Raw genomic sequence first — 112,951 nt, 5'->3', positions numbered from 1 at the left:
GCCGTGGCCAACCAGATAATCGTTACCGCTTGTCGCATTCATATCGGGTTGCTTGCCAGCAATCAGATTCTCTGCCGCAGTCACAAGCTCTGCCCCCAAACCACCGCCAGGAAGCAACGCCGCCTTGAGCTGCACACCATCGCAGACAGGTTTGATATCGATCACGAACTTGCCAGCTGAACTGTCACTCTGGCCATCGGTCACAGTAAAATCGAAGGCGGCATAATCAGGCTGACGATTGCCCAACTCACCACCATCCTGCGTTTGAGAAACTGAGTTACTGGCCTCATGCGGATCAGGCAGGAACTGCAGATTGCCCGCGACGATTTCGGCTTGGGAAATTGTCAGCCCGACAGCCAACAGCTCCGGCGTCACGACAGAGCCATTGAACAGCAACTTCCCGTCTGCCGGCAGCGAGGTGATCTTGATCGATAGCTGCGTCGCAGGTGTATCAGCATCGCTTGCCTTGAAGTCGCTCCACTTCAAAGTAAGCGGCATATCTTCTTCTCCATGGGCATAACCACCCGAGGTAGTAGGGGCAGCCAGAACAAGAGCTGTGTCACTGCCAGGCAGGGACTCGTTGCCCGCCTTGTCTGTCTGAGTGGCACTCACACTCAGTGACTTGCCATCCGCCGGGGTAGTCTCGGTCCAGCTGATGGTGCCGTTGTCATAGGTAAAGCCAGTCGCCGGCTGGCCATTGGCCAGCTGCAGCACCCCGCTCACCAGCTTCAGCTCGACGGTGCTGGTGACATCGCCATTGCTGATGGTCAGACTCACTTTGCCACCCGCGGTCAGCTCGGTGTGATTGACCTCGGCCTTCACCTGTACGCCCTCACCACCACCAATGATCTCATCTTTGCTCAGCAGGCCGTCATCCGGAGTGCTGTCATCCACGATGGTCACTTTCGGCGTACCAGTCGCAGTCACATCGACGCTGCCGTCGTCCGTCGCCTTGCCGGTGTTACCCGCCGGGTCGGTCACGCTGGCATCCGCCTTGTAGCTACCTTCCGCCAGCGGTTTGGTCACATCCACGCTGTAGTTGCCATCCTTGTCGACGGTTGCCGTCAGCGTCTGCTTGTCACCCTTGGCATCAGTCACCACGATGGTAACAGTGCTACCTTCTGCCGCATCAGTCTTGCCTGTGATTGTCGGGGTGGTGTCGTTGGTATTGTCCGGCGCATTCACGCTGATGGTCGGCGCCGTGACATCCACGATCGCCGTGTCACTGCCAGGCAGGGACTCGTTGCCCGCCTTGTCTGTCTGAGTGGCACTCACACTCAGTGACTTGCCATCCGCCGGGGTAGTCTCGGTCCAGCTGATGGTGCCGTTGTCATAGGTAAAGCCAGTCGCCGGCTGGCCATTGGCCAGCTGCAGCACCCCGCTCACCAGCTTCAGCTCGACGGTGCTGGTGACATCGCCATTGCTGATGGTCAGACTCACTTTGCCACCCGCGGTCAGCTCGGTGTGATTGACCTCGGCCTTCACCTGTACGCCCTCACCACCACCAATGATCTCATCTTTGCTCAGCAGGCCGTCATCCGGAGTGCTGTCATCCACGATGGTCACTTTCGGCGCACCAGTCGCAGTCACATCGACGCTGCCGTCGTCCGTCGCCGTTCCGGTATTCCCCGCAGGATCTGTCACTGTGGCTGTTACGGTATAAGAGCCTTCAGCCAAAGGGGTCACCACATCCACGGTGAAGGTACCGCTGGGTGTGACAATCGCGGTCAGGGTTTGTTGATTACCGTTTGCATCGGTGACCAGCAAGGTCACAGTGCTGCCAACGGGAGCATCCGTAGTTCCGGTCAGGGTCGGAGTGGTGTCATTGGTGTTATCTGGCGCAACTACGGAAATGGTGGGCGGGGTCAGGTCAAATACTTCATCTTCGCCAGCAGCACCAAGCGGTAGTTCACCATTGGCGTTGTAGGTGGTATCGAAGGTGGCTTCAGCAATGGTTGCGGAACCGGTACGGTCGATGGTGACAAAACCGCCGTTACCACTGGCACCGGCGACGCCCCCAATACCGCCACCACCGGCAGCAGGTGCACCGCCTGCGGCAGAGGCTTCAAAGGCCTGGGTCGGGTCCGCGCCGCCCAAGATCGCCTGTTGCAGGGCATTAATATCATCAGGAGTACCTGCAGCGCCGTTTTGCGCCAGCTGGGGAGCATCTCCCTCTTCGGCAGGCTCACTCTGTTCGCTGGCTGGTTGCACATTGAACGACTGTCCACCGCCCATGAAACTGGCGCCATCCGGCGACATGATCACCGCCCCTTTCGGCAGCACATCACCTTCAGCCAACAGCTTCCGGCTGCCATCAGCGGCAACCAGATAAATTTGTCCTTTAAGTTGGGTTACGGTTATGCCCTGTTCCAAGGTAACGGCATTGGTGATCATGTTCTCTCCTGAATCCTGATTTGAATGCAATAAGCCACAGCCTACTTTGCAGACTGAGGGGAAAAATAACCAGCTCGAAAATTCGAAAGGATAGACCGATTTGAGGCTGAACTGTTCAGCCAGACAGAAGTGTGTAAAACGAGGTTGCGATAATGGTAAAAACCAAAATTATCAATAAATTACAGAATGATGACGAGAGCATGACAAGGCATGCTCCCGTCAGGATTAACCCTAGGCTCCCGCCCAGAGGATGATAGCCAGCAACTGTGGCGAGATGATCCGCAGGAACATCACCAGCGGGTAGACAGTGGCATATGAAAGCGCACTGGCGCCACTGGTCGGGTGCATGGCGTTGGCAAAGGCCAGCGCGGGGGGATCTGTCATGGAGCCGGCCAGCAAACCGCACATGGTCAGATAATTCATCTTGCCGTAGAGGCGCGCCAACACACCGACCACCAGCAGCGGGATCAGGGTGATCGCCATGCCGTAGAGCATCCAGGCCGGGCCATCACCATTGATCAGGGTATCGACGAAGCCGGCACCGGACTTGAAGCCGACCACCGCCAGAAACAGCACGATCCCGATCTCCCGCAGCGCCAGGTTGGCACTGGGGGGCATGAACCAGTAGAGCTTGCCGATGCTGCCAATCCGCGACAGGATCAGCGCCACCACCAGCGGCCCCCCCGCCAGACCCAATTTGAGAGCGGCCGGGAAACCGGGCAGATAGAAGGGGATGGAGCCGAGCAATACGCCGAGGCCAATCCCGATAAATACCGGCAACATCTGCACCTGTTGCAGTTTTTGCTGCACGTTGCCGACCACATTGGTCACCGCTTCGATGGCATCGAGGCGCCCCACCAGGTTGAGAATATCGCCAAACTGCAGGCTGGTCTGACTGGTCGGCACCAGTTCGATACCAGCCCGGTTGAGGCGCGAGATCACCACGTCATAGCGTTGTTTGATATCCAGATCGCGGATCTTCTTGCCAAGAACCTGCTCGTTGGTCACCACAACCCGCTCGACACGCAGATCGGTGCCGCGGGTCGAGAGCGAAGTCTCCACCTCCTCCCCCAACACCAGCAACACCTTGTGCAGCGCGTGGCGCTCACCCACCAGATGCAGCAAGTCACCCAGTTCGATACGGGATTCCGGCCGTGGTACCATCAGCTCGTCGCCACGCTTGAGCCGTGAACAGATGACATCGGACTCGTCGAGACTCGGGATCTCGCTCAGCATCAGGCCGTGCATGTTGGGGTTGCGCACCGCGATGTTGATGGTCTGCAAGCTCTCCTTGGTTTTACCGGTTTGTAGCTCGAACTGGGCGGCTTCATCGTCGATCTTGATGCGAAAGAAGACCCTGACCAGCCACATGGTGAGCAGAATGCCACAGATACCAAACGGATAGGCAACCGCATATCCCATCCCCATCAGGCCGGTAGAACCGGGCGCGGCGCCCAGCTCGGCCAGGATCTGCTGGCCCGCACCGAGGGATGGCGTATTGGTGACGGCACCGGAGAAGACCCCCAGAATGACCGGCAACGGCACATCGAAAAATTGATGCAAGCCAGCGGCCACCACGCAGCCAAGGATGACCAGCAAGGCGGCAAAGGCGTTGAGTTTGAGACCCGAACTGCGCAATGACGAGAAGAAACCCGGCCCGACCTGGATGCCGATGGTATAGACAAACAGGATCAGGCCAAATTCTTGAATAAAGTGAAGCGTTTGTGCATCCAGCGCGAGATCGGAGGCGCCTGCAAAGTGACCTACTATGATGCCGCCGAACAGCACCCCCCCTATTCCCAAGCCAACGCCATAGACTCGCCAGTTTCCCAGCCAGAGTCCTAGCACTGCCACCAGCGACAACATGCTGATGGAAAGCGCGATTTCACTCATTTCGTGCATCCTTTGCGAATTGAACTGGCCCTAGCTTGTCAGCAAACGCTGATGCCAACTGTGTGATACCGCACGAATTTATCCTTTTACGCGCTAAAAATACCAATTAAGGGCTAGTTGCAAGACGTTAGGCGACGTAGCCGTAAATGGCCATAAAGTGACAAACGCTGCCACCCAGCACAAAGATATGCCAGATGGCGTGGTTATAGGGGATCTGCTTGGCCACATAGAAGATGACCCCGAGACTGTAGATAAGGCCGCCGAGCCCGAGCAGCAACAGCCCCTCACCGGCCAGATGGATATAGAGCTGGTAGATGACCACCAGCGACAGCCAACCCAGCATCAGGTAGGTAAAGAGCGACAACTTCTTGAAGCGGTTGATAAATACCAGCTTGAACACCACGCCAGCCAGCGCCAGGGCCCAGATCACCACCATCAACCCCTTGGCCAGCGGCGTGTCGAGTGCAACCAGCAGGAAGGGGGTATAGGTGCCGGCAATCAGCAGATAGATGGCGCAGTGATCAAACACCTTGCACCAGCGTCTGGCCCGCCCTGACCCCATGCTGTGGTAGAGGGTCGAGGCGAGATAGAGCAGCACCAGACTGCCGCCATAAAGGCTGTAACTCACCAGCGCCTGCGTGTCCTGCCCCCATCCCTTGATGAGCAACAGCACCAGCCCGACAATCCCCAGCAACAATCCCGCACCGTGGCTCAGCCGGTTTGCCAGCTCCTCCCGGGGGGAGTAATCCATCACACCACTCATAACATCGACTCCACAATAACTGTGGCTCACTCTACCCAGCGCCATTTCGGAGTACAAGTGTTCGCTTAAAAAATGGAGTGGCTGTCACCTGCCAACCTTTGGTGTATGCTCTGCCGCCGATGCCCAAGACAAGCGGCATAGACACCTACCCCGGTGACCTGGTCTGGAGAACCTGATGAAGTTGACTGAGCTGTTTGCACAAGCGGATCCCGCCTTTGGCGAGGCGATGAACACCTTGCTGGAGAGCTTTCACCACTCCGACGACAGTCAGGCCCCCTACCAGCGCGACCTGTTCACCCACCAGCTCGATCAATCCCGCATGCCTGCAGTCGGCCAACCTATCGAGGAGTATCTGGCGCGGCTGGCTACTCTGGTGCCCGGAGCCTCACACCTCACCTCGCCACGCTACATGGGCCACATGACGGCGCCACTGCCGGCCTATACCGCCGAGCTGTCACGCCTGCTGGTGATGCTGAACCAGAATCCGATGAAGATGGAGTCCTCCCGCCTGCTCAGCTTTCTGGAGCGGGAGGTGCTGGCCAAGCTGCACCGCCTCATCTATGGCAGGGATGATGCCTTCTACGGCGAGCAGATGCATGCCAAGGATGCCGCCCTCGGCGTCATGACCAGCGGTGGCACCATCGCCAACGTCACGGCACTGTGGCTGGCTCGCAACCGCGCCTGTGGCGACAACCTGTTCGCCCTCTATGAGCAGGGCTATCGCGGCGCCGTCATTCTAGGCTCCCGGCTGATGCACTACTCCTTCGACAAGGGGATGGATCTGCTGGGACTGGGTGCCCGCAGCGTCTGGCGCCTTGAGACCGACGAACAGAACCGGCTCAGTCTGGCTGCGCTGGAGCTGGCGCTCAGCCAGTGTAAAGAGCAGAAATTGAAGGTACTGGCGCTGGTCGGCGTGGCGGGCAGTACCGACTTTGGCTCCATCGACCCCCTGCCGGAGCTGGCCGCCATCGCCGAGCGCGAGCAGATCCACTTCCACGTGGATGCTGCCTGGGGCGGCCCGACCCTCTTCTCCCCCCGCTATCAAGGTCTGCTAGCCGGGATCGAGCGAGCCGATACCGTCACCCTCGATGGCCACAAGCAACTGCTGGTGCCGCTTGGTACCGGCATGCTGCTCTGCCGCCAGCCGGACCTGATGATGGCGGTCAAGCGAGAGGCGCCCTACGCCATTCGCGCCACCTCGTTCGATCAGGGTCGCTTTACCCTGGAGGGCACCCGCCCGGCCAATGCCCTCTATCTGGATGCCGCTTTCCAGCTCTTCGGCCAGCAAGGCTATGCCGAGCTTATCGAAGCCAACTACGACCGAGCCAGATTGATGGCCGAGCTCATCGAAAGCGACCCCGCCTTCGAGTTGATGTCTGCTCCGGTAATGAACCTGCTCTCCTATCGCTGCATCCCGCCCCATCTGCAGGGCAAGGTGCTGGACGAAGCGGCCAACGAGCAGATCAACGCCTTCAACGTGGCGCTACAAAAAGCCCAGCGGGCCGAGGGGCACAGCTTTGTCTCCCGCACCCAGCGCGCTGTGTTGCGCTACGGCGCCCCACCGCTCACCCTGCTGCGCGCCGTGCTGCTCAACCCGCTTATCGAAGAGCGCCATATCCGTGAACTGCTGGCCGATCAGCAGCGACTGGGGATCTCGATTGCACGCCAACTGTTTGGTGACGGCGCGGAACCGGCGTAAAAATGAGCGGTCTTATTCATTTGCCGTTGTCCGCCGTGCAGGTAGACTGGGCGAAATTTGCAGGCCATTTTTGAGGACTAGGCGCCAACAATGAAGCAATTTATTGAATTTATTCCACTTATCGTTTTCTTCGCGGTCTACAAGTTCTACGACATCTACATGGCTACCGGCGCACTGGTGGTGGTCACCGGTCTGCAGCTCGCCTATAGCTGGATCCGCTATCGCAAGGTCGAGAAGATGCAGCTCTTTACCTTCCTGCTGGTCGGCTTCTTCGGTGGCCTCACCGTCTTCTTCCACGATGACACCTTCATCAAGTGGAAAGTGACCGTCATCAACGTGCTGTTCGCACTGGGTCTGCTTATCAGCCGCTACGGCTTTGGCAAGAATCTGATCAAACAGATGCTGGCCAAGGAGCTGCAAGCACCCGATAAGGTCTGGGACACAGTCAATCTCGGCTGGGTCGGCTTCTTTACCGTCTGTGGCCTGCTCAACCTCTACGTGGCGTTCAACCTGCCGCAAGAGATGTGGGTCAACTTCAAGGTGTTCGGCCTGCTAGGGATGACGCTGGTCTTTACCCTGCTCAGCGGTGTCTACCTCTACCGCCATATTCCGGCTGATCAAAAAGAGCAGCTGAAAAAATAACCCTCATCAGAAAAGGATTGTCTCATGTGGTATCTCATCTACTCCGAAGATGTTCAGGGCAGCCTGCCGCTGCGCAAGCAGGTTCGCCCCGCCCATCTGGCTCGCCTGCAAGCCCTGCAGGATGAGGGTCGCCTGCTGACAGCCGGCCCCAACCCGGCCATCGATGCCGAGGATCCGGCCGATGCCGGCTTTACCGGCAGCACTGTCATCGCCGAGTTTGCCTCGCAGGCGGACGCCCAGGCCTGGGCCGATGCCGATCCCTATGTGGCAGCTGGCGTCTATGCCAAAGTGACCATCAAGCCGTTCAAGAAGGTCTTCTGACCCGAAGCGAATAGCGAAATAAAAAAGGCCGGACTGGAAGTTCACTCCAGTCCGGCCTTTTTGCATCCCGGTATCTCGTTTATGCCCTAGCCACAAACCAGGGGTTGAGGATATCTGGCTTGTTGTAGACAAGGGGTGAACCGTCGAGTTGGGTGACGCTGCCCCCCGCCCCCTCCAGCACCGCCTGCGCCGCACCGGTATCCCACTCGCAGGTGGGGGCGAGGCGCGGATAGAGCTCGGCGCCCCCCTCGGCGATGATGCAGAACTTGAGCGAACTGCCCATGGAGACCAGCTCGATCTCACCAAAGGGAACCAAGAAATCGAGGGTCTCCTGAGACAGGTGGTTGCGACTTCCTACCACCCGCCACGCTTCTCCTTCACGATGGGGCCGGGTCTGGATTGGCTCGCGCTTGCCATCGACGATGCGCCAGGCGCCTACTCCTTTGCCGCCATACCAGAGTTTGTCCAGCACAGGGGCATAGACCAATCCCCAGCGCGGCGTCCCCTCTTCAATCAGCGCGATATTGACGGTGAACTCGCCGTTGCGGGAGACAAACTCCTTGGTGCCATCGAGGGGATCCACCAGCCAGTAGCGTGACCAGCCGTGGCGCGCCGCCATCACCTCGGCCCCCGACTCCTCCGACAGCGCAGGGATGTCGGGAGTCAGCCGTGCCAACGCCTGCACTATCACCTCGTGAGCCCCCTTGTCGGCCGCGGTCAGCGGACTCTCGTCGCTCTTGTACTCCACCGCGAAGGGCTGGCTGTAGATGGCCATGATGGCCGCTCCCGCCGCGCGAGCGACAGGTTCAAGTTCGGTGATATCGGGGTGGTACATAACAGGCTCGTCCAGTGAATGAGAAACCCAGTCTATCGCGTTTGTCATCAACCGCTTATAGCTGATTGCACTGGATTATATTGCCCCTGCTTCTCCTGCCCCTTGCTGCCATCGGCTGGTACCAACAGCACTTCGATACCGACATTGCGCAGGCCGGAAAGGATATCGACAGGCACGGCATCGTCGGTGATCAGGGTGTGAATACGCAGGGTATCGATGATCTTGTGCAGGCTGCGCCGGCCAAACTTGCTGGAGTCGGTGACCACCACAATCCGCTCGGCCACCTGACACATGCAGCGGTTGAGGCGTGCTTCGTCCTCATGATGGGTGCTGACGCCGCGATCCAGGTCGATGCCATCCACCCCGAGAAACAGTATGTCAAAGTGGTAGTTTTGCAGGGACTGCTCCGCTTGCGCACCGTAGAAGGAGAGCGACTTGCGGCGCAGATGTCCACCCGTCATCAGCAGCTCCACCCCTTCTGCTTCGAGCAGTTCATTCGCCACGTTCATGCCGTTGGTCATCACCAGGATCTCCTGGTGTCCCTTCAGATGGCGCGCCACCTCTAGCGTTGTTGTCCCCGAATCGAGGATAAGACGACAGCCGGAGGGCACCAGGGTCGCCGCAAGCGCACCGATCCGCTGTTTCACCGGTGTATTGAGCACGCTCTTGTCGGCAATGGTGCGCTCCGGCACCGTCTGGCCAGGCTCGCACAGTAGGGCGCCGCCGTAGGCACGCACGGCCACCCCCTGCTTCTCCAGAAAGGCCAGATCGTTGCGGATGGTCACGGTAGAGACCTGATAGTGACTCGCCAGCTCGTTGACCTGAACGCTGCCATTGCTGCGCAGCTGCTGAATAATCCGCTCCCGCCGCTCGCTGGTTCCGAGCGCACCTTTTTCGCTTGTTTGCATAGTTCTTCTGCCGGAATGCTGTAGTGAAAGATCGCTTTCACTTCGTTACGTTTGCATATTAACGCTCAGCGAAGGTGCCAAATCAAGCCTTCATTACGCTTTATCACCACGCTCCCCATCTTTCCCCACCATTCAAATACTTTCGATATCTTTCTTTTTGTGATCTCTTTCAAGAACTGACGACTCTTTTATTTCGTTTTCTTTTGCTCGCCACTACCGTAAAGAAAAGAAATCGAAAGAACCTTTCCATCCGCAGCAACCAAGGAACATCAAAATGAAATCCATGCTGGCACTGGTCGAAAGACATAAACAGGGAGAACAGACCGGGATCTACGCCGTCTGCTCCGCTCACCCGCTGGTGCTGGAGGCCGCGCTGCGGCTGGCCGCCGAAGGAGATGAGCTGCTGCTGGTCGAGGCCACATCCAATCAGGTGGATCAGTTTGGCGGCTATACCGGCATGACCCCCGCCGACTTTCGCGATCGCCTCTACGAGCTGGCGGCACAGTGTCACTTTCCGGCGCAGCGCCTCATTCTGGGGGGCGACCATCTGGGCCCCAACCGCTGGCAGGGGGAACCGGCCGGGCAGGCCATGGCCCATGCCGGGGATCTCATCGCCAGCTATGTCGCGGCCGGGTTCAAGAAGATCCACCTCGACTGCAGCATGTCCTGTCAGGGCGATCCCGTTCCCCTGACCGATGAGCTGGTCGCTGAAAGGGCGGCACGACTGGCGCAGATCGCCGAGCAAACCTGTCTGGCCACTTTTGGCGAGAGCGATCTGGTCTATGTGATTGGCACCGAGGTGCCGGTGCCGGGCGGTGCCCATGAAGACTTGGCCGAGCTGGCGGTCACCACGCCGGAGGCGGCACGCCACACCCTCGAGGCCCATCAACAGGCCTTCAACAAGGCGGGGCTGGCCCATATCTGGCCGAGGGTGATCGGTCTGGTGGTGCAACCCGGCGTCGAGTTTGACCATACCCGCGTCATCGATTACCGGCCCGAAAAAGCGGCTCCCCTTAGCCGGATGATCGAAGCCTATCCCCACATGGTGTTCGAGGCCCACTCCACCGATTACCAGACTCCCGAGGCTTACCGCCAGCTGGTACGCGACCACTTTGCCATTCTCAAAGTCGGCCCAGCCCTCACCTTCGCCCTGCGCGAAGCGCTGTTTGCCCTTGCCGCCATCGAGGAGGAACTGGTGGTTGCCAAGGCCTGTTCAGGTCTGCGCAAGGTGATGGAAGAGACCATGCTGGAGCGCCCCGACTTCTGGCGCAGCCACTATCAGGGCAGTGCCAACGAGTGCCGGCTGGCCCGTGGCTACAGCTATTCGGATCGCATTCGCTACTACTGGCCCGATAGCCGGGTCGATGAGTGCTACGCCAGATTGCTGGCCAATCTGGCGGCGGAGCCCATCCCCTTGCCACTGCTGAGCCAGCATCTGCCCCTGCAGTATCGCAAGGTGCGTCAGGGCACGCTCTCGGCCAATCCCCATGACCTCATTCTCGATCAGGTGCAGGAGGTGCTGCGGCACTACGCCAGCGCCTGCACTGCGGCCTCTCGCCGCCATTCCCAGCTCGACCCCGTTGTATAAGGAGTTGCAGACATGATCCTTGGTTATCCAGAAGAGATGTTGCGCAGTGCCAATGGCCTGGCGACTGCCCGTGAAATTCGCCAGCAACCCGCCACCTGGCGCGAGACCCTCGCCATGGTCGAGGAGTGCCGTCCAGCATTGACCCGTTTTCTGACCCCCCTGCTCGCCCGGCAAGAGCTGCGCATTATCCTGACCGGGGCTGGCACCTCCGCCTTTGCCGGTCGGGCGCTCGCCCCCTATCTCTCGGCCCACCTGCATGCCCGGGTCGAGGCGATCGCCACCACGGATATCGTCACCGACCCGGCCGAGTATCTGGCCGAAGATTGCCCTACCCTGCTTATCTCCTTTGCCCGCTCCGGCAACAGCCCCGAGAGCGTGGCGGCGGTCGAACTGGCCAGCCAGCTGCTCAGCCACTGCCACCATCTGGTGCTGACCTGCAACAGTGAAGGGGCGCTCTATCGCCGCTGCCAGCAAGATGCCCACTCTCTGGCCCTGCTGATGCCACCCCAGACCAATGATCGCAGCTTCGCCATGACCAGCAGCCTGACCAGCATGATGCTGAGCTGCCTGTCTCTCTTCCTGCCAGAGCGGTTCAACCGCCAGAGCTGCGAGCAACTGGTCACCACCAGCGACGCCATTCTGGAGCAGGTTGTGCAGCGCTTACCGACATGGAATGAGCAGTTGCCCGAACGGGTCATCTATCTTGGCAGCGGTAGTCTGCAAGGGGTGGCGCAGGAGGCGGCCCTCAAACTGCTGGAGCTGACCGCAGGCCGTCTGGTCGCCATGTTCGACTCTCCCACCGGTTTTCGCCACGGCCCGAAATCGGTCGTCAACGAGCAGACGCTCATCGTGCTGCTCATCTCCAACGACCCTTACACCCGGCAATACGATCTGGATCTGCTGCGCGAGCTGCGAAGCGATGGCAAGGCCGCCCGGGTGATCGCCATCGCCGACCAGCACCATCCCGCCATCGAGGAGGGGGAGCACATCTATTTGCCCGCCACCCTGCATGGCGACGATGCCCAGCTCGCCTTCTGCTACCTGCTCTATGCCCAGTACTACGCCTTCCATACTTCGCTGGGACTGGGGATCAGCCCGGACAATCCCTGCCCCACCGGTCAGGTCAACCGGGTCGTACAGGGGGTCAATATCTATCCGTTCCACCAAGAAGGAGTGCTGTGATGCCCAATATCGTATTGAGCCGGATCGATGAGCGTCTGATCCACGGTCAGGTCGGTGTCCAGTGGGTCGGCTTTGCCGGTGCCAATCTGGTGCTGGTCGCCAACGACGAAGTGGCAGAGGACCCCATCCAGCAGAACCTGATGGAGATGGTACTGGCCGAAGGCATTGCGGTGCGGTTCTGGCCGCTCCAGAAGGTGATCGACAACATCCACAAGGCGGCAGATCGCCAGAAGATCCTGCTGGTCTGCAAAAACCCTACCGATTTCAACACCCTGGTTCAGGGAGGTGTCCCCATCTCCCGGATCAACGTCGGCAACATGCATTACGCCGACGGCAAGCGTCAAATCCACAAGACCGTATCCGTGGACGAACAGGACATCACCGCATTTCGCGCCCTGCGGGACGCCCGTGTCGAGTGCTATGTCCAGGGCGTGCCGACCGAACCGGCACAGGACATTTTCAATTTGCTCTGATTAAGGACAATTGTGATGGAAATCAGTTTGTTACAAGGTCTGCTGCTTGGCATCCTGGCGTTTTTCGCCGGACTCGACCTGTTCAACGGTCTGACCCACTTCCACCGTCCCGTGGTGCTGGGGCCGCTGGTTGGCCTCATCCTCGGCGACCTGCCTACCGGCATTCTGGTGGGCGGTACCCTGGAGCTGGTCTGGATGGGGCTGGCCCCGCTGGCGGGGGCGCAACCGCCCAACGTCATTATCGGCACCATAGTCGGCGCCACCTTCGCCATCACCACCGGGGTCAAGCCGGATGTGGCGGTCGGGGTTGCCGTTCCCTTCGCCGTGGCCGTGCAGATGGGGATCACCTTCCTCTTCTCGGTGATGTCGGGGGTGATGTCCCGCTGCGATCGCATGGCCGAAGCGGCTGACGTGCGCGGTATCGAGCGGGTCAACTACCTGGCACTGCTGGCTCTGGGCACTTTCTACTTCCTCTGTGCCTTCCTGCCCACCTACTTCGGGGCCGAACATGCCAAGGCGGCCATCGACGTGCTACCTGCCCGCCTCATCGACGGCCTCGGCGTTGCTGGCGGCATCATGCCCGCCATCGGTTTTGCCGTGCTGCTCAAGATCATGATGAAGAACGTCTATATCCCCTACTTCATCCTCGGTTTCGTCGCTGCCGCCTGGCTCCAGTTGCCGGTGCTGGCCATCGCAGCCGCCGCGCTGGCCATGGCCCTGATCGACTTCATGCGCACCACCACCCCGCAAGCTCGTCCTGTTCAGGAGGAAACCGAAGATGGCATCTAACAACACAGCTGCGCGGATCATCTCCAGCGCCGAACCGCACAATACCCGGCCACAATCCGAAGACACCTATGAAGATCAGCAGCTTGGCGCCGAGCTGACCAAGCAGGATATAAACCGCTTTGCCTGGCGATCCCTGCTGCTGCAGGCCTCCTTCAACTATGAGCGGATGCAGGCCTCCGGCTGGCTCTATGGGTTGCTGCCGGCACTGCAGAAGATCCACACCAATCCGCGGGACCTTTCGCAGGCTATGAAAGGGCACATGGGCTTCTTCAACACCCACCCCTTCTTGGTCACCTTCGTGATGGGGATCGTGCTGGCGATGGAGCGCTCCAAACAGAACGTCAACAGCATCCAGAGCACCAAGATTGCCGTCGGTGCACCGCTCGGCGGGATCGGCGATGCCATGTTCTGGCTCACCCTGCTCCCCATCTGCGGCGGCATAGGGGCAGATCTAGCGCTGCAAGGCTCCATCATGGGTGCCGTGGTCTTCTTCCTGCTGTTCAACGTGGTCCACTTCGGCCTGCGTTTTGGTCTGGCGCACTACGCCTACCGCATGGGGGTGGCGGCCATTCCGGTCATCAAGGCCAATACCCGCAAGGTGGGGCATGCTGCCTCCATCGTCGGTATGACGGTGATCGGCGCGCTGGTCGCCACCTATGTGCGTCTTGGCACCACGCTGGAGATCACTGCCGGTGATGCAGTCGTCAAACTGCAGGCGGATGTGCTCGACAAGCTGATGCCCGCCTTCCTGCCGCTGCTCTACACCCTGGCGATGTACGCCCTGATCCGCAAAGGCTGGAGCCCGCTGCGACTCATCGTCATCACGGTGGTACTCGGTATCGTCGGCAAGTTCGCCGGTTTCCTCTAATCCGGAGCCGGCAGCAAGCCGGCCCCCTTTGCAGTAAAGGAACAGACTATGTTGGGCATCATCATTTGTGGTCATGGCGGTTTCGCCAGCGGTCTGGAGCGCGCCATGCAGCAGATCCTCGGCGAACAGGAAGCGGTTATCGCCATCGACTTTCCCGAGAGCTCCACCACCGCCCTGCTACAGGCACAGTGCGAAGCGGCGCTGGCAGAGGTCGACAAGGGGGATGGCGTGGTCTTCCTGACCGACCTGCTCGGTGGCACCCCGTTTCGGGTCGCCTCAACCCTCTCACTGCACCAACCTGAGCGGGAGGTTATTACCGGTACCAACCTGCAACTGCTGCTGGAAATGGCGCTGGAGCGCGATGGCCTCAGCGCCCGTGAATTCCGCCGGCAAGCGCTCGATTGTGGCCACCGGGGGCTCACCTCACTGGCGGATGAGATGAGCAAAGAGCGTCAGGCAGATGCCGCTCTCGTCGAGGAGGGCATCTGATGGCCTCACGGATCCGTGCCCGTCGCCTGCTGACCGACCAGGGTTGGCTGGAACATCAGGAGCTGACCCATGAAGGGGGCATCATCACCGCCATCGCTCCCATCACGGATGGCGATCCGGCGCGGGATGTCGAGCTGCTGGTGCCCGCGCTGATCGACGGTCATGTCCACGGCGGTGCCGGTGTCGATGTCATGGATAGCGATGGCAATGCCTTGGCTACCTTGTCGATGGCCAAGGCGGCAGAAGGGGTCGGCGCTTTTCTTGCCACCACGGTCACCGCCCCACTCCCCGAGATAGAGCAAGCCCTTGCTCGGATTGCCGATAGCGTTGTCCGCGGCATGCCGGGCGCCGAGCTGCTCGGCTGCTATCTGGAAGGCCCCTACTTCACTCCGGACAACAAGGGCGCCCACGATCAGGCGCTGTTTCGGGAGCTGGATATTGCCGAACTGAACCATCTGCAACGGCTGGCGCGCGGCAGCCTGAAGGTGGTCGCACTGGCACCGGAAAAGTCCAATGCCATCGCAGCCATTCACCATCTTGCCGCAAACGGCGTGCGGGTAATGCTGGGCCACTCGGCGGCGGATCACGACACCACCATGGCGGCGCTGGCAGCGGGCGCCTCCGGGCTGGTGCACTGCTTCAACGGCATGCGCGGTCTGCACCACCGCGAACCCGGCATGGTCGGTGCAGGTCTTGTCCATCCCGCTGCCTGGCTAGAGTTGATCGCCGATGGCCATCATCTCCACCCGAGCGTGCTCAAGCTCTGTCACTGCTGCGCTGGCCAGCGCCTGCTGCTGGTTACCGATGCGATGCGCGCCGCCGGTATGCCCGACGGTCACTATCTGCTTGGCAACTATCGGGTCGAGATGAAAGAGGGGGTGGTGCGCACCGAGGCCGGTGGCCTGGCTGGTAGCACCCTCACGTTGCTCGATGCCGTGCGCAACATGGTGCAGCTGGCGAACGTACCGCTCGATGAAGCCATCGCAATGGCCTCGCTGGCACCAGCAAAGATGCTCGGCATTGCCGATCGCCTCGGTTCACTGGCAGTTGGCAAACAGGCCAACCTGCTCGCTCTCACCACTGAACTCAATCAACAACACATCTGGGTGGCTGGCCGGGAGATAAACCCGACTCAGCTCTCCTCCCTTTTCTCAGGATCTCGCGTCAATCAGGACGCTCAGGAGTCACTATGTATCTGATCTCTTCCCATGAAATGCTCAAAGATGCCCAGCGCCGCGGCTACGCCGTACCGGCTTTCAACATCCACAACCTGGAAACCGTGCAGGTGGTGGCTCGCACCGCCGCTCGCATGCGCTCTCCGGTGATTTTGGCTGGCACCCCTGGTACCTATCGCCATGCTGGGGTCGAGTATCTGGTCTCCATCTGTCAGGCCGCGGCCCATGAGTACCGTATCCCGCTGGTGCTGCATCTGGATCACCACGAAGACGAGCAGGACATCCACAACAAGGTCGAAGCGGGTATTCGCTCCGCCATGATCGATGCCTCGCACTTTCCGTTTGAAGAGAACATCGAGAAGGTGCGCAGCGTGGTGACCTTCTGCCACCGCATGGGGGCTAGCGTCGAAGCGGAGCTGGGTCAGCTGGGCGGTCAGGAGGATGACCTCATCGTCGATGCCGCTCATGCCAAATTTACCGACCCGCTCAAGGCGGCCGAGTTTGTCCGCCGTACCGGTATCGACTCGCTGGCGGTGGCCATCGGCACCGCCCACGGCCTCTACAAGGAGGAGCCCCGTCTGGACTTTGCGCGCCTCGCCGCCATTCGCGAGCAGGTAGATATTCCGCTGGTGCTGCACGGCGCCTCCGGCGTACCGGAAGCCGATGTGCGCCGCTGCATCGAACTCGGGATCTGCAAGGTCAACGTAGCGACCGAACTGAAGATCGCCTTCGCCGATGCGATGAAAGCCTTCCTTGGCTCTCATCCGGATGCCAGCGACCCGCGCCAGTATCTGGTGCCCGCCATGGCCGCCATGGAGGAAGTAGTCGAGGCGAAAATCCGTATGTGTATGAGCAATAACAAGATTTGATAACAATAAAATTACGGTAACAGGTCTGGGAGATAATAATGATGGCTCGCGCATCCTTGCGAAATAAGGTATGGGAATTTGCCCAGAGTTTGGGGAAAACATTTATGTTTCCCGTCTCTCTGATGGCATTCATGGGATTACTGCTGGGAGTGGGATCATCCATTACCAGCCCCTCCACCATAGATAATTTTCCTTTTCTTGGTGGGGAATATACCCAGCTCGTCTTCAATCTGCTGGCAACCGTAGGCAGCTTCGGCTTCACCTATCTGCCCATCATGTTTGCCATCGGCATTCCGATGGGATTGACCGAAAAGAACAAGGGTGTCGCGGCCTATTCCGGTTTCGTCGGCTATATGGCGATGAATATCGGGATCAACTTCTATCTCGCCAGTACCAATCAACTGGCTTCGCCGGAAAATATCAAACTGGCGGGGCAAGCCATGGTGATGGGGGTTCAGACCCTCTCCATGGGGGTGCTGGGTGGCATAGTGTCAGGGATCGTGACCTACTTCATCCATCGCCGTTTCTATAACCTCAAACTGCACGACGCCTTCTCGTTCTTCAGCGGCTTGCGCTCCGTGCCCATTATCACTGTGCTGGTCATGTCACTGATCGGTCTGGCCATGCCGCTCTTCTGGCACTATGTGGCGCTCGGTATTACTGCGGTCGGCAACATGATCATCTCTGCCGGCTCTTTTGGCGCCTTCCTCTACGGAGTGGCCATCAACCTGCTCAAACCGCTCGGTCTGCACCACATCATGCTGGCCATGGTGCGCTTCACCCCGGCAGGAGGCACCGAGCTGGTCAATGGCGAAACCATTTCCGGCGCTCTCAATATCTTCTTCGCCCAGTTGAAAGCGGGTGAACCCATCAGCCCGGCAGCAACCGCCTTCCTGTCGCAAGGGTTTATGCCGACCTTTATATTCGGTCTGCCTGCCGCAGCGTTAGCCATGTATATGGCAGCCACGCCCGGCAATCGAACCAGAATCAAGAGCCTGATTATCTCCGGGGTACTAGTCTCTATCGTGACCGGTATTTCCGAACCCATCGAATTCCTGTTTCTGTTTGTCGCGCCGGTACTCTATCTGTTCCATGTCTTTATGACCGGCGCCGCGCTCTTTGTAGTGGCCATGTGTGGCGTCACCATCGGCAATACCGATGGCAGTGCACTCGACCTGCTTATTTTCGGCATCATGCAGGGCTGGCAAACCAAGTGGTATCTGATAATTCCCATTGGCCTCATCTGGTCTGCCATCTATTTCACCGTCTTCTATTGGTACATCAAGAAATATGACATCAAGACCCCCGGCAGGGATGAGGTCGATGATATCCAGATTGCGAAACATGACCCAGCCGTGATCCTGAGTGCCCTCGGTGGCAAGGAAAATATCGTCAGCCTGGACAACTGCGTTACCCGGCTGAGACTGGTGGTACACGATATGGGCAAGCTGCAGGAAAAGATCCTGAAACAGGCTGGCGCCCTCTCCGTCGTCAAGATCGACGAGCACAGCGTGCAGGTCATCATTGGCACTCAGGTTCAAACCGTGAAGGATAATCTCGATGCTCTCCTGTAAAGATCGGGAGGCCCTGCGCCTCCCAACCCCCTCTGCCGACTTGCAATCCTCCCGTTTCGACGAGCTGGCAGATCGCATCAGCGACAAATGCCGCAAGTGGGATATGAAAGTGATCGAGAGCCGCTTTGGCCCCGTTCCCGCCGACAGCATTCCCATGTGGATTGCCGATATGGATTTCAAATCGCCGCCGGCTGTGGCTCGCAAGTTCAGCGAAATCATCAGCTGGGGCACCTTCAGCTACACCCACTGCATCGATGATTTCTACGAGGCGGTCATCAACTTCCAGGCCCGCCACCACAAGGTCGCGGTGGAACGGGAGTGGATCACCCTCTCCTATGGTACCGTCTCCACCCTGCACTACACGGTGCAGGCATTCTGCCAGCCGGGTGACAGCATCATCATGAACACCCCTGTCTATGATCCCTTTGCCAAGGCGGCCGAAAGGCAGGGGGTCAAGGTTGTCGCCAACCCGTTAGCCCTGAACAAAGGACGATACCGGATCGATCTGGCGAAGCTGGAGGAGCAGATCATTAGCCACAAGCCCAAAATCTATTTTCTCTGCTCGCCCCATAACCCGTCGGGCAGGATCTGGAGTCAGGCCGAGCTGGAAGCCGTTGCCGACATCTGCCTGCGCCATCAGGTGTTGATGATGGTCGATGAAGTGCATGCAGAGCACATCATCCATGGCGAGTTCGTCTCCTTTCTGGCACTGGAGGAGCGTTACTGCAACAACATGATGCTGATGAGCTCGCCCAACAAGGCATTCAATCTGGGCGGATTGAAAACCTCCTACAGCATCATTCCAAATCCGCAGATAAGAAACCGCTTCAGAGCGCGCCTTGAGCAGAACTCCATCACCTCTCCCAATGTGTTCGGGCTCTGGGGAATTATCACCGCCTATAACGAGTGCGATGCATGGCTGGCCGAATTGAATCTCTATCTGAGAGAGAACTACGCCCTGCTGGCGCGCTACTTCAGGGAGAATCTGCCCGACTTCCAAGTCATGCCGATGGATGCCTCCTATCTGGTCTGGGTCAATACCAAAGGGAGCGGAATGAGCGCAAGCGAGGTGACCCGCAGGTGGGCAGTCGAAGCGGGGGTCATCATCGAAGATGGCTCCCACTACGTCAGCGATGGCGAAGAGTATGTGCGGATCAACATAGGCACCTCCCGCCAGCTGCTCGGCGAGGCGCTGCAACGTCTGGGAAGATGGGCGCAGCAGCAGGTCTGACGACTGCGATATTCCCATCGGCAGAAACAACAAAAGGGACGCCATGGCGTCCCTTTTGTTTCATATGGCCACTGTGCGTTGCCAGTGCCCGAAGCATCAGATCCCCTGACGAGCTTCCTGCATCAGCAGGCGCATATCGCTTACGGCCTTGGCCAGACCATCGAAGGCGGCACGGCCAATGATGGCGTGGCCGATGTTGAGCTCATAGAGCTCGGGGATGGCGGCGATGGCCTTGACGTTGTGGTAGTGCAGGCCGTGACCGGCATTGACCTTCAAGCCCTTGCCAGCGGCATAGGAGGCACCGGCGGCGATGCGCTTGAACTCGGCGTTGCGCTCGGCATCGGTGGTGGCATCGGCGTAACGGCCGGTGTGGATCTCGATAAAGGGGGCGCCACTCTCGGCAGCCGCATCGATCTGGATGGGATCGGCGTCGATAAAGAGGGATACCTGGGCACCCACAGCAGAGAGGCGGGCAACGGCATCAGTCACCTTGTCCAGCTGACCGGCCACGTCCAGACCGCCCTCGGTGGTCACTTCGGTGCGCTTCTCCGGCACCAGACAGACGAAGTGGGGCTTGATGCGGCAGGCGATGCCGATCATCTCTTCGGTCACTGCCATCTCCAGGTTCATTCTGGTCTGGATAGTCTGGCGCAGGATCTCCACATCGCGGTCGGTGATGTGGCGACGATCTTCACGCAGATGCACGGTAATGCCATCGGCACCGGCCTGCTCGGCCACGAACGCGGCCTGTACCGGATCCGGATACTGGGTGCCACGGGCGTTGCGCAGAGTCGCGATATGGTCGATGTTCACACCCAGATAGATTTCACTCATTGAGAACTCCTTGAAAGGCTTCATCTGTTGACTGCGCGGTCAGCGAATCACACCGCGCCAATATCCGTATGTCTGTAATCTGTGTCAGCCTTGCATACTGGCTTTGCGTTTTAAAAACAGCTCCCGGCTCTTTAGCTGGCGCTTGCCCAGATAGGGTTGCAGTGCCAATCGGCTGAAACGTTTGGCCGCCTGCAGCAAGGGAGGGGTATCGAAACGTCCCTCGGCAAAGGCGAGCAGGTGGGCACCGAGAAACAGGGTACGGGGATCCGGCGCCCGCTCGCAAGCAACAAAGCCCAATTCACGCTCGAAGCCATAGAGCAGGGTCGGCTCGATGGGCGACTCGTCGTCCGCCGTGTATTCGAAATCCACCGCATAACCGAGCGCCTGCAACAGCAGGAACTCGAAGCGACGCAGCGGCAGCTCCGGCGTCTCGCCGTCGGCCAGCGCCATGATGGCACGGGCATAGGCATCGAACACTTCGGGGAACGGGGTGTGCGCTTCCAGCAGGTAGTAGACCAACTCGTTGAGATAGAGGCCGTAGAAGAGGCGATCGCCACCGAGACGCAGGGAGTGATCCGGGCATTCGACCTGGGTGAGGTTCTTGAGATCCCCCTTGCCGCGCCAGGCGATGGTGAGCAGGGTAAAGGGTTGCAGCAGCCCCTTGAGAGGGGAGCGTGGCCCGCGAGAACCGCGAGCCACCAGAGTAAATCGGCCACTATCCTGGGTGAAGACCTCGACCAGCTGGCTGGTCTCCCGATAGGGCCGACTGTGGATGACGAAAGCCGGGGTCAGCAATCAGTCGTCGCCATACCCGAGGCTGCGCAGGGCGCGCTCATCGTCAGCCCAACCGGATTTGACCTTGACCCACAGCTCGAGGTGCACCTTGTTCTGGAACAGACGTTCCATATCGAGGCGCGCTTCGGTGCCTATGGTCTTGATCTTCTCGCCCTTGTTGCCGATGACCATCTTCTTCTGGCCATCGCGCTCGACCAGGATCAGGCCGTGGATGTGGTAGAGACCGTTCTCTTCCACCTTGAAGCGCTCGATCTCCACCGTCACCGAGTAGGGCAGCTCCTCACCGGTAAAGCGCATCAGCTTCTCGCGGATGATTTCGGAGGCCATAAAGCGGGACGAGCGGTCGGTCACGTAATCTTCCGGGAAGAAATGGACGTTTTCCGGCAGCAGATCCTTGGCCCACTCGCGGATCTTCTCCACGTTGGTGCCCTTTTCGGCACTGATGGGCAGAATATGGGCGAAGTTCATCTGTTGGCCCAGCCACTCGAGGTGAGGCAGCAGATCTTCTTTCTCTTTGACGTTGTCGATCTTGTTGACCGCCAGCACCACCGGGCACTTGAGATTGCGCAGCTTGCCCAGCACCATCTCGTCGTCTTTGGTCCAGTGGGTACCGTCGACCATGAACACCACCATGGCCACATCACCCAGCGAACTGGTGGCGGCACGGTTCATCAGGCGGTTGATGGCCCGTTTCTCTTCAATGTGCAGACCCGGGGTATCCACATAAATGGTCTGGTAGTTATCCTCGGTGTCGATCCCCAAAATCCGGTGACGGGTGGTCTGGGGCTTCTTCGAGGTAATGCTGACCTTCTGGCCAAGCAGCTTGTTGAGCAGGGTGGACTTGCCCACATTCGGGCGGCCCACGATGGCGACAAAGCCGCAATAGGTAGTATCTGTCATGACAGTTTTTCCAATGCCTGTTGTGTTGAAAGACCGCGGCCTCTTGCATCAATAGCAGTCATGACAGTCTTTCCAATGCTTGCTGCGCCGCGGCCTGTTCGGCCTTGCGACGGCTGGTGCCGACCCCGACGAGGGGACCATCCAGACCTTCCACGTCACACTGGACGGTGAACTCCTGGTTGTGGGCCTCGCCCTTGACGTTGGTCACGGTGTAGGTCGGCAGGGATTTGCGGCTTCCCTGCAAAATTTCTTGCAGACGGGTCTTGGGATCTTTCTGCTCGATGCCCGGCTTGATCTCTTCCAGGCGGCTGGCATACCAGCTCAGCAGCAGTGTCCGCACCGTCTCAAGATTGGTATCCAGATAGACGGCACCGATCACCGCCTCGACCGTGTCGGCCAGAATGGATTCGCGGCGAAAACCGCCGCTCTTGAGTTCGCCGGGGCCGAGGATCAGGTGATCCCCGAGATCAAACTCCCGGCCCAGTTCGGCCAGGGTCTTCTCGCGCACCAGGGTGGCGCGCATCCGGCTGAGATCCCCTTCCGCCGCTTGCGGGAAGCGGTGGAACAGATCGTCGGCAATCACCAGACTCAAAATGGAGTCCCCCAGAAATTCCAGTCGCTCATTGTGACGGGAACCGGCGCTGCGGTGAGTCAGCGCCCGGGTCAGCAGTTCCAGATCCGCAAAAACATGCCCGAGACGGGACTGCAGTCTGTTCATCTTGATATTCATTTACTTGATTCCGCCAATGCGGTTGAAGCGCACACCTGTCGGTACCCAACTTGGCAGCAGGGAGCCTTCTTCGCGCTCGAATTCAAAACTTATCCAGATAGCGACCGCCTTGCCGACCAGATTCTGCTCGGGCACAAAGCCCCAGAAGCGGCTGTCGGTGCTGTTGTCGCGGTTGTCGCCCATCACGAAATACTGGCCTTCCGGTACGACCCACTCGTCGGGGTAGGTGCCGGGCTGGCGATAGTAACGGCCAACCATGTCGGGCATCAGCGGATTGCGCAGGGTCTCGTGGGAGACATCGCCCAACTGCTCGGTATAGCGGTCAAGGGGGATCCCCATCTGGGTAAATTCGCCTCTTTGTTCAAACTTGACGTCGAGCTTCTTGAAGCCCGGGCACGTTTTCCCTTCCTGCTCTTCGCACTTGGGCCGGATCATCAGCTCCTTGTTGCGATAGATGACCCTATCACCCGGCATGCCGACCACCCGCTTGATGTAGTCAACGCGCGGTTCAAGGGGATACTTGAACACCACCACGTCGCCACGTTTGGGCTCGCCAGTCTCGAGGAACTTGGTGTTGGTCACCGGGTCCCGCAGGCCATAGGCAAATTTTTCCACCAGGATGAAGTCGCCCACCAGCAGGGTTGGCATCATGGAACCTGACGGGATCTGGAACGGTTCAAAAATGAACGAACGCAGGATCAGCACAAAGGTGATGACCGGGAAGACCCCGGCGGTCTGCTCAATCCAGACCGGCACGGGGGCCACCTTGGCCAAGGTCTTCTCATCCAAGTGGGCACCGCCATGGGCACGAGCCACGGCAATCTTGGCGGCGCGCTGCTTGGACCAAATCATCTTGTCCAGACACCAGATGACACCGGTGATCGCGCAGACCACCACCAGGATCAGGGAAAACGTGCTTGCCATCTATTAATCCTTTCCGACGTGGAGAATCGCGAGGAAGGCTTCCTGCGGCACGTCGACACGGCCGAGGGACTTCATCCGCTTCTTACCTTCTTTCTGCTTGTTCAGCAGTTTCTTCTTACGACTCACGTCACCACCGTAGCACTTGGCGGTTACGTCTTTACGCAGAGCCTTGACGGTGCTGCGAGCGATGATCTGGTTGCCGATGGCCGCCTGAATCGCGATATCGAACATCTGGCGCGGGATCAGCTCGCGCATCTTCTCCACCACCTGACGACCGCGATACTGGGCGTTGTCCTTGTGGGTGATGATGGCCAGGGCATCGACGCGCTCACCGTTGATCATGATATCCAGACGGACCATGTCGGAGGTTTCGAAACGCTTGAAGCCGTAGTCCAGCGAGGCGTAACCGCGACTGGTGGATTTCAGGCGGTCGAAGAAGTCGAGCACCACTTCCGCCATCGGGATTTCATAGGTCAGTGCCACCTGCTTGCCGTGGTAGACCATGTTGGTCTGCACGCCACGCTTCTCGATACAGAGGGTGATCACGTTGCCCATGTACTCCTGCGGCAGCAGGATATGACACTCGGCGATCGGCTCGCGCATCTCCTTGATGCTGGTGATGGCAGGCATCTGGGCCGGGCTGTCGATATGGATGGTGGAGCCGTCGGTCAGCTCGATCTCGTACACTACGGTCGGCGCCGTGGTGATCAGATCCAGATCGTATTCACGCTCCAGACGCTCCTGAATGATCTCCATGTGCAGCATACCGAGGAAGCCGCAACGGAAGCCGAAGCCCAGCGCAGTGGAGCTCTCTGGTTCGAAGAACAGGGAGGCATCGTTCAGGGAGAGCTTGTCGAGGGCGTCACGGAACGACTCATAGTCATCGCTGGAGATGGGGAACAGACCCGCATAAACCTGCGGCTTCACCTTCTTGAAGCCAGCCAGCGCCTTGTCGGCACCGTTCTTGGCCTGAGTCAGGGTATCGCCCACCGGCGCGCCGTGGATGTCCTTGATACCGCAGACAACCCAACCTACCTCGCCGCAACCCAGCCCCTGGGTATCCACCTGCTTGGGCGTGAAGATACCGATACGATCGACACCCCACACCTGACCGGTGCTCATCACCTTGATCTTGTCGTTCTTCTTCAGGGAACCGTTCTTGATCCGCACCAAAGAGACAACCCCCAGATAAGAGTCGAACCAGGAGTCGATGATCAGCGCCTGCAGTGGGGCATCCGGGTCACCTTCCGGTGCCGGGATCTTGGCAACGATCTCTTCCAGCACCAGATCAACCCCCAGACCGGTCTTGGCGGAGCAGCGCACCGCATCGACTGCGTCGATACCGACGATGTCTTCGATCTCCTCGGCAACCCGCTCGGGTTCTGCGGCCGGCAGGTCAATCTTGTTCAGCACCGGCACCACTTCCAGATCCATTTCCATGGCGGTATAGCAGTTGGCCAGAGTCTGTGCCTCAACCCCCTGGCCGGCATCCACCACCAGCAGCGCCCCTTCACAGGCCGCCAAAGAGCGGGAGACCTCGTAGGAGAAATCCACGTGGCCCGGGGTGTCGATAAAGTTCAGCTGGTAGGTGTTACCGTCTTGTGCCTGGTAGTTCAGGGTCACACTCTGTGCTTTGATAGTAATGCCGCGCTCGCGCTCCAGATCCATGGAGTCAAGCACCTGAGCCTGCATCTCGCGGTCGGACAAGCCACCGCAAGTCTGGATCAGACGGTCCGACAGGGTCGATTTACCGTGGTCGATGTGCGCAATAATCGAAAAGTTACGAATGTGTTTCATCGAGCAAGAGTCACTCAAAATTGGTTAAGGTCAGTTATGGAGGCGCGATTTTACTGGATAACCCGGCTGACGGCCATTCTTTAGTCGCCAGCGCCAGTGAAATAGCGCCTGTTCAGTCAGGGGAGGATGCGGACAGGGACGACAACGCCGAGCATCTGCGGGCCGTAGCGCCCCTGATCCAGGCGGTTGGAAAAGTAACGAACCAGTAAAAAGCCCAGCACGCCCCCCAGCAGGCAGCAGAGAATGGTAATCCCCTCCCCGCCCGAGAGCAGCGGTGCCAGCCAGAGCTGCCCCAGCAAGGCGCCGGCCAACAGACAAAACAGCGGCAGCACATAGACCAGCGCCGCCCCGCGCAGCAGACTCTCTTGCGGGATACCGAGCCTCACTTGCTGGCCAACCCGCACCTCGGCGGTCAGCCTGACCCGCAAGCGGGGAGCTTTCAGGGGAAATGCCTTGGCCACGGTGCCGGTACCGCAGTTGGATTGCTGCTGACAACCACTGCAGGCGGAGCGACGCTCGCACTCCACCCAGGCATGGTCACCCTCAATGGCCACCACGGTCGCCAGCTCTTCACTCATCTCATTCACGGCAACACCTCGGGTTCACACAATCAGGGGATCTGACCACGACTCGCCACGGTCGGCAAGCGGGGAACAACCCCGCATCCCCCGTTACTGCACCGCTTCGTTGCGGGCCAGCGGCTGGACCGACTCGGCGATGCGCTTGGCGGTTTCGGCAGGCACCTCGCCGACCACGGTGATCTCGACCCCCGCCTCGTTGACATAGCTCACCAGCGAAGTCGCCCCCTGGCGGATCAGCTGCTGGCGCACCGCCTGCTTGGGATCGACCCGGGAGACGTAGACCGAGAGATCCACCAGCCCGTCGGAGAGCATCATGTAGTCCACCGGCATACTGGTGGTCACCAGCTGGTGCCGATCTTGCGACAGCACCTTGAAGCCATCGGGCAACCAGGTGATCTGCCAGTTCAACTGCTGTTGCGGCGCCGGATAGGCATCCTCCAGCGCCAGCGCCGGAGGCTGCTTGCTGTTGGCCAGCTTCACCAGCCAGGGGGCCGGTTTGCTCTGCAGATCCAGCTCGACACCGAGCACCTGCTCCACCAGATTGCCTTCCCGCTCGACCATGTCGATCCGCAACAGCAAGTGGCACTGCTCGTCAATCCAGAGCACGAAACCATATTTATCGGCCTCTTTAGGCACCAGCCTCACCACCTGTGCCACCACACCGGCGACCCGGCTGCGACCGGCCAGCACTGGATCATAGCTCTCCAGCACCTGCGCCAGCGGCATCTTCACCAGGGTCGACCAGATGCCGGGGAAGCGGGCATCCTTCAGGGTGTAGGGATCGTGGCTGTTTTCAAAAAAGGTGTATTCATTCTGGCGCTGGAGATACTCGATCGCCTTGCCGTCGAGGTAACTGAGGTGGGCCACTTCCTTGCCGTTGATCACGGCATGGCTGATCCGGATCGGTTCAAGACGCCCCTGACGGGCCTTGACCATGGACAACTCGAAATTCTGTTGCTGCACGGCACTCTGCATCTGCTGCAACAAGGCCTCGGCCGACTTATCGTCGGCCGAGGCCTTGGCACTAATCAGCAGGAGAGAGGCCAGCAAAATACGGCTGGACTGGCGCACGTTTGTATCCCTGACAATTCGTTATTGTTGGATCTGTCTGTCTTGCAACAGGCGCTGCTGCAACTGGTGGTCACGCAGGAAGGCGTTGATCCGCTCCCGCTGCTCCTGCATCTGCTGTTCGGTCAGCCCCTGCTGACGGGCACGGGCGCCATCCTGTTGCGGATAGTGAACACTCACCGGCGCCGCACTGCCACCGATTGGAATGGTATTGAGCACCGGATTGGCCGGAACGCCATCCTGCCCCTGATACTGCTGCACCCCGAAGATAACGGCAGCGGCCACGGATGCCGCAATGGCATATTGACCCAGCTGCTGACCGACACGGCGGAACAACGGAACCACATTAGAATCTGTCTTGACCGGTGCAACGGCAGGTTGCAGCACGGGAGCCGTCTCGACCGGCTTGGGTGCCAGTATGGTGGGCTCATCCTCCAGCGCAGCCATAATGCTGTCACTGAGATCCAGTTGCAGATTGACCGGCAGGTCACCCCGCATGGCATCGCCGATCAGGTGGTAACGACCCCAGGTATCTTGCAAGTCGGAGTCCATCTCCAGCTCGTTCAGTACCTCTGCGTCACTCAGGTCACCATCCATCAGGGCAGAGATTTGCTCTTTATTTGCCATAAGTTAACCCGTCTTTCCCCAGTTAATTCTCGATCAAAGGTTGCAGCTTTTTATCGATTGCTTCCCTCGCCCGGAAGATACGGGATCTAACCGTACCCACTGGGCAATCCATGATTTCGGCAATCTCTTCGTAGCTCAGCCCTTCCAGTTCGCGAAGGGTGATAGCTGTCCTCAGGTCTTCCGGCAATGCCTCAATGGCTGAAAACACGGTGCGTTTGATCTCGTCAGTCAGCGCCAGGTTTTCGGGGGTTGAGACCTCTTGCAAGGCTTCACCACCACCATAAGACTCCGCTTCGTCAGCCTCCACATCACTGCTAGGCGGCCTGCGCCCCTGGGAGGTGAGATAATTCTTCGCCGTGTTCACGGCAATTCGGTACAACCAGGTATAAAAAGCACTTTCGCCACGGAATGTCGGCAATGCACGGTAGGCTTTTATAAAGGCCTCTTGCGCCACATCGGGCACATCACCGGGATTGTTGACATACCTGGCAACCAGGTTGACCACCTTATGCTGGTATTTTTTTACCAACAGGTTGAAAGCTGCTTTATCGCCGCGCTGGACCCGTTCAACCAGCTGTTCGTCCAGTAGATTCTGGTCGCTCATCAGAGCCGTAAAACCCCCATCAGGTTATCGTTTTTCTTTTCCGGCCCTTCCTAAGCGCACAAGTTCAGACAGGGAGAATCAGAGAAAGTTCGCTTCAATTGAAAAAAATGTGATGCAGGCTGCATCCTCGCCCTCGCTTGGGCTACCATGGTGCCAGTTCTTAATCCAGGCCAATGATACTTATGAAAGCAAGTGTTGAATACCTTTGCGATGTACTGATCATTGGCAGCGGTGCCGCTGGTTTGTCCCTCGCGTTGCGATTGGCAGACCACGCCAAAGTCCTGGTTCTGAGCAAGGGGCCCATCAGTGAAGGGGCCACTTTCTATGCGCAAGGAGGCATCGCTGCCGTTTTCGACGAAACCGACAGCATCGAATCCCACGTGAGCGACACGCTCAACGCAGGTGCCGGGTTGTGTGACCCGGCAGTGGTGGAGTTCACCGCTCGCCATGCCCGCGAGTCCATCCAGTGGCTCATTCAGCAAGGGGTCCCCTTCGATCAGGAGGAGAACGCCGACGGCGAGTCCCAGTACCACCTCACCCGCGAAGGAGGCCACAGCCATCGCCGCATCTTCCACGCGGCGGACGCCACCGGCAAGGCGGTGCAGCTCACCCTGATCGATCAGGTGCGCGCTCACCCCAATATCCAGCTGATGGAGCGCTTCAACGCGGTCGACCTCATCACCACCCGCAAGCTCAACCTGCCGGGCAACAAGGTGCTGGGCGCCTACGTCTGGAACCGCAACGCCGAGCAGGTCGAGGTGATCCGTGCCCGTTTCGTGGCACTGGCCACCGGTGGTGCCTCCAAGGTCTACCAGTACACCTCCAACCCGGATGTGAGCTCTGGCGATGGCATCGCCATGGCATGGAGGGCCGGCTGCCGGGTGGCGAACCTGGAGTTCAACCAGTTCCACCCCACCAGCCTGTTCCACCCGGACGACCCCAACTTCCTGCTGACCGAAGCGCTGCGTGGCGAGGGAGCCTATCTGCGCCGCCCGGACGGCAGCCGCTTTATGCCGGAGTTTGACGAGCGGGCCGAGCTGGCGCCGCGGGATATCGTCGCCCGCGCCATCGACCACGAGATGAAGCGGCTCGGGGCGGATTGCATGTATCTGGATATCAGCCACAAACCGGCCGATTTCATCATCAAGCACTTCCCGACCATTTATGAGCGCTGCCTTGCAGTCGGAATCGACATCACCAAGGAGCCGATGCCCATCGTGCCGGCCGCCCACTACACCTGTGGTGGCGTGATGATCGACAACAACGGCCAGACCGATATCCCCGGCCTCTACGCCATCGGCGAAGTGACCTACACCGGTCTGCACGGCGCCAACCGCATGGCCTCCAACTCCCTGCTGGAATGCGTGGTCTATGCCCATCAGGCGGGTGCCGACATTCTGGCCAAGCTGCCGATGAGTGTGGAGCCGCCGCGCCTGCCGGTGTGGGACGAGAGCAAGGTGGAAGATTCCGACGAACTGGTGGTGATCCAGCACAACTGGCACGAACTGCGGTTGATGATGTGGGACTACGTGGGGATAGTGCGTACCAACAAACGTCTGGCCCGCGCCAAGCGCCGCATCGACCTGCTCAAGCAGGAGGTGCAGGAGTACTACGCCAACTTCCGCGTCTCCAACAACCTGCTGGAGCTGCGCAACCTGCTGCAGGTGGCCGAGCTTATCGTCAACTGCGCCCTGCAGCGCAAGGAGTCGCGCGGCCTGCACTACAACCTGGATCATCCGGATATGCTGCCGGACTCCAAACCGACCGTGCTGACCCCGGAGCGGGATTAATCCCCCTTCCTGCCAAGCGTTGCAGCAATCAGTGACCCCGCCCCGGCGGGGTCACTTGTTTTCAACCGCTTTTCAGCCACAAAAAGAGTACCGTAATCAGCCACATGGCAGCGGCTTATCGCAATAACTCAGCGCCTGGTTATCAGGGAAGCAGGCGTCAACGTCGGGACGGCAGAAAGTGGATGGCTCGCGCCAGCAGGCGGTAATGTTCGGGGGGAAGGGCGTCGGAGAAGAGCCACAGTTGCCGTGGCGACGCCGATTCAGAGCCTTCCGGCTCGGGACAAAGCGCTAGCCTGAGCACGCCGGGCAGAATACGGCTTTTCTTGCCGAGCTGATAGCGGCGACCTTGCCACTGTAGCCACTGGCCATCCCAGACAAGCTCGAACGGGAGCTCGACGAGGGAGCGCCAGCTCAACCAGAGCGCCGCCAGCCAGACGGGCAGCAACAGCGCCCACTGCCAACCGGCAATCAGGCCAGCCACCGGCCAGAGCAGCAACAGAAAGAGGGCCACCAGCAAACATTGCTGATGGCGGGAGGGGTGAACCGTCATGAGCACCCGCTCCACGGTATTACCCCTGGCGGTCGTGGCGCGCCTGATTGCGCTCCAGGATCATCGGGATCATGGCGGCAAATGCGGGATCGGCAGGGACACCATGACCCATGCACCATTTGAACAGATCCGGATCGTCGCTCGCCAGCAGGCGGATAAAGGTCTGCTGATCAGCTTCGCTCAGGGAGTCGAACTCGTGTTCGAAAAAGGGCATAAAGATCACATCCAGCTCGAGCATACCGCGACGGCAGGCCCACTTCAGGCGGGATTTTTCAACTGGGCTCAACATGGCACTCTCCTTACAAAGACCGGGGGATGGTACCAGCTGGATTTTCCGGCTGACAAACATTAGTTACGTCTTTACCATGCAGCTCACATACTTTCTCTCTGGAATACCATCGTGAGCCTGCAACCACCTGTTTTTCCTGCCGAGCCGACCCGTTTCTCCCTGACCAAGCTGGCCATCACCCGTATCAGCGGCCAGGATCGCGCCAAATATCTGCAAGGTCAGGTCACCTGTGATGTCAACGCCCTGCAACCAGGGCAACAGACCCCGGGCGGCCACTGTGATCCCAAGGGCAAGCTGTGGAGCAATTTCCGCCTGCTCTGCCTCGACGACAGCCTGCTGCTGCTGACCAGCTCTTCGGTGCTGGAGCGCCAACTGCCGGAGCTGAAGAAATTTGCCGTTTTCTCCAAGGTCGAGATCACCGCCGATGAGCGTCACGCTACCGGGATCGCCGGTACGGGCAGCGATGGCTGGATCGCCGCGCAATTTGGCCTTCTGCAGAGCGGTCTTATCGACGGCTGCATGGCGGTGAAGATTGAACAGGATCGCTGGCTGCTGGTGAGCACTCAGCAAGCCGACGCCCTGCCGCAAGGTGACGAGTCACTCTGGTGGGGGCTCGAGATCAAGGCGGGCCTGCCACATATGGAAGCGGTGCATCAGGGGGAGTTCATCCCGCAGATGCTCAACCTGCAGGCACTGGACGGCATCAGCTTCAACAAGGGCTGCTACATGGGGCAAGAAACGGTGGCCCGCGCCAAGTATCGCGGCGCCAACAACCGCGCCCTGTTCCTGCTGGCGGGGACTGCCAACGAGCCGGTCGCCAGTGGCGATACCCTGGAGCTGCAACTGGGTGACAACTGGCGTCGCAGCGGCATGGTGCTCAACGCCTGGCAACAGGCCGGGCAGGTGTGGCTCACCGCCGTACTGCCGAAAGATACCGAGGCTGACGCCCAATTCCGTCTCAAGCAGGACGAAGGCTCCCGCCTCACCCTGCAACCCCTGCCTTACACCCTGACCGAGTAAGGTCGGCTAGCGAGGCACCCGCGCCAGCAGTGCCTCCTTCAGCCAGCGCCCCGCCTGCCCCAGCGGGCGGGCGCGATGCCACTGCAACTCCAGCGCCAGCGCGTGGCTGGCGATAAAGTCCGGCTCCAGCACCACCACTTCGCCGCGAACCAGCGGCTGATGCAGCAGAAATTCCGGGATGGCGGACCAGCCAAGGCCCCGCTTGACCAGCTCCAGCACCCCGAGATCCCCCTCGACCCACCACACCTGAGCCGAGATGCGAAAACGCTGGCGCTCGCTCCCTTCCCGTCGGCCGGTGACCATCAGCTGGCGTGCCCCCTGCAGATCGACCTCCCGCAGCGGCTGCTTGCGGGCCAGCGGATGATCCGGTGACACCACCAGCGGCATGGTCACCTCCCCCAGCGAACGGGCGACTATCTCCCGCTGGGGATGCACCTGCTGATAACTGATGCCGAGCTGGGCCCGGCCGGTCACCAGCATCTCGGTCACATCTTCCATCAGCGGGAAGAGCAGCTCCAGCTCCACGGTCGGGTAACGAGTGGCGAATTCCTCCAGCAGGGTGCCGAGCCAGGGGAGGTGGGAGTCATCATCGATGGCCAGAGTGAGCCGCGTCTCCACCCCGGCCGCCAGCTCCCCGGCAATGGATTGCAATCGTTCACTCTGCGCCAGCAGGATCCCCGCCTCCTGCACCATGCGGGCCCCCGCCTCCGTCAGCTGCGGATAGCGGCCGCTGCGGTCAAACAGGGTGAGCGCCAGATCGATCTCCAGATTGGCGATGGCGCTGCTCACCACCGACTGCGCCTTGCCCAGCTTGCGGGCGGCAGCGGAAAACGAGCCGGTTTCGGCGGCCGCCAGCAAGATCCTCAGTTGTTCCAGTGATGGCGTCATCTTATGGCCCTCCGGCAAGCTCTCTCATCCATCTATTTTAGCGATGGATACCAACATGAATCTATCGCTAAAGATCTATAGATTAACCAGCAATCCGTGAATAAATCTGATTGAGAGAGTGACTTATGCGTACCCGTAACGATCGCCTGCGCCATGCCATTGGCTTTGAATTTATTGGCCTGCTGATTGCCGCCCCGCTGGCCAGCTGGGTGACCGGGGTCGGGCTCAACCATATGGGCCCGCTGGCACTGTTCTTCTCGGTGCTGGCCACCGTCTGGAACTACATCTACAACATCGGGGTCGACAAGCTGCTGCTCAAATATCAGGGCCATACCCACAAGACCCTGTGGCAACGGGTGCTGCATACCTTCGGCTTTGAGGGCGGTCTGCTGATCGTCGCGCTGCCGGTCATGTCCTGGTGGCTGAGCGTCAGCCTGCTGGAAGCGCTGGTGCTGGATCTGGGCTTCGTCGTCTTCTACCTGATCTATGCCTTCGTCTACAACTGGGGCTATGACAAGGTGTTCCCCATCCCCCGCGAAGTGCCGCACGGCATGCCCCAAGAGGCGCGCTAAGGCACGCATCAGTTGGATTGAAACCGAGAAGTGAAGGTCAACAAGGAAAGACTACAGAAGAAACGACACGGCCCCATCATGGCAGACATGATGGGGCCGCAACAGGGATCAGCGCTGGCAGGCCGGCTGATTCAGAGGTAAGGATTCAGGCCTGCCCGTCGCTCAAGCCTGTGCCTTGAGCTCTTCGCCGCTCTCGTCGGCAGCGGCAGCCTCTTCAGGCTGGGCCTGAGCGGTCTGCAGCGCTTCCAGCTCGCTCTGATAATCGCTCAGGATCTGCTGGGCAAGCGCCATATCTCCCTTGTGTTTGCGCTCGAACAGATGGTGCTGCACCACGCCGTTGAGATACTCCACCGTGATGGGCTGCTCCAGGGTGGCCATCAGCTCCTCTTTCTCCAGCTCGGCATTGATTTCATCGGCGGTCGTGCGCAGCAGCCCGGCCAATTGAACCAACATGCGGCGCTCACCTTCACGCAGCAGGCTCAACATGCGGTTTCTCTGCTGCTCATTCTGTTGGGTCATACATTTCCTTACGTCAATTGGGAACAAGCTCGCTCATTCTGCCCTGTCCCCATGACAGCGTCTATCTCATGCCCCCCACAAATTTTTGGCGCTGGCTCACAAATGGCGACAGATGCTATTTGAAGCGGCTCTGGGGTATAGTAGCCGCTGATTTTCGGGCGCTTTTTTCACCTTCATCCGCAGACAGGGATGAGACGGCAAGGGCGCCTGCCCGGTTTACCCCAACGAGGTGAAGATCCGCTTTATGACCGACGCCATTGTGGTGCTCTGCACCTGCCCAGATCAAACCAGTGCCGACCTTCTCTGCGAACAGCTGCTGAACCAGCGGCTGGCCGCCTGCATCAATCAACTGCCGGGCGTCACCTCCGTCTATCGTTGGCAAGGCAAGGTGGAGCGCGCCACCGAGATCCAGCTCATCATCAAATCCCGTCAATCGCGCTTTGCCGAGCTGCAGGCATGTATTCAAGCCCATCACCCCTATGAGGTGCCCGAGCTGCTGGCCCTGCCGGTAAGTGCCGGACTACCTGCCTATCTGGACTGGCTCAATGGGGAGACCTCATGACGTTCACCCGCTTGCTCTCTCCCCTGTTGCTGCTCTGTGCCCTGTTGATGACAGCGGTGGGCAGCTCCCCTGCCCACGCCAGCGGCGCCGATCTGCTCAGCTCGCTGGGCATTGAAGCCAATGCCAAGCCCAAATTTTTGCAGGTCGATGAGGCCTTTCAGATCGAGAGCGAACAGCGTGGCGATCAGCTGCTGCTGACCCTCCACATCGCCGACGACTACTACCTCTATCGCCACAGCCTGCGCTTCAAGGGGAACAACCTCACCTTCAGCGAGCCGACCCTGCCGGAGGGCACCGAGCACGAGGATGACTTCTTCGGCAAGACCCGGGTCTACTACCAGCAGGTGAGCATCGCGGTGCCGCTAAAGGAGGTGGGGGAAAATGCCACCCTGCGGGTGCGCTATCAGGGCTGTACCGACGGCCTCTGCTACCCGCCGACCGACAAGCTGATCGATGTGGCCCCGCTGGTCACGGCAACCACAGCGTCCACTGCTGATACGGCACAAAGCGTCGCACCGGTTAGCCAGCAAGATCAGCTGGCCGCAGCCCTCGGCCATCAGGGGTTCTGGCTCAGCATCGTCGCCTTCTTCGCGCTGGGGCTGGGGCTCGCCTTCACCCCCTGCGTCTTCCCCATGTACCCCATCCTGACCGGCATCATCGCCGGTGCCGGCCATCGCCTCTCTACCGGTCGCGCCTTCCTGCTCTCCATGGTCTATGTGCAGGGGATGGCGGTCACCTACACCTTGTTGGGGCTGGTAGTGGCCTCGGCAGGGCTGAAATTCCAGGCTGCACTGCAACACCCCTATGTGCTGATCGGTCTATCGGTGATGTTCGTGCTGTTGGCCCTCTCCATGTTCGGGCTCTACACCCTGCAACTGCCGAGCAGTTTGCAAACCCGGCTCTCTGGCCTCTCCAACCGCCAGCAGGGCGGCTCGGTAGTCGGGGTCGCCATCATGGGGATGATCTCCGGGCTGGTCTGCTCCCCCTGCACCACGGCGCCGCTCTCGGGGGCGCTGATCTATGTGGCCCAGAGCGGCGATCTCTGGCTCGGCGGGGCGGCGCTCTATGCGCTGTCACTGGGGATGGGCCTGCCGCTGCTGCTGCTCGGCACCTCGGGTGGCAAGCTGCTGCCCAAGGCGGGCGCCTGGATGGATGTGATCAAGCAGCTGTTTGGTTTTGCCCTGCTGGCGGTGCCGATCCTGCTGCTGTCACGGCTCTGGAGCGATCAAGTTACTACCCTCGCCTGGCTCGGCTGGGGGCTGCTGCTGTGCGGCTACCTCTATCACCACAACCAGCACCAACCCCACTCGGTGGCCAAAAGCGTGCGCGGCTTCGTGCTGTTGCTGGCGATGATCAGCGCCGTGGTAGTGGGCAAGGATCAGCTACAACCCACGGGCCCGGCTGCCGTCTCTGCGGGCACGAGCCAAAACGCGCCGCAGTTTGTCCGCATCAAGACCATGGATGACCTCAAGGTGCAGCTGGCTACCGCCCGCGGCAAACCTGTGCTGCTCGACCTCTACGCCGACTGGTGCGTCGCCTGCAAGGAGTTCGAGCACAAGACCTTCAGCGATCCTGCGGTGCGGGAACGCTTCGGCCAGATGGTGCTGCTGCAGGCGGATGTCACCGCCAACGACGATGCCGATATCGAGCTGCTCAACAACCTCAATGTGCTGGGGTTGCCGACCCTCATCTTCTTCGACCGCGAGGGCAAGGAGCTTGGGGGGCAGCGGGTCACCGGCTTTATGGGGCCGACCGAGTTTTTGCAACGGCTCGAACAGCTACCTTGACCTCCACAGCCCCCGCCATCTAGGCGGGGGCTTTGCATCTGAATAGCTGATTTTTTTGATAATCCCTTGTATGTGACCGCCACCCGGTGGGGCTTTGCACCTTAATTGCTGATTTTTATGGCAATCCCTTGTATATGATCGGTAGCATGGCAAAATTTGTCCTTCGATTGTCTCGCCCATCCGGAGTTTTGATGAAAAAGTGGTTCATCCCCCTGCTGGCCCTCTGGCTGTATGGCTGCAGTGCAGAGCCCGGTGAAGAGGATATCCAACAACAGGTGACCGCTAGATTGCTGGCCGAGACAGACGCCAACCTGTTCGAGATCAGCGACTTCACCATCCTCGGCAAGGAAGAGCGGATGGAGGGGGTCTATCTGGTCAAGGTGAGTTACCTGCTCCACTTCAAGCAGGGGCTCGATCAACTGCAGGTGTTGCACGACGAGGATCTAGTCTACGACCGGGTTGGCCCCTTCCAGCAGGAGATGGGCCTGATGGAGCTCGAACGCAAATATGGCGAGTTCGAGGTGGGCCAAGTGCTACCGCAAGAGGCAGAGGTATGGATGATGAAAGACGAACAGGGCTGGCGGCTGGTCCACTCAACCCGATAAGCTAGGCTAGCTTAATTCAACATTGTGACAAGGATAACCCCATGAAGCTATGCCGAATAATCGCAAGATATAAGGATGACCAAGGCAGCACAGACGCCAGCGAAGCTATCGTGCTGCAATGCGGACTGGATGAAACCGGCCACATCATGACGAAACGGGAATGGATGGGGTATGTCAGAAGTGGCGATGTATATTGGCCATTAATTCTCCGACGAGATGGCTCAGAATTTTTCTATGGCGGTGAAGAGCATTCTGCCGAAGAAACCAACATATTTTCAAAAAAAATCGAAGAAAACACCTACTTTACGCTGCATGGTTATGTCTACGTCATCGTAAAAATTGAGCCCTTGGGCGATCTCCCGCAACGCTAGTCTCTCCCTAAAACACATCCTTCATCCGGTGCCACAACATTCCCAGTGCCAGCAGCGGGGAGCGCAACGCCGGGCCGCCGGGGAAGGTGATATGGGGCACGCTGGCGAAGAGATCGAAACCCCGGCTCTCGCCGCGGATCGCCTCGGCCACCAGCTTGCCCGCCATATGGGTGGCGTTGAGGCCGTGACCCGAATAGGCCTGGGCGTAGAGCACGTTGGGATATTCCTTCAAGCGGCCAATCTGCGGCAGTCGGTTGGCGCCGATCCCAATCATGCCACCCCACTGAAACTCGATGGCGGTACCAGCCAGCTCGGGGAAGACCCGCAGCAGCTTGGGCTGCATAAACGCCTTGATATCCTTGGGATCGCGACCAGAGTAGTTGCAGGCGCCGCCAAACAACAGGCGGCCGTCGGCAGAGAGGCGGTAATAGTCGAGGGCCACATTCTGATCGCACACCGCCATGTTTTGTGGCAGCAGGCGCTGGCGCAAGCGGCGATCGAGCACCTCGGTGGCGAGGATATAGGAGCCAGCGGGCAGAACCTTGCCCCCCAGCTCCGGATTGAGGTCGTTGAGATAGGCGTTGCAGCTGATCACCAGATAATCAGCCGTGACCCGGCCGTGGGCGGTGGTCACCTCAACCTGCTTGCCGTAATCAATATGGGTCACTCCGGAGTGTTCAAACAGGGAAACCCCGAGGCTGGCGGCGGCGCGCGCCTCGCCGAGCGCCAGATTGAGGGGATGGAGATGGCCGGAGCCCATGTCGATAAGGCCACCGATATAGCGATCCGAGCCCACGACCGTGTGGATCTCCTCGCGCGGCACCAGCCTCACCTCATGCTCGTAGCCCAGACTCGCCAGATGGGCGAGATCCTCCTCGAAACCTGCCAGATGGCGCTGACGGGTGGCAAGGTCGCAGTAACCCCAGGTGAGATCGCAGTCGATATTGAAGCGCTTGACCCGCTCGCGCACCAGTTGCACCGCCTCCAGCCCCATCAGATCGAGATCGCGTACCCCTTGTTCGCCAATCCAGCGGGTAAACTGGCTGGTATCGTGACCGATACCGCGAATAAGCTGACCGCCGTTACGCCCGGAGGCTCCCCAGCCGATGCGATTGGCCTCCAGCAAGGCAACTTTGTACCCGGCCTCTGCCAGATTGATAGCAGTATTGAGGCCGGTAAAGCCGCCACCAATGATGCAGACATCAGCCTTCAGTTCACCTTCCAGTTCCGGCCATTGATGGAGGTCGTTACGCGTCGCAGCGTAATAGGAGGCGACGTGTTCCTGATGTGCATTGTGCTTTCCTGCCAGCATGTTCAGCATCCTGCCTTGTTGCAAATTGTTTAATAAAATAAGCATGTTTGTTTCGATAATACCCAGCTATGGTAAGGCAAACCAGCCATGCCGGATCACAGAAATGCAAAAGGCGCCCCGAAGGGCGCCTTTTCATGCAATCAAGGTGCTGTAACGAATTACAGTACGTCGATGGCATTCAGGTCGGAGAATGCTTGCTCCAGACGAGCGATCATGGAAGTCTGACCTTCACGCAGCCATACGCGCGGATCGTAGAACTTCTTGTTCGGCTTGTCTGCGCCTTCCGGGTTACCCAGCTGGCCTTGCAGGTAAGCTTCGTTCTTCTTGTAGAAGTTCAGCAGACCTTCCCAGGTTGCCCACTGGGTGTCGGTGTCGATGTTCATCTTCACTACGCCGTAGGAGATGGACTCGCGGATCTCTTCCAGAGTGGAACCTGAACCACCGTGGAATACGAAGTCCAGAGACTTGGCAGGGATACCAAACTTCTCGGAAACGTACTTCTGGGAAGCGTCCAGGATGGACGGGGTCAGCTTGACGTTACCCGGCTTGTAGACACCGTGTACGTTGCCGAAGGAGGCAGCGATGGTGAAACGCGGGCTGATCTTGGACAGACGCTCGTAAGCGTAAGCAACATCTTCCGGCTGGGTGTACAGAGCGGACTGATCCATGTGGCTGTTGTCGACGCCGTCTTCTTCGCCACCGGTGCAACCCAGTTCCAGCTCCAGAGTCATGTTCATCTTGGCCATGCGGGTCAGGTACTCGCAGCAGATGTCGATGTTCTCTTCCAGAGACTCTTCGGACAGATCCAGCATGTGGGAGGAGAACAGCGGCTTGCCGGTTTCAGCAAAGTGCTTCTCACCCGCTTCCAGCAGACCGTCGATCCACGGCAGCAGCTTCTTGGCAGCGTGGTCGGTGTGCAGGATTACCGGCACGCCGTAAGCTTCGGCAACAGCGTGAACGTGCTTGGCACCAGAGATGGCACCCAGGATGGCAGCTTTCTGACCTTCCAGCTTCAGACCCTTACCGGCGGTGAACACGGCACCACCGTTGGAGAACTGAACGATAACCGGCGCTTTAACCTTGGCGGCAGCTTCCAGTACGGCGTTAACGGAGTCGGTACCAACGCAGTTTACGGCCGGCAGAGCAAAGCCGTTCTCTTTAGCGATGGCGAACACTTTCTGAACGTCATCACCAGTGATCACGCCGGGTTTTACGAAGTCGAAAATTTTCTTAGACATGTTTAATCGTCCTGTCTCGTATGCCGTTAATAAAAAATGGGGGGTTCATCATGAACCGGCACAGCGGGCACATGATAAACGAAACGGGAGGCTTTTGCCCCCCGTTCCGGGTCAATTAGGCTTTGGCGCGCTGTTCCAGAATCGCAACAGCCGGCAGTACCTTGCCTTCTACGAACTCCAGGAAGGCGCCGCCGCCAGTGGAGATGTAGGAGACTTTGTCAGCGATGCCGAACTTGTCGATGGCAGCCAGGGTGTCGCCACCGCCAGCAATGGAGAAGGCCGGAGAAGCAGCGATGGCTTCAGCGATAACCTTGGTGCCTTCAGCAAACTGGTCGAACTCGAACACACCGACCGGACCGTTCCACAGGATGGTCTTGGCGTTCATGATGATGTCAGCAAGAGCCTTGGCAGAATCCGGGCCGATGTCGAAGATCATGTCGCCGTCGGTCACGTCAGAGACGGACTTGATGGTGGCCGGAGTGGACTCGGAGAACTCAGCACCTACAACCACGTCGGTGGTCACAGGAATGTTGGTCTCGGCAGCCAGTTTCTTGGCGGTGTCGATCAGGTCGTGCTCGCACAGGGACTTGCCGACGTTGTGACCGGCAGCAGCGATGAAGGTGTTGGCGATGCCACCACCGACAACCAGCTGGTCAGCGATTTTGGAGAGGGATTCCAGAACGGTCAGCTTGGTGGAAACCTTGGAGCCGCCAACGATGGCAACCATCGGGCGCTCGGGCTTCAGCATGGCTTTGCCCAGGGCTTCCAGTTCACCCGCCAGCAGCGGACCGGCACAAGCGACCGGAGCGAACTGTGCAACACCGTAGGTGGAACCTTCGGCGCGGTGAGCAGTACCGAACGCATCCATTACAAAGACATCACACAGGGCGGCGTATTTTTTGGCCAGCTCTTCGGTGTTCTTCTTCTCGCCTTTGTTGAAGCGGCAGTTTTCCAGCACAACCAGCTCACCGGCAGCGACTTCTACGCCATCCAGGTAATCCTTGGCCAGGCGAACCGGGCAGGACAGAGCGTCTTTCAGATAGTTGACAACCGGAGCCAGGGAGAATTCTTCGTTGTATTCACCCTCGGTCGGACGACCCAGGTGGGAGGTGATCATCAGCTTGGCGCCCTTTTCCAGAGCCAGCTTGATGGTCGGCAGAGTCGCAACGATACGTGCATCGGAGGTGACCTTGCCGTCTTTTACCGGTACGTTCAGGTCAGCACGGATCAGAACGCGTTTACCCGCCAGATCCAGGTCAGTCATCTTGATAACAGACATATTCAGTCCTCTATATTTTCCAGGTAATGTTAAAAACAGTAACCTTTCGCCCGGGGCAGGCTCAGCCTGCGGCCATCATGGCCCGGGTGGTATCCAGCATCCGGTTTGCGAAGCCCCATTCGTTATCGCACCACATCAACATCTTGACGAGGTTGGCATCGCTCACCCGGGTCTGGGTACCATCAATGATGCAGGAGTGTGCATCATGATTGAAGTCTACGGAGACCAGCGGTTCTTCCGTGTAATCCAGAATACCGTGTAATGTACCTCTGGATGCCCGTTGCAGGGCTTGATTTACGTCAGTAACTGTCACTTTTTTACGAACAGTAATACTGAGATCCATCGCTGTTACATTGATGGTCGGCACCCGCACCGCGATCGCCTCAAACTTGCCGGCGAAGTGGGGCAGGATACGCTCCAGCCCCTTTGCCAGCTTGGTGTCCACCGGAATGATGGACTGACTGGCAGCACGGGTTCGGCGCAAGTCACTGTGGTAGGCATCGATGACTTGCTGATCATGCATGGCCGAATGAATTGTCGTAATAGTACCACAATTTATCTCGAATTCTCGATGCAATGTTTCAATCACCGGCACCACGCAGTTGGTGGTACAGGAGGCGTTGGAGACGATCCGCTCCCGTCCGGTCAGCACCTGATGGTTAACCCCGTAGACCACGGTGGCATCCACATCCGCATCCGCCGGGTGGGAGAAGAGCACCTTGCCCGCCCCCGCCGACAGATGCAGCTCGGCATCGGCCCGCGAGCCGAACACCCCGGTGCAATCGAGCACCACATCGACCCCCAGCGCCCGCCACGGCAGCTTTGACGGATCCCGCTCGGCAAACAGGGAGATGAGATCCTCCCCCACCAGCATGCTGTTGCCCGCCAGTTGCACCGGATGGTGGAAGCGACCGTGACTGGTATCGTAACGGGTCAGGTGCACCATGGCCTCGGGGGCCGCCAGCTCGTTGATGGCGACGATCTTGATGGTCTTGTCGCGCCCGCTTTCATAGAGGGCTCGCAACACGTTGCGACCGATCCGCCCGTAACCATTGATGGCAATCTTGATCATCGAGAATCCGTTTCCTTGAACCAGCAACAGGGCGGCGCACCGTCCGCCCGGGAGCCCCGGCTACGACAGCAGGGCCTCCTTGAATTCACCGCGGGCCAGCAGTGCGGCCCCGAATACCCCGGCACTGTCACCAAGGGCAGGAGCAATAATGGGGGTTGCGAAGCGGGGATTAAAGAGGAAGGGCAAAATTGTCTGCCGTCCTGCGCTGTAAAGGCTCTGCACATTGCCCACCCCACCACCGATGACGATCACATCTGGGTCGAGAATATTGACCACATTGGCCAGCGCCTGACCAAACAGCAGGTGCAGCCGGTCGATGGTGAGCTTGGCCACATGATCGTGAGCCGTGGCAGCCGCGATTTGGGCAAGCGAGAGGTGGCGCTTGGCCTTCGCCTCGTACCAAGCCTCCAGCGCCGGACCGCTGATCATGGTCTCGACGCAGCCACGCTTGCCGCAGTAGCACTCGGGGCCCTCGGGGGAAAGCACGTTGTGGCCCCACTCACCGGCGATGCCGTGGTGGCCGTTGAGGATCTGGCCGTTGATGACGATGCCGGAGCCGACCCCGGTGCCCATGATGATGCCGAACACCACTTTCGCATCGGGATGGTGCTGGCGCACTGCACCGAGATGGGTTTCTGCCAGCGCGAAGCAGTTGGCGTCATTGGCGATCAGCACCGGCACGCCCAGTTTGCGCTCCAGATCTTCCTTGAACGGCTTGCCGTTGAGCTCGGTGGTGTTGCAGTTCTTCATCAGGCCGGTCTGCGGATCACGCGCCCCCGGCGTGCCCATGCCGATGACGGCCGGGCGCTGGCCAATCTTCTCGGCGCACTCTGCCACCAGCTTGGCGATCTGGCCGATCATATGGTCATAACCGCCCGCCCGCTCGGTGGGGATGCGGTGGCGCAGCAGCACCTCGTCACCCTCCAGCACCACGCATTCACACTTGGTACCGCCAAGATCGATACCCCAATCCAGTGACTTGCTGCTCATCTTGCCTCCTGCACGGGCGCCACGCTCTCGTCGTCGCGGCGCCTTTTTCAATGTAAAACGGGGCCTTGCGGCCCCGGATATCAAACAAACTCTTCTTCTCTCGCCCCGGCCTTAGCGGCCGTGGTACTGGGCGGAGAGCTCGTGTACCGCGTTGACGAACACACCAGCGTGTTCCGGGTTCACATCCTGATGGATGCCGTGGCCGAGGTTGAAGACGTGGCCGTTGCCGTGGCCGAAACCGGCCAGAATGGAGGCGACCTCTTCACGGATGCGAGCCGGAGTGGCGTAGAGCATGGAGGGATCCATGTTGCCCTGCAGCGCCACCTTGTCACCGACCCGACGCTTGGCATCGGCAATGTCGGTGGTCCAGTCCAGACCCAGCGCATCGCACCCGGTGGCGGCGATCTGCTCCAGCCACTGACCGCCGTTCTTGGTGAACAGGGTGACCGGCACGCGGCGACCGTCGTGCTCGCGGATCAGGCCATCGACAATCTTGTGCATGTACTGCAGGGAGAAGTCGCGGTAATCGCGAGGGGTGAGCACGCCGCCCCAAGTGTCGAACACCATGACAGCCTGCGCACCCGCCTTGATCTGGGCGTTGAGATAGCTAATCACGCTGTCGGCCAGCTTGTCGAGCAGCAGGTGCAGGGTTTGCGGCTCCGCGTACATCATCTGCTTGATCTTGGTGAATGCCTTGGAGCTGCCCCCCTCCACCATGTAGGTGGCCAGAGTCCATGGGCTGCCGGAGAAGCCGATGAGCGGCACTTCGCCCTTCAGCTCGCGGCGGATGGTGCGCACCGCGCTCATCACGTAGCCCAGCTCATCTTCCGGATCCGGAATGGGCAGCGCCTGCACGTCGGCCATGGAGGTGATCGGACGCTCGAAACGCGGGCCTTCACCCTGCTCGAAGTAGAGCCCCAGCCCCATGGCATCGGGCACGGTAAGGATGTCGGAGAAGAGGATGGCGGCATCGAGCGGGTAGCGGCGCAGCGGCTGCAGGGTGACTTCACAGGCCAGCTCGGCATTGCGGCACAGAGACATGAAATCCCCCGCCTGGGCGCGAGTCGCCTTGTATTCCGGCAGATAACGGCCAGCCTGGCGCATCATCCATACCGGGGTCATGTCTACATCCTGACGCAGCAGGGCGCGCAGGTATCGATCGTTCTTCAGCTCTTTCATCCCAGTTCCTGAGTTCGTATCACGCATAAAATGGCGGCCATAATACCACTTTGCCCACCGGAGCGGACTGCCCAAAACGTGGCAAATGGGCGCGCGGTTGCAAAGATGTGAAGGGGCGCAAACCAGAGCGCCCCGTTATTAAAATGAAGTGCAAAAAGATTGGCGAAAAGATAAGCGCTTCGTTACCCCTCGCCCGCCAGCGAACGCTCGATCAGCCGCCGGGCAATGGTGCCATGGGGCGGCAAACGCGGCAGCCGGTCGGCGGCGAAGAAAGCGGCGGCAACCAGTTCATCATCCTGCACCCGGATTTCGCCGCTCTCGTAGTCGGCGGTAAAGCCCATCATCAGGCTGTGGGGGAAGGGCCAGGGCTGGCTCGCCACATAGCGCACATTGCGCACCCGGATGCCGCTCTCCTCGAACACCTCCCGCGCCACGCACTGCTCGAGATTCTCCCCCGCCTCCACAAACCCGGCCAGCACGGTATACATGGGATCGTCCGCCTGATAGTGACGGCGATGGGCCGCCAGCAGGATCTCCGGCCCCTTACGCACCGCCACTATGATGCAGGGTGAAATGCGCGGATAGGCCGTGTGGCCGTGGTGGCACACCTGCGCCCACTCCCCCGCCTTCGGGGTCATGGGGGCGCCGCACTCGCCGCAGAAACGGTGAGTACGCCGAAAGGTGGCAAGCTGCCAGGCTCGGCCCGCGAGACGAAACCCCTCTTCATCCCCCGCTACCATCAACTGGCGCAGGGGGGCCATCATAGTCGTGTCGGCCTCAGCCCCCAGATCCAGCAGATAGCAGGGCAGCCCCTGCCACTCGTCGAAACGCTCGAAATGGGCGTCAGCCAGCGCTGTGGGCAGGCACGCTTTACTTCCTTGTGGCACCTCTCCCTGCTGATCGAGCAGTACCAGATGATCGCCCCCCAGCACGAACCAGCGGGCTTGTTCGGTTAATGACATCAGATAAACACTCTCGTTAAAACAAAACCCTGACCACGGCTGGCCGACCAAGGGGCAAACGCCGCAAGAATGGCTCCCATCTTACGACCAGCACGGGTCGCTGACGACCCCGCCGTGGCCGATTGTCCCATTCGTAAAAAACGGATGGTGCAAATGATGGTGCAAATAAAGAGGCCGCCCGAAGGCGGCCCGTTGTTATCCGGTATCCCGTATCCGGCCTCTATCGACGCGGATCAGGCATCGCCCATCGCCAGCAAGGAGGCGTTGCCGCCCACAGCAGTGGTGTTGATGGTTCGGGTCTTCTCGGTAACAAACCGCCCGAGATAGTGGGGGCCACCCGCCTTGGGGCCGGTACCGGAGAGCCCCTGCCCGCCGAACGGCTGCACCCCGACCATGGCGCCGATCTGGTTGCGGTTGATGTAGACGTTGCCCACGTTGATGCGACTCGCCAGCTCTTCAGCGTGGGATTCGTTGCGGCTGTGGATCCCCAGCGTCAGGCCGTAGCCGGTGCCGTTGATGTCGCTGATCACCTTGTCCAGATCCCGGGTGGCGTAGCGCACCACGTGCAGGATGGGGCCGAACTGCTCCTTGGCCAGCTCGCGGATGGAGCCGATCTCCAGTGCGGTCGGCTGAACAAAGTGCCCTTCCATGGTCGCGGCGGGCATCGGCGCCTGGGCAATCAGGCGAGCTCGCGGGATCATCCGGGCCAAATGAGCATCCAGCCCCGCCTTGGCATCGGCATCGATCACCGGGCCTACGTCGGTGTTGTGCTCGGCCGGGTTGCCCACTTTCAGCTCCTGCATGGCGCCGGTGAGGATCTCCAGCACCCGCTCTGCAATCTCCTCCTGCAGATAGAGCACCCGCAGGGCCGAGCAGCGCTGACCGGCGCTCTGGAAGGCGGCGCTCACCACGTCGCGCACCACCTGCTCCGGCAGGGCGGTGGAGTCAACGATCATGGCGTTCTGGCCGCCGGTCTCGGCGATGAGTGGCAGGATGGCGCCATCGCGCTGGGCCAAGGTCATGTTGATGAGCTTGGCGGTCTCGGTGGAGCCGGTGAAGCAGACGCCGCCGATGCGCGAGTCCGCTGTCAGCTTGGCGCCAACAGTCGCACCGTCACCGGGCAGCAGTTGCAGCACGTCGCCCGGAATACCGGCCTGATGGGCCAGAGTCACCGTCAGATGGGCGATAAGGCCGGTCTGCTCCGCCGGTTTGGCGATGACGGTGTTGCCGGTGGCCAGCGCAGCGGCGATTTGGCCGAGGAAAATCGCCAGCGGAAAGTTCCACGGGCTGATGCAGACAAAGACACCGCGCCCCTGCAGGAACAGCTCGTTCTGCTCGCCGGTGTAACCGGGCAGCAGGGTCGCCTGCCCCATCAGGCTGCGGGCCTGCACCGCGTAGTAGCGGCAGAAATCGACCGCTTCACGCACTTCGTCGATGCCATCTTGCAGCAGCTTGCCCGCCTCGCGGGTACAGAGGGAGACAAACTGCTCGCGGTTCGCTTCCAGCAGATCTGCCAGCTTCTCCAGCGCGGCGGCCCGCTCGCTCACCGGGATTTCACGCCAGCGCGGGAAGGCAGCGTAGGCAGATGCCAAGGCCTGCTCCACCGCCTGCTCGTCAGCCCAGTGGATCTTGCCGACGGTGAGGCTCACATCCTGCGGGCTCAGCACGGTGCGAGCCTCGCTGCGCTTGAGGGTCTCGCCATCGACGATGGGGCCCGCCAGCCACTGCTTGCTCTCCAGCTCTTTCAAGCGGGCGAAGAAGGGGCGCTGGATGGAGAGGATGTTCATGTTGACGCCGCTGGAGTTCTTGCGGTCGGTGAAGAGGTTCACCGGCTGCGGAATGCGGTCGTTGGCAAAGCCGGAGTAGCGCTTGAGGGTGCGCAGCGGATGCTCGGCCAGCGAATCGACCGGGGTGTTGGGGTCCACCAGCTTGTGAACAAAGGAGGTGTTGGCCCCGTTCTCCAGCAGGCGGCGCACCAGATAGGGCAGCAGATCCTTGTGCGCGCCGACCGGCGCATAGATGCGGCAGTGCAAACCGGGATTGTCGTTCAGCACGGCGTTGTGCAGCTCCTCCCCCATACCGTGCAGACGCTGGAATTCAAACTGGCGATCACCGGCCATCTCCAGAATGCTGACCACGGTATTGGCGTTGTGGGTGGCAAACTGGGGAGCGATAAAGCCGCGGGTCGGCTCGCTCAGCAGATAACGAGCGCAGGCGAGGTAGGAGATATCGGTACCCGCCTTGCGGGTAAACAGCGGGTAGCCGGGCAGGCCCGCCTGCTGGGCATATTTCAGTTCGCTGTCCCAGTAAGCGCCTTTTACCAGTCGCACCGGAATGAGGTCACCCTGCTCGCGGGCCAGCGCGGTGAGCCAGCAGAGTACCGGCAGCGCGCGCTTGGAGTAAGCCTGCACCACCATGCCGAGCTTGCCCCAGCCACGGTTGGCGTCGGAGCGATAGAGCTGCTCGAACAGATCGAGAGAGAGCTCGAGGCGGTCCATCTCTTCGGCATCGATGCTGATGGCCACATCCTTGTCGCGGGCGAGACGCACCAACCCCACCAGCCGCTCGCACATTTCGCCGAGCACCCGCTCGCGGTTGGCCACGTCATAGCGCGGATGGAGCGCCGACAGCTTGATGGAGATGGAGGGGGCCGGGCCGCCGTCGCTGATCCGCTCGTTGCCCACCGCCTCGATGGCGTTGCGATAATCGGTCAGATATTTATCGGCATCCTGCATGGTCAGCGCCGACTCACCCAGCATGTCGTAGGTGTGGGTGTAACCCAGCTCGCGGGATTTGCGGCTCGCCTTGAGCGCCTCTTTCATGTCGCGCCCCAGCACGAACTGCTTGCCCATGATCTTCATGGCGGCGTACATGGCGGAGCGCACCACCGGCTCGCCCAGCTTGTTGACCATCCGCCCCAGCAGGTTGGCCGGGTTGCCATCGAGCTTCTTGTCGAGCTTGATGATCTTGCCGGTCAGCATCAGCCCCCAGGTGGAGGCGTTGACCAGAGTAGAGTCGCTCTTGCGGAAATGGGATGACCAGTTGGCGCCGGAGAGCTTGTCCTTAATCAGGGCGTCGGCGGTCTCGGCATCAGGAATGCGCAGCAGCGCCTCGGCCAGACACATCAGGATGATCCCCTCCTGGGTATCCAGGCTGTACTCCTGCAGGAAGGCGTCGATACCGTCACCGGAGCCGCTCTCCTTGCGCACCTTGGTCACCAGAGTACGGGCACGCTGGGTCACCTGCTCCAGCGAGGCGCCATCCCCCGGCAGCATGGCCGACAGTTCGGCCAGATAGGCATTTTCATCCACCACGTAGTTTTGGGTGATGGCTTCGCGCAGGGCGGCCAGATCGGAGGGGATATAGTCAGCGGCAAGCACTTGAGTAGCTTTGAACATATGGGGTCTTCCTGTACGCCCTAGGGCTGATATCGACAAAGGCGGACGTGCCGCCGAAACGCCGATAATGTATACAATGTTGCACCCTATATGAAATGAATTTGTTGCCAATCTTTAACAAAGATCGCTCATTCCCCCCATGAATTCCCTTTTGAAGCCAATACGCCAGCAAGCGTGAGGGCCATCTGACTTCATTTTGTATACGATCTGCCGCCGCTCTATCGCAAAGCAGCCACGCATCCGCCCAATGCGCCCAAAAAAGAAGGGCCGCCACGGCGACCCTTCTCAGCAATTCATTCAGCCAGATGCTATCAGTTCATCCAGCGATCGCCACGGCTGCGACGACGGGGCAGCATCGGCAGCAGGATGCCGAGCAGGATCCCCGCCCCCACCATGGCACCACCACGGATAAACCAGTCCATCTGCATGTCATGCTCCTGGTTGTCGTAGCTCTGGGTCAGGGCATCATTCTGTTCTTTGAGATTGCTCATCTCCTCACCCTGACTGACCAGCTGGGCCTTGAGGGCGGCGATCTCCTTGCTCTGGGCAGCGATCTGACTATCCTTCTCGGTGAAGCGTTTCTCGTTGTCACCGTTAAGGTTCTGCAAGCGATCTTTAAGCTCATCGCGCTCTTTTTCCACCTGGGGCAGACGCTCGCGCAGGCTGATCTGGCTCTGCAGTTCGCTGTTCTTGATCCACCCCTCGCGGCCACGACCGTCCACCACCTGGGTGAAACCGGCCTCGCTGTTCACCGCCTTTACCTCCAGCGGTTCACCAGCCTTGACGCTGCCAAGGATCCGGTACTGGGTACCCGGGCCATTGTGGATATAGGTAAAGATGTTGTCTGAAACATAACGGGTATCGGCCAGTGCCTGTTGGGCACACAAGCAGATCAAAATCCCGAGAAGGGCGCGCATGGTCGATCGGTTCTCTTTTTCAGGTTTGGACAAGAGGTTGAATGTTAAGCCGCCAGCAGGTTAAAGGACAAGCAAAGAAAAAGCACCTCCCCCGGGATAATACGCGCAGAGTTGCGAGTCACCTCGCAACTTGCCCGTCTGCGGCCTCACTTGTTTTTCAGCTCCTGCACCTCGCTGCGCAGGGCACGGATCTCCCGCAGCAGTTCCTCTTGTTGGTTGTTGTAGTGATGACGCCACTTGTCGGTCTCGCCATCCCCCTTGTTGGGCTGCAAAAACAGGCTGGCCATGAAACCGCTGATGGCACCGAACAGACCGACCCCGAACAGGATCAGCAGGCTGGCGACAAACCGCCCCTCCTCGGTCTTGGGCACCAGATCGCCGTAACCCACTGTCGAGAGGGTCACCAGCGTCCACCAGAACGCGTCATAGGGTGTCTCAATCTGGCTGCCGGGCTGGCCTGACTCAATCCAGTACATGACGCCGGAACCCACCCCCAGCAGCAGGAAGAAGAGGAACAGGATGCCGGAAAGAGTGGTCTCGTTGCGCTCGCGACGGAACATGGCCCAGAGATCCGGGTGCTCCTTGAACAGCTGATAGACCCGCCACAACTGGATCAACCGCGCCCAGCGCAGTTGCTCCGCCATCGGCAGGCTACCCGGCAGATAGATCCAGTTGGCCTTGAAATAGGCCTTGCGATCGGAGGCCCGGATCCAGCCATAAGCAAAGTGCGCGAGGAAGAAGTAGCAGATCAGACTGTCGAGGTCATAGAAGAGCTGCAGGGTCTGTGGTGTCAGGCTCTCATGGCCCCACCAGCGGGCCGTCACCAGCACAACCGAGATAATCGACAGAAATGCCATCAGCAGATCCATCGCCCGCAGATGAGTTAAGTGATGTCGCATACATTTTCCAACTTTAAGCACAGTGCAAATTAATAAAAGAGAAGATAATGCCGATAGTCCTGAGGGCAAAGGAAAAAACGGCTTTTAAAAGGAGAATGACAATGCAGCTGAACCTGCTGGAGAAAAGAATGAGCAACATCCGGTTGGTACCCAAAGTGGTGCTGCTGATGGTGTTCAGTACCCTCCTGCTACTGACAAAACTCTGGTTTGACGCCAACAATCTGGAAGCGACCCTGCTCAGCGAAGGGCTCGATCCCGCCAAGGCGGATGCGATCTCCAATCGCCTGCTCTGGACCGGTCTGATGGAGACCGCCATCATGGGGCTGCTGTTCGTGATCCTGCTGCTCACCGGCTCCCGCCTGATGGTCAAGCAGGTGCACTATCTGGTGGGCCTGCTGGAACGCTTCGCCAAGCGGGACCTCAGCCACAAGGTACTGCTCAAGTCTCGTGACGAATTCGGTGACATCGCCAAGGCGGTCTCTCACTCGCAGGAGAACCTCAAAGAGGTGTTTGGCAACCAGCGCGCCGCCTGCAAGGAGCTCAATGACATCGCCTCCCAGGTGACCCTTTGCATGGAAGAGGCCAACGAAGCGATCAACGAAGAGTTCACCCAGATCGAACAGCTGGCCAGCGCCATGAGCCAGATGGTCGGCGCCATTCGCGAAGTGGCCGCCCATGCGGATCAGGCCTCTCACGCCACCGCCGAAACCAGCCAGCTGGCGGAAGAGGGGAGCCGCTGCGTCGCCGATACCGTCAGCACCATCGACACCCTCTCCGGCAACATCCAGCGCTCCGCCACCGTGGTCAACGAGGTGGAGCAGGGGGTCGAGCGCATTGGCTCTGTGGTCGACACCATTCGCGGCATCTCGGAGCAGACCAACCTGCTGGCACTGAACGCCGCCATCGAAGCGGCTCGCGCCGGTGAAGCGGGTCGTGGCTTTGCCGTGGTGGCCTCCGAAGTGCGTGAACTGGCCAACCGGGCTCAGGCCGCCACCGTCGAAATCCAGAAGATGATCGAACAGCTGCAGGGCAATGCCCACCAGGCTGGCGAACTGATGGCCCAAAGCGTACAGCAGGCCGACAAGGGGGTGGAACAGGTGACCCAGGCCGGTACCCAGCTCGCCACCATAGTGCAGCGGGTACAGGGTGTCGCCGACATGAACCGCCACATCGCCGCCGCCTCCGAGCAACAAAGCTCGGTCGCCGAAGAGATGCGCGGCAATCTGGAACAGGTCAAGCAGATCGCCGAAGGCTCCGTCGTGGTGCTGCGCGAACTGCAAGAGGCCTCCGAACTGGTCGAGCAGCACAGCAAGGCGCTCGACAGCCAGATCCAGTCCTTCAAGCTGGTCTGACAGCTCGTCCAGGTCGGGCATGACCGCCATTATGCCCCGCCACCGCTCTGGCCATAAAAAAATCCGAAACCAGTGGTTTCGGATTTTTTCTATCGGACAAAGGGCAGGCTCGGCTATCGCCTCGCCCACTCTTGCACAACTTACTCGGCAGCCATGCGGGCTTCGATGTAAGCCAGTGCACGGTCGATACGCGCCAGTACACGCTCTTTGCCCACCAGTGCCATTACGGCGTCGATGGCAGGGGATTGGCCCAGACCGGTGACGGCCACACGCAGCGGCATACCAACCTTGCCCATACCCTGACCCAGCTCGGCAGCGGTCGCTTCAATCAGCTCGTGCAGCGCTTCGGTGGTCCAGCTATCCAGTGCAGCCAGCTTGGTCTTGGCCAGAGCCAGCGGCTCGGCAGCTACGCCACGCAGGTGCTTCTTGGCAGCCGCTTCGTCGATCGCCTCAAAATCTTCGAACAGATAGCGGCTCTGGGCGGCCATCTCAACCAGGGTGTTGCAGCGCTCGGCCAGCAGGGTCACCACGTCGGCCAGAGCCGGGCCATTGCTGGTGTCGATCTTCTGGTTTTCCATGTGCCATGCCAGATGCTTGGCCACATAAGCCGGCTCCAGGCTGCGCATGTAGTGGTTGTTCAGCCACAGCAGCTTGTCGGTATTGAAGGCAGAGGCGGACTTGGAGATGGCATCCAGGCTGAACAGCTTGATCATCTCTTCCAGGCTGAAGATCTCCTGATCGCCGTGGGACCAGCCCAGACGTACCAGATAGTTCAGCAGCGCTTCCGGCAGGTAGCCGTCGTCGCGGTACTGCATCACAGAAACGGCACCGTGGCGCTTGGAGAGCTTGGCACCGTCGTCACCCAGGATCATGGAGACGTGGGCAAACTCCGGCACCGGCGCATTCAGCGCCTTGTAGATGTTGATCTGGCGCGGGGTGTTGTTGATGTGGTCTTCACCACGCACTACGTGGGTGATCTCCATATCCCAGTCATCGACCACTACGCAGAAGTTGTAGGTCGGCGCGCCGTCGGTACGGCGGATAATCAGATCGTCCAGCTCGGTGTTGGCAAACTCGATGCGGCCACGGACGTGGTCATCGAACACTACAGAACCTTCGGTCGGGTTGCGGAAGCGGATCACGTGCGGCGCATCGGCCGGGTGATCGTGGGCGTGGTCGCGGCACTTTCCGTCATAACGGGGCTTCTCGCCGTTGGCCATCTGGCCTTCACGCAGCGCTTCCAGACGCTCTTTGGAGCAATAGCACTTGTAGGCGCGGCCATCGGCCAGCATCTCGTCGATCAGACCGTTGTAGCGATCGAAGCGCTTGGTCTGGTAGTAGGGGCCCTCATCCCAGTTCAGCTCCAGCCATTCCATGCCCTCAATGATGGCGTCGATCGCCTCCTGAGTGGAACGTTCCAGGTCGGTATCCTCAATACGCAGCACGAACTCACCGCCCTGGTTCTTTGCAAACAACCAGGAATAGAGTGCGGTACGGGCACCGCCGACATGCAAAAAGCCGGTCGGGCTGGGAGCAAAACGGGTTTTGACTTTCATCTTTAAGCCTTGTGTAGAGGGCCTTGGGCCAATTCGTTAAAAAAACCGTCGCATTTTAGCACCGACAATCACGGATGGGAAAACCATGACGCCATTGCGGGCTAAAGTAGGGGATTAAATCTGTCGCCATTTGCATCTGTAGCCCGATATTTGAAGAGGATCGCAAAACAGAAGCCCCGTTTCCGATTTGCTATGCACAATGCTGGAGAGCTGCCTCCTCCGGTCGATACCCAAATAACGCTCACCACACTTCTCACGAACAAGGAAGAGACGATGCAGTTCCGTTCTATCCAGAATCGCATTCTAGTGATGGCCGGGATCGCCATGACCGCAGCCCTGGTCATCCTGATCCTGCTCAACCAATACTCCGGCAAACAGACCCAACAACTCACCATCAGCTCCAGCCGTGAAGCGCTGCAGCAGGAGGCATGGCAAAAGGTCAGCGCCAATGCCCGCGCCGAGGCGGCCACCATCACCCAGCTGCTGCAAAAAGGGCTCTCCTACACCCAGCAGATGGCCAGCACCCTCGCCCTGCAACAGCAAGGCAAACTGCCGCTGGATCGCCAGCAGGCCACCGACCTGCTCAAGGCACAACTGGCGTTGGAGCCCCAGCTTTATGGCGCCTTCGCCGGCTTCGAGCCCAACGGTTTCGACGGTCAGGATGCCAGCTTTGCCGGTCAGACCGCGCTCGGTAGCGACAGCAAGGGGCGCTTCGTGCCCTACTTCTATCGCGACAAGGATCAAATCGGCACCGATCTGCTGCTCTCCATCGAAAAAACCGACCCGGACGAATTCGGCAATCCCGCCAACGACTACTACGCCTGCCCGAAACGGGAAGGGCGCTCCTGCCTGATCGATCCCTTCAAGGTGGATATCAATGGTCAGCAGGTGCTGGTGAGCACCATCACCACCCCCATCATGGTAAATGGTCAGTTCAAGGGGATCGCAGCGCTCGATCTGGCGGTGGACTCCATCAGCCGTCAGGCCAAGAGCCTCAACAGCAATATCTATGACGGCAAGGGCGAAACCCTGATCGTCAGCGCCGCCGGTGTCATCACCGGCACCAGCGGTGATGCCAGCCTGCTCGGCAGCAGCGCAAGTAAGGTGCTGGGCAACCAGTGGCAACAGTACCTGAAACCGGAAGTTCAGCGTCAGGAGCTGGACGAGTCATTCCGCATTTCCGTCCCCATCATGGTGCCGGGAATGAGCCGCAACTGGGCCATCATCGTCACCCTGCCCTACAAGGTGGTACTGGCGGGGGCCGATCAACTGGAAAGCCAGCTGAGCGACATGAACCAGGCAGCCATGACCCAGCAATTGGTGGGCGCCGTTATCGTACTAGTGCTGGCGCTGGCCACCATGCTGGTGATTGCCCGCAGCATCACTGGCCCCATCCGTCAGATGGTCAGCCTGGTGGATGACATCGCCGATGGGGAAGGGGATCTCACCAAGCGCCTCGCAACCCGCTCGGTGGATGAGCTGGGGGATCTCGCCAAGGGGATCAACCGCTTTATCGACAAGCTGCAAGGGTTGCTCGGGGATGTGCTCAAGACTGCCAGCGAGGTGAACCGCTACGCCGGTGACACCGATCGCATTGCCGGTCAGACCGACAACAATCTGCAGCATCATCAGGCCGAGATGGAGCAGATGCTGACCGCGGTACAGGAGATGTCCTACGTCAGTCAGGAGGTCGCCACCCACGCCAACAATACCGCCGACTCGGCTAAACAGGCGCAAAGCGCTGCCGATCAGGGCAAGGAGCGCTTCCAGCAGGTGATCCAGTCGATGCACAAGGTCGCGGCAGAAGCCGGTAAAGGGGCCGAAGTGGTGGAAGGGCTGGCTCACGACAGCGCCCAGATCACCAGCATCCTCACCGTCATTCAGGGGATTGCCGATCAGACCAACCTGCTTGCCCTCAACGCCGCCATCGAGGCAGCGCGGGCCGGTGAGCAGGGACGCGGTTTCGCGGTGGTTGCCGACGAGGTGCGCAAACTGGCGGGCAACACCCAGCAGGCGGTACAGAACACCCAGGAGCTGATCGAGAAAATCCGCTTGAGCTCCACCAATGCAGTCAACGCCATCACCCAGAGCCAGCAGCTGACCCATCAGGCGGTGAGCGAAGCGGATCTGGCGGAAGAAGCGCTCGGCAGCATCTACCAGGCCATCTCCACCATCAACGACATGACCTATCAGATCGCCTCCGCCGCCGAAGAGCAGAGCTCTGTCTCAGAAACCGTCTCCGGCAACCTGTCAAAAACCAACGCACTGGCCAACGACATTGCTCAGGATGCGACCGAAACGGCCAAAGCCAGTCAGGCTTTGCGTCAGGCTGCCGACAAATTGCAGCAATTATTGGGTCAATTTCGTCTCAGTTGATAATTTTCCGCCTCAGGACTCTCCCCCTCGGGGGCGAGTCCGTTTACCATAGGCGACGAATTTGCCTGATGGCAGGCAATGTAGTGAGAGGTAAATGCCGTGCCCACCCCGGACCGTCGCCCACGAGGCCATAACAGACGAGCCCAGCAGCGTCGCCAAGACGAATCACAAGGATCCCTGCTCCATCGCATCAATGCCGCGACCCTGTCCCTGCGCCAACGTTTTGGCCAAGGGATGAGCAACCTCGGCCAACGTCGCCAGGATGCCAAAGCAGGCAAATTCAAGCTGTCCAGCCCGTTGCCCCACAAAAACACCATAGGTCTGCTGATCCTGATCCCGCTCTGGTTGCTGGTACTGGCCTGGGAGCCGGCACCATCCGCTCCCAAAGCAGCCCCTTCCGGCTCGCTGGAAGTGCCGCTGGCCGTACCTGCTCAAGCTCTAACTGTCGGTAATGGCGCGGCAGGCGGTGCGCCCGTGGCAGCCAAGCCGGTCGAAGAGAAGGTCAACGGCACCTGGCTGCAACACGATGTGCAGGCGGGTGAAACCCTCTACTCCATCTGGCGTAAATTCGAGTTGCCGGGTGCCGAGCTGAGCCGCCTGATCGCCATTGAGGGGCCGGATCGCCCCCTGACCCGCCTGCAATCGGGCCGCTCTATCTTCATCCTGGTGGACGACACCCGCCGCATCCAGCGGGTGGAGATCCGCTCCTACGGTCAGGCAGTCTACCGCTACGACCGGCAGGGCGAAGGGTTCGCCCTCAAGGAATAACAAAAACGGGAGGCGCTGGCTTCCCGTTTTTTTCAGTCAAATATCTTCAAATAAGCTACTGACTTCACAATATTTTTAGCTTGTTCAAAAAACGAAAGGGGTCAAATTGACAAGGATCGGCGCTAACGTACAATCGTTTGTGCTTTAGACAGGGATTGTTCTACGTGCTACTGGGACAAAGAGACGTGGTCAGTCATGAGCCAACCCCTGATTGCAAGGCAAATGCAGCCCAGCACGGGCTTAGTTTCATTTTGTTATTGATAGGATTTAGCACATGTCTGACATTCGCACCGGCCAGGTAAAATGGTTCAACGAAACCAAGGGTTTTGGCTTTATTGAACAATCCCAAGGTCCGGACGTATTCGTTCACTTCTCCTCCATCCAGAGCACCGGTTTCAAAACCCTGGCTGAAGGTCAAAAAGTCCAGTTCACTGTGACCCAGGGCAAAAAAGGCCCTCAGGCTGAGAACGTTACTCTGGTCTAAGCCCGCGCCAGTGAATCATGCAGGAGGAGCCAAGGCCCCTCCTCTTTTTTGCCCGCAATTCTCGCCTTCCACCACCTGTCACAACCGCTTGCCTCGATCAGCCCACAGAGTCCCCCCCCCTGTTTGCAGAAGGCGGCTGAGACACGCTGAGTAAACGCCAGATACGACAAAGCATCGCAGCGCGATGTGAAGGGCAATTCAAAGGGATTATGAAAACTTCGAAGAGAGATTGGAGCGGGAAACGAGACTCGAACTCGCGACCCCGACCTTGGCAAGGTCGTGCTCTACCAACTGAGCTATTCCCGCAACAGAATGTCATTTACAAGTGATTGGAGCGGGAAACGAGACTCGAACTCGCGACCCCGACCTTGGCAAGGTCGTGCTCTACCAACTGAGCTATTCCCGCAACGGAATGTCACTTACAAATGTTTGGAGCGGGAAACGAGACTCGAACTCGCGACCCCGACCTTGGCAAGGTCGTGCTCTACCAACTGAGCTATTCCCGCAACAGAATGTCATCTGCAAGTGATTGGAGCGGGAAACGAGACTCGAACTCGCGACCCCGACCTTGGCAAGGTCGTGCTCTACCAACTGAGCTATTCCCGCATCGGAATATCACTTACAAATTTTTTGGAGCGGGAAACGAGACTCGAACTCGCGACCCCGACCTTGGCAAGGTCGTGCTCTACCAACTGAGCTATTCCCGCAACAATTTGGTTGTCTTTAGGCTGGCTGATGATTGGAGCGGGAAACGAGACTCGAACTCGCGACCCCGACCTTGGCAAGGTCGTGCTCTACCAACTGAGCTATTCCCGCATCGGGCTGGTTTGCACCAGTGTCATCATCAGATTTTTGGAGCGGGAAACGAGACTCGAACTCGCGACCCCGACCTTGGCAAGGTCGTGCTCTACCAACTGAGCTATTCCCGCAACTACCTTAAAACAGGCCGTACAGCATTTGGTTGCTTGCGCTACTGTACGGGAGCCGAATTATAAGAGCAGTCATTCCAATTGCAAGGGCTTTTTTGTCTGGTTGCGCGCGTTCGCTCAAAAGCTGGCCGAACTGTCGATTTTAGCAGCCAGAGTATGACAACCCCTTGCCGGGGAATCAGATCTTGAAGACGTGGCTGCGATAGAACTGCAGCTCGGCGATGGATTCGCGGATATCGTCCAGCGCCTGATGGGTACCGCTCTTCTTGAACTGATCCAGCAGTTCCGGCTGCCAGCGGCGTACCAGCTCCTTGATGGTGCTGACGTCGACGTTGCGGTAGTGGAAGAAGGCTTCCAGCTCGGCCATGTGCTTGACCATGAAGCGGCGATCCTGACCGATGCTGTTGCCGCACAGCGGGCTGGTGCGCTCCGGCACCCACTGGCGAATGAAGTCGAGGGTCTCGGCAATGGCTTTCGCCTCGTCGTGCTGACTCGCCTTGACCCGGGCCACCAGACCGCTCTTGGTATGGGTGTTGACGTTCCACTCGTCCATCTTGGCAAGCTCTTCATCACTCTGATGAATGGCAATGACCGGCCCTTCGGCCAGTACGTTCAGATCCTTGTCGGTGACTATGGTGGCAATCTCCAGTACCACGTTCTCTTCGGGGTCGAGACCCGTCATCTCCATGTCGATCCATACCAGGTTCTGCGCGCTGACTGTCATGATTGCTCTCTCTATTGGGAGGAATGGCGGAATTTTGCCAATTTGCATGTATCATACTGGCTTTGGATCTGTTCATAAACTGGCGAATCGAGTGGCAAAGAAAGCAAAACTCAATCTGGGTCAACAAAGGCGCGTCCAGGCCAACCGCGAACGGCGGCTGCAAAAAGATCACACCACAGTGGTGGATGACACCCTGTTTGGCCCCGCCATCGAAGGGGTGGTGATCAGCCGTTTTGGTCAGCACGCAGACGTGGAAGCGGTCGATGGCACCATCCACCGCAGCAACCTGCGGCGCAGCAGCATCAGCAGTCTGGTGTGTGGCGACAAGGTAGTGTGGCGTCCCGGCCTCAATGCCGCGACAGCGGGCGTCATCGAGGCGGTGCATCCGCGCCACTCGGTACTGACCCGGCCGGACTTCTACGACGGGGTCAAACCCATCGCCGCCAATATCGACCAGATCATCATCGTCTCGGCGGTGATGCCCGAGTTCTCCACCAACATCGTCGACCGCTATCTGGTGGCCGCCGAGGATGTGGAGATCCGCCCCCTCATCGTGCTGAACAAGGTCGACATGCTCGATGATGCCGCCAGATCGCGCATCGAAGGCCAGCTCGAAACCTACCGCAAACTCAATTACGAGGTGCTGCTGGTGAGCTGCGAGAGCGGCGAAGGGCTGGATGAGCTTAAAGCCGCTCTGACCGACAAGATCAGCATCTTCGTCGGCCAGTCCGGGGTGGGCAAGTCGTCGCTCACCAACGCCCTGATGCCGGGGCTGGATGTACTCACCGGCGAGATCTCCGAAAACTCGGGGCTCGGCCAGCACACCACCACCACGGCGCGGCTCTACCACTTCCCGAGCGGTGGCGATCTGATCGACTCCCCGGGGATCCGCGAGTTCGCCCTCTGGCATCTGGAGGCCGACCGCATCACCTGGTGCTTCGTCGAGTTTCGCGACTATCTGGGTGGTTGCAAGTTCCGCGACTGTACCCACAAGGACGATCCCGGCTGTGCCCTGCGCGCCGCGGTCGACGCGGGCGCCATCAGCGCCGATCGCTTCCACAACTATCACCGCATCCTGGAAACCATGCAGGAAGCCCGTCACGGTCGCCAGCAAGCGCGCCTGTGACCCTAATAAACCTACGTTGATGATGAACATGAGCATTACTGACAACCTGAAAATTGCCGGTCAATACTGTCTGCCCAAGCACGCCCTCTCCCGTCTGATCGGCAAGTTTGCTGCCGCCGAAGCGGGCAACATCACTACCAAAGTGATCGAGGCTTTTATCAAGCAGTATCAGGTCGACATGAGTGAGGCGCTGCACGAGAGCCCGGCCCACTACAAGAGCTTCAACGAGTTCTTCACCCGCGAGCTCAAGCCCGGTATCCGCCCGGTGGTAGAAGATGCCATGACCCTGGCGCTGCCGGTGGATGGCACCGTCAGCCAGCTCGGCTCCATCCAGCAGGGTCGCATCATTCAGGCCAAGGGCCACGACTACAGCGCTCGCGAGCTGCTGGGCGGCTATGAGGATCTGGTGGCGCCGTTCAAGGATGGCGACTTCGCCACCATCTATCTGGCGCCCAAGGATTATCACCGCATCCACATGCCGCTGGACGGTGTGCTGGAGAGCATGGTGTTCATGCCGGGGGATCTTTTCTCCGTCAACCCGCTTACCGCCGAGAACGTGCCGAACCTGTTTGCCCGCAACGAGCGTGTGGTCGCCACCTTCCGCACTCCGCACGGCCCCATGGCGCTGGTACTGGTCGGTGCCACTATCGTGGCCAGCATCGAGACCATCTGGGCTGGCAACATTGCGCCGACCAAAGAGAAGAAGGTGGTGCGCTGGGACTACACCGGCGACGAGGCCATTACCCTGCAAAAAGGTGCCGAGATGGGCCTGTTCAAGCTGGGCAGCACCGTGGTCTGCCTGTTTGGCCCGGGCATGCTGGCCGGTTTCGAGCCCCATCTGGCCAATGGCGTCACCACCCGCATGGGTCAGCCCTTTGCCAAGCTGGCGGAGCAGGCATGAGCGAGCAACCGAACGCCTCGCAGAAGAACAACCCGCTGCACGGGCTGACGCTGGAAGCCATCGTCACTGCGCTGGTCGAACACTACGGCTGGGAAGAGCTGGGGCAGCAGATCAATATCCGCTGCTTCACCGATAATCCCAGCATCAAGTCCAGCCTGAAGTTCTTGCGCAAGACCCCCTGGGCCAGGGAGAAGGTAGAGAGCCTCTATCTGTATGTACAACGCCAGCAGACCAAGCTGAAAGGCTCTGACTGTGTTTAAATCCGGCCTGACATCCCTGCGCAAGACGCACAGAGCTCGGGAGAAGGTAGAGAGTCTCTATCTGTATGTACAACGCAAGCAGACCAAGCTGAAAGGCCCTGACTGTGTTTAAATCCGGCCTGACATCCCTGCGCAAGACGCACAGAGCTCGGGAGAAGGTAGAGAGCCTCTACCTCTACGTCCAGCGCAAGCAAGCCAAATCGAAGAAGGAAGGGCAAGATGGCCTTTAAGATTACGTATACCTATAAAAAACAGGCCAAAGAGATCGGCTACGCGAACGACAAGTTCCGCAGCATCTACGACGCCATCGCAGCTGCCGAAGGGCTGGATCTCACCAGTTTTCACGCTATGGAGGCCCAGCTGGCTCAGGTTTGTCGCCGTGACAAGAAAAGCGTGAAGGATTACCAGGAGAACTACTTCAAAGAGTTGGGATTCTCCAACATCGTCATCGAACGGGATCTTCAGGAGTAACCATGCGCACCTTGACCCTGATGGCCGCCTCTCTGCTGCTGGCGGCATGCAGTACACCGGAACAACATCTGGTGGGCAGCGATCGTGACAGCCACGGCTGTATCGGCAGTGCGGGCTATCAGTGGTCAGCGCTCACAGGCAAATGTGTGCGCCTTTTTGAAGAGGGTATCCGGCTCAATCCAACCGATGCCAGCCAGACCAGCAGCGCCTTCGTGCTGTTCAACGCCGATCAGACGCAGGCCGAACTGCATCTACCAAGTGGCGAGCTGCTTGCGCTGACCCGTCAAGGTGCGGAGGGCAACTGGTCGTGGCAGGGCAGCGGCTACACCCTCTTTATCTGGAAGGGTTATGTGCTCAAGCACGGTGACAAGGCGCTCTATCACGGGGAATAACCCCGAGGGATATCGCACTGCGTGGTATCGGCACGATACCCGCGAAAAAAATGCCGACCCAAGAGTCGGCATTTTTGTATCTGACACAACCGGTTATCAGGCGCGGCTGAGGTAATCGGCCTGCCCTACCCACTTGTAGCTGGTGAGCTCGGTCAACCCCATGGGGCCACGGGCATGCAGCATCTGGGTCGAGACCGCCACTTCAGCGCCCAGACCAAACTGGCCACCATCAGTGAAACGGGTGGAGGCGTTCACATAGACAGCCGCCGAACCGGCGCCATTGACAAAACGCTCGGCGTTGGCCAGATCGTTGGTCAGGATGGCATCGGAGTGGCCGGCGTTGTGCTCGCGCATATGGGCCAGCGCCTCGTTCACATCCGCCACCAGCTTGACTCCCAGGGTCAGTCCCAGCCACTCGGTATCGAAATCCTCCGGCCCCGCCTCGCACAGGTTGTCGGCGCCTGCCAGCAGCGTCATGGCGTTGGCCGCGCCGACCAGCGTCACCTTGCGCTCGTTCATCAGCGTCACCAGCTGCGGCAGGAAGGTGGCAGCCACCTTCTCATGCACCAGCAGGGTATCGAGGGCATTGCAGGCGGAGGGGCGTTGCACCTTGGCGTTGTCGATGACCGCCAGAGAGCGCACCAGATCGGCACTCTCGTCGACGAAGATATGGCTGATACCGAACCCGCCGATGATGACCGGGATGGAGCTGTTCTCCTTGCACATCTTGTGCAGGCCGGCACCGCCACGGGGGATGATCATGTCCACATAGCGGTCGAGACGCAGCAACTCGCCAACCAGCGCCCGATCCGGGTTGTCGATGTACTGCACCGCCGCCTCGGGCAGGCCGGAGGCCGCCAGCGCATGCTGGATCACCCGCACCAGCTCCAGATTGGAGTGGAAGGTCTCGCGCCCGCCACGCAGTATGCTGGCGTTGCCGGTCTTGAGGCAGAGGCTGGCGATGTCGATGGTGACGTTGGGACGCGCCTCGTAGATGACGCCGATAACCCCGATGGGCACCCGACGACGGGAGAGCCGCAGGCCATTCTCCAGCACCCGGCTATCCATTTCGGCGCCGACCGGATCATCCAGAGTAATTACCTTGCGCACATCCGCCACAATCCCGGCCAACCGGGCTGGATTGAGCAGCAGGCGATCCAGCATCGCCTCTGACAAGCCTGCCTCACGACCGGCGGCAATATCTTTCGCGTTGGCTACGAGGATCTGCTCACAGCGCGCCTCAAGCTCGTCAGCGATGGCGGCCAGCGCCCGGTTCTTCTGCGCCGTGCTGATGGTAGCCAGCTGATAGGCGGCTTCTCGGGCCGCCTGCCCCATTTTCTCCAGACTCATCTCGGTTTCCTTTGTTCATGCCATGCCGCCCTGATTAGAGCAGCACCATATCGTCTCGATGGATGGCCACAGAGCCGTAGCCATAGCCCAATACCTGTTCAATCTGATCCGAGTGGACGCCGCGCAGCTTCTCCAGCTCCAGATGGTCGTAACGGCAGATGCCACGGGCCAGCTCGGCGCCCTTGGGATCAAGAATGCGCACCACATCGCCCCGAATAAAGTCGCCCTTGACGGCGACAATCCCCTTGGGCAGCAGGCTGGAGCCTTTATCCTTCATGGCGGCGACAGCCCCCTGATCCACATGCACTTCGCCGTGAGGGGGCGGGCCTGCCAGGATCCAGCTCTTGCGCCCTTCCAGCGGGGAGGCCAGCGCCGGGAACAGGGTGCCAATACGCTCGCCCTTGGCAAGACGGCCGATCACCTCCGGCATCTGGCCGGTCGCGATCACCACGTTGACACCAGCTCGACGGGCCACATCGGCGGCCTGCAGTTTGGTGGCCATGCCGCCGGTGCCGAGGCCGCTGACACTGTCACCCGCCAGCGAGCGCAAGGTATCGTCGATGGTCTGCACCTCTTCAATCAACTGGGCATCGGGATTGGTGCGCGGATCGGCAGTAAAGAGCCCCTTCTGATCGGTTAGCAGGATCAGCAGATCCGCATCCGCCAGAATGGCGGCCCGCGCGGAGAGGTTGTCGTTGTCGCCGACCTTGATCTCGGCGGTCGCCACCGCGTCGTTTTCGTTGATGACCGGAATAATGCGGTGATCAAGCAGGGTGCGCATGGTGTCGCGGGCGTTGAGGTAGCGCTCCCGATCTTCCAGATCGGCGCGGGTCAGCAGCATCTGGCCGATATGCAGACCGTAGAGGTTGAACAGATCCTGCCATACCCGAATAAGCTGGGTCTGACCAACCGCCGCCAGCATCTGCTTGTTGGGCAGGGTTGGCGCCAGTGGCGGGTGACCCAGATGTTCACGCCCGGCGGCGATAGCCCCTGATGTGACGACCACGACCCTGTGGCCGTGACGGTGCAAGGCCGCACACTGTCTGACCAGCTCGACCATATGGGCACGATTGAGCTGGGAAGACCCCCCTGTGAGCACGCTGGTGCCCAACTTGACGACTATGGTTCTGTTTTCCATGGGAGCATAAAGGCTAAAAAAGTAAGGAATATCTTTATACCCACGGCTATGGAGCCCTGCAAGGCAATTAACGCCGGGGTGAGGAGATGGGGCAAAGCCCGGATGATTGCAGTCGGAAGGGGAGATGGCTGACTGATGGCCCGGCAAACAGCAGGATGCTGCTCGCCGGGCATCAGGGATCAAGCAGCGGTCACGGTCAACTCATTGGTGACCTGATCCGCTGGCGCTAACTGACACTCCAGAGCCGTCAGTTTGTCGCTGATGAGCTTGTAGAAACGGTTGAGGGTCCGCTCCACTTCTACCTGGTGCTTCTTGGGGATCGGCTTGTCCAGCCACTCACCATCAGCATTGTAGAAACCGAGCTGATAGTGGTAACGGAAGTGGTGATCGTCCTGCTCCAGCACCAGCCACCAGCCCCAGAACTCCCGTTTGTCCGGCGCCGGCTTGGCGCTGACGCAGACCGACAGGCAGTCGAAACGATAACGCCCCTCTTCGCAGAGATCTTCGCGCAAATAGGGGCCAATGGCAGCAAACTGCCTCAGCAGTCGCTTGTAGGTCACTCTTTCAGACATGTTAACCTCCCTGTTAAACAAGCCGCGCCACCTCGGGATGGCGTCAGTTCTTTAGCGCAATGTCAGGTACACAAATGCTGTTTCAGCCACTCGACGATTTCGTCCAGTGCCTTGTCATACACCTCCAGCAAAGGCTGTTTGTCGAAAACGATGGCCTTGCCGTTACGACTGGCCGCCGCCAATGCCCGTACATCCTGCTCGGGACAAATAAAATCTCGCTTGTGTCCAATACTCAATATCGGCACAGAGGTGCGAGTCCCCAGTAATCCTTGTGTTTTAAGTGAAAAAACCTGGCACTTGGTACGCATGCCGTCCCACTGCGCCGCATCCGCCCCCAACCGGTTGGCCAGACTGTCCCGCATCATGCGCGGACACTTGGCAAACAGCTCCTGATTGGTAAACACCTGATTGACCCCGGCGCCGACACAAACCACGGTCCGCAGCTTGAACGGCTCGATAAAGGCCAGTCTGGCTGCGATATTACCCGCCAGACGCATCCCCACCATGGCGATACGCTGATGATCGACCCAGGCCACTTCGGAGAGGTAATGGAGCACCGCCTGATGGAGACGACTGGTATCCTGCACCAGCGGCCAATGCTCGGCATAGCCGACCCCGGGCATATCGAGGGAGAGCATGCCGATACCGTTGGGCTCGAGCCGTTTGAGATAGAAGTTGAGGAAATCGAGCTGCAGGGAGTCGATCCCGCCGCTGATGATCACCAGCGGCACCGGTTTTTCGGTCGTCGGCAGGTGGAGATAACCCTGAATATGCTTGCCGCGAAAAGGCACCTGGATCTCTTTGAGCGGCACCTTGAACAGGCGGCCCGCCTCGCGATAGGCCATGTTGCCAAGCAGCTGGGCCTGATCCGCCAGCTCATCATCCTTGAGGTGGGGATAGCTGGCGATGGAGTAGTAGCGCACCGCCTTGAGCAGCTGCTTCAGGGCGCCAGAAGTATCCCCCTTCTCGTGCAGTTCGCGGCCCTGCTTGAAATAGTTGCCAGCCACCTGGCTCCATTCGTAGATCCAGTTGCCGGGCACATAGCCCTTGATGGTATCGAGATAGCAGTCATGGGTGCGCTCGCCGGTCGCCATGGCGATACGGGCCAGGGTCTGCTCCACTTCGATGGGATCAGCCCCCTGCCAGGTCCAGGAGGGGCGGCGCAGCAGGCGATACCAGCTCTTTGACATGGAGCCGTCGATAAACATCTCGTCTGACTCGGCTTGCGCCAGATCAGCCGCACTGGAGTTGGAGATCTCGGATGTTTCCAATACCTTCTTGACGCGGGTAAAGAGCTGTTCGGTCAGGTTTAGGTCTTCGTTCAAGTCCAAGATAGTGTCCCATTCATATCAGGCAATAGCTCATCTTAACCACTTTTACTGCCCATCAGCCACCCTGCAACAGATTGATACACAAAAAAACAGGGCTCCAAATTGGAGCCCTGTGAAACCATTATTGCCGGTTGCGACCAATGGACGCAGCGAGCGTCACATCCCGATCCTGTTACTTTTCGTCGCAGATCGGTGTGGCGAACTCCAGAGCCATATCCCATGGCTGTTCGATCCAGGTATCCTGCGGGATCGCCACTTCGAAATCGTCCAGCAGCGCTTCGCCCATCGGCTTGGCGAAGATCGCGATGAACTTGGCTTTCGGGTAGAGCTCGCGGATCGCCTTGGCGGTGGTGCCGGTGTCCACCAGATCTTCCACCACCAGCCAGCCTTCCCCGTCACCGGCGGTGGTGGCAGCCTTCACGACCACCAGCTCGCGCTGGCTGTCATGGTCATAGCTGGAGATGCAGAGGGTTTCCACATTACGAATGCCAAGTTCACGGGCCATCAGGGCTGCGGGCACCAGACCACCACGACTGACCGCGATGATACCTTTCCACTGGCTGACAGGCAGCTGACGACGGGCCAGACGGCGAGCTTCACGTTGCAGGTTGTCCCACGACACATAGAACTTTTTCGGCATGTTATCGATCTCGAATAGTTATTTAAAAACAATCACTTAAAATAACAACATCCGCAATTATCCCTGCGGATGCCAGTAAATGGTGGCCCTTGCCCGACTGAATTCAGATTGCACTTCGGCTGCCTCAGGGCTAAGCCTCGGCAGCAAATCTGATAACAATGGAAGCAAGATGGGCTTATCCGGCGATCGGTTAGATGATGTGTCCAAACCGCGGACAGGCTGTTGGGCCGATATGATAGCACCGTTTGCAAAGAAAATGCCTGGCAAACGTATGCCAAAAACAGGAAAAATCGGCATCACCCTCTCCATTCGGCCCATCTAGAGCGCCAAACGACTAACCTGCCGTCCCTGCTGCCGAGTCCAGATGGGCTGTGCGGCAAATCGCAGATAAAAAAATAGCAGGGGGAGGATTTACCTCACGCACCTGCTGCTTTCTCGCCTCTGCCTGGTTGGGCAGCTCGTCTTAGCGACGAGTGACGAAGGGATTAGGGTAGCTGAAACCCTGGGTATACAAAGAGGGGGCAAACCAATAGGTTGAGTTGCTGCCTGGCATATTGAAACTCCTGATTGCTTAACAAGTTACGTACCTTTAATGCGGGCTCAAATCCTTGAACGAACACTCGGTTCCATGGAGGCGCACTTGCTTTGCTTCGGTTCCCTGGAGGCTTTCATCGTCATCCTGACGGGTGGCGAACCACGGGAGCTAATTTACCAGTCGGTGCGTTAAATTCAATATTTTTGTGAGATCGGTCACACATTTTCTTTTCTATCGGTCAGCGTCGTCCGAACCTGACGATCGTACTGCCTGGTTGCCATCAGCCAGCACAAGCTGCCTGCGATTTGCGCTGATTGCTCACATTTTTGTGTGATTGACTGTATTATCGTTATCCTCTTCCCCGGCCCGCTGATGGGGCCCTGTTAATTCCGTGCTGGTAAGGAGTCCCGACGTGGCACAGCTTAGCTCTCTCTCTCCCAAACTGATTTGGCATTTCTTCGAACAGATCTGCTCCATCCCCCACCCTTCCAAACATGAAGCCAAACTGAGCGCCTGGATCATCCAATGGGCTCAAGGGGAAGGTCTGGCGGTCAAGCAGGACAAGGTCGGCAACATCATCATCAAGAAACCGGCCACCCCGGGGATGGAAAATCGCAAAGCCGTGGTACTGCAGGCCCATATCGACATGGTGCCGCAGGCCAACGCCGACACCAAACACGACTTCGCGACCGATCCCATCGATGCCTATGTCGATGGTGAGTGGGTCACTGCCCGTGGCACCACTCTGGGTGCCGACAACGGCATCGGCATGGCCGGTTGCTTGGCCGTACTGGCTGACAAGACCATCAAGCACGGTCCGCTGGAAGTGCTGCTGACCACAGACGAAGAGACCGGTATGACCGGCGCCTTCGGTCTGGAAGCGGGCTGGCTGGAGGGCAAAATTCTGCTCAACACCGACTCCGAAGAGGATGGCGAAGTCTATATGGGCTGCGCTGGCGGTGTGGATGCCAATATCCGCTTCCCGCTCGAGCTGGTTGATGCTGCTGAAGGTGAAGCGTTCGAACTGGCCGTAAAAGGGCTGCGTGGCGGTCACTCCGGTTGCGATATCCATCGCGGTCGTGGCAATGCCAACAAGCTGCTGGTGCGTCTGCTCAAAGCAGCCGAGCCGCTGGGTGTTCGTCTGGCCGAGATCCACGGCGGCACTCTGCGCAACGCCATCCCGCGCGAAGCCCGTGCCACCCTGCAGGTGCCCGCTGCCAGCGTGAACGAGTTCAAGGCGCTGGTTGACCGCTATACCGGTATCTACCAGACCGAACTGGCCGCCACCGAGCCGAACCTGACCGTGCTGGTTAACAGCGCCGCCAAACCGGCCAAGTTGATGAGCGTCTCTCTGCAGCAGCGCCTGCTGAATGCCCTGATGGCCTGCCCGAACGGCGTGATGCGCATGAGCGATGCCATGCCCGGCGTGACCGAGACCTCTACCAACCTGGGGGTCATCAAGACTCAGGATGGCGAAGTGTACGTCCAGTGCCTGATCCGCTCCCTGATTAACTCCGGCCGCGAGAGCATCGAGCAGATGACCCGCTCCCTGTTCACCCTGGCGGGAGCCAGCTGCGAATTCACCGGGGCCTATCCGGGTTGGGCGCCGAACGTGGACTCCCCCGTCATGGCGCTGGTACGCAACAGCTACCAGACCCTGTTCGGCACCATGCCCAACGTGATGGTGATCCATGCCGGTCTCGAGTGCGGTCTATTCAAGAGCGCCTATCCGGAGTGGGACATGGTCTCCTTCGGCCCGACCATCCGCGGTGCCCACTCCCCTGACGAGAAGGTACATATCCCGGCAGTCGAGCGTTTCTGGCAACTGCTGGTGCACGTGCTGGAAGCGATTCCGGCCAAATAACCCGGCCAGCGCCACACGGCAAAGCAAAGCCCCGCACTGCTGCGGGGCTTTTTATTGTCTATTACAGCCAGATTCTGGCGCTTAACGGATGCCGCGGGCCTCGCGGATCCACTCCCAGGCTTGCTGGATCTCCTGGGTCTTCTCCTTGGCCATCTCCATCATCTCCGGCGGCAGCCCTTTGGCGGCCAGCTTGTCCGGATGATGCTTGCTCATCTCCTTGCGGTAGGCACGCTTGATATCCTGATCGCTGTCGCTCTCGCTTACCCCCAACAACTGGTAGGCATTCTTGAGGCGATCCGCAGAGGGTGCCGCCTGCCGATACTGCTGACCACCGGAATGGCCCCCCTGATACTGGCCATGGGCCTGATTGAAGAAGTTCATCTGCGCTTCGGCCATCGCCAGAATGCGGGCCAACTCAATGCGGCTGAAACCCAGCTCGTCGGCGATGGTGTGCAAAATGGCGCGCTCGCCCTCCTCCACCCGCCCGTCGGCAAAGGCCGCCTGCAACTGCACTTCGAGGAAGAAGCGCAGGATATCGCGCTGCCCCAGACTGGCACGGCGGAACTCGGCCAGGGTCTCGCGCAGCGGGAAGTCGGCCTCTTTACCGAGACGAAACGACTCCTGCGCCCGGGCACGCTGTTCGCCCGCCAGCCGCATCCGATCCATCAGGTTGGAGGCAACCCGGATCTCCTGCTCGGTCACCTGACCGCTGGACTTGGCGATGTGACCCATCACCGAGAAGGTGGCATGGAAAAAGACGGCTTGCTGCTCCTGACTCGGGCCGCGACGAAACGCCCCCTGCAACCCCATGCCACGGTCGAAACGGTGGCCGATCCAGAGGCCAATCAGGGCACCAATGATGTTGCCGAGCAGAAAACCGAAGAAGGCGCCCAGCACCTTACCCCAAATACGCATGGTTCAAGACCTCTTGAAGTTAATGAGTGCGGGCCTGGAGCTGGTCATCCAGCTCGCGCAGTCGATCGACCGTGCCGATATCGCGCCACTCGCCAGCGAGCAGGCTGCCGCCCACCCGCCCTTGCGCCATCCAGTCACGGAGCAGGGGCGCCAGCTTGCGGGCACCGCCCGCGAGACCGGCAAAGGCCGCCGGATCATATAGTCCGACCCCGCTGAAGGTAAACGCTGGCGTATCCATGACTCGCCCTTCTTGCAGGGCAAAGTCCCCGCTCGGGTGCTGGGGCGGATTGGGCACCAGCCAAAGGTGGGCCAGATCATCGCCAAGGGGCTGGCTGACCAGTGTGTGATAATCGAGATCGAGCCAGGTATCGCCGTTGAGCACCAGAAAAGGGTCTGCCCCCAGTAGTGGCAGCGCCTGCACGATGCCGCCCGCGGTCTCCAGCGCGCTCTCCTCGGCTGACCAGTGGATGGTCACACCAAGCGCACTGCCATCACCCAGGCTCTCGACCAGCTTGTAGCCGAGCCAGGCGTGGTTGATGACCAACTCGGTCACGCCAGCGGCTTTGAGTTTTTCGATGTGATGAACGATGAGCGGTTTTCCCCCCACCGCCAACAGTGGCTTGGGCAGCAGGTCGGTCAGCGGGCGCATCCGCTCGCCACGGCCAGCGGCCAGGATCATCGCCTTCATGATTTAACTCCAGCATTGGCGATCCCCGGCAAAACCACCTGCTCCAGCCACTGACCAAAACGGGCCAATACCGGATAGGCACTACCATGAGTGCGACAGACATCCACCACATAGCCGAGGGTGCGGGGAATATCCTTGAGATAGCCGGACTTGCCGTCGCGATGATAGAGCCGGGTGAAGATTCCGGCCGCTTTGAGGTGTCGCTGCATGCCGGTCAGGTCGGCATCACGACGGAAACTGGCATAATCTAGCTCGCCAAGCAGACCCGCCTGTTGCAGGGTGGCAAAGCCGTGACGCATCCCTTCATTGATCACCTCGTCCGGCCAGCGCACGTAGCAATCTTTCAGCAGGGAAACCAAGTCATAGGTAAGCGGCCCGATGACCATATCCTGAAAATCGATGATGGCCAGCCGGCTGCTCTCGGGAGTATCCCCGCCACACACCATCAGGTTGCGACTGTGGAAATCTCTATGCATCACCCCCTGCGGCTGGGCCAGATTGCAGGCGGTGAGGCAGGCAAAGGTCTCGTCCAGCAGTTGCTGCTCTTCATGGCTCAGAGTCAGCTGCAGATGCTGGCCCAGCAACCACTCGGGGAAAATGCTGTTCTCCCGCGCCATAAAAGCCGCATCGAAGGGTTCAAGCGCCAGTTCAACCGCCCCCAGGCGGGGCAGCAAATCAATCGCCTTGCCATACCAGGCCAGCACATTGTGTTCGTTCAGGCAGCTGATCAGCTGGGTATCGCCCAGGTCACTGACCGCCAGCAGCCCCTGTTCGTAGTCCACCGCCTTCACCTCTGGCGCCAACAGCTGACGCGCCTGCAAGGCCGCCGCGTTACGAACAAATTCATGATTTTTTTCGGTTTTCGGATTGGCATCCACCCACACCAGACCACCACCACGAGAGTAGCGGCGGAAGCTGGCATCACCGGAAATGAGGGTCAAGTGAAGACTGGCATCACCGGAAATACGGCGTGCCCACTGCAATAGCAGGGAATCGCGATCGTGCATAAGTAGAGGACCAAGGTGGAAAGCAGCACTTGGCTGTTAGCCCTGGCCGCAATAATGCTTTATCATTGCCGGCTAACATAAAGCAATGACATGCAATGTCAACTCGATGAAACCTGTCGTAAAATGCATGCCTTGGATCAACCGTATCTATCACGGATTGCACGAGTCTTTCACATGACAAAATGGACACTGGGGTACCGCTATCCCATCGCCCTGACTATCAGCCTGGCCCCCGCACTCACCCCTATGATGGTGCAGGCGGCCCCGTTCGAAGCGCCGCCAGCCACCGGCATTCTCGATAGTCTCTGCTATGACTATGTTCCCAAGATAGAGAAGCCTGCATCGGATCAGGATGCCAACGCGCAGCCGGTCGAGGTTGATGCCGACCGTCTCGAGGCCAAACAGGGCGGCACCGCCGTCTATGAAGGTGACGTCAAGGTTCGTCAGGGTGTTCGCAAGTTTGACTCCGACTATGCCCAACTCGACCAGAAGAGCCGGGATGTCATCGCCATCGGCAACATCTATTACAACGACGGTCAGGTGACCGTCACCAGCGACAAGACCCTCAAATCCAACCTGGATACCAAGAACTCCGAACTGGAAGAGGGCAAGTATCAGGTGCATGGCTCACCGGTGCGCGGCTTTGCCAAGCGCGTGGTGATGACCAACAACAACCAGAACATCACCATGGAGGGGGCCCAGTACACCACCTGCCCCCCCGGTCAGGAAGTGTGGACCCTCAAGGCGGGCAGCATCGACATCGACCAGAAAGAGGTGTTCGGCGAAGCCTGGAACGCCAGCCTCTGGCTCTATGACTACCCGGTGTTCTACTTCCCCTATATCAACTTCCCCATCAAGGATGAGCGGAAGACCGGTCTGCTCTACCCGGGTTACAAGCAAAGCTCCAGCAACGGCATGGATATCACCCAGCCCTTCTACTGGAACATAGCTCCCAACTACGATGCCACCATCACCTCCCGTTTTATGGATAAACGCGGCCTGATGGAGCAGGTGGAGTTCCGCTACATGCCGGACCCCGCACATGCAGGTATTCTGTACTTTGAAAATCTGGCGGATGACAAGCAGTACAACCCAAGCAACTCCAATCTTTCAGATGGCCATCGTTACCTGATGAATGTCCGTCACGGCTCAACCCTGATGGATGGTTCACTGCGCTTTGGCGTCGACTACACCCAGGTGCGGGACAAGGATTACAACTACTTCAACGACTTCAGCCCGCAAGTGGGCACTCAGGTCGACAGCCAGTTGCAGCAATCCTTTACTGCCGGCTACTACCAGCAGAACTGGAACCTGACGTCAGAGATCCGCCGTTATCAAATTCTGCGTCCCGACGTACCATTGCCCCACGAGATGCTGCCGCGTATCGACTACAACTACTATCAACAGGGTAAGTGGTTCGATCTGGCCTGGAACAGCGAGCTAACCAAGTTTGGCTATGACAGTGGTAACGCTAACACTCAGCAAGCCGGTGAGCGCTACACTGCCACCCGTCTGCATCTGGCACCGACTCTGACCGTGCCTCTGGTGGATGCACCGGGTTACTACCTGACCAGCCAGTACAAGCTGATGTTTACCTCCTACAACCAGGAGGTACCCGATAATCTGGTTAGCCAGGACCGCAGCCGCTTCACCGATGCAGACAGCAAACAGCTGACCCTGAAAGAGGGCACCATTACCCGTACTCTGCCCTCCTTCCGCCTCAAGGGAGGCGTCAACTTCGATCGCCCGCTCGACTGGTATGATGGCAAGGGTACCCAGACTCTGGAACCCGAATTCCAGTATCTCTACGTTCCCTATCGGGATCAGGACGAGATCGGGATCTACGACTCCACCACCACCCGTCAGGATTACTACAGCCTGTTCAGCGATCGCCGCTTTGCCGGTCTCGACCGCATCAGCGATGCCAACCGGGTAACCGCAGGCCTGACCAGCCGGATCTACGACAACGTAGGTGATGAACGGTTGCGTCTGGCGGTGGCCCAGGCCTTTGAGATGACAGCACCCAAAGTGCGCCTCTACCCGTCCGACCCGGAAAGTACCAACGCTCGCTCCCTGCTCTCATTCGAGGGGGATGCCCGGATCACCGATGAGTGGTTTGCCCATGCGGGGACCCAGTACGACACCTCCGAGGGGGAATTTACGGCTGGCAACGGTGCGGTCGAATACCGGACCGGCAAGCTGACCACCCAGGCCAACTACCGCTACATCAAGGATGGCAACCTGGACTATCTCTATCCGACCAACACAGCGCTGGCAGAAGATCTGAGCCAGGCGGGTCTGGTGATGATGGCTCCGATCGCCGATCAGTGGCAGATGTATGGCGGTTACTACCGTGATATCAAGCAGGATGTGAACATTGACCGCAAGGTCGGTGTCAAATACGACTCCTGCTGCTGGAGCATCAATATGAGCCTGGAGTGGCACAACCAGCCACAGTGGGAAAACAATGTTCTCACGTCACGCTCGGAAAAAGTCATTGGTCTGCAGTTTGAAATGAAGGGACTTGGCAGCGTGGGTACCGGTGGCCGCAGTGTCACCCTGGATACCGAGCTGTTGCCCTATGTTCGCCCGTTTAATCTGAAAGGTCAGCAATGATGCTGGCCCAGCCTTGAGAGATGGATATGAAAAAGACCCTGATTGCCCTGCTGACCGCGGGTATGTTTGGCGCCATGAGCCAGGCCGCACTGGCGGCCCCCGAGCTGATGGACAAGGTGCTGGCCGTGGTCAACAAGGACGTGGTGCTGTCCAGCCAACAGGACGCACTGGTCAACAAGGTAAAACTCTCCGCCCAGGAGAGCGGCCAGTCCCTGCCTGACGATGCCACCCTGCGCAAACAGGCGCTGGACCGTCTGATCCAGGAGAGCCTGCAACTGCAACTGGCGGAGCGCCAGGGGCTGAAGATCAGCGATACCCAGCTGGAACAGGCTATTCAGGGCATCGCCGCCGATAACAAGATGACCCTGGATCAGCTACGTGCCCAGCTGGCCCGTGAAGGGATGACCTATGCCCAGTATCGGGAAGAGGTGCGCCGCGAGATCCTGATGAACGAGGTACGCCGCAACCAGGTGCGCCGTCGCATCAACATCTCCGAGCAGGAGGTGAAGCAGGTGGTGGAGATCCTGAAGAAACAGGGTCAACAGCAGGATGAATACCACGTCGGTCATATCCAGATTGCCCTGCCGGACAACCCCACTGCCGCCCAGCTGGATGCCGCCAAGAGCAAGATCGAGCGCATTCTGGCCGCCCTCAAGCAAGGTGCCGACTTCCGCAAACTGGCCATTGCCGAGAGTAATGGTCCCAAGGCGCTGGAAGGGGGTGATTGGGGCTGGATGAGCCCGCAAGAGATGCCGACCCTGATGGCGGAAGCGGTGCAAGGTGCCAAGAAGGGCGACATCGTCGGCCCGCTGCGCTCCGGCGCCGGCCTGCACATCGTCAAAGTGTTCGACAGCAAGGGTCAGCAACAAGTGATGCAGACCGAGGTGAAGGCACGTCACATCCTGATCAAGCCCTCCATCATCCTGAGCGAAGAGAAAGCCAAGGGGATGCTGGATGGCATTCTGCACGACATCAAGAGCGGCAAGGCCAGCTTCGCCAGCATGGCGGAGAAGTACTCCGAAGATCCGGGCTCTGCGGTGCAGGGTGGCGAACTGGGCTGGTCTGATCCCAACGTCTATGTCCCCGAGTTCCGCGACATGGTCAACCGTCTGCAACCGGGCCAGATCAGTGCCCCGTTCCGTACCAGCCATGGCTGGCACATCGTGCAGGTGGAAGATCACCGCAGCCAGGATGCGACCGACAAGGCTCAGGAGCAGCGCGCCTACCAGCTGATCTACAACCGTCGCTTCGTGGAAGAGTCCCAGGCGTGGCTGGATGAACTGCGTGACGAAGCCTACATCCAGATCGAAGGAGCCGGTAGCTGATGAGCTGCCGTCGCCTTGCCGTTACCCCGGGCGAACCGGCCGGGATCGGCCCGGACTTAGTGCTGCAGATTGCCCAGCAGGATTGGCCCCACCAGTTGGTGGTGATCGCCGATCCGGCGCTGCTGCGCGAGCGGGCAACCCTGCTTGGACTCAGCATCGAGCTTGAGCCCTATGACGCAACCGTCCCTGCTCATCCGCAACGGGCGGGCACCCTGACCGTCTGTCCGGTCTCCCTCGGCGCCCCCGTGGTGCCGGGCGAGCTGAACGAAGGCAATGGCGCCTATGTGCTGGCAACCCTGCAGCGTGCCTGCGATGGCAACATGAGCGGCGAATTTGCCGCCGTGGTGACCGGGCCGGTGCACAAGGGGATCATCAACCAGGCCGGGGTCTCGTTCAGCGGCCACACCGAGTTCTTTGCCCAGCAATCCAACACCGCCGATGTGGTGATGATGCTGGCAACCGAGGGGCTGCGGGTCGCACTGGCGACCACCCATATTCCGCTGGCCTATGTGGCGATGGCCATCACCGAGGATCGCCTCGGCAAGGTGATCCGGATCCTCAATGAGGATCTCGCCACCAAGTTTGGCATCGCCAAACCCCGTATTTACGTCTGCGGCCTCAACCCCCATGCAGGGGAAGGTGGCCATCTCGGACGTGAAGAGATTGACGTGATCGAACCCGCTCTGGCCACGCTGCGCCAGGAAGGGATCGATCTGGTCGGCCCATTGCCGGCCGACACTCTGTTCCAGGAGAAATACCTCAAGGATGCGGATGCGGTACTCGCCATGTACCACGACCAGGGGCTGCCCGTGCTCAAATACAAGGGCTTTGGCAGTTCGGTCAATATCACCCTGGGGCTTCCCTTCATCCGCACTTCGGTGGATCACGGCACCGCGCTGGATCTGGCAGGCAAGAGCCTGGCCGATCCGGGCAGCCTTGTCACCGCGATTAACCACGCCATCAAGATGGTAGAGAAAAAAAGATATGAGCAGTAAGGTGCACATGGGCCACACGGCCCGTAAGCGTTTCGGTCAGAACTTCTTGCACGACCGGTATGTGATCGATCAAATCGTCGCCGCCATCAACCCGCAGCCGGGTCAGAATCTGGTGGAGATCGGTCCGGGTCTGGCCGCGCTGACCGAGCCGGTCGCCGCCCAGATGGACAAAATGACCGTGGTCGAGCTTGACCGGGACCTGGCAGCTCGCCTGCGCGAGCACCCGACCCTCAAAGACAAGCTGACCGTCATCGAAGCGGACGCCATGCGTTTTGACTTCGGCACCCTGATGGGTGAAGGCAAGGGGCCGCTGCGAATCTTCGGCAACCTGCCCTACAACATCTCCACCCCGCTCATCTTCCACCTGTGCGAGTTCGCTGATCGGGTAGAAGACATGCACTTCATGCTGCAAAAGGAAGTGGTGTTGCGTCTGGCCGCCGGCCCGGGCAGCAAGGCTTATGGCCGTCTGAGCGTGATGACCCAGTACTACTGCCAGGTGGTGCCGGTGCTGGAAGTGGGCCCGGGCGCCTTCAAACCGGCGCCGAAAGTGGACTCTGCCGTAGTTCGCCTGATCCCGCATAAAAATCCGACCATAGTCGCGAAAGACATTCGTTGTCTGAATCGCGTCTGTACCGAAGGCTTTGGCCAGCGTCGCAAGACCATCCGCAACAGCTTCTCCAACTTCATCACCGACGCCCAGCTGACCGAGCTTGGTATCGATGGCAACCTGCGCCCGGAGAATCTCTCCCTCGAGCAGTTTGTCATGATCGCCAACTGGCTGGCGGATCAGCAACAGGCCTGATCCTGTGGCACTCCCGCACATCGAGATCCGCCCATACCCCGTGTATGTGGCGGGCTCCAAAGACCCTTACCAGTTTCACTATCTGATCGAGATTGAGAATCTGGGGCCCGGCCCGGTGCAACTGCTGCATCGGCGCTGGCTCATCACCGATGCCAATGGCAAGATGCTGGAAGTGGCAGGCTCGGGCGTGGTCGGGGAACAACCCGTCATTGCCGAAGGTGAGACCTACCGCTACCAGAGCGGCGTGCCGCTGGCGACCCCGCTTGGGGTGATGGAAGGGAGCTATACCCTGCAAGATGGCTCTGGTCAGCAGTTTGAGGCGCCCATCGCCCCCTTCACGCTGGCTATCCCCAATATTATCAACTGAGGTTTCATGGCGAACTGTTTTGTCGGTGACATCCAGGGCTGTTACGACGACTTGCGCCGTCTGCTGGATCTTGCCGCGTTCGATCCCGAAAATGACGTGCTCTGGCTCTGCGGCGATCTGGTCGCCCGCGGCCCGGACTCCCTCAATACCCTGCGTTTTGTCAAAGGGCTGGGCAACCGTGCCGTTACCGTGCTCGGCAACCACGACCTGCACCTGCTGGCGGTCGCCGATGGCGTTGCACCGCTCAAGAAGAAAGACAAGCTGCAAAGCCTGATGGATGCCCCGGATCGGGATGAACTGCTGGAGTGGCTGCGCCACCGCCCGCTACTGGCCGAACATCCGGATCTGCCCATCATGATGGTGCATGCCGGGATTTCCCCCGCATGGGATGTCCGCACCGCGCGCAACTGCGCCCGCGAGGTAGAGAGCCTGCTACGCGGTGACCAGTACAGCTGGCTGCTGCACAACATGTACGGCGACCAGCCCGATGGCTGGAAAGATGATCTGGTCGGTATCGACCGCTACCGCTACATCATCAACACCTTCACCCGAATGCGCTTCTGCTATTTCGACGGTCGTCTCGACTTCAAATGCAAGAAGGGGCCCAAGGAGTCGACCCCGGGGCTGCGTCCCTGGTTCGAACAGCGTGAACACCATGTGGACGACCCCATTCTGGTGTTCGGCCACTGGGCAGCCCTGATGGGCAACACTGGCAAGAGCGATATCAAGGCGCTCGATACCGGCTGTGTCTGGGGCAACAGCCTCACCCTGTGGCGCTACGAGGATGATGCCCTGATCGCCACCCCCTGCCCGGTTCACGCCAGCTAGGGGGGACGCAGCAATCTGGCGGTCGCTGCCGCACGAATGGCCACAACCCGCTCCAATCACAAAGCCCGGCAATCTGCCGGGCTTGCTGTTTTAGGCTTCCTGTTTTCCGGCGAATGAAGTTACAACTTGCGCCCCAGCCGCTTCTCGATCTGGCGCCGCTCCCACTCGGGGCCAAACAGCTTGAAGGGCTGAAACACCCGAACAGCATGGGAGGCAAGTCCCAGCCCCCATCCCAAGGTTGGCCACCAGGCCCAGATGTACTCCGGATTGCTCAGGTAGTTGATGACAAACAGCCCGCAGATCACCACCACGTAGCTGGCGACATGGTGATAGAAGCCCTTGAGCTCCTCCACATAGCGCATTGCCGCCCGCTCCTCTGCCGATACCTGCACCGCATCCTGACCCATAGTGTCACTTCCTCTCATCTCGCGCTCCTGTTGCTCTGATCCATCCAGTTGAGCCACATCGAGTTCAAAGACGGCGGCCAGGGCCTTGAGAGATTCCAGTCCGGGTTGCTGCCCCTGCTCGATCCGCTGGATAGTGCGGACACTCAAACCAGTTAACGTTGCCAACTGATCCTGAGACCAACCCCGTTGCAATCTCAACTTCCTGACGATCATCTCGAACTCCTTGTGGTAATTGACAGGGCCAGCATAGGGCTTGCGCCACGAAAGGTGACACGACAGATGGCCGACATACATCTGACAGTCCTTTAAAATCAGATGGTTAAGATTTTGATCTTGTCAGTCAGCCGCTCGTTCCCCCAGATATTGCACAAACCGTAACAGATAACCATCGGGATCCTGCAGCAAAAATTCGCGCTGCCCGGCCAGCATCTCGCCCACTGGATACCAGACCTCAGTGGGCTGCCGGAAAAGTGCAATCCCGGCAGCCTGCAAGCGGTCGAGTAGCGGCTGGATCTCGGTCAGCTCCATCTGCAGATTGATTCCCCGACCGAACGGTGGCTCCAGCGCCCCGACCTGCCAACCCGCCGGATGTACCTGCTCCAGCATCAGTTGTACCTGTTGCTGCTCAAGATAAGCAAAAGGAGGGTCATCGCGCCGATAGCGGATCGAGAAGCCCAACAAACCGGTATAGAAAACCAGAGCTCGAGCCAGATCGGTAACCGACAGCTCCGGTACCATGGGATTCCAATACACTTCATCCACCGCGACAGTAGGGTTCGTCATGGCTTACAGGCTCTGCATCAGCTCGGCGGCAATCTCGAAAGAGCGCAGTCGGGCCTGATGATCGACGATGGGCCCATTGAACATCAGCTCATCGGCACGGGTTTCCGCCAGCAGCGCCTTGAGGCCATGACGAACCTGCTCCGGGTTGCCCACTAGCGAGCGGGCCAAGGTCTGCTCCATCGCCATCAGCTCACGGGGAGACCACTCATCGCCAAGCTGGACGATCGGCGCGGGCAGCTTGCCCGCATCACCGCGATGAAGGCGCAAGAACTGCTGCTGCACGGTAGTGAACTGGAAGCGGGCCTCCCGCTCGCTGTCGGCGGCAATCATGTTGATGCAGACCACCGCATGGGGCTTGGGCCAACGAGCGGAGGGGCGATACTGGCTACGGTAGATCTCCAGCGCTTGCAGCAACATGGCGGGTGCGAAATGGGAGGCAAACCCGAACGGCAAGCCCATCGCCGCTGCAAGTTGCGCGCTGTAGAGGCTGGAGCCCAGCAGCCAGATGGGCAGATGCAGCCCCTGACCGGGCACCGCCTGCACCGCGCCTATCTCGTCGCCAAAGTAGCTCATCAGCTCACGCACATCGGCTGGGAAATCATCCACCTCACCGCTGCGCATACGTCGCAGCGCCCGCATGGTGCGCTGATCGGTCCCGGGGGCGCGGCCAAGGCCGAGATCGATGCGATCCGGATAGAGCGAAGCCAAGGTGCCAAACTGTTCGGCAATCACCAGCGGCGAGTGGTTCGGCAGCATGATGCCACCCGCGCCGATCCGCAGGGTGGTGGTGGCCTCGGCCAGATGGCCGATCAGCACCGAGGTGGCGGCACTGGCAATGCCCGGCATGTTGTGATGTTCGGCCAGCCAGTAGCGCTGGTAACCCCAACCCTCGGCATGGCGGGCAAGATCCCGTGAACGGCGAAACGACTCGGCAGGCTCGGAACCTTCGGCAACAGGCACCAGATCGAGCACGGAATAGGGGATGGCAGACATGGGTCACTCCATTGATTTACAGGCCAGTAACAAGTGGGGCAATGTAGCACGGGATACCTGAATGAATCACTATCTCCTGCCACACTCTGCCTGCCAAGCGGCAGCAATCGAACGGAACAAATCTCAGGCAAGTATTGTTTGAACGCTCATCCTGCTGGCCGCGCATACCCGGGGGGGGCGTCATATTTTCTTACATTTGCGGGCTGGCCTGAGCGCCCCCGGCTGGTTATAACGGTGCCCCTATAGCGAAGGGGGAGCAATAGACTCCCCCTCACACGTTGTCACACCACCTGTTCAGGTTATCTATGTCAAAACATCTCGTTCTGCTGGGCGCGCTAACGCTCTCCGGCTGTGCCCTGTTGTCTCCCCCCGCCCCCACCGTCACCCCGGTGCACCTTGCCGATACCAGCCAGCGCGGCTTCTACATCGAGTGCAGCAGCATGAAAGCCTGCTTCCAGCAGGCCAACCAGACCTGCCCGCAAGGTTACAAGGAGACCGATCGTCGTCAGCAGACGCTCTACAGCACCCAGTATCTGGGGGGAAGCTATGACGACGAGAAGAAGGTCTACAAAGCAGCCAAGCCCTATCGCATCGCCAACACGGTCCACTCGCTGACCATCCAGTGTCCGATCTGAGCATAACGTCACGCTAACCCATACGGCGGCCGGCGCGGGATACCAAGGGTCCGGCCGGCACGCGACCACCCTTTTCTTGTCCCACAGAGCACGCGCCTTTTATGTCACAGAGAATTGTCCTGCTGGGCAGTATATTGCTGTCCGGTTGCGCCCCCGCCACTGTCACTGAGCTCACCTCCGCAGATTCCTCGCTGCAACGATTCGAGATCGAGTGCAGTGCGCCGGATGATTGCCAGCAACAGGCAAGCTTGAGCTGTCCGCAGGGCTATCAGGAAACCGATCGCAGCCAGCACACCTTCACCAAGGTTCAGATGAGCATGGGGGGCACCGACCCGATGAGGGGATTTAGCCCGAGCTTCCCCCAGATCAGCACCTACACCATCCATACCCTGCTGGTGCAGTGTCCCCGCAAGCCGGCACAGCCCCACCCGCAGGGACACTGATGAGCAAGGGCCCGCAGGCCCTTCTCTCTTGTTACCCACACTCAGCCCACGGCGAATGACCCACACCTTGCAAGGCAGGACGTTTTGCGAATAACCCGCGTAATCCATCAAGCCCGGAGAAAAGAGGAAAAGCCATAAAAAAACGGTCAACCGAGGTTGACCGTTTTTCACTGCGCTGCGCCCTTAGAACAGCAGGTGTGCCACCCCGGCAATAACCGGCAAGGTAACCAGAGTGCGCAGCAGGAAGATAACGAACAGCTCCCACAACTTGACCGGGATCTTGCTGCCCAGCAGCAGGGCGCCCACTTCCGACATATAGATCAGCTGGGTTACCGACATGGCGGCAATCACGAAGCGGGTCATGTCGCTCTCGATGGTCGAGGCCAGCACCGCCGGAATGAACATGTCGGCAAAACCGACCATGATGGTCTTGGAAGCCGCTTCCGCCTCCGGCAGTTGCAGCAGCTCCAGCAAGGGGACAAACGGAGCACCAAGCCAGTTGAAGATAGGGGTATGTTCGGCCAGCATCAGGGCACAGGTACCGATCGCCATTACCACCGGCAGCACGCCAAACACCATATCCAGTGCATTCTTCACCCCTTCCCGCGCGACGGCGCCGAGATCAGTCATGCTGTCAGCCTTGGTCAGGGCACGCTCGAAACCATAGCTCATCACGCTGTGTTGGTGCGGCACAGCTTCCTGCTTGCGGCACAGGGGGGTGCCATCGGCATAGATGTCCTTCTTCCAGCAGAGCGGTGGCAGACGCGGCACCACGATGGCCGCAACCACGCCCGCCAGACAGACGGTCAGGTAAAAGGGGACAAACATGTGCTCCAGCTTCACCTGGGAGATCACCACCAGACAGAAGGTGATGGAGACCGCAGAGAAGGTGGTGCCAATCACCGCGGCTTCACGCTGGGTATAGAACTTCCCTTCGTACTGCTTGCTGGTCAGCAGGATACCGACGCTGCCATCGCCGAGCCAGGAGGCAAAGCAGTCCACAGCCGAACGGCCCGGCAACCGGAAGACAGGACGCATGATGCGGGTCATCATGGTGCCGACAAATTCCAGCAGCCCGAAATCGAGCAGCAACGGCAGCAACAGGCCGGCAAAAATGAAGACCGAAAACAGCACCGGCAGCAGATCGTTGAGCACCAGTCCACCGGTTGCGCCGGAGTAAAGCACCTCTGGCCCCACCTGGAAGAAGGTCAGCAGCACGAAGATACCGCCCAATACCCGCACGCAGGCCCAGAAAGGGGAGACATTGAACAAACTGTTGAGGAAAGGACGACGCACCAGAATCGCTGGCTTGAACAGCCAGGCAATCACCGTCATCAGCATGGTGGTGGTGATCACCGCACTGACCATGGCGACCAGATAATCGGCAAAAACGCGCTGTACCAGCTTGGCCAGCACGGCCACCGGGATGGTGACGTTACCGTCATAGACGACCGGCGTCATGAACAGCAGGATCCCGATAAGTGACGGAACCAGAAACATCAACAAATTACGGCGAGTATTGACCGCAGGTGCTTCGAGACTCTTTTCCAACATGATATGACTGCCCTAATGTTACTTTTCCCTAGCTCGGCCAACCTGCGTATTCATGCATTAACCGGCAAAACGGGCGCAAGAATACTCTAAAAAAATGCACAAACAAGCCCTTAAGGCAGAAATCTGCGCATAAATATTTCCACAGGTAAACCTTCCATTAAAACAATAAGATACAGCGGCGCATATCGATTCAATCGACATCGCCAGATGATTGTTTCGTTATTGTTAATTTTGGTGGGCAGTATAATCGGTTATCAGTAGCAGGCAATAAGTGACATCACAAATATACCTAATGAGTTGCTGCTCGATAGACATAAAAAAACCGGAGCCTGTTCAGGCTCCGGTTTTCAATGAGAGTGACGGGGATCAGTCACGGACGTAGATGACTTCAACGCCATCATCTTCGTCGTCATCCCAATCGTCATCATCAAGCCCTTCATCGAAGGCAAGAGAGGCAGCCAGTGCTTCCGCTTCAGCCTTGGCCAACTGGTTCTTGTGGTAGTCGTCCCACTTGAACTCCACCTTCTCAATGGCGTCTTTGGCATCTTCCGCCAGCTGACGGGGCATGGTGTCCAGCAGATCCAGAATGTCGTAGCAGACCTTCTTGGTGCCTTCCTTGCTGATGGCAGTGATAGCATAGACCGGACCTTCGTGGTTCAGGGCCGCCTTGACGCGATCCATCACCTCCTGGGCTTCTTCTTCCAGGATCAGGTCCATCTTGTTAAACACCAACCAGCGCGGCTTGCCAGCCAGTTCCGGGCTGTACTTCTCCAGCTCCTTGACGATGGTCACGGCATTTTCAGCAGGATCGGAGCCATCAACCGGACAGATATCCACCAGGTGGATCAGCACGCGGCAACGCTCGAGGTGTTTCAGGAAGCGGATACCCAGACCTGCACCTTCGGCAGCGCCTTCGATCAGACCCGGGATATCGGCGATCACGAAGGAGCGGGAGTTCTCGCCACGCACCACACCCAGGTTCGGTACCAGGGTAGTGAAGGGGTAATCAGCTACTTTCGGGCGAGCCGCAGACACGGCGCGAATAAAGGTAGACTTGCCTGCGTTGGGCAGACCCAGCATGCCGACATCGGCCAGCAGCAGCAGCTCCAGCTTCAGGGTACGCACTTCACCCGGAGTACCGTTACTCTTCTGGCGGGGAGCACGGTTGACGGAGCTCTTGAAGCGGGTGTTGCCCAGACCGTGGAAACCACCTTTGGCAACCAGCAGTTTCTGCTCGTGGTGGGTCAGATCCCCCAGCAGTTCACCGGTATCTTCATCGGTCGCTCGGGTACCGACCGGCACACGCAGGATCTTGTCCTTGCCGCGGCGACCGGTACAGTTGGCGCTCTGGCCATTCTCACCGCGCTCGGCAGCATGGAAACGCTCGAAGCGGTAGTCGATCAGGGTATTGAGGTTCTCGTCGGCGATCAGATATACGTCGCCACCATCACCGCCGTCACCGCCGTCCGGACCACCGTTGGGAATATATTTTTCACGGCGAAAGCTTACACAACCGTTACCACCGTCACCGGCATCGACTCGAATCTGGACTTCATCAACAAACTTCATAGGTAACCGTCACCTTAATTCGAAAAACCGATACGCAATTATAGTGGTACAGACCCCTGCGGGCGATACGCATCTTGCCAATCATGCCCGTCAGAGCCAAAGTCAGCTGCGTTCCGTTTTTTCGTCAACGACATCAGAAAGACGTCAGAAAAACAAAAGCCCCGCCTGTTGGCGGGGCTTCGGATCCTTGCGGTCCGTAATTACTCAGCAACGATGCTAACGTACTTACGATTCAGCGGACCTTTAACTTCGAACAGGATTTTACCAGTCGCGGTTGCGAACAGGGTGTGATCCTTGCCCAGACCAACGTTGGTGCCAGCATGGAACTTGGTACCACGTTGACGAACGATGATGCTGCCAGCCAGAACTGTTTCGCCGCCGAAACGCTTCACGCCCAGGCGTTTAGCTTCAGAATCGCGACCGTTGCGGGATGAACCGCCAGCTTTTTTGTGTGCCATTTATCGGACTCCTCTAATTAAGCGCTGATGCCAGTGATTTTGACTTCAGTGAACCACTGACGGTGGCCCGCTTGCTTACGATGGTGCTTACGACGACGGAACTTGACGATAGTCACTTTCTCGCCACGGCCGTGAGCCACAACTTCAGCTACAACCTTGCCACCTTCAACGAAAGGAGCACCTACTTTAAAAGTGTCGCCTGCAGCAACCATCAGAACTTCGTTGAAGTCGATGGTAGCGCCAGTCTCAACGTTCAGCTTTTCCAGACGAACGATTTGACCTTCGGCCACACGGTGTTGTTTTCCGCCGCTTTGGAATACCGCGTACATTTGATTAACTCCGTAAAGGCATGTCTTTTGCTCAAGGCTAGACATGCGCAAAAACCTATAACAATGGGCGGGCATTCTACGCAAATCGATCTGCTCAGGCAAGGCCAATTTAGCAAAAAGTTTATTTTGTGCGCATATCTGCCGCCGTGGATAAACGCCTAACTGTAACCCATTGTGAAATCGTGTAGAATCCCTGCCATTACTAAAATCGCAGTTATTGCTGCTGTCACGTTACGAGACTTATGGACCAACAGACTATCCGTGCGCTCTGTGCCGCCGACATGACGGCGGTCAATGAACTGATCCTGGCCCGACTCCAGTCCGACGTTAGTCTGATTAATCAGCTGGGTTTCTACATTGTCAGCGCCGGCGGGAAACGGATGCGCCCAATGCTGACCGTGATGGCTGCGCGTGCGCTGGGCTATGAGGGTGAGGATCACCTGAAACTGGCCGCCATCATCGAATTCATTCACACCTCTACCCTGCTGCATGACGACGTGGTCGACGAATCCGACCTGCGCCGTGGCAGGGAGACCGCCAACGCCATGTTTGGCAATGCCGCCAGCGTGCTGGTCGGTGACTACCTCTATAGCCGCTCCTTCCAGATGATGGCCGAACTCTCCAACCTGCGGGTGATGGAGATCCTCTCGGATGCCACCAACACCATCGCCGAAGGGGAAGTGTTGCAGCTGATGAACTGCAACGACCCGGATACCACCGAAGAGAGCTACATGACGGTCATCTACTGCAAGACCGCCAAGCTGTTCGAGGCCGCCACTCGCCTTGCAGCCGTGCTGACCCATCAGCCCGAGCCCGTCGAGCAGGCCATGACCGATTACGGCAAGTATCTGGGCACCGCGTTCCAGATCATTGATGACGTGATGGACTACTGCTCCCAGAGCGAAGAGATGGGCAAGAACGTCGGCGACGATCTGGCCGAAGGCAAACCGACCCTGCCGCTGCTGCGCGCCATGGAAGTGGGCACGCCGGAAGAGCGCCAGCTGGTGCGCGATGCCATCGAGCACCGCAACGGCATGGAGCATCTTGAGCAGATCCTCAGCATTCTCGATCGTACCGGCGCGCTGGAGTACTCCCGCATGCGTGCCAGGGAAGAGGCCGACAAGGCCATTGCCGCCCTCGCTATCCTGCCTGACACCCAGCACAAACAGGCGCTGGAAACACTGGCCCACATGGCCGTGCAGCGCAGTGCCTGAGTAAACGACATGCATGAAAAAAGAGGCCTTCGGCCTCTTTTTTATTGTCTGCTATCTGCTGGACAGTACATTGCGCCAGACTCAGCGACTGAGCATCCAGAGGATCACGCTACCCGCAACCACTAGCGAGCCGCCGATACGGCGCAACTGCTCCGGTGGCTGATCGCTCAGCAGCCGTAACATCTGCTGCCATGCCCTTGGTATCAACAGCGGGCCGAGCCCCTCGAACAACAACAGCAATCCCAACCCCATCAGCATGGATGTCAGCATCCGATCTCCTTCAATGCAACCAGCCCCTCGGGTCAACGGCTGGCATTGGCACCAAAAACAAAAGGGTCTGACAATGCAGACCCTTTGAATGTGACCTCGTGGCGATTACTGCTTGGTGCCGTGAGGAGACTTGAGGTAACGGAAGAACTCGCTGTCCGGCTTGAGCACCATCAGGTCGTTGCCACCGGCAAAGCTCTTGCGATAGGCCTCCATGCTACGCACGAAGCTGAAAAACTCGGGGTCTTTCTTGTAGCTGTCGGCATAGATCTTGGCGGCTTCCGCATCCCCTTCACCACGCAGTTGGCGAGCGTTACTCTCGGCGTCGGCGATCATGACGGTCACCTTGCGGTCGATATCGGCACGCAGGATTTCAGCCTTCTCGCGACCCTGAGAGCGGTGCTCACGAGCCACAGCGGTACGCTCGGCGCGCATCCGCTGGTAGATGGAGTTGGAGACTTCCACCGGCAGGTTGATCTGCTTGATCCGCACATCCACCACCTTGATGCCGAGCTCGGAGGAGCGCGCCATCTTCTTCAGGGCATCTTCCATCACGGTACTGCGCTCACCGGAGACGATGTCCTTGATGGTGCGGTTACCGATCTCGGAACGCAGACCGTTGTTGATCTTGCGCTTGAGCAGATCTTCAGCCTGCAGCTTGTTGCCACCACCGGTTGCCAGGTAGTACTTGGAGAAGTCCTCGATCTTCCACTTCACGTAGGAGTCGATGATCAGGTCTTTCTTCTCGGAGGTGACAAAACGGTCGGCCTGGCTGTCAATGGTCTGGATGCGGGCATCCATCTTGCGAACCTGGTCGATGAGCGGCACCTTGAAATGCAGGCCCGGCTCATAGAGGCGGGGTTCACCGGAGTCAACCCGCTTCACCTTGCCAAACTGCACCACAATCCCCTTCTGACCTTCATCAACGATAAAGACAGAGGAGAAGCAGACCATGGCCGCGACAGCGATTGCACCAATAGCTAGCTTTTTCATCTATCAGTTTCTCCCTGAGCTGAAGCGGTCACCGCTACGCAGCGGCATTGTCGGGGTAGAGTTGGCACCCTCGTTGGAAACGGGGACCTGCTCTGTGACCGGGGCGACAGTGGCACGATCAGACTGGGCAGCCTTCGGCTTGCCGGACAGCTTGTCGAGCGGCAGGTAGATCATGCTGTTGTTGCCAGCCGGCATGTCGACCACCACCTTGTTGGCCTGCTGATAGAGCTCTTCCATGGTTTCCAGATAGATACGCTCACGGGTCAGCTCGGGGGCAGCCAGATACTGGGGCAGCAGCTCGTTGAAGCGAGCAACTTCACCCTGGGCTTTCAACACGATCTGGGACTTGTAAGCTTCCGCTTCCTGCTCCAGACGCTTCACCTGACCACGGGCCTTGGGCTCCACTTCACGGGCATAGGCTTCTGCTTCACGAATGAAGCGCTGTTCATCTTCCTGAGCGGAGATGGCGTCATCAAAGGCGTCTTTCACCTCTTCCGGCGGACGCGCCGGCAGGAAGTTGACGTCGACAATCTGCAGACCCATCTGGTAAGGCTCGATGATGCCATCGATCACCTGCCAGGTCTCCTGACGCACCTTCTCACGACCGGTAGTCAGGACGTCATCCATCCGGGTATGACCCACTACATAGCGCAGGGCGCTATCGGTGGCCTGACCCAGACTCTCGTCGGCATTGGTCACGCTGAACAGATACTGCTCGGGATTGACCACACGGTACTGCACGTCCATCTCGACCCGTACCACGTTCTCATCCTGAGTCAGCATGAAACCGGAGGCAGGCAGGGAGCGCACGGACTCGACGTCCACCGGGATCACCTGATCGATAAAGGTCGGCTTCCAGCGCAGGCCCGGCTCGACAATATGGGAAAACTTGCCAAACCGCAGCACGGCACCACGCTCCGCTTCGCGAATGGTGTAGAAGCCGCTGACGACCCACACCACCACAGCCACAACCAGCGCGATGGAGATACCAAAGCGACCTACATCGCCGCCAGATTTGCCGCCACCAAACAAGCCACCGAAACGGCGACTCACTTTGCGCAGCATTTCATCCAGATCAGGGGGTCCCTGATTCTTGCCGTTATTCCCCCAAGGGTCACGGTCTTTGCCGTTGTTACCAGGCTCATTCCAAGCCATCAGCGTCTCCATTAATACATGCGGATGGATATCATCTCTATCGGGCCATCATACGTTGAGAAGCCCCTAAGGGTTCATCTTCATCAACGAATCAATGCCTGATAAAGCGTTGTAAACTCTCACCTTCCTGTTTCACGAGGCGGTTCCAGTCGGCCACTTGCAAGCGGACTTCCAGCACGAAATCACCCTCCTCGCTAAAACCTTCCTGCTCAATCCCTTTCAGCTGATAGAGCGCACTGCGCAATCTCGCGGCAGAAGGAGGCAACTGCAGGGTGTGATGCACCATGGAGCCAGCCAGCAATTCGGTCAGCGCCGTAAACAGATGCTCACAACCTTCACCACTCTGGGCCGACAACCAGACGCGCAACGGGCGCCCCTCGTCATCTCGCTCCAGACCTGCCGGACGATCCGCCAGCTTGTCGATCTTGTTGCAGATCATCAGCTGGGGCCTGTCATCGGCTTCGATCTCGGCCAACACCTGCTGCACGGAGTCGATATTCTCCTGCATCTGCTCATCGGCACAGTCCACCACATGCAGCAGCAGATCCGCTTCACGGGTCTCCTGCAGGGTCGCCTTGAAGGCCGCGACCAGATCATGGGGCAAGTGTCGAATAAATCCAACTGTATCCGCCAAAATCACATCACCCACATCCCGGATCACCAGTTTACGCAGGGTGGGATCCAGAGTTGCGAACAATTGGTCGGCAGCATACACGCTGGCAGCTGTAAGTTGGTTGAACAAAGTGGACTTTCCGGCGTTGGTATAACCAACCAGTGACACCGTCGGCACTTCGTTGCGGTTGCGGGCACGGCGTCCCTGCTCCCGCTGCTTGGCCACCTTGTCGAGCCGACGCAAAATCGCCTTGATGCGTTCCCGCAGCAGACGTCGGTCAGTTTCAAGCTGGGTTTCACCCGGGCCACGCAGACCGATCCCGCCCTTTTGACGCTCAAGGTGGGTCCAGCCTCGCACCAGACGAGTGGAAAGATGGCGCAACTGGGCCAGTTCGACCTGCAGTTTACCTTCGTGGGTTCGGGCGCGCTGGGCAAAGATATCGAGGATCAGGCCGGTTCGATCCACCACCCGGCACTGGAACAGACGCTCCAGGTTGCGCTCCTGGGCAGGGGTCAGGGCATGGTTGAAGATGACGACGTCGGCATCCAGCATCTGGACTTGGGACGCGATCTCTTCAGCCTTGCCACTGCCGACAAAAAATTTGGCACTGGGCGCACTGCGACTGGTGGTAATTACCCCCAGCGCATTGACTCCGGCCGAGCTCACCAACATCTTGAGCTCTTCCAGATCCTCCCGCTCACCCTCATCACTGAAGTTGACATGCACCAGAACGGCCTGTTCGCCAGCTTCATAACGGTCAAACAAGCGCTTGCTCCTTAACAGGAATCATGATGAATCTGAGTTGGCGAGTCGACTCGCCCAGGGATATCACGCCTCGGCATCACCCTGTTCATCAGCCGCGCCACCCGGAGTGGGCTGGTGATGATTGACGGCACGGGCCGGTACGACAGTCGAGATGGCGTGCTTGTAAACCATCTGGCTCACGGTGTTTTTCAGCAGGATAACAAACTGGTCAAAAGACTCGATCTGACCTTGCAGTTTGATGCCGTTCACCAAATAGATAGAAACAGGAATCCGCTCACGGCGCAGCGCATTCAAAAACGGGTCTTGGAGAGATTGCCCCTTAGCCATTTTTCTTTTCCTTATAGTTTGTTGTTTTTAAACACCGAATATCAATATAACAACCTGATTATACAGGGAGTGTCAAGCCGCACCAGCGCGAGCAAGCACGCGGTCGAGATTGCCAGACTCACCAGATTCCAACCAGGTCACGTCGGGCCAGCCGCGCAACCAGGTCATCTGTCGTTTTGCCAATTGGCGTGTGGCAACAATGCCACGATAACGCATCTCATCATACCCCACTTCACCGCACAGGTAGTCCCACATTTGGCGATAACCTACACAGCGAATAGAGGGGAGATCCGGAGTCAGATCGCCACGAGCCATCAAAGCCCGTACCTCCTGCTCGAAATCCCCCTGCAGCATCTTGTCAAAACGCTGTTCGATCCGCTGATGCAGCACGGCGCGATCGCTCGGCGCAATGGCAAACTGCTGCACCCGATAGGGCAGCCCCTCCCCCTGCACCTGCGTCAGCTCGGTAAGGGTCTTGCCGCTGATACGGTAGACCTCCAGCGCCCGGCTGAGCCGCTGCGGGTCATTGGGGTGAATTCGCGCCCCGGCCACCGGGTCAATGCGCACCAGCTCGTCGTGCAGCGCCTGCCAACCGAGGCGGGCAGCCTCTTCCTCAATCCCGGCACGAATGGCGGGATCGGCGGAGGGCAGCGGGGACAATCCCTCCAGCAACGCCTTGAAATAGAGCATGGTGCCGCCTACCAGCAGCGGAATGCGGCCGCGATCGGCGATCTCTTTCATCTCCCGCAGGGCATCCCTGCAAAAATCGGCCGCCGAATAGCTCACAGCAGGATCAAGAATATCGATCAGCCGGTGCGGGGCCCGCGCCAGCTCATCGGCAGTCGGCTTGGCCGTACCGATATCCATGCCGCGATAGATCAGCGCAGAATCGACGCTGATGATGTCGCAAGGCAGTGCCTGGCACAGTTCAATGGCGAGATCCGTCTTGCCGGAGGCCGTCGGCCCCATCAGAAAAATTGCGGTCGGCAAGTCACTCGCCATGTTCAAACTCCTCAAGCACAGCAGCCAGCGAAAGGGGGCGGACCATGCGAATGTCTGCCAGTTGGTCACTGAAATCGGTCACAAGTTCCGTCAGCAGACGACTGGCAGTTGAAAAATCGTATATCTTCTCGCGGCTTATCCCCTGCTCCACCAGCCATTGGCATAATACTTCAGCCTGCTGACCAACATCACTGTCAGATCCGCCCTCGATAATTTGCAGCAATTCGGGTAACAGACGCACCAGATCGGTCTGGCGCAGCAGAGCCGGCACCCGAGTCAGGATCATGGTGTCGCGCCCCCCGCTTTTCAACTCCAGCCCCATCCGTTTCAGCAAACGTTCCTGCTCGGTCACCAGTGCGATCAAATTCTTCGGCAATTTGAAGGAGACCGGCAGCAACAGTGGCTGGGCCGCCAGTCCCTGGCCCCAGGTCTCCAGCAGCCAGTGGCGTAGCAGCACCCGCTCGGCGCGCACCAGCGAGAGCAGCGCCAGCTGATTATCCCGCTCGATCAACAGGTAGGCCTGCTCCACCAGTGTCAGGGCGCGACATCCCCCCTGTTTGGGTGACGGCACCGTGTCGGTGGAATGTGCGGGAGCTGCCTCAGTCGCAGTTGCGATAGGCAGCGTAGTGAGCAGAGCGCCCATGCCGCGCATCGCCTCCCGACTCGGCGGCTCAGGTGGTTGATAATTGCTGGCTCGGCCAGCCCCACCGCCCCCCTCCCGCACCTGTGCAGGTGCCCGGTAGCTGTGCTCGGCACCGTACCACTCCGGGCGTGGCGCCTGACCGGGATATTCGATCTGCGGACTGACCGGCAACTCGACCAGGGTTTCGGCCAGCGGCGCGTCCTGATGAACGGCGCTGACCCCTTCGCGGCGGAGCGCAGTAAACAGCGCCTGAAAGATAAAGTCGTGGATGAGCCGCGCCTGATGGAAGCGCACCTCATGCTTGGCCGGGTGGACGTTGACATCCACCTGACGGGGATCCAGCTCGATATAGAGTACATAGGCGGCGAAGCGGTCGGGAGGCAACAACTCGTCATAGGCCTGACGAATGGCGTGGTTGATGAGCTTGTCGCGCATCATCCGGCCGTTGACATAGGTGTATTGCAGATCGTTTTGCGGTCTTGCCCCCTCCGGAGTCGCCAGCCAGCCCCACAGACGCACGTCGCTATGCTCGCTCTCCACCGCCAGCGCATGGTGCATGAAGGGAGTGCCGCAAACGGCGGCGAGACGTCGCTCCTGCTCCGGCACGCTATTGGCGGCCTTGTACTGGCGCACCACCTTGCCATTGTGGCGCAGGATCAGGGTGGCATCGAAGCGGGAGAGCGCGATGCGGCGCACCAGCTCGTCGATGTGGGCAAACTCGGTCTTTTCGCTGCGCATGAACTTGCGCCGCGCCGGGGTATTGAAGAAGAGATCCACCACCTCCACCGTGGTGCCCACCGGATGGGCCGCCGGCTTGATGGTGACGCTCATTTCGCGCCCTTCCGCCTGGGCTTGCCAGGCTTCGGACTGATCTGCAGTACGGGAGGTGAAGGTGAGACGGGAGACCGAGCTGATGGAGGCGAGCGCTTCACCGCGAAAACCGAGGCTGTTGATCCCTTCCAGATCATCCAGCGTGGCCACCTTGGAGGTGGCATGACGCGACAGCGCCAGTACCAGCTCATCTTTGGCGACACCGCAGCCGTTGTCACGGATGCGGATCAGCTTGGCGCCCCCCTTGTCGATGTCGATCTCGACCCGGTCGGCCCCCGCATCCAGGCTGTTCTCCACCAGCTCTTTCACCACAGAAGAGGGCCGCTCCACCACCTCTCCGGCTGCAATCTGGTTGGCCAGAATGGGTGGCAAAATACGGATCGGCATCATTTACTCCTGAATTTCTATCTTGCGGATGGTCAATCTCTTAAGGCTCCAGGAGGGCCATTCTACCACCTCTCCACCAACCGGAATCTGGTTGGCCAGAATCGGGGGTAATATACGGATCGGCATCGCTGGCTCCTGAATTTCAATCTTGCTGATGGCATTAGCTAACAGCGGGAGCGGCATCACCCGCTCCCGCGCATCAGTTTTGCGGAATGTAGAGCACCTGCCCTACCTGGATATTCCGCGACTTGAGCTTGTTGATCTCCACCAGCCGTGCCTGACTCACCCCATGCTTCTCGGCAAGGCGGGAGAGGCTCTCGCCCCGCTTGACCACATGGCGGATCATCTGCGACTTGTCGTCACTGCGAACAGGGGCGGCACTGCGGCTCTGCCCCTGCAGGGGGATATAGATAGTCTGACCAATCTGAATATCCCGGCTGCGCAGCTGGTTGATCTCCACCAGAGTGGACTGACTCACTCCATGCTTCTCGGCAAGGCGGGAGAGGCTCTCACCCCGTTTGACCACATGGCGGAGCATCCGCGATTTGTCATAGTCCCCCACACTGCTGACCGGTGCACCGCTCTCTTGCGCTGCAGCCGAGTAAGGCTTGATCACCCCGGCGCCAGAGCCGCTCCCAGCACCGCCGTCGCGGGCGGTGGCGGGCATCTTGTTGGTCACTACCGGCTGCGACTGTGCCTGCCTGGGCTGGTTCACCGGCTGCCGGGCTACCGGTGCAGGGCGAGTAGCGACAGGTTGGCTCACCTGCCCCTTGCCGGTCAGCATGGCCCCCTTGGTCGGGTGGGCGCGGTAGTAGTTGCGGATCCCCTCGAAGATGGCGCGGGCCAGCTGCTCCTGATAGCTGGCGGTAGCCAGCAGCTTCTCCTCCGCATGGTTGGAGATAAAGCCGGTTTCAACCAGCACCGAGGGAATATCCGGCGCTTTCAGCACCGCCAGACTGGCATGCTCCGGCGCCTTCTTGTGCAGTCGGGCGACCTTGCCCATGGAGCGCAGGATCTGGCGGCTGACGTCGTACCCTTCGGCACGGGACTTGTCCATGGATAGGTCGAGGAAGGTCTGCGCCAGATAGGGATTGGGATCGGATTCCGCCAACACCTTGCCGACACCGCCCAGCAGCTCGCCCTGCTTCTCCTGCTTCTCCAGCCAGCTGCCCATCTCGCGGTTGGCACGGTTGGTCGACAACACCCAGACCGAGGCACCACGGGGCGTGGAGTTGTGGAAGCTGTCCGCATGGACCGACACCAGCAGATCCGCCTTGGCCTTGCGGGCAATCTCGGAGCGCTTGTTGAGGTCGACGAAATAGTCGCCACGACGGGTCATCACGGCACGCATCCCCGGCTCGCGGTCGATCAGTGCCGCCAGCTTCTGGGAGACCGCCAGCGTCACCCGTTTCTCGTAGGTACGGCGCGGGCCGATGGAGCCCGGGTCTTCCCCGCCGTGGCCCGGGTCGATGGCAATCACCACTCCCTTGCCCTTGCCACCGACAGGCGTGGCTTGCACCGCTGCCGCCGAGCGCTTCTCTTCATAAGGCAGATCGATGACCAGACGGTGGCCATAGGGCCCGGCTGGCGCCAACGGAAAGACCACCGGCTTGATGGCGGAGCTGAGATCCATCACCAGCCGCAGACCGCCCTTCTCCAGCGGAGTGCTCTGGCGGATCTTGCGCACCAGTTCGCTGTTGTTCTCGATCCGCGCCAGATTGGCGGCGTTGCTCGCCCCTTTCAGATCGATCACCAGCCGATCCGGGCCGGTGAGGGTGAAATAGTTGAAGTTGGGGGCGCTGCTCATATCGAGCACCACCCGGGTGTTATCCGGTGATGGCCAGATTCGTACGCTCTTGAGCTGATTCGCCCAGGAGGGTAACGCCATCAAAGAGAGAGCAATAACAAGGATCAAGCGCACGTAGATGACAACCGTTCCAGAATGGCTTCGCCAATAGCAGTGCGAGCCTCTATCAGAACCTCGCGCTGCTCGCCTACATAAGTGAGGGTAATTTCCAGGTCGGGAGCCGGTAACCAGCCCTCGCCCTTCTCGGACCACTCCACCAGACAGAGTGTGTTGGCGGCAAAATAGTCCCGAATGCCCATGAATTCCAGCTCTTCCGGATCTGCCAGGCGATAGAGATCGAAATGGTAGACCTGCCAGCCATCGAGCTCATAGGGCTCGACCAGGGTGTAAGTCGGGCTTTTTACCTTGCCCTGATGGCCAAGGCCCTGCACCCAGCCGCGGGTCAGGGTGGTTTTACCGGCGCCAAGCGTGCCATGCAAAAACACTGTGGTCGCCTGCTGGCAGGCCTGTGCCAGACGGCCACCCAGTGCCACGGTTGCTGCCTCGTCCGGCAGTGTCATCATCAACTGTTTTGCCATGTTCTTCTTTTTAACTTGTAATGGTGTCGGGATTAACCAATTTGCGGATCAGCGGCAGCAAGTCTGACGCCAGCATGCCCCGCTCGCCGTCAGCGGCGGCCTGATCTGCAGCCTCGCCGTGGATCACGGCGCCCAGCCAGCTTGCCATGGTGGCAGACCAGCCCTGGGCCAAAAGGGCGGCGATTATACCAGATAACAGATCGCCCATCCCGCCACTTGCCATACCGGGATTGCCTTCACAACAGAGAGCAACCCGCTCGCCGTCATAAATAAGTGTTCCCGCCCCTTTTAACAACACCACACCGCCATAGCGCCGCTGCAGCGCCTGCACGGCGGCAAACCGATCGGTTTCAATCTCGGCAATGGTGCATCCCAGCAGGCGCGCAGCTTCACCGGGATGGGGCGTGAGCACCCAATTATCCTGATGGCGGGGAGATTGCGCCAGCCAATTCAATCCATCGGCGTCCAAAACCAGTGGCAGCCGGTCGGTGAGATAACGGGCGATTTGCGCGCTTCCCCACTCATCCTGACCGAGCCCGGGGCCAATGACCCGCACCGACGCCCACCCCTCGTCATCAGCGGTAGTGAGGCTCATCAGTTCGGGTTGATAGAGGCTGACCGGCGGATGTTCCGGATGCTGACACACCCGCACCAGCCCGGCCCCCGTCCGCAGGCAGGCACGGGCCGCCAGCACGATGGCCCCCTGCATGCCGCGATTGCCCCCCACCAGCAGCACCTTGCCATAAGAGCCCTTGTGGGAAGCGCGCGGGCGTGGGGTCAACTGCGCGCGGAGCAGTGGATAATCGATACGCCAGGCGGCGGGCAGCATAGTGTCATCAGGCGTGACGCCAAGGGGATCACAGTCGAGCCGACCGACGCAATCCACCCCGTCGCCGGTGAGCACCCCCTGCTTGATACCGATAAAGGTGAGGGTGCGAGTGGCCTGCACCACGGCCCCCATGGCACGGCCGGTATCGCCGTTGAGGCCGGAGGGGAGATCCACCGCCAGCACGGGCACAGCCAAGCCATTGATTGTTGCGACGATCTTTGTCAGTAGTGGCGAGAGGGGCGTGTTGACGCCGGTGCCAAGCAGGGCATCGACCACCAGATCCGGGGCGGAGTGCTGGTCCCCATCAAACTGCTCGGCCAGCCAGACCCGGCCACCGGCCGCCAGCCACTCATCGGCGGCCCGTCTGGCATCCCCCTTCAGCTGGTCGGGTGCTCTGGCGGCAATCACCACCACCTCGATGCCAATCTGGCGGGCAAGGCGGGCCAGCACATAGCCATCACCGCCGTTATTACCGGGGCCGACGAAAATCCACCAGCAGCGACTGTCGGACCAATGCAGGGTGGCATAGGTGCGCAGCGCGGCACCGGCTCGCTCCATCAGGGCATAGAGAGGTTGCCCCTCTCGCGCGGCCCAGTTGCGCTCCAGTGTGCGGATCTGTTCAGTCTGCCACAGCCCCTGTGGTAAACTGCCCCCCTCTTTTGTGCCCAACGCGCCCCTGATGATCTCTACCATGACGGCTCCCGCCTCTTATCAATCGACCCACGCCAGCAAACGCCAGCCAGGCCAAGCCGCATGAGCGCTCCTGACTTCCACCAGCTGGCCCACGATATCAAGCTCTGGGCACGGGAGCTAGGATTTGACCAGGCGGGCATCACCGACACCGACCTGCGTATCGAAGAGCCGAGATTGCAGGCCTGGCTGGATGCGGGCTATCACGGCAGCATGGATTACATGGCGCGCCACGGCATGATGCGGGCGCGCCCCCACGAGCTGCTGCCGGGCACGGTGCGGGTGTTGTCGGTGCGGATGAACTACCTGCCGTTCGAGGCGGGCTTTGCTGCCACCCTGCGCGATCCGACCCTCGGCTATATCAGCCGCTATGCCCTCGGCCGTGACTACCACAAGGTGCTGCGCAACCGGCTCAAACAGCTGGGTGATCGCATTGAAGCGCGCTGCGCCGAGCTGTTTCAAGGCACTGAAGAGACCTTGGGTGAGTGGCGCCCCTTCGTCGACTCCGCCCCCATCCTCGAGCGGCCACTGGCAGCCAAGGCGGGCCTAGGCTGGGTTGGCAAACACTCACTGCTGCTCAACGAATCGGCCGGCTCCTTCTTCTTTCTCGGTGAGCTGTTGCTCAACCTGCCGCTGCCGCTCGACCAGCCAGTGGAGAAGGAGCAGTGCGGCAAGTGTGTCGCCTGCATCAACATCTGCCCGACCGGCGCCATTGTCGCCCCCTATGTGGTAGATGGCCGCCGCTGCATCTCCTATCTCACCATCGAGAATGACGGCCCTATTCCGGAAGAGTTCAGGCCCTTGATGGGCAACCGCATCTACGGCTGCGACGACTGCCAGCTTATCTGCCCCTGGAATCGCTACGCAGATGCCAGCCCGGAACCCGATTTTAGCCCCCGCCCCAGCCTGCACCGCCCGCCCCTGCTGGCGCTGTGGTGCTGGAGCGAGAGCGATTTCCTCAAACAAACCGAAGGGAGCCCGATCCGCCGCATCGGCTATCAACGCTGGCGCCGCAATCTGGCAGTCGCCCTTGGCAATGGCCCGGCGACCCCCGAGGTGATCGCGGCCCTGCAACTGGGGCTGACCACCGCCGAGCCCATGGTGGCCGAACATATCGAATGGGCGCTGACCACCCTTGCCCGGCGTCAGGATGAAGAGAACAAGAAGACCCGTTTGCTGATCCGCTGCATCGAAAAAGGTCTGTCGGATCACGCATAAGTGATCTGCCCCTTGCCGGATTGCAGCACTTTTTTCATGCTCTGCCGACCTGCAGTGCCCATAACAGCGTGGTCACTGCAAACTGGTCGGCACACAACAAGGACAACACAGATGCATATGTTGGGAGTGGATATTGGAGGCTCAGGGATCAAGGGCTGTCTGGTCGATACCAAAACCGGCGAATTGATTGGCGAGCGCCATCGCATTGCCACACCGCAACCGGCCACCCCGGCCGCCATCGCCCATACCCTCAAGGCGCTGGTTGAACATTTTGACTGGAAAGGGCCGGTAGGCTGCGGTTTTCCTGCCACCATCCACAACGGGATTGCCAAGAGTGCCGCCAATATCGACAAGAGCTGGATCGAAACCGATGCCGAGCATCTGTTTGCCGATGTCACCGGCAAGCCCTGCTATGTGCTGAATGATGCCGATGCCGCCGGTCTGGCCGAGATGCGCTTTGGCGCCGGCAAGGATCGCAAGGGGGTCATCATCCTCATCACGGTCGGCACCGGCATCGGCACCGCCATCTTCGTCAACGGCCATCTGCTGCCCAACACCGAGCTGGGCCATCTGATGCTGGAAGGAATGGTCGCCGAGCACTACTGCTCCGATGCGGCGCGCAAACGGGAAGATCTCTCCTGGAACCGCTGGGGCAAGCGTTTCAACAAGTATCTGGCGCGCCTCGAGTTTCTCTTCTCCCCCGACCTCTTCATTCTGGGGGGCGGCAGCGCAGCCAAGCTGGATAAGTTTGTCGATCGCATCGAGACCCGGGCGCCGCTTATTCCGGCGGCCAGCCTCAATCAGGCGGGCATTATCGGGGCCGCCCTCTACGCGGCCGAGCAGCAGGGCTAACCGACGCTCACTGCAAGTCAGCAGATACCAATGGAAAGGGCCCGGCACTGCTGCCGGGCCCTTTTGTTTGGCCGTCATCTTGCGAGTTTGGCGCTTATCACCCGCTACATGTCGTCGAGTCGGTGCACTCCGTGCACCAGTCGGGTCAGGCGGGTCTGCTCCAGCCTGGCCAGATTCTCGAGCAAGGCGGTGGTGGCCGGTGTCGGGCACTCCCGGGCCAGATGACTCAGCTCGCCCACCAGCTGCTCTTCCCAGCGGCATACCTGAGTGACGATATCCTGAGTCTGGACTGATGCCGGCAGCTCGAAGCGGGTAATGGCAGGCAGCATATCCTCGCTGAAACTCTGGTTCAGCCAGGTCTCCCTGACCGCATCTCCCAGCTGAGCGGTATATTCGTGCAGATGGGCACTGGCCGCATCCTCACGCCCTTGCAGATAGACCAGCAACATCCGGCTGCGTTCGCTGTCCACCTGACTGGTCAAACGCCCGTAACAGAGTCCGAGCTGGTGATGAACCTGCTCAAGATAGTGCAGCAACTCTTTGATCTGTTGGAATCTCATCGCACTGCCCTCCATGTTTGTCGACAACATCAGTATAAAAAACCGGCGCCACCGACCCAATCCCTATCCGAGCCCCCCTTGCGCTGCATCAAGGTTGACGCCGACAAAGTGACGGTCAGGTGATCCGGTCGAGAATAGGGAACGCTTTGTGCAGCAATTTGTGTAACGATGGAGGAGCATTAAGCTCGACAGCAGATGTGAACAGAAACGGGCTGGCACACTAATAAAACCATCATATACCCGATATAAACCATCTTTAATTCGGTCATATCCCGTATGGACGAAACAGGATCTGGCAGAGCAACAATACCATCCTGATCGTTATCCGCCTGACAGAAATCCTTATCACTTTTTTAGACGTCTAGACGTAAAAACATGCGTTGACATGGCCATCCAGACATCTTAGCATCATCCTCCATGATGACAGAGTAACCCAGTGGAACCTCTGCCCAATTTCCCTGCCTGTAGCGCCCTGTGCTTTAAGGCTGTTAGCACGGAAGAATCCATGATTAAGTTGATCGGTCTCAACAAAGTCTACGGTACAGGCAGTGACGCCGTGCACGCCCTGCGTGATGTGAGTCTGCATGTACCCCAAGGCAAAATTTTCGGGGTGATCGGTGCCTCCGGTGCCGGCAAGAGTACCCTCATTCGTTGTGTCAACCTGCTGGAGCGCCCGACAGAGGGTCAAGTCATCGTTGATGGCCAGGATCTGGTCGCCCTGAGCGAACGGGATCTGACCCAGGCTCGCCGCCAGATCGGGATGATTTTCCAGCACTTCAACCTGCTTGCCTCCCGCACCGTGTTTGCCAACATAGCCTTTCCGCTGGAGCTGGCAGGCTGGAGCAAAGAGAAGATCCAGCAACGGGTTGCCGAGCTGCTGGCGCTGGTCGGGCTGGAAGCCCGTGCCCAGGCCTATCCGTCCGAGCTTTCCGGCGGTCAGAAACAACGCGTCGCCATTGCCCGCGCACTGGCACCGGCCCCCAAGGTACTGCTCTGTGACGAGGCCACCTCTGCTCTCGACCCGCAGACCACCCGCTCGATCCTGACCCTGCTCAAGGAGATCAACGTCAAGCTGGGGCTCACCATCCTGCTCATCACCCACGAGATGGATGTGGTGAAGGGGATCTGTGACGAAGTGGCCATCATCAGCGACGGCCGTCTGATCGAGCAGGGCGAAGTGGCCTGGTTCTTCAGCAACGCCAAAACCCAGCTGGCACGTGACTTCATCCACTCAACCATCCATCTGGAGGTACCGCAGGAATATCAGGATCGGATGAGCAGTGAGCGGGTGCCGGGCAGCTACCCGCTGGTGAAGCTCGGCTTTACCGGCAGCACGGTCGATACGCCGCTGATCTCCGAGGCGAGCCGCCGTTTCAACATCGACATCAGCATTCTGAGCGCAGACATCGAATACGCCGGAGGCGTCAAATTCGGTTTCCTGCTGGCCGAGCTGTTCGGGGATGAAGCCCAGTGCGAAGCGACCCAGCAGTTCCTTATCGACAACCACATTCAGCTGGAGGTAATGGGTTATGTCCGAAGCCATGATTAATCTGCTCATCACGGCCCTGGGCGACACCCTGATCATGGTGTTTGCCTCCGCTCTGTTCGGCTGCCTGCTGGGTCTGCCGCTCGGCGTGGCACTGCATGTGACCAAGGCGGGCCAGATCCTGGCCAACCCCTTGCTCAACCGTACTCTGGGCATGGTGGTCAACGTGGGTCGCTCGGTGCCCTTTATCATCCTGCTGGTCGCGATTATTCCGCTGACCCGGCTGATTGTCGGCACCAGTATCGGCACCATCGCCGCCATCGTGCCGCTGACCGTCGGTTGCATCCCCTTCATCGCCCGTCTGGTGGAAGGGGCCCTGATGGAAGTGCCGGACGGCCTGCTGGAGGCGGCCAAGGCGATGGGCGCCAAGCCATTGCAAATCATCACCAAGGTGCTGCTGCCCGAGGCCCTGCCCGGCATCCTCAACAGCGTCACCATTACCCTCGTCACTCTGGTGAACTACTCGGCCATGGCCGGGGCCATCGGTGGCGGTGGTCTGGGGGATGTGGGTATTCGTTATGGTTATCAGCGCTTTGACCCGACCGTCATGCTGGTGACCGTGGTTATCCTGGTAGTACTGGTTCAACTTATCCAGAGCGCGGGTGAGCGCCTGGTCAACAAATGTGATCATCGTTAATCGTCGATTTCTGACAGGAGGTTTTATGAAATTTGGCATCAAATTCGTTGCGGCAGCCCTGCTGGCTGGTCTGGTTCTGGCCGGTTGCGGTCAAAAAGAAGAGAGCAAGGTTCTGAAAGTGGGCGCTATTGCCGGCCCCGAGACCGAACTGGTTGAAGTGGCTGCCAAGGTCGCTAAAGAGAAATACGGTCTGACAGTCGAGGTGGTCAACTTCTCCGACTACGTCACCCCGAACGTGGCGCTGAACGATGGCAGCATCGACGTCAACGCCTTCCAGCACAAACCCTATCTGGATGCACAGGTGCGTGATCGCGGCTTCAAGCTGGTTCCGGTTGGAAACACCTTCGTCTACCCGATCGCCGGTTACTCCAAGAAGATCAAGGCGCTGAGCGAGCTGCAAGATGGCGCCCAGATCGCGGTACCGAACGATCCGACCAACCTGGGTCGCTCGCTGATCCTGCTGGCCAAACAGGGTCTGATCACCCTGAAGGATGGCGCCGGTCTGGAAGCGACCGTGTTGGATATCGCCAGCAACCCGCGCAACTTCAAGATTGTGGAACTGGAAGCAGCACAGCTGCCCCGTTCGCTGGAAGATGTGGATCTGGCTATCATCAACAACACCTTCGCCGGTCAGATTGGTCTGACCCCGACCGAGAACGGCCTGTTTGTTGAGGACAAAGAGTCCCCCTACGTCAACCTTATCGTCGCCCGCGACAACAACAAGGATGACGAGAAGGTCAAACAGTTCGTACAAGCTTTCCAGACCGATGATGTCTACAAGAAAGGTCTCGAGCTGTTCAAAGGCGGCCTGGTAAAAGGTTGGTAATTGCTCACTCGGCAAAAAAGGCCACGCAATGCGTGGCCTTTTTTATTGGCGCCGCTATCATATCCGCGAGCACGGCAACACGAACATACTCATAACATGAAAAAATGGTATCTGGCCTACTGCAAGCCAAAAGAAGAGGCCCGCGCCCGCGCCCACCTCGATGCCCAGGGTATCGAATCCTATTACCCCATGGTGGAGATCGAGAAGCTGCGCCGGGGCAAGCGAGTTCCGGTACGGGAACCCATGTTCCCCAACTACCTGTTTATCTTTGTCGATCTGGAAGAGGTGACACCGGTCACCCTGAAATCGACCCGCGGCATCAGCCGGATCATCCACTTTGGCAGTGAATGGACCCCCATCAGCAGCAAGCTGATCTATCAGCTGATGAGCCGCGATGATAGCGACGAGGCGAGAGCCAGCTACGCTAACCTGCCCTGCTCGGGCGACAAGGTGCTGATTGAAGAGGGGCCGTTGGCAGGTTTCGAAGCCATCTATATGGAGCCGGATGGAGAGAAACGGGCAATTTTGCTGGTCAGCCTGCTCAACCGGGAGACCACCAGCAGCTTCGACAACCACACCTTCAGACGTCTGGACTAAACCCACGGGCCAGACGGCCCGGTGAATGGCAATAGCAATGGCGGGATGATCCCGCCATCTCATGCATCAAGATCAAAGCGGGCGATGACCGCCTTCAGCTTGCCGGTATCACCAGCCAGTCTGGCTACGATCTCCTCCCCCTGCTGACTGCGCTGACAGGATTGCCGACTGAGCGCGGCAATGTCGTCGACCGTCCCGGATACCTCGGCGGCCACCCGCGACTGCTGCTCGGTTGCCACCGAAATGGCCTCCAGCTGGCCCGACTGCGACTGTACCAGCTGGTTCATGGCACTCAGGGTATCTGTCACCAATCCGACAGCATCCCGCCCTTGCTCCACCAACCGGGTTCCGCTGCTGACGGTACTCACCGTCTGGCGAGTCTGCTGGGAGATGGCCGCAATAGTCTGGCTGATCTCGGCAGTGGATTGATGGGTGCGGGTCGCCAGCTGGCGCACCTCATCGGCTACCACCGCAAAACCGCGCCCCTGCTCGCCTGCCCGCGCCGCCTCGATCGCCGCATTGAGGGCCAGCAGGTTGGTCTGCTCCGCAATGGTGGCGATCACCTCGGTGATCTGCCCCACCTGTTCACTCTGATGCGCCAACAGCCCCATGGCCTCGTTGGCCTGTCCAATCATGGCGGCAATCTGCTGCATGGTATCGCTCATTCGCGCCAGCGCGGCCTCTCCCTGACGGGTCTGCTGCCGCACCTGATGGGCTCCATCCGCCACACCGGCAATGTTGCCAGCCACATCACGAGCACTCACTGACATCTGATCGATAGCCGCCGCCACCGCATCGACCCGCTGATCCTGCTCCGTCAGGTCCGCCACTATGGCTCTGGTAGTGCTGCCCACATCGAGACAGGCCACCTCGACCTGCCCCACAGCCCCCTGCAACTCCCCGACCAGATGATGTAACTGGGCAGACATCCGGTTGATGGAACCGGTCAATTCTCCCAACTCATCCTGCCCTGTGATTGGCAAGGGCTCGGCCGCCAGCCGGCCATCCGCAACCTGCCCCGCCCGGGTCACCAGACAGGCAATGTCACGGGTCAGACGGCGACTAAAGAGCCATGCGACCAGCATGCCAAGCACGATGGCGCTGCCGGTAGCCAACAGTAATGTCTGGTTGATAGCCCTCCCGGCTCCGGTCATCTGCGCCGAAATCTGATCCACCTCGGCACGGGTTTTCCCCACCTGCTGGACCAACTGCTCGCTGAGGCTGGACTGCATCGGCTCGATGTCGGTGGCCATCAGGTAGTTTGCCTGATCCCAATCCGGTGCCTGGCGCTTCTCGATCACCTGCCCCACCAGCTCGGAGAAAGGGGTCGCCATCTCTTCAAACAGCTGCCAGAGGCTCTGCTGGGTGTCGGTAAAGAGCGCGGCTTGCTGCTTAACCTCAGCCACCCGCTGCTGATGAAACTGGTAGTAATCCTGATATTTTCTGCGGTATTCGGGATCGCCTGAGATAAGAAAATCCCTCAGGGCAGAGAGGGCGTTGGCGAGGCTGTTATAGGCATCTCCCACCTGTTTGAGCAGCATGCGGCGATCGCCGGAGAGTTGATCCTGCGGAGTGCCAACTTCTTCATTGGCAAATGATTGCAACTGATCGAGCGCCGCCTCCGCCAGCGGCCCCGCCTCCTGCAGCATCAGGGTGTGAGCGGGCAGATTCTCTTCACTCTGGGCGATGGTCCACACCTTCTCCTGATGGCTTTTGAAGGTCTCGAGAGACTTGGCGAGCGCCGGACTGAACGCCTGATGGGCAATAGCCTGCCAAGCCGACTCCCACTCCTGCTTGAGACGGGAAGCCTGAGCCGGATCCTTGCCGAGGATCAGATAGCCACGCAGGGCAGAAACGGTGGCAACCAGCGCCTTCTGGCTCGCCTCATCCCGCTGCAAAGCGGGCAGCGCCTGCTCCAGCAGGGTGTGTTGGGCCTGATTGATCTGGGTCAGCCGGTAATAGACCAGCGTGGAGGAGAGCAGGATCAGCAGGTTGATAAAACCGAAGCTGAGCAGCAACTTGCTTGAGATTTTCATGAACATCCTTGTTCAAACGGAGGGATCCAGCCAACAGAATCAGATAGATATCAGTGTAGGCAATCTATCTTGCCAAGTCCGGTGCCAATTAGCCAATTCACTGCGCGGCATCGGGCGGGCAGAGAAAAATCCCTGACAAAGGTCGCAACCGAGTTGGGCCAGCACTCGCCAGGTCGCCTCATCTTCTACCCCTTCCGCCACCGACTTCAGCCCCAGCTTGCGGGCCAACTCGATACTGGACTCGATGATAGCCAAACGTGACGGATCGGCATGGCAGCGATCGACAAAGGAGCGATCCAGCTTGAGTTCGGTGAACGGCAACAGTGCCAGCTGCTGCATCGAGGAGTAGCCGGTACCAAAATCATCGATGGAGAGGCCAAAGCCATGCATCCTTAGCCGGGTCAGCACCTCCAGAGACTTGCCCAGATCCTGCACGAATGCGCTCTCGGTCACCTCCAGAGTGATAAGCTCAGGATTGATACTCCAGCGCTTGCACTGATCAATCAATAAGTTGCAGAGGTCCCCTTCAATGAGTGAGGTGGTGGAGAGGTTCATCGACAGATTGAGTGACAACCCGGTTTCCTCCCATAAATGGCCATCATTCAGAGATTTGCTGATGATCACCTCGGTCAACGGATCGATAAGCCCGTTGTGCTCCGCCAGTGAAATAAAACGCCCGGGAGGGATCAGGCCAAACTCGGGGTGTTGCCAGCGGGCCAACGCCTCCATCCCGACCCACTCGCCGGATGCAAAACTCACCTTGGGCTGATACCAGGGCAGCAGTTGATCTTGTTCGATCGCCCGACGCAACTCATCGAGTCCTATTCTGTGCCCCTCTTCCTCCCTGAGGGGTTCCTGCCGGGGTGACCAAGCCTGGATAAGCCGCTGGAGCTGCTGCGGCGTTGAGGGTTTCTCTATGCGACCGAGCACCTGCAAGCCATAAGCGGTACTCATACGCAATACGGCTTCCACCACATCCCCCTCAAGCGCGCTGGAGAGGATAATGCCGCCCTGAAAACCACCCAGCGACAGGCGGCGCAACAGCGCCATACCATCCATTCCGGGCATTCGCAGATCGCAAAACAGGATATCGACGTTGTGTTGCTGGCTAAGCGCCAACGCCTCGACACCATCAACCGCTTCCAGCAGATTCTGGTAACCCAGGCTGCGGATCTGGTGCAGCAGCGCCTTGCGCTGAAATCCATGGTCTTCCACGACCATGATGACCAACTCATGTTGTGCTTTTTTCATCGAGCCATAATCCAATGTCGTGGGCAATCGCCGTCATCAACCTCTGCACTGTGCTGACCAGATCGTCGAGCTCGTCGAGCCGCTTCAATCGCGCAGCCGATTCCAGCATGGCAGCCTGGCTGGCAAGCCCCTCCAACCCGACCATTCTGGCAGCCCCCTTGATCCGATGGGCAGTCTCTACCAAAGCGCTGGCATCATGACAAATCAGCGCTGCCATCATGGCCTCGCCATCTTGCCGGTTGGAATCGAGATACTCCACAGCCATGGCTCGCGCGGTCAGCTCGTCACCAAACAGCGCCAACCAGCGCTCAGCCTGCATGCCTGTAGCCCCAACAACGGGCGCAACCGCGCTTCTGGTTGGCGTCCTCTCTGCCAGCCAATGGGCCAGCATCTGGCGCAAGATATCCAGCGGGTAGGGCTTCAGTAACATGTCACTCATGCCAGCCTCTACCATACGAGCACTCGCCTCTTCCGACGTATCTGCCGTTACCCCTATGATAGGGGCCGTCACTCCCGCAGCCCGCAGCGCCTTGGTCAGGGCATAACCATCCATCACCGGCATATGGCAATCAGTCAACAGCAGGGAGAATTGCTGTCCCTGCCAGGCCCGCAGAGCCTTCTCGCCATCTTCCACAACCTGAGCCTCGATACCAAGAATGGCCAACTGCCGTGCCAGCAAGGCACGATTGACCGGATGGTCATCGGCCACCAATACTTTGCCACCCAGCTTCTCTGCAAGCGCTGGAAGGTGCGGTGTGACCCGCTCCTGTAGCAATTCGTGGCAGCTCTCCAGCAGAAGATCCGGATAGAGAGGAGATAGACCCAGGCGCCACCATTTCTGTTCACCAATCCGACCCCGTAACGCCTCATCGGGTGACGCTATGATCCCCTTCAGCGCAGAGTGTTGCAGCCAGCTTTGCCATTCCCCTCCCAGCGCTTGCTCAAGCCACCGTTGATCGGCCAACAGCAACCCTTCCAGTGAGCGACTGAGCTCATTGGCCCCCAAGTACCTGAGCTTGGCCCCCTGCCGTACCATGGCCGCTTCGAGGTTGGTGTCATCGCTGAAAAACCACCATTCTGTGTCAGCCAGAGCAGGGGGATCCCACTGCGGATTGGTTAGCGGCACGGTAAAGCGGAAGCAGGAGCCCTCTCCTGCCTTACTGGTCAGTGTCAGTGCCCCCCCCATTTTGCATACCAGCTGCTCACAGATTGCCAACCCCAAGCCGGTGCCACCAAAACGACGGTTGATATCTGACTCCACCTGCTCAAAAGGCGTGAACAGCAGCGCCTGCTTCTCTTCGGCAATCCCGATACCGGTGTCACTGACACTGATGGTCAGTTGCTCACTCAGATAGCTGACCCGGATAGTAATACCCCCTTGTTCGGTAAACTTCACCGCATTGTTGAGCAGGTTGGAGATGACCTGACCAATACGCACCCCATCGATGTCGGCCCAATCCGGCACATGATGCTCCCACTCCAGCACCACGTGGAGCCCCTTGTTATGAGCCAGTGTCGCATGGCCACGAATGGCATCGCAGATCACCGTTTGCAACCGGCTGCTCTGGTAATTCAACTGCAACTGACCCGCTTCTATCTTGGAGAAATCGAGGATGTCATTGACCAGATAGAGCAGGTTGTTGGTCGAGGTGACCACATTGCGCACCATAAAACGCTGGTCGTCGTTGAGCTCGCTCATTTGCAGCAATTCGAGCATGCCATGCATGCCTGAAATGGGTGTTCGTAGTTCATGGCTCATGGTTGCCAAAAAGCGACTGCGAGCCTGCATCGCCTGCTCGGCATAGGCGCGAGCTTCGCGCAGCTCGTATTCCTGTTGCTTGAGGGCCGTAATATCCTGAATGACCCCATTGAGGATCAGTGCCTGCTGCTCCTGTCTGACAAAGTTGCCACGCACTTGCAGATAACGATCTCCATCAGGCCGCTCCACCTTGACCTCCAGATCGAGGGGAGCCAGAGTCTCGGCATGATTGGCCACCTTGCTGACAAAATCCTGCAGCGCCTCTTCGGTAAAGCCGAACACCTCACCACCCGATTCGGCATTGAACAGATCCTGCCGGGAAGCCCCGAGGATCTCGCTGGCACCCTGAGAGGCATACAAAAACCGCCCCTTGCCGGGTCCTTGCCACAAATACTGATAGACCACCCCAGGCATGCTGTCGGTAATCTGGGTAAGGCGATTTTCAGCCTGACGGGCGCGCTCCTCCGCCTCTTTGATCCGGCTGACATCGGTCAGTACTGTCAACACCCCCAGCATGTTGCCATCCGGATCTCTATAGGGACGTTTGGCATAGATAACATGGCAGGGCGTGCCATCTGCTCGCAGATTACTGCCTGCCCCCTCCAGATCCTGTCCGGTCTGCCACACCCTGCGCTCTTCTTCCAGCACACTGTTTCTGAGTGTCTCTGGCATGTTTTGCAGCTCCTCACTGCTACTGCCAGCACCGAGGAAAGCATCGCGATAGGCCTGATTGCACAAGGTGATCCGCTGCTCGCTATCACGTAGCGCCACCATGGTTGGCAGTGAGTTGAGCAAGGTCTGCACAAACAGCAACTGTTCGTTCAGCTTGTCCTCTGCGATTTTGCGCTGCGCAATCTGGCGACGCAAACTGCGAGCCCAGAACATCACCAGCAAACCGCTGACGAGCAAGGCGCCCCCCCCTATGGCCAACCATTTGTAAATCAGGGTGTAATCAGACTCGATATTGACCGACACATTGAGCCAGCGTCGTTCCAGCAGTTGCCACTCCTCATCCGTGATGGTCAGCAACAACTTGTCCATGATGTGGAGCAACTCGGGCTGAGCATTATCGACGGCCATACTGATAGGTACGGAAAATTCGGGGGAGCTCAGCACTACCTGATACTTATCATTGAACCCCTTCATCGCCTGCTGTCCCAGATTGGTCATGGTCAACAGCACATATTCGGCTCGCCCAGTATCAAGCAAGGTCAGTAAATCGGCATCTTTGCCTACTTCGATAATATTGGCGCCCAGCGCGTGAATGAGAGAGGCTTCGTAAGAGCCCGTCACACCACCAATCAGACGCCCTTTCAGTTCGACCAACGACTTCAGCGGGCGAGCACCGTGTCTGGCTACGACATAGCTGTCGAACTTCAGATAGGAGGAGGTAAAAGAGGCAAAGGACTGACGATCCTTGAGCGGTGTCATCAAGGGAATAAGGTCCACTTTGTGCTCTTTCAGCAGTTTAAGTGACTCCTGCCAGGTATTTGTCGACACCAGCTCAAAGCGGATCCCGGAGCGCAGACTCAATAATTTCATCAGGTCTGCCGTATAGCCATGCAATTCACCTTCGTCATCGATTTCGCTGATGCCGGCAAATCCGGGGGCAACGGCGAACTTGATCACCTTGTTTCTCTGCTTCAGCCAACTAGCCTCATCAGGTTCCAGCAACAGACCAGCGTTGGCGCGTTCATCTTTCTGATGCAACCGTAATCGTGAGTCTGCAACGGGTATCCGTTGATATGCATGCCAAAGCTTCTGGCTCAGCTCTGGCTGGCGGGAGCTGGTCGCCATCGTCAGCGTGCTGCCAGAAAGCCACCCAGGAGCGACAACCCCCATTGATGCTGGCATTCTCTCCATCTTGAGGGAAACAATGGGTTCCAAATCAAGATATGCATCGACAGCGCCCAGCTTGACCATATAGGTCGCCTCAGTACGGCTCTCCAGCTCAGTTACATCAGAGATCCCCAAACGAGCCAATTCATTACAACTGCCAAAACCACGAATACAGACCCAGCGTAACTTGCGCGCCTGCTCCAGGGTCAATCGCTGATCCGGGGTATGCATTAAAATGGAGCGAGCATAAGAACCGATACTGCCAATAGGGTTTATCCCCTTCAATTCAAGAGCATTACGTTCGACCCCGATTAATGCATCGATCTGGCCGCCTTGGAGAGCAATCTGGGCATCCACGTAGGAGTTGTAGGGGATATAACGCAATGACACGCCCATTTCGGCTGCAATGCGCGAGGCTAGCTCCTTGAGCGGACCGGCATAACGCTGGTTGGGGAGTTGATAGATGAAAGGGAGATAGCCGCCACGGGGAACCCCGATCAGCAGCTCCTTTTGTGCAGTAATTTCGTTACTTGTGCTCTCATCTTGCGGCTGGGGAGCCGCAACAGCCAACATGCCTGAAAACAACAGCAAAATGGGAAGAAAAAGCTGACGAAGGAGTGGCATAAGGTCTTGTCCTGATGAGTAAAACAGATAGGGCTGCCACCTCTAATCTTGCAGATCCTGACGACGCAAGGCGAGAAAACAATCGCAGCTGTTACAAAGAGGGCGGAGAGGATAATACTGAGTCACCAACATGTGAACCTGGAATCAACCATAAGATGGGAAAATGGCAGGCATGCAGCCTGCCATTTCACTAGCGAGGGGGATCTTATTCTCCCCCTCGCGATCAGGTTATTCGATTCCCGAGGCGGAAGCCGGTTTGATACTCCCGCTCGCGAACGAGGGCGATTTGACCCTGATATCCTTCCAGCCCGATATCCCTGAGCAGGGCAGGCGAGAGATTAATCACGGCGAGACGACGCTCGACCTTTGCGATCCGCTTTTGTACCAAAGACTCGACGCTACGTAGTAAAACCAGTTCGATAGACATGACATTCTCCAGTTGAACATGCGGTTCTCCCGGAGAAAGTGGATATCACCCTGCGGGACGAACCGCGGGTGATAAAAAGACAGGGGTTACCTGTTTACGCCACGCGGTAAAAGAGCACGAGATTTCACGCCGCACGCAGTGCCGCGAGAGAATGCAAGATTTAGCATCTGATGGTGCATTTTCGTCTCCTTACCGGATAAAAGTTGAACAGGTTGCAGCAGTCTAAAAAAACTCCGAATTTAACACAAGCCTCTTGCGACTCCTTTTTAAACGTTTTTACGGCATTTTATGCTGCCCGAAAGGGAGTCCGGGTTATCAGATCCCCGAGAGCAGCCGGTACTCTTCCAGCACATAGGTATCCGTCATGCCGCTGACATAGTCGAGCAGCAGGCGTACCCGGTAATACCACTCCTGCTCCTGCTCGCAGACAAAACGCTCGTCCC

109 protein-coding genes and 7 tRNA genes (2 of these 116 cut by a window edge) are annotated in these 112,951 nt (G+C 59.2%); 46 read left to right on the top strand and 70 right to left on the bottom strand.

Annotation, left to right across the window (positions count from 1 at the left end; translation table 11 throughout):
* From ACTG1K_RS07235 to trhA, 3 genes are all read right to left on the bottom strand, one after another.
* Positions 1–2,394, bottom strand: the 5' portion of a protein-coding gene (locus ACTG1K_RS07235) for a retention module-containing protein (protein WP_440005012.1). Its footprint begins 2,130 nt before the window's first position; the window shows 2,394 of its 4,524 coding nt (coding positions 1–2,394); the start codon lies at positions 2,392–2,394; the stop codon falls past the left edge of the window.
* A gap of 231 nt (positions 2,395–2,625) precedes the next feature.
* Positions 2,626–4,287 (bottom strand): putative transporter, encoded by a 1,662-nt coding sequence (locus ACTG1K_RS07230; protein ID WP_440005011.1) that lies wholly within the window; start codon positions 4,285–4,287, stop codon positions 2,626–2,628.
* Between the two features lie 127 nt (positions 4,288–4,414).
* Positions 4,415–5,050, bottom strand: a complete 636-nt coding sequence (gene trhA / locus ACTG1K_RS07225; protein ID WP_440005010.1) for a PAQR family membrane homeostasis protein TrhA — start codon at positions 5,048–5,050, stop codon at positions 4,415–4,417.
* A gap of 175 nt (positions 5,051–5,225) precedes the next feature.
* Here trhA and ACTG1K_RS07220 point away from each other — a divergent pair, with 175 nt between their 5' ends.
* The 3 genes from ACTG1K_RS07220 to ACTG1K_RS07210 all read left to right on the top strand — a co-directional run bounded on the left by ACTG1K_RS07220 (position 5,226) and on the right by ACTG1K_RS07210 (position 7,712).
* A complete protein-coding gene (locus ACTG1K_RS07220; RefSeq protein WP_425857095.1) occupies positions 5,226–6,749 on the top strand; it encodes a pyridoxal-dependent decarboxylase in 1,524 nt (507 codons plus the stop codon).
* A gap of 90 nt (positions 6,750–6,839) precedes the next feature.
* Positions 6,840–7,391, top strand: coding sequence for a septation protein A (locus tag ACTG1K_RS07215; RefSeq protein WP_201908539.1), 552 nt, complete (start codon positions 6,840–6,842; stop codon positions 7,389–7,391).
* Positions 7,392–7,415: 24 nt separating this feature from the next.
* Positions 7,416–7,712, top strand: a complete 297-nt coding sequence (locus ACTG1K_RS07210) for a YciI family protein (RefSeq protein WP_033112808.1) — start codon at positions 7,416–7,418, stop codon at positions 7,710–7,712.
* Positions 7,713–7,791: 79 nt separating this feature from the next.
* Here ACTG1K_RS07210 and cysQ read toward each other — a convergent pair whose 3' ends face one another.
* Together cysQ and ACTG1K_RS07200 are read right to left on the bottom strand one after the other, a co-directional pair.
* Positions 7,792–8,547, bottom strand: a complete 756-nt coding sequence (cysQ, locus tag ACTG1K_RS07205; protein ID WP_425857090.1) for a 3'(2'),5'-bisphosphate nucleotidase CysQ — start codon at positions 8,545–8,547, stop codon at positions 7,792–7,794.
* A gap of 47 nt (positions 8,548–8,594) precedes the next feature.
* Entirely contained in the window at positions 8,595–9,455 is an 861-nt protein-coding gene (locus ACTG1K_RS07200; protein ID WP_425857087.1) for a DeoR family transcriptional regulator, read from the bottom strand.
* Between the two features lie 274 nt (positions 9,456–9,729).
* On the opposite strand from ACTG1K_RS07200, the gene kbaZ reads away from it, so the two are divergent.
* From kbaZ to ACTG1K_RS07150, 10 genes are all read left to right on the top strand, one after another.
* Complete coding sequence (gene kbaZ, locus ACTG1K_RS07195; RefSeq protein WP_321149469.1) at positions 9,730–11,043, top strand: tagatose-bisphosphate aldolase subunit KbaZ; 1,314 nt, start codon at positions 9,730–9,732, stop codon at positions 11,041–11,043.
* A gap of 12 nt (positions 11,044–11,055) precedes the next feature.
* On the top strand, positions 11,056–12,225 hold the full coding sequence (locus tag ACTG1K_RS07190) for an SIS domain-containing protein (RefSeq protein WP_425857084.1): 1,170 nt from the start codon (positions 11,056–11,058) through the stop codon (positions 12,223–12,225).
* Complete coding sequence (agaV, locus tag ACTG1K_RS07185; protein WP_005335358.1) at positions 12,225–12,698, top strand: PTS N-acetylgalactosamine transporter subunit IIB; 474 nt, start codon at positions 12,225–12,227, stop codon at positions 12,696–12,698. Before ACTG1K_RS07190 ends, agaV begins: the two co-directional genes overlap by 1 nt.
* 15 nt (positions 12,699–12,713) lie before the next feature.
* The gene (agaW, locus tag ACTG1K_RS07180) at positions 12,714–13,487 is read left to right on the top strand and encodes a PTS N-acetylgalactosamine transporter subunit IIC (protein ID WP_005354369.1); all 774 of its coding nucleotides are present in this window, start codon (positions 12,714–12,716) and stop codon (positions 13,485–13,487) included.
* Positions 13,477–14,355 (top strand): PTS N-acetylgalactosamine transporter subunit IID, encoded by an 879-nt coding sequence (gene agaE, locus ACTG1K_RS07175; protein ID WP_323928329.1) that lies wholly within the window; start codon positions 13,477–13,479, stop codon positions 14,353–14,355. Before agaW ends, agaE begins: the two co-directional genes overlap by 11 nt.
* A gap of 48 nt (positions 14,356–14,403) precedes the next feature.
* Positions 14,404–14,844: a PTS galactosamine/N-acetylgalactosamine transporter subunit IIA gene (agaF, locus tag ACTG1K_RS07170; RefSeq protein ID WP_425857080.1), complete on the top strand. Its 441-nt coding sequence runs from the start codon at positions 14,404–14,406 to the stop codon at positions 14,842–14,844.
* A complete protein-coding gene (nagA, locus tag ACTG1K_RS07165; RefSeq protein WP_425857078.1) occupies positions 14,844–16,043 on the top strand; it encodes an N-acetylglucosamine-6-phosphate deacetylase in 1,200 nt (399 codons plus the stop codon). The genes agaF and nagA overlap by 1 nt, the downstream gene beginning before the upstream one ends.
* The gene (locus ACTG1K_RS07160; protein WP_041210622.1) at positions 16,034–16,888 is read left to right on the top strand and encodes a tagatose bisphosphate family class II aldolase; all 855 of its coding nucleotides are present in this window, start codon (positions 16,034–16,036) and stop codon (positions 16,886–16,888) included. Before nagA ends, ACTG1K_RS07160 begins: the two co-directional genes overlap by 10 nt.
* Positions 16,889–16,992: 104 nt before the next feature.
* Positions 16,993–18,462, top strand: coding sequence for a maltose/glucose-specific PTS transporter subunit IIBC (gene malX, locus ACTG1K_RS07155; protein WP_440005009.1), 1,470 nt, complete (start codon positions 16,993–16,995; stop codon positions 18,460–18,462).
* Positions 18,449–19,693: a MalY/PatB family protein gene (locus ACTG1K_RS07150; protein WP_323928053.1), complete on the top strand. Its 1,245-nt coding sequence runs from the start codon at positions 18,449–18,451 to the stop codon at positions 19,691–19,693. The genes malX and ACTG1K_RS07150 overlap by 14 nt, the downstream gene beginning before the upstream one ends.
* 96 nt (positions 19,694–19,789) lie before the next feature.
* On the opposite strand, the gene pdxJ is transcribed toward ACTG1K_RS07150, so the two are convergent.
* From pdxJ to rpoE, 10 genes are all read right to left on the bottom strand, one after another.
* The gene (gene pdxJ, locus ACTG1K_RS07145) at positions 19,790–20,527 is read right to left on the bottom strand and encodes a pyridoxine 5'-phosphate synthase (protein ID WP_005335389.1); all 738 of its coding nucleotides are present in this window, start codon (positions 20,525–20,527) and stop codon (positions 19,790–19,792) included.
* A gap of 84 nt (positions 20,528–20,611) precedes the next feature.
* Positions 20,612–21,322, bottom strand: coding sequence for a DNA repair protein RecO (gene recO / locus ACTG1K_RS07140; RefSeq protein WP_005335391.1), 711 nt, complete (start codon positions 21,320–21,322; stop codon positions 20,612–20,614).
* Positions 21,323–22,222 (bottom strand): GTPase Era, encoded by a 900-nt coding sequence (era, locus tag ACTG1K_RS07135; protein WP_005335393.1) that lies wholly within the window; start codon positions 22,220–22,222, stop codon positions 21,323–21,325.
* A 58-nt stretch (positions 22,223–22,280) separates the two neighbouring features.
* Positions 22,281–22,952: a ribonuclease III gene (gene rnc / locus ACTG1K_RS07130; protein ID WP_103250418.1), complete on the bottom strand. Its 672-nt coding sequence runs from the start codon at positions 22,950–22,952 to the stop codon at positions 22,281–22,283.
* Positions 22,953–23,876 carry a signal peptidase I gene (gene lepB / locus ACTG1K_RS07125; RefSeq protein WP_005335395.1) on the bottom strand — a complete coding sequence of 308 codons (924 nt, stop codon included), beginning with the start codon at positions 23,874–23,876 and terminating at the stop codon, positions 22,953–22,955.
* A gap of 3 nt (positions 23,877–23,879) precedes the next feature.
* A complete protein-coding gene (gene lepA, locus ACTG1K_RS07120) occupies positions 23,880–25,673 on the bottom strand; it encodes a translation elongation factor 4 (protein ID WP_005335396.1) in 1,794 nt (597 codons plus the stop codon).
* Positions 25,674–25,789: 116 nt separating this feature from the next.
* Positions 25,790–26,251, bottom strand: a complete 462-nt coding sequence (locus ACTG1K_RS07115; protein ID WP_040068038.1) for a SoxR reducing system RseC family protein — start codon at positions 26,249–26,251, stop codon at positions 25,790–25,792.
* Between the two features lie 93 nt (positions 26,252–26,344).
* Complete coding sequence (locus ACTG1K_RS07110; RefSeq protein ID WP_440005008.1) at positions 26,345–27,325, bottom strand: MucB/RseB C-terminal domain-containing protein; 981 nt, start codon at positions 27,323–27,325, stop codon at positions 26,345–26,347.
* Between the two features lie 21 nt (positions 27,326–27,346).
* Entirely contained in the window at positions 27,347–27,949 is a 603-nt protein-coding gene (locus ACTG1K_RS07105) for an RseA family anti-sigma factor (RefSeq protein WP_005335409.1), read from the bottom strand.
* Positions 27,950–27,971: 22 nt separating this feature from the next.
* Positions 27,972–28,553, bottom strand: a complete 582-nt coding sequence (rpoE, locus tag ACTG1K_RS07100) for an RNA polymerase sigma factor RpoE (protein ID WP_005335411.1) — start codon at positions 28,551–28,553, stop codon at positions 27,972–27,974.
* 182 nt (positions 28,554–28,735) lie between these two features.
* Here rpoE and nadB point away from each other — a divergent pair, with 182 nt between their 5' ends.
* Positions 28,736–30,343, top strand: a complete 1,608-nt coding sequence (gene nadB, locus ACTG1K_RS07095) for an L-aspartate oxidase (protein WP_005335413.1) — start codon at positions 28,736–28,738, stop codon at positions 30,341–30,343.
* A 157-nt stretch (positions 30,344–30,500) separates the two neighbouring features.
* Here nadB and ACTG1K_RS07090 read toward each other — a convergent pair whose 3' ends face one another.
* Positions 30,501–30,893 carry a protein YgfX gene (locus ACTG1K_RS07090; RefSeq protein ID WP_042053916.1) on the bottom strand — a complete coding sequence of 131 codons (393 nt, stop codon included), beginning with the start codon at positions 30,891–30,893 and terminating at the stop codon, positions 30,501–30,503.
* A gap of 19 nt (positions 30,894–30,912) precedes the next feature.
* Positions 30,913–31,182 carry an FAD assembly factor SdhE gene (locus tag ACTG1K_RS07085; protein WP_005335417.1) on the bottom strand — a complete coding sequence of 90 codons (270 nt, stop codon included), beginning with the start codon at positions 31,180–31,182 and terminating at the stop codon, positions 30,913–30,915.
* A 111-nt stretch (positions 31,183–31,293) separates the two neighbouring features.
* Here ACTG1K_RS07085 and ygfZ point away from each other — a divergent pair, with 111 nt between their 5' ends.
* Complete coding sequence (ygfZ, locus tag ACTG1K_RS07080) at positions 31,294–32,202, top strand: tRNA-modifying protein YgfZ (protein ID WP_440005007.1); 909 nt, start codon at positions 31,294–31,296, stop codon at positions 32,200–32,202.
* Between the two features lie 6 nt (positions 32,203–32,208).
* On the opposite strand, the gene ACTG1K_RS07075 is transcribed toward ygfZ, so the two are convergent.
* On the bottom strand, positions 32,209–33,090 hold the full coding sequence (locus tag ACTG1K_RS07075) for a LysR family transcriptional regulator (protein WP_103250472.1): 882 nt from the start codon (positions 33,088–33,090) through the stop codon (positions 32,209–32,211).
* 125 nt (positions 33,091–33,215) lie between these two features.
* Between ACTG1K_RS07075 and ACTG1K_RS07070 the strand changes: the two genes are divergently transcribed.
* Positions 33,216–33,662 carry a PACE efflux transporter gene (locus ACTG1K_RS07070; RefSeq protein ID WP_047436069.1) on the top strand — a complete coding sequence of 149 codons (447 nt, stop codon included), beginning with the start codon at positions 33,216–33,218 and terminating at the stop codon, positions 33,660–33,662.
* A gap of 162 nt (positions 33,663–33,824) precedes the next feature.
* Here the strand turns inward: ACTG1K_RS07070 and ACTG1K_RS07065 are convergent, their stop codons facing one another.
* A complete protein-coding gene (locus ACTG1K_RS07065) occupies positions 33,825–34,181 on the bottom strand; it encodes a hypothetical protein (RefSeq protein ID WP_429151230.1) in 357 nt (118 codons plus the stop codon).
* Positions 34,182–34,425: 244 nt separating this feature from the next.
* On the opposite strand from ACTG1K_RS07065, the gene cutA reads away from it, so the two are divergent.
* The 4 genes from cutA (at position 34,426) to ACTG1K_RS07045 (ending at position 37,506) form a co-directional block, all read left to right on the top strand.
* The gene (cutA, locus tag ACTG1K_RS07060) at positions 34,426–34,743 is read left to right on the top strand and encodes a divalent-cation tolerance protein CutA (protein ID WP_279501116.1); all 318 of its coding nucleotides are present in this window, start codon (positions 34,426–34,428) and stop codon (positions 34,741–34,743) included.
* Positions 34,740–36,530: a protein-disulfide reductase DsbD gene (locus ACTG1K_RS07055; RefSeq protein WP_440005006.1), complete on the top strand. Its 1,791-nt coding sequence runs from the start codon at positions 34,740–34,742 to the stop codon at positions 36,528–36,530. The genes cutA and ACTG1K_RS07055 overlap by 4 nt, the downstream gene beginning before the upstream one ends.
* A 191-nt stretch (positions 36,531–36,721) precedes the next feature.
* Positions 36,722–37,135, top strand: a complete 414-nt coding sequence (locus tag ACTG1K_RS07050; protein WP_440005005.1) for a hypothetical protein — start codon at positions 36,722–36,724, stop codon at positions 37,133–37,135.
* Positions 37,136–37,176: 41 nt separating this feature from the next.
* Positions 37,177–37,506 (top strand): hypothetical protein, encoded by a 330-nt coding sequence (locus tag ACTG1K_RS07045; protein ID WP_440005004.1) that lies wholly within the window; start codon positions 37,177–37,179, stop codon positions 37,504–37,506.
* 7 nt (positions 37,507–37,513) lie between these two features.
* Here the strand turns inward: ACTG1K_RS07045 and ACTG1K_RS07040 are convergent, their stop codons facing one another.
* The 10 genes from ACTG1K_RS07040 to ACTG1K_RS06995 all read right to left on the bottom strand — a co-directional run bounded on the left by ACTG1K_RS07040 (position 37,514) and on the right by ACTG1K_RS06995 (position 50,752).
* A complete protein-coding gene (locus tag ACTG1K_RS07040) occupies positions 37,514–38,818 on the bottom strand; it encodes an NAD(P)/FAD-dependent oxidoreductase (protein WP_440005003.1) in 1,305 nt (434 codons plus the stop codon).
* 158 nt (positions 38,819–38,976) lie between these two features.
* Positions 38,977–40,056, bottom strand: coding sequence for a class II fructose-bisphosphate aldolase (gene fbaA, locus ACTG1K_RS07035; RefSeq protein WP_440005002.1), 1,080 nt, complete (start codon positions 40,054–40,056; stop codon positions 38,977–38,979).
* Between the two features lie 115 nt (positions 40,057–40,171).
* A complete protein-coding gene (locus ACTG1K_RS07030) occupies positions 40,172–41,335 on the bottom strand; it encodes a phosphoglycerate kinase (RefSeq protein WP_005335436.1) in 1,164 nt (387 codons plus the stop codon).
* A gap of 61 nt (positions 41,336–41,396) precedes the next feature.
* Positions 41,397–42,407: an erythrose-4-phosphate dehydrogenase gene (gene epd / locus ACTG1K_RS07025; protein WP_201991989.1), complete on the bottom strand. Its 1,011-nt coding sequence runs from the start codon at positions 42,405–42,407 to the stop codon at positions 41,397–41,399.
* 60 nt (positions 42,408–42,467) lie between these two features.
* On the bottom strand, positions 42,468–43,397 hold the full coding sequence (locus ACTG1K_RS07020) for an ROK family protein (protein ID WP_440005001.1): 930 nt from the start codon (positions 43,395–43,397) through the stop codon (positions 42,468–42,470).
* 111 nt (positions 43,398–43,508) lie between these two features.
* Positions 43,509–44,576, bottom strand: a complete 1,068-nt coding sequence (gene hemE / locus ACTG1K_RS07015) for a uroporphyrinogen decarboxylase (RefSeq protein ID WP_440005000.1) — start codon at positions 44,574–44,576, stop codon at positions 43,509–43,511.
* Positions 44,577–44,758: 182 nt separating this feature from the next.
* Positions 44,759–45,538 (bottom strand): NAD(+) diphosphatase, encoded by a 780-nt coding sequence (gene nudC, locus ACTG1K_RS07010; protein WP_440004999.1) that lies wholly within the window; start codon positions 45,536–45,538, stop codon positions 44,759–44,761.
* A gap of 233 nt (positions 45,539–45,771) precedes the next feature.
* Positions 45,772–48,936 carry a bifunctional proline dehydrogenase/L-glutamate gamma-semialdehyde dehydrogenase PutA gene (putA, locus tag ACTG1K_RS07005; RefSeq protein WP_440004998.1) on the bottom strand — a complete coding sequence of 1,055 codons (3,165 nt, stop codon included), beginning with the start codon at positions 48,934–48,936 and terminating at the stop codon, positions 45,772–45,774.
* 311 nt (positions 48,937–49,247) lie between these two features.
* Entirely contained in the window at positions 49,248–49,853 is a 606-nt protein-coding gene (locus ACTG1K_RS07000) for a TIGR04211 family SH3 domain-containing protein (protein ID WP_429148024.1), read from the bottom strand.
* Positions 49,854–49,999: 146 nt separating this feature from the next.
* A complete protein-coding gene (locus ACTG1K_RS06995; protein ID WP_005354446.1) occupies positions 50,000–50,752 on the bottom strand; it encodes a potassium channel family protein in 753 nt (250 codons plus the stop codon).
* Positions 50,753–50,853: 101 nt separating this feature from the next.
* Between ACTG1K_RS06995 and ACTG1K_RS06990 the strand changes: the two genes are divergently transcribed.
* Positions 50,854–52,104 carry a methyl-accepting chemotaxis protein gene (locus ACTG1K_RS06990; RefSeq protein ID WP_236382552.1) on the top strand — a complete coding sequence of 417 codons (1,251 nt, stop codon included), beginning with the start codon at positions 50,854–50,856 and terminating at the stop codon, positions 52,102–52,104.
* Positions 52,105–52,244: 140 nt separating this feature from the next.
* Here the strand turns inward: ACTG1K_RS06990 and gltX are convergent, their stop codons facing one another.
* Entirely contained in the window at positions 52,245–53,660 is a 1,416-nt protein-coding gene (gene gltX, locus ACTG1K_RS06985) for a glutamate--tRNA ligase (RefSeq protein WP_160881512.1), read from the bottom strand.
* Between the two features lie 273 nt (positions 53,661–53,933).
* Here gltX and ACTG1K_RS06980 point away from each other — a divergent pair, with 273 nt between their 5' ends.
* The 3 genes from ACTG1K_RS06980 to ACTG1K_RS06970 all read left to right on the top strand — a co-directional run bounded on the left by ACTG1K_RS06980 (position 53,934) and on the right by ACTG1K_RS06970 (position 57,288).
* Positions 53,934–56,036 carry a methyl-accepting chemotaxis protein gene (locus ACTG1K_RS06980; protein ID WP_440004997.1) on the top strand — a complete coding sequence of 701 codons (2,103 nt, stop codon included), beginning with the start codon at positions 53,934–53,936 and terminating at the stop codon, positions 56,034–56,036.
* A 99-nt stretch (positions 56,037–56,135) separates the two neighbouring features.
* Complete coding sequence (locus ACTG1K_RS06975; RefSeq protein WP_159162970.1) at positions 56,136–56,804, top strand: LysM-like peptidoglycan-binding domain-containing protein; 669 nt, start codon at positions 56,136–56,138, stop codon at positions 56,802–56,804.
* A gap of 274 nt (positions 56,805–57,078) precedes the next feature.
* A complete protein-coding gene (locus ACTG1K_RS06970) occupies positions 57,079–57,288 on the top strand; it encodes a cold-shock protein (protein ID WP_005338972.1) in 210 nt (69 codons plus the stop codon).
* A gap of 230 nt (positions 57,289–57,518) precedes the next feature.
* Here ACTG1K_RS06970 and ACTG1K_RS06965 read toward each other — a convergent pair.
* From ACTG1K_RS06965 to orn, 8 genes are all read right to left on the bottom strand, one after another.
* Positions 57,519–57,594 (bottom strand) — tRNA-Gly (locus tag ACTG1K_RS06965).
* A gap of 24 nt (positions 57,595–57,618) precedes the next feature.
* Positions 57,619–57,694 (bottom strand) — tRNA-Gly (locus tag ACTG1K_RS06960).
* Between the two features lie 24 nt (positions 57,695–57,718).
* Positions 57,719–57,794, bottom strand: a tRNA-Gly gene (locus ACTG1K_RS06955).
* 24 nt (positions 57,795–57,818) lie between these two features.
* Positions 57,819–57,894 (bottom strand) — tRNA-Gly (locus tag ACTG1K_RS06950).
* 25 nt (positions 57,895–57,919) lie between these two features.
* Positions 57,920–57,995 (bottom strand) — tRNA-Gly (locus ACTG1K_RS06945).
* A gap of 33 nt (positions 57,996–58,028) precedes the next feature.
* Positions 58,029–58,104 (bottom strand) — tRNA-Gly (locus ACTG1K_RS06940).
* Between the two features lie 37 nt (positions 58,105–58,141).
* Positions 58,142–58,217 (bottom strand) — tRNA-Gly (locus ACTG1K_RS06935).
* A gap of 178 nt (positions 58,218–58,395) precedes the next feature.
* On the bottom strand, positions 58,396–58,941 hold the full coding sequence (orn, locus tag ACTG1K_RS06930) for an oligoribonuclease (RefSeq protein WP_151285918.1): 546 nt from the start codon (positions 58,939–58,941) through the stop codon (positions 58,396–58,398).
* 91 nt (positions 58,942–59,032) lie between these two features.
* Here orn and rsgA point away from each other — a divergent pair, with 91 nt between their 5' ends.
* The 6 genes from rsgA to ACTG1K_RS06900 all read left to right on the top strand — a co-directional run bounded on the left by rsgA (position 59,033) and on the right by ACTG1K_RS06900 (position 62,091).
* On the top strand, positions 59,033–60,067 hold the full coding sequence (gene rsgA, locus ACTG1K_RS06925) for a small ribosomal subunit biogenesis GTPase RsgA (RefSeq protein WP_440004996.1): 1,035 nt from the start codon (positions 59,033–59,035) through the stop codon (positions 60,065–60,067).
* Between the two features lie 28 nt (positions 60,068–60,095).
* Positions 60,096–60,968, top strand: a complete 873-nt coding sequence (gene asd, locus ACTG1K_RS06920) for an archaetidylserine decarboxylase (RefSeq protein ID WP_440004995.1) — start codon at positions 60,096–60,098, stop codon at positions 60,966–60,968.
* Positions 60,965–61,228 carry a VF530 family DNA-binding protein gene (locus ACTG1K_RS06915; protein ID WP_440004994.1) on the top strand — a complete coding sequence of 88 codons (264 nt, stop codon included), beginning with the start codon at positions 60,965–60,967 and terminating at the stop codon, positions 61,226–61,228. The genes asd and ACTG1K_RS06915 overlap by 4 nt, the downstream gene beginning before the upstream one ends.
* Before the next feature lie 104 nt (positions 61,229–61,332).
* Positions 61,333–61,458: a hypothetical protein gene (locus ACTG1K_RS06910; RefSeq protein WP_362793967.1), complete on the top strand. Its 126-nt coding sequence runs from the start codon at positions 61,333–61,335 to the stop codon at positions 61,456–61,458.
* Entirely contained in the window at positions 61,448–61,699 is a 252-nt protein-coding gene (locus tag ACTG1K_RS06905; RefSeq protein WP_005338984.1) for a DUF2960 domain-containing protein, read from the top strand. The genes ACTG1K_RS06910 and ACTG1K_RS06905 overlap by 11 nt, the downstream gene beginning before the upstream one ends.
* Positions 61,700–61,701: 2 nt before the next feature.
* Entirely contained in the window at positions 61,702–62,091 is a 390-nt protein-coding gene (locus tag ACTG1K_RS06900) for a hypothetical protein (protein WP_236367561.1), read from the top strand.
* A 96-nt stretch (positions 62,092–62,187) separates the two neighbouring features.
* Here ACTG1K_RS06900 and ACTG1K_RS06895 read toward each other — a convergent pair whose 3' ends face one another.
* The 5 genes from ACTG1K_RS06895 to gpt all read right to left on the bottom strand — a co-directional run bounded on the left by ACTG1K_RS06895 (position 62,188) and on the right by gpt (position 67,122).
* Positions 62,188–63,441: a glutamate-5-semialdehyde dehydrogenase gene (locus ACTG1K_RS06895; protein WP_440004993.1), complete on the bottom strand. Its 1,254-nt coding sequence runs from the start codon at positions 63,439–63,441 to the stop codon at positions 62,188–62,190.
* A gap of 34 nt (positions 63,442–63,475) precedes the next feature.
* Positions 63,476–64,579, bottom strand: a complete 1,104-nt coding sequence (gene proB / locus ACTG1K_RS06890; RefSeq protein ID WP_042080580.1) for a glutamate 5-kinase — start codon at positions 64,577–64,579, stop codon at positions 63,476–63,478.
* Positions 64,580–64,758: 179 nt separating this feature from the next.
* Positions 64,759–65,151 carry a sigma factor-binding protein Crl gene (crl, locus tag ACTG1K_RS06885; protein WP_005339003.1) on the bottom strand — a complete coding sequence of 131 codons (393 nt, stop codon included), beginning with the start codon at positions 65,149–65,151 and terminating at the stop codon, positions 64,759–64,761.
* 62 nt (positions 65,152–65,213) lie between these two features.
* Complete coding sequence (frsA, locus tag ACTG1K_RS06880; protein WP_425857018.1) at positions 65,214–66,482, bottom strand: esterase FrsA; 1,269 nt, start codon at positions 66,480–66,482, stop codon at positions 65,214–65,216.
* A 172-nt stretch (positions 66,483–66,654) separates the two neighbouring features.
* A complete protein-coding gene (gene gpt / locus ACTG1K_RS06875) occupies positions 66,655–67,122 on the bottom strand; it encodes a xanthine phosphoribosyltransferase (protein WP_005339007.1) in 468 nt (155 codons plus the stop codon).
* A gap of 947 nt (positions 67,123–68,069) precedes the next feature.
* Here gpt and ACTG1K_RS06870 point away from each other — a divergent pair.
* A complete protein-coding gene (locus tag ACTG1K_RS06870; protein WP_425857015.1) occupies positions 68,070–69,521 on the top strand; it encodes an aminoacyl-histidine dipeptidase in 1,452 nt (483 codons plus the stop codon).
* 81 nt (positions 69,522–69,602) lie between these two features.
* Here the strand turns inward: ACTG1K_RS06870 and djlA are convergent, their stop codons facing one another.
* Genes djlA through ACTG1K_RS06855 form a run of 3 tightly spaced genes read right to left on the bottom strand, consistent with a single transcriptional unit; the run spans position 69,603 to position 72,131 of the window.
* Positions 69,603–70,436 carry a co-chaperone DjlA gene (gene djlA / locus ACTG1K_RS06865; protein WP_005358354.1) on the bottom strand — a complete coding sequence of 278 codons (834 nt, stop codon included), beginning with the start codon at positions 70,434–70,436 and terminating at the stop codon, positions 69,603–69,605.
* A 19-nt stretch (positions 70,437–70,455) separates the two neighbouring features.
* Positions 70,456–71,124, bottom strand: coding sequence for an N-acetylmuramate alpha-1-phosphate uridylyltransferase MurU (gene murU / locus ACTG1K_RS06860; protein WP_440004992.1), 669 nt, complete (start codon positions 71,122–71,124; stop codon positions 70,456–70,458).
* Positions 71,121–72,131, bottom strand: coding sequence for an aminoglycoside phosphotransferase family protein (locus ACTG1K_RS06855; RefSeq protein ID WP_440004991.1), 1,011 nt, complete (start codon positions 72,129–72,131; stop codon positions 71,121–71,123). The genes murU and ACTG1K_RS06855 overlap by 4 nt, the downstream gene beginning before the upstream one ends.
* Positions 72,132–72,305: 174 nt before the next feature.
* On the opposite strand from ACTG1K_RS06855, the gene lptD reads away from it, so the two are divergent.
* From lptD to ACTG1K_RS06825, 6 genes are read left to right on the top strand one after another with little or no spacing between them, the layout of a single operon-like run.
* Positions 72,306–74,747: an LPS assembly protein LptD gene (lptD, locus tag ACTG1K_RS06850; protein WP_440004990.1), complete on the top strand. Its 2,442-nt coding sequence runs from the start codon at positions 72,306–72,308 to the stop codon at positions 74,745–74,747.
* A gap of 26 nt (positions 74,748–74,773) precedes the next feature.
* Positions 74,774–76,072 carry a peptidylprolyl isomerase SurA gene (surA, locus tag ACTG1K_RS06845; protein ID WP_440004989.1) on the top strand — a complete coding sequence of 433 codons (1,299 nt, stop codon included), beginning with the start codon at positions 74,774–74,776 and terminating at the stop codon, positions 76,070–76,072.
* On the top strand, positions 76,072–77,067 hold the full coding sequence (gene pdxA, locus ACTG1K_RS06840; RefSeq protein WP_440004988.1) for a 4-hydroxythreonine-4-phosphate dehydrogenase PdxA: 996 nt from the start codon (positions 76,072–76,074) through the stop codon (positions 77,065–77,067). Before surA ends, pdxA begins: the two co-directional genes overlap by 1 nt.
* A complete protein-coding gene (rsmA, locus tag ACTG1K_RS06835) occupies positions 77,057–77,869 on the top strand; it encodes a 16S rRNA (adenine(1518)-N(6)/adenine(1519)-N(6))-dimethyltransferase RsmA (protein WP_005339016.1) in 813 nt (270 codons plus the stop codon). The genes pdxA and rsmA overlap by 11 nt, the downstream gene beginning before the upstream one ends.
* Before the next feature lie 4 nt (positions 77,870–77,873).
* On the top strand, positions 77,874–78,236 hold the full coding sequence (apaG, locus tag ACTG1K_RS06830) for a Co2+/Mg2+ efflux protein ApaG (protein ID WP_150998434.1): 363 nt from the start codon (positions 77,874–77,876) through the stop codon (positions 78,234–78,236).
* Between the two features lie 6 nt (positions 78,237–78,242).
* Positions 78,243–79,064, top strand: a complete 822-nt coding sequence (locus ACTG1K_RS06825) for a symmetrical bis(5'-nucleosyl)-tetraphosphatase (RefSeq protein WP_005358331.1) — start codon at positions 78,243–78,245, stop codon at positions 79,062–79,064.
* A gap of 119 nt (positions 79,065–79,183) precedes the next feature.
* Here ACTG1K_RS06825 and ACTG1K_RS06820 read toward each other — a convergent pair whose 3' ends face one another.
* From ACTG1K_RS06820 to ACTG1K_RS06810, 3 genes are all read right to left on the bottom strand, one after another.
* Complete coding sequence (locus ACTG1K_RS06820) at positions 79,184–79,684, bottom strand: 2TM domain-containing protein (protein ID WP_021231934.1); 501 nt, start codon at positions 79,682–79,684, stop codon at positions 79,184–79,186.
* A 123-nt stretch (positions 79,685–79,807) separates the two neighbouring features.
* A complete protein-coding gene (locus ACTG1K_RS06815; protein ID WP_193557492.1) occupies positions 79,808–80,254 on the bottom strand; it encodes a bleomycin resistance protein in 447 nt (148 codons plus the stop codon).
* A 3-nt stretch (positions 80,255–80,257) separates the two neighbouring features.
* On the bottom strand, positions 80,258–81,247 hold the full coding sequence (locus ACTG1K_RS06810; RefSeq protein WP_335820242.1) for a luciferase-like monooxygenase: 990 nt from the start codon (positions 81,245–81,247) through the stop codon (positions 80,258–80,260).
* 305 nt (positions 81,248–81,552) lie between these two features.
* Here ACTG1K_RS06810 and ACTG1K_RS06805 point away from each other — a divergent pair, with 305 nt between their 5' ends.
* Together ACTG1K_RS06805 and ACTG1K_RS06800 are read left to right on the top strand one after the other, a co-directional pair.
* On the top strand, positions 81,553–81,882 hold the full coding sequence (locus ACTG1K_RS06805; RefSeq protein WP_019444893.1) for a hypothetical protein: 330 nt from the start codon (positions 81,553–81,555) through the stop codon (positions 81,880–81,882).
* Positions 81,883–81,983: 101 nt separating this feature from the next.
* On the top strand, positions 81,984–82,325 hold the full coding sequence (locus ACTG1K_RS06800; protein ID WP_103250442.1) for a hypothetical protein: 342 nt from the start codon (positions 81,984–81,986) through the stop codon (positions 82,323–82,325).
* 183 nt (positions 82,326–82,508) lie between these two features.
* On the opposite strand, the gene ACTG1K_RS06795 is transcribed toward ACTG1K_RS06800, so the two are convergent.
* The 4 genes from ACTG1K_RS06795 to rplU all read right to left on the bottom strand — a co-directional run bounded on the left by ACTG1K_RS06795 (position 82,509) and on the right by rplU (position 86,235).
* Positions 82,509–83,879: a YjiH family protein gene (locus ACTG1K_RS06795; RefSeq protein ID WP_005339025.1), complete on the bottom strand. Its 1,371-nt coding sequence runs from the start codon at positions 83,877–83,879 to the stop codon at positions 82,509–82,511.
* Between the two features lie 366 nt (positions 83,880–84,245).
* Positions 84,246–85,448, bottom strand: a complete 1,203-nt coding sequence (cgtA, locus tag ACTG1K_RS06790; protein ID WP_005339026.1) for an Obg family GTPase CgtA — start codon at positions 85,446–85,448, stop codon at positions 84,246–84,248.
* A gap of 200 nt (positions 85,449–85,648) precedes the next feature.
* Positions 85,649–85,906: a 50S ribosomal protein L27 gene (rpmA, locus tag ACTG1K_RS06785; RefSeq protein ID WP_005339028.1), complete on the bottom strand. Its 258-nt coding sequence runs from the start codon at positions 85,904–85,906 to the stop codon at positions 85,649–85,651.
* A 17-nt stretch (positions 85,907–85,923) separates the two neighbouring features.
* Complete coding sequence (gene rplU, locus ACTG1K_RS06780) at positions 85,924–86,235, bottom strand: 50S ribosomal protein L21 (protein WP_005304210.1); 312 nt, start codon at positions 86,233–86,235, stop codon at positions 85,924–85,926.
* 242 nt (positions 86,236–86,477) lie between these two features.
* Here rplU and ispB point away from each other — a divergent pair, with 242 nt between their 5' ends.
* Complete coding sequence (ispB, locus tag ACTG1K_RS06775) at positions 86,478–87,449, top strand: octaprenyl diphosphate synthase (protein WP_219264851.1); 972 nt, start codon at positions 86,478–86,480, stop codon at positions 87,447–87,449.
* A gap of 81 nt (positions 87,450–87,530) precedes the next feature.
* Here the strand turns inward: ispB and ACTG1K_RS06770 are convergent, their stop codons facing one another.
* The 11 genes from ACTG1K_RS06770 to ACTG1K_RS06720 all read right to left on the bottom strand — a co-directional run bounded on the left by ACTG1K_RS06770 (position 87,531) and on the right by ACTG1K_RS06720 (position 98,339).
* Positions 87,531–87,719: a DUF2065 family protein gene (locus ACTG1K_RS06770; protein ID WP_005349283.1), complete on the bottom strand. Its 189-nt coding sequence runs from the start codon at positions 87,717–87,719 to the stop codon at positions 87,531–87,533.
* Positions 87,720–87,824: 105 nt separating this feature from the next.
* Complete coding sequence (gene hflC / locus ACTG1K_RS06765) at positions 87,825–88,709, bottom strand: protease modulator HflC (protein WP_005339038.1); 885 nt, start codon at positions 88,707–88,709, stop codon at positions 87,825–87,827.
* Between the two features lie 3 nt (positions 88,710–88,712).
* Complete coding sequence (gene hflK, locus ACTG1K_RS06760; RefSeq protein ID WP_005339041.1) at positions 88,713–89,864, bottom strand: FtsH protease activity modulator HflK; 1,152 nt, start codon at positions 89,862–89,864, stop codon at positions 88,713–88,715.
* Between the two features lie 91 nt (positions 89,865–89,955).
* Positions 89,956–91,242, bottom strand: coding sequence for a ribosome rescue GTPase HflX (gene hflX, locus ACTG1K_RS06755; RefSeq protein WP_440004987.1), 1,287 nt, complete (start codon positions 91,240–91,242; stop codon positions 89,956–89,958).
* A 63-nt stretch (positions 91,243–91,305) separates the two neighbouring features.
* A complete protein-coding gene (gene hfq, locus ACTG1K_RS06750) occupies positions 91,306–91,569 on the bottom strand; it encodes an RNA chaperone Hfq (protein ID WP_005339045.1) in 264 nt (87 codons plus the stop codon).
* A 72-nt stretch (positions 91,570–91,641) separates the two neighbouring features.
* A complete protein-coding gene (miaA, locus tag ACTG1K_RS06745; protein WP_440004986.1) occupies positions 91,642–92,571 on the bottom strand; it encodes a tRNA (adenosine(37)-N6)-dimethylallyltransferase MiaA in 930 nt (309 codons plus the stop codon).
* A complete protein-coding gene (mutL, locus tag ACTG1K_RS06740) occupies positions 92,561–94,432 on the bottom strand; it encodes a DNA mismatch repair endonuclease MutL (protein WP_440004985.1) in 1,872 nt (623 codons plus the stop codon). Before mutL ends, miaA begins: the two co-directional genes overlap by 11 nt.
* 3 nt (positions 94,433–94,435) lie before the next feature.
* Positions 94,436–94,615: a hypothetical protein gene (locus ACTG1K_RS06735; protein WP_440004984.1), complete on the bottom strand. Its 180-nt coding sequence runs from the start codon at positions 94,613–94,615 to the stop codon at positions 94,436–94,438.
* Between the two features lie 16 nt (positions 94,616–94,631).
* Complete coding sequence (locus tag ACTG1K_RS06730; protein WP_252656847.1) at positions 94,632–96,320, bottom strand: N-acetylmuramoyl-L-alanine amidase; 1,689 nt, start codon at positions 96,318–96,320, stop codon at positions 94,632–94,634.
* A 23-nt stretch (positions 96,321–96,343) separates the two neighbouring features.
* The gene (tsaE, locus tag ACTG1K_RS06725; RefSeq protein ID WP_005339056.1) at positions 96,344–96,817 is read right to left on the bottom strand and encodes a tRNA (adenosine(37)-N6)-threonylcarbamoyltransferase complex ATPase subunit type 1 TsaE; all 474 of its coding nucleotides are present in this window, start codon (positions 96,815–96,817) and stop codon (positions 96,344–96,346) included.
* A 10-nt stretch (positions 96,818–96,827) separates the two neighbouring features.
* Complete coding sequence (locus ACTG1K_RS06720) at positions 96,828–98,339, bottom strand: NAD(P)H-hydrate dehydratase (RefSeq protein WP_103250446.1); 1,512 nt, start codon at positions 98,337–98,339, stop codon at positions 96,828–96,830.
* A gap of 60 nt (positions 98,340–98,399) precedes the next feature.
* Here ACTG1K_RS06720 and queG point away from each other — a divergent pair, with 60 nt between their 5' ends.
* Together queG and ppgK are read left to right on the top strand one after the other, a co-directional pair.
* Positions 98,400–99,554 carry a tRNA epoxyqueuosine(34) reductase QueG gene (gene queG / locus ACTG1K_RS06715; protein WP_047436159.1) on the top strand — a complete coding sequence of 385 codons (1,155 nt, stop codon included), beginning with the start codon at positions 98,400–98,402 and terminating at the stop codon, positions 99,552–99,554.
* 111 nt (positions 99,555–99,665) lie between these two features.
* Entirely contained in the window at positions 99,666–100,406 is a 741-nt protein-coding gene (gene ppgK, locus ACTG1K_RS06710; protein ID WP_005349265.1) for a polyphosphate--glucose phosphotransferase, read from the top strand.
* Positions 100,407–100,510: 104 nt separating this feature from the next.
* Here the strand turns inward: ppgK and ACTG1K_RS06705 are convergent, their stop codons facing one another.
* Positions 100,511–100,966, bottom strand: a complete 456-nt coding sequence (locus ACTG1K_RS06705; protein WP_144713716.1) for a hypothetical protein — start codon at positions 100,964–100,966, stop codon at positions 100,511–100,513.
* A gap of 505 nt (positions 100,967–101,471) precedes the next feature.
* Between ACTG1K_RS06705 and metN the strand changes: the two genes are divergently transcribed.
* From metN to rfaH, 4 genes are all read left to right on the top strand, one after another.
* Positions 101,472–102,515, top strand: a complete 1,044-nt coding sequence (metN, locus tag ACTG1K_RS06700; RefSeq protein ID WP_005339067.1) for a methionine ABC transporter ATP-binding protein MetN — start codon at positions 101,472–101,474, stop codon at positions 102,513–102,515.
* Positions 102,496–103,149: a methionine ABC transporter permease gene (locus ACTG1K_RS06695; RefSeq protein WP_005339070.1), complete on the top strand. Its 654-nt coding sequence runs from the start codon at positions 102,496–102,498 to the stop codon at positions 103,147–103,149. The genes metN and ACTG1K_RS06695 overlap by 20 nt, the downstream gene beginning before the upstream one ends.
* A gap of 25 nt (positions 103,150–103,174) precedes the next feature.
* Entirely contained in the window at positions 103,175–103,975 is an 801-nt protein-coding gene (gene metQ, locus ACTG1K_RS06690; RefSeq protein WP_103250447.1) for a methionine ABC transporter substrate-binding lipoprotein MetQ, read from the top strand.
* 96 nt (positions 103,976–104,071) lie between these two features.
* Positions 104,072–104,572, top strand: coding sequence for a transcription/translation regulatory transformer protein RfaH (rfaH, locus tag ACTG1K_RS06685; RefSeq protein WP_180993660.1), 501 nt, complete (start codon positions 104,072–104,074; stop codon positions 104,570–104,572).
* A gap of 59 nt (positions 104,573–104,631) precedes the next feature.
* Here the strand turns inward: rfaH and ACTG1K_RS06680 are convergent, their stop codons facing one another.
* The 5 genes from ACTG1K_RS06680 to dgt form a co-directional block, all read right to left on the bottom strand.
* Complete coding sequence (locus tag ACTG1K_RS06680) at positions 104,632–106,608, bottom strand: HAMP domain-containing methyl-accepting chemotaxis protein (RefSeq protein WP_440004983.1); 1,977 nt, start codon at positions 106,606–106,608, stop codon at positions 104,632–104,634.
* 39 nt (positions 106,609–106,647) lie between these two features.
* Positions 106,648–107,859 (bottom strand): EAL domain-containing response regulator, encoded by a 1,212-nt coding sequence (locus ACTG1K_RS06675; protein ID WP_440004982.1) that lies wholly within the window; start codon positions 107,857–107,859, stop codon positions 106,648–106,650.
* Complete coding sequence (locus ACTG1K_RS06670; protein ID WP_103250451.1) at positions 107,840–112,081, bottom strand: ATP-binding protein; 4,242 nt, start codon at positions 112,079–112,081, stop codon at positions 107,840–107,842. The genes ACTG1K_RS06675 and ACTG1K_RS06670 overlap by 20 nt, the downstream gene beginning before the upstream one ends.
* Positions 112,082–112,304: 223 nt before the next feature.
* Positions 112,305–112,508, bottom strand: a complete 204-nt coding sequence (locus ACTG1K_RS06665) for a hypothetical protein (RefSeq protein WP_440004981.1) — start codon at positions 112,506–112,508, stop codon at positions 112,305–112,307.
* A 315-nt stretch (positions 112,509–112,823) separates the two neighbouring features.
* A protein-coding gene (gene dgt / locus ACTG1K_RS06660) for a dGTPase (RefSeq protein WP_440004980.1) crosses the window boundary here: on the bottom strand, positions 112,824–112,951 show its final stretch. The gene runs 1,237 nt beyond the window's last position; 128 of the gene's 1,365 nt are visible here — the last part of the coding sequence; its start codon lies beyond the right edge, outside the window — the gene reads right to left on this strand; the stop codon is at positions 112,824–112,826.

Source organism: Aeromonas sp. 102P (assembly GCF_051920345.1).
In the GTDB taxonomy this organism is placed as follows: Bacteria; Pseudomonadota; Gammaproteobacteria; order Enterobacterales; family Aeromonadaceae; genus Aeromonas; species Aeromonas veronii.
Note: the sequence above shows the minus strand (reverse complement) of the source record. Positions and strands in the feature narration are given on the sequence as shown.

Bases quoted from the DNA above. Each gene is read 5' to 3' on its own strand.
- nagA (WP_425857078.1), top strand. From the start codon at position 14,844: ATGGCCTCACGGATCCGTGCCCGTCGCCTGCTGACCGACCAGGGTTGG.
- fbaA (WP_440005002.1), bottom strand. From the start codon at position 40,056: ATGTCTAAGAAAATTTTCGACTTCGTAAAACCCGGCGTGATCACTGGT.
- ACTG1K_RS06815 (WP_193557492.1), bottom strand. From the start codon at position 80,254: ATGACGAACCCTACTGTCGCGGTGGATGAAGTGTATTGGAATCCCATG.
- gpt (WP_005339007.1), bottom strand. From the start codon at position 67,122: ATGCCGAAAAAGTTCTATGTGTCGTGGGACAACCTGCAACGTGAAGCT.
- metN (WP_005339067.1), top strand. From the start codon at position 101,472: ATGATTAAGTTGATCGGTCTCAACAAAGTCTACGGTACAGGCAGTGAC.
- ACTG1K_RS06795 (WP_005339025.1), bottom strand. From the start codon at position 83,879: ATGTTGGAAAAGAGTCTCGAAGCACCTGCGGTCAATACTCGCCGTAAT.
- ACTG1K_RS07045 (WP_440005004.1), top strand. From the start codon at position 37,177: ATGAAGCTATGCCGAATAATCGCAAGATATAAGGATGACCAAGGCAGC.
- surA (WP_440004989.1), top strand. From the start codon at position 74,774: ATGAAAAAGACCCTGATTGCCCTGCTGACCGCGGGTATGTTTGGCGCC.
- hflK (WP_005339041.1), bottom strand. From the start codon at position 89,864: ATGGCTTGGAATGAGCCTGGTAACAACGGCAAAGACCGTGACCCTTGG.
- lepA (WP_005335396.1), bottom strand. From the start codon at position 25,673: ATGAAACACATTCGTAACTTTTCGATTATTGCGCACATCGACCACGGT.
- ACTG1K_RS06800 (WP_103250442.1), top strand. From the start codon at position 81,984: ATGTCACAGAGAATTGTCCTGCTGGGCAGTATATTGCTGTCCGGTTGC.
- murU (WP_440004992.1), bottom strand. From the start codon at position 71,124: ATGAAGGCGATGATCCTGGCCGCTGGCCGTGGCGAGCGGATGCGCCCG.
- rnc (WP_103250418.1), bottom strand. From the start codon at position 22,952: ATGAATATCAAGATGAACAGACTGCAGTCCCGTCTCGGGCATGTTTTT.
- ACTG1K_RS06905 (WP_005338984.1), top strand. From the start codon at position 61,448: ATGGCCTTTAAGATTACGTATACCTATAAAAAACAGGCCAAAGAGATC.
- cgtA (WP_005339026.1), bottom strand. From the start codon at position 85,448: ATGAAGTTTGTTGATGAAGTCCAGATTCGAGTCGATGCCGGTGACGGT.
- epd (WP_201991989.1), bottom strand. From the start codon at position 42,407: ATGATCAAGATTGCCATCAATGGTTACGGGCGGATCGGTCGCAACGTG.
- hflC (WP_005339038.1), bottom strand. From the start codon at position 88,709: ATGAAAAAGCTAGCTATTGGTGCAATCGCTGTCGCGGCCATGGTCTGC.
- ACTG1K_RS06665 (WP_440004981.1), bottom strand. From the start codon at position 112,508: ATGTCTATCGAACTGGTTTTACTACGTAGCGTCGAGTCTTTGGTACAA.
- agaW (WP_005354369.1), top strand. From the start codon at position 12,714: ATGGAAATCAGTTTGTTACAAGGTCTGCTGCTTGGCATCCTGGCGTTT.
- ACTG1K_RS06675 (WP_440004982.1), bottom strand. From the start codon at position 107,859: ATGAAAAAAGCACAACATGAGTTGGTCATCATGGTCGTGGAAGACCAT.
- ACTG1K_RS06805 (WP_019444893.1), top strand. From the start codon at position 81,553: ATGTCAAAACATCTCGTTCTGCTGGGCGCGCTAACGCTCTCCGGCTGT.
- ACTG1K_RS07050 (WP_440005005.1), top strand. From the start codon at position 36,722: ATGAAAAAGTGGTTCATCCCCCTGCTGGCCCTCTGGCTGTATGGCTGC.
- pdxJ (WP_005335389.1), bottom strand. From the start codon at position 20,527: ATGAGTGAAATCTATCTGGGTGTGAACATCGACCATATCGCGACTCTG.
- era (WP_005335393.1), bottom strand. From the start codon at position 22,222: ATGACAGATACTACCTATTGCGGCTTTGTCGCCATCGTGGGCCGCCCG.
- tsaE (WP_005339056.1), bottom strand. From the start codon at position 96,817: ATGGCAAAACAGTTGATGATGACACTGCCGGACGAGGCAGCAACCGTG.
- lptD (WP_440004990.1), top strand. From the start codon at position 72,306: ATGACAAAATGGACACTGGGGTACCGCTATCCCATCGCCCTGACTATC.
- ACTG1K_RS07070 (WP_047436069.1), top strand. From the start codon at position 33,216: ATGCGTACCCGTAACGATCGCCTGCGCCATGCCATTGGCTTTGAATTT.
- ACTG1K_RS06720 (WP_103250446.1), bottom strand. From the start codon at position 98,339: ATGGTAGAGATCATCAGGGGCGCGTTGGGCACAAAAGAGGGGGGCAGT.
- ACTG1K_RS07215 (WP_201908539.1), top strand. From the start codon at position 6,840: ATGAAGCAATTTATTGAATTTATTCCACTTATCGTTTTCTTCGCGGTC.
- ACTG1K_RS06810 (WP_335820242.1), bottom strand. From the start codon at position 81,247: ATGTCTGCCATCCCCTATTCCGTGCTCGATCTGGTGCCTGTTGCCGAA.
- ACTG1K_RS06980 (WP_440004997.1), top strand. From the start codon at position 53,934: ATGCAGTTCCGTTCTATCCAGAATCGCATTCTAGTGATGGCCGGGATC.
- ACTG1K_RS06670 (WP_103250451.1), bottom strand. From the start codon at position 112,081: ATGCCACTCCTTCGTCAGCTTTTTCTTCCCATTTTGCTGTTGTTTTCA.
- ACTG1K_RS07230 (WP_440005011.1), bottom strand. From the start codon at position 4,287: ATGAGTGAAATCGCGCTTTCCATCAGCATGTTGTCGCTGGTGGCAGTG.
- ACTG1K_RS07075 (WP_103250472.1), bottom strand. From the start codon at position 33,090: ATGACGCCATCACTGGAACAACTGAGGATCTTGCTGGCGGCCGCCGAA.
- djlA (WP_005358354.1), bottom strand. From the start codon at position 70,436: ATGCGTATTTGGGGTAAGGTGCTGGGCGCCTTCTTCGGTTTTCTGCTC.
- pdxA (WP_440004988.1), top strand. From the start codon at position 76,072: ATGAGCTGCCGTCGCCTTGCCGTTACCCCGGGCGAACCGGCCGGGATC.
- agaF (WP_425857080.1), top strand. From the start codon at position 14,404: ATGTTGGGCATCATCATTTGTGGTCATGGCGGTTTCGCCAGCGGTCTG.
- agaE (WP_323928329.1), top strand. From the start codon at position 13,477: ATGGCATCTAACAACACAGCTGCGCGGATCATCTCCAGCGCCGAACCG.
- ACTG1K_RS07040 (WP_440005003.1), bottom strand. From the start codon at position 38,818: ATGCTGGCAGGAAAGCACAATGCACATCAGGAACACGTCGCCTCCTAT.
- ACTG1K_RS06680 (WP_440004983.1), bottom strand. From the start codon at position 106,608: ATGAAAATCTCAAGCAAGTTGCTGCTCAGCTTCGGTTTTATCAACCTG.
- ACTG1K_RS06990 (WP_236382552.1), top strand. From the start codon at position 50,854: ATGCAGCTGAACCTGCTGGAGAAAAGAATGAGCAACATCCGGTTGGTA.
- ACTG1K_RS07210 (WP_033112808.1), top strand. From the start codon at position 7,416: ATGTGGTATCTCATCTACTCCGAAGATGTTCAGGGCAGCCTGCCGCTG.
- ACTG1K_RS06915 (WP_440004994.1), top strand. From the start codon at position 60,965: ATGAGCGAGCAACCGAACGCCTCGCAGAAGAACAACCCGCTGCACGGG.
- rfaH (WP_180993660.1), top strand. From the start codon at position 104,072: ATGAAAAAATGGTATCTGGCCTACTGCAAGCCAAAAGAAGAGGCCCGC.
- ACTG1K_RS07200 (WP_425857087.1), bottom strand. From the start codon at position 9,455: ATGCAAACAAGCGAAAAAGGTGCGCTCGGAACCAGCGAGCGGCGGGAG.
- malX (WP_440005009.1), top strand. From the start codon at position 16,993: ATGTTTCCCGTCTCTCTGATGGCATTCATGGGATTACTGCTGGGAGTG.
- ACTG1K_RS07160 (WP_041210622.1), top strand. From the start codon at position 16,034: ATGTATCTGATCTCTTCCCATGAAATGCTCAAAGATGCCCAGCGCCGC.
- ACTG1K_RS06995 (WP_005354446.1), bottom strand. From the start codon at position 50,752: ATGCGACATCACTTAACTCATCTGCGGGCGATGGATCTGCTGATGGCA.
- ACTG1K_RS07190 (WP_425857084.1), top strand. From the start codon at position 11,056: ATGATCCTTGGTTATCCAGAAGAGATGTTGCGCAGTGCCAATGGCCTG.
- ACTG1K_RS06705 (WP_144713716.1), bottom strand. From the start codon at position 100,966: ATGAGATTCCAACAGATCAAAGAGTTGCTGCACTATCTTGAGCAGGTT.
- ACTG1K_RS07000 (WP_429148024.1), bottom strand. From the start codon at position 49,853: ATGCGCGCCCTTCTCGGGATTTTGATCTGCTTGTGTGCCCAACAGGCA.
- ACTG1K_RS06695 (WP_005339070.1), top strand. From the start codon at position 102,496: ATGTCCGAAGCCATGATTAATCTGCTCATCACGGCCCTGGGCGACACC.
- agaV (WP_005335358.1), top strand. From the start codon at position 12,225: ATGCCCAATATCGTATTGAGCCGGATCGATGAGCGTCTGATCCACGGT.
- putA (WP_440004998.1), bottom strand. From the start codon at position 48,936: ATGTTCAAAGCTACTCAAGTGCTTGCCGCTGACTATATCCCCTCCGAT.
- ACTG1K_RS07065 (WP_429151230.1), bottom strand. From the start codon at position 34,181: ATGACCCAACAGAATGAGCAGCAGAGAAACCGCATGTTGAGCCTGCTG.
- ACTG1K_RS06825 (WP_005358331.1), top strand. From the start codon at position 78,243: ATGGCGAACTGTTTTGTCGGTGACATCCAGGGCTGTTACGACGACTTG.
- nadB (WP_005335413.1), top strand. From the start codon at position 28,736: ATGAAAGCAAGTGTTGAATACCTTTGCGATGTACTGATCATTGGCAGC.
- ACTG1K_RS06770 (WP_005349283.1), bottom strand. From the start codon at position 87,719: ATGCTGACATCCATGCTGATGGGGTTGGGATTGCTGTTGTTGTTCGAG.
- ACTG1K_RS07220 (WP_425857095.1), top strand. From the start codon at position 5,226: ATGAAGTTGACTGAGCTGTTTGCACAAGCGGATCCCGCCTTTGGCGAG.
- ppgK (WP_005349265.1), top strand. From the start codon at position 99,666: ATGCATATGTTGGGAGTGGATATTGGAGGCTCAGGGATCAAGGGCTGT.
- ACTG1K_RS06730 (WP_252656847.1), bottom strand. From the start codon at position 96,320: ATGGCGTTACCCTCCTGGGCGAATCAGCTCAAGAGCGTACGAATCTGG.
- ACTG1K_RS07020 (WP_440005001.1), bottom strand. From the start codon at position 43,397: ATGAGCAGCAAGTCACTGGATTGGGGTATCGATCTTGGCGGTACCAAG.
- nudC (WP_440004999.1), bottom strand. From the start codon at position 45,538: ATGTCATTAACCGAACAAGCCCGCTGGTTCGTGCTGGGGGGCGATCAT.
- ACTG1K_RS07115 (WP_040068038.1), bottom strand. From the start codon at position 26,251: ATGAGTGAAGAGCTGGCGACCGTGGTGGCCATTGAGGGTGACCATGCC.
- ACTG1K_RS07030 (WP_005335436.1), bottom strand. From the start codon at position 41,335: ATGTCTGTTATCAAGATGACTGACCTGGATCTGGCGGGTAAACGCGTT.
- ACTG1K_RS06820 (WP_021231934.1), bottom strand. From the start codon at position 79,684: ATGATCGTCAGGAAGTTGAGATTGCAACGGGGTTGGTCTCAGGATCAG.
- queG (WP_047436159.1), top strand. From the start codon at position 98,400: ATGAGCGCTCCTGACTTCCACCAGCTGGCCCACGATATCAAGCTCTGG.
- ACTG1K_RS07150 (WP_323928053.1), top strand. From the start codon at position 18,449: ATGCTCTCCTGTAAAGATCGGGAGGCCCTGCGCCTCCCAACCCCCTCT.
- ACTG1K_RS06895 (WP_440004993.1), bottom strand. From the start codon at position 63,441: ATGAGTCTGGAGAAAATGGGGCAGGCGGCCCGAGAAGCCGCCTATCAG.
- proB (WP_042080580.1), bottom strand. From the start codon at position 64,579: ATGGAAAACAGAACCATAGTCGTCAAGTTGGGCACCAGCGTGCTCACA.
- hfq (WP_005339045.1), bottom strand. From the start codon at position 91,569: ATGGCTAAGGGGCAATCTCTCCAAGACCCGTTTTTGAATGCGCTGCGC.
- cutA (WP_279501116.1), top strand. From the start codon at position 34,426: ATGACCGACGCCATTGTGGTGCTCTGCACCTGCCCAGATCAAACCAGT.
- rsmA (WP_005339016.1), top strand. From the start codon at position 77,057: ATGAGCAGTAAGGTGCACATGGGCCACACGGCCCGTAAGCGTTTCGGT.
- metQ (WP_103250447.1), top strand. From the start codon at position 103,175: ATGAAATTTGGCATCAAATTCGTTGCGGCAGCCCTGCTGGCTGGTCTG.
- ACTG1K_RS07055 (WP_440005006.1), top strand. From the start codon at position 34,740: ATGACGTTCACCCGCTTGCTCTCTCCCCTGTTGCTGCTCTGTGCCCTG.
- ACTG1K_RS07105 (WP_005335409.1), bottom strand. From the start codon at position 27,949: ATGGCAAATAAAGAGCAAATCTCTGCCCTGATGGATGGTGACCTGAGT.
- ACTG1K_RS06735 (WP_440004984.1), bottom strand. From the start codon at position 94,615: ATGCCGCTCCCGCTGTTAGCTAATGCCATCAGCAAGATTGAAATTCAG.
- ACTG1K_RS06855 (WP_440004991.1), bottom strand. From the start codon at position 72,131: ATGCACGATCGCGATTCCCTGCTATTGCAGTGGGCACGCCGTATTTCC.
- rplU (WP_005304210.1), bottom strand. From the start codon at position 86,235: ATGTACGCGGTATTCCAAAGCGGCGGAAAACAACACCGTGTGGCCGAA.
- ACTG1K_RS07085 (WP_005335417.1), bottom strand. From the start codon at position 31,182: ATGTTGAGCCCAGTTGAAAAATCCCGCCTGAAGTGGGCCTGCCGTCGC.
- rpmA (WP_005339028.1), bottom strand. From the start codon at position 85,906: ATGGCACACAAAAAAGCTGGCGGTTCATCCCGCAACGGTCGCGATTCT.
- mutL (WP_440004985.1), bottom strand. From the start codon at position 94,432: ATGCCGATCCGTATTTTGCCACCCATTCTGGCCAACCAGATTGCAGCC.
- cysQ (WP_425857090.1), bottom strand. From the start codon at position 8,547: ATGTACCACCCCGATATCACCGAACTTGAACCTGTCGCTCGCGCGGCG.
- ACTG1K_RS06970 (WP_005338972.1), top strand. From the start codon at position 57,079: ATGTCTGACATTCGCACCGGCCAGGTAAAATGGTTCAACGAAACCAAG.
- kbaZ (WP_321149469.1), top strand. From the start codon at position 9,730: ATGAAATCCATGCTGGCACTGGTCGAAAGACATAAACAGGGAGAACAG.
- ACTG1K_RS07090 (WP_042053916.1), bottom strand. From the start codon at position 30,893: ATGACGGTTCACCCCTCCCGCCATCAGCAATGTTTGCTGGTGGCCCTC.
- crl (WP_005339003.1), bottom strand. From the start codon at position 65,151: ATGTCTGAAAGAGTGACCTACAAGCGACTGCTGAGGCAGTTTGCTGCC.
- trhA (WP_440005010.1), bottom strand. From the start codon at position 5,050: ATGAGTGGTGTGATGGATTACTCCCCCCGGGAGGAGCTGGCAAACCGG.
- orn (WP_151285918.1), bottom strand. From the start codon at position 58,941: ATGACAGTCAGCGCGCAGAACCTGGTATGGATCGACATGGAGATGACG.
- ACTG1K_RS06900 (WP_236367561.1), top strand. From the start codon at position 61,702: ATGCGCACCTTGACCCTGATGGCCGCCTCTCTGCTGCTGGCGGCATGC.
- rpoE (WP_005335411.1), bottom strand. From the start codon at position 28,553: ATGAGCGACCAGAATCTACTGGACGAACAGCTGGTTGAACGGGTCCAG.
- lepB (WP_005335395.1), bottom strand. From the start codon at position 23,876: ATGGCAAGCACGTTTTCCCTGATCCTGGTGGTGGTCTGCGCGATCACC.
- gltX (WP_160881512.1), bottom strand. From the start codon at position 53,660: ATGAAAGTCAAAACCCGTTTTGCTCCCAGCCCGACCGGCTTTTTGCAT.
- ispB (WP_219264851.1), top strand. From the start codon at position 86,478: ATGGACCAACAGACTATCCGTGCGCTCTGTGCCGCCGACATGACGGCG.
- asd (WP_440004995.1), top strand. From the start codon at position 60,096: ATGAGCATTACTGACAACCTGAAAATTGCCGGTCAATACTGTCTGCCC.
- miaA (WP_440004986.1), bottom strand. From the start codon at position 92,571: ATGGCGAGTGACTTGCCGACCGCAATTTTTCTGATGGGGCCGACGGCC.
- hemE (WP_440005000.1), bottom strand. From the start codon at position 44,576: ATGAAAGAGCTGAAGAACGATCGATACCTGCGCGCCCTGCTGCGTCAG.